At 34.6% G+C, this 115,343-nt stretch carries 104 protein-coding genes, 1 tRNA gene and 1 pseudogene; 41 read left to right on the forward strand and 65 right to left on the reverse strand.

What is annotated here, in order from left to right; translation table 11 throughout:
• On the forward strand, window positions 1-870 hold an 870-nt coding region (locus IPK14_21485; GenBank protein MBK7995848.1), incomplete at its 5' end, for a tetratricopeptide repeat protein.
• Window positions 846-1,238, forward strand: a pseudogene (locus IPK14_21490) (tetratricopeptide repeat protein). The gene IPK14_21485 and the pseudogene IPK14_21490, both read left to right, overlap by 25 nt.
• Before the next feature lie 17 nt (window positions 1,239-1,255).
• On the opposite strand, the gene msrA reads toward IPK14_21490, so the two are convergent.
• A complete protein-coding gene (msrA, locus tag IPK14_21495; GenBank protein ID MBK7995849.1) occupies window positions 1,256-1,804 on the reverse strand; it encodes a peptide-methionine (S)-S-oxide reductase MsrA in 549 nt (182 codons plus the stop codon).
• Window positions 1,805-2,126: 322 nt separating this feature from the next.
• Here msrA and IPK14_21500 point away from each other — a divergent pair, with 322 nt between their 5' ends.
• Window positions 2,127-2,321: a hypothetical protein gene (locus IPK14_21500; GenBank protein ID MBK7995850.1), complete on the forward strand. Its 195-nt coding sequence runs from the start codon at window positions 2,127-2,129 to the stop codon at window positions 2,319-2,321.
• Here IPK14_21500 and IPK14_21505 read toward each other — a convergent pair.
• Window positions 2,299-2,625, reverse strand: coding sequence for a hypothetical protein (locus tag IPK14_21505; protein MBK7995851.1), 327 nt, complete (start codon window positions 2,623-2,625; stop codon window positions 2,299-2,301). The two genes, IPK14_21500 and IPK14_21505, sit on opposite strands and share 23 nt — an antisense overlap.
• Between IPK14_21505 and IPK14_21510 the strand changes: the two genes are divergently transcribed.
• From IPK14_21510 to IPK14_21540, 7 genes are all read left to right on the forward strand, one after another.
• Window positions 2,603-2,839, forward strand: a complete 237-nt coding sequence (locus IPK14_21510) for a helix-turn-helix domain-containing protein (protein ID MBK7995852.1) — start codon at window positions 2,603-2,605, stop codon at window positions 2,837-2,839. The genes IPK14_21505 and IPK14_21510 overlap by 23 nt on opposite strands.
• Window positions 2,840-2,981: 142 nt before the next feature.
• Window positions 2,982-3,626 carry a redox-sensing transcriptional repressor Rex gene (locus IPK14_21515; GenBank protein MBK7995853.1) on the forward strand — a complete coding sequence of 215 codons (645 nt, stop codon included), beginning with the start codon at window positions 2,982-2,984 and terminating at the stop codon, window positions 3,624-3,626.
• A 108-nt stretch (window positions 3,627-3,734) separates the two neighbouring features.
• Window positions 3,735-3,887: a hypothetical protein gene (locus IPK14_21520; protein MBK7995854.1), complete on the forward strand. Its 153-nt coding sequence runs from the start codon at window positions 3,735-3,737 to the stop codon at window positions 3,885-3,887.
• Window positions 3,888-3,895: 8 nt separating this feature from the next.
• Entirely contained in the window at window positions 3,896-4,531 is a 636-nt protein-coding gene (locus IPK14_21525) for a class II aldolase/adducin family protein (GenBank protein ID MBK7995855.1), read from the forward strand.
• Window positions 4,532-4,563: 32 nt separating this feature from the next.
• Window positions 4,564-4,857 carry an ethanolamine utilization microcompartment protein EutM gene (gene eutM / locus IPK14_21530; GenBank protein ID MBK7995856.1) on the forward strand — a complete coding sequence of 98 codons (294 nt, stop codon included), beginning with the start codon at window positions 4,564-4,566 and terminating at the stop codon, window positions 4,855-4,857.
• Between the two features lie 5 nt (window positions 4,858-4,862).
• The gene (locus tag IPK14_21535; protein MBK7995857.1) at window positions 4,863-5,129 is read left to right on the forward strand and encodes a EutN/CcmL family microcompartment protein; all 267 of its coding nucleotides are present in this window, start codon (window positions 4,863-4,865) and stop codon (window positions 5,127-5,129) included.
• Between the two features lie 61 nt (window positions 5,130-5,190).
• Window positions 5,191-5,574, forward strand: a complete 384-nt coding sequence (locus IPK14_21540) for a hypothetical protein (GenBank protein MBK7995858.1) — start codon at window positions 5,191-5,193, stop codon at window positions 5,572-5,574.
• Window positions 5,575-5,626: 52 nt separating this feature from the next.
• Here IPK14_21540 and IPK14_21545 read toward each other — a convergent pair whose 3' ends face one another.
• From IPK14_21545 to IPK14_21575, 7 genes are all read right to left on the reverse strand, one after another.
• Entirely contained in the window at window positions 5,627-6,742 is a 1,116-nt protein-coding gene (locus IPK14_21545) for a hypothetical protein (protein ID MBK7995859.1), read from the reverse strand.
• A 65-nt stretch (window positions 6,743-6,807) separates the two neighbouring features.
• Window positions 6,808-7,212: a VWA domain-containing protein gene (locus IPK14_21550; protein MBK7995860.1), complete on the reverse strand. Its 405-nt coding sequence runs from the start codon at window positions 7,210-7,212 to the stop codon at window positions 6,808-6,810.
• 23 nt (window positions 7,213-7,235) lie between these two features.
• Window positions 7,236-7,832, reverse strand: a complete 597-nt coding sequence (locus IPK14_21555) for a VWA domain-containing protein (GenBank protein ID MBK7995861.1) — start codon at window positions 7,830-7,832, stop codon at window positions 7,236-7,238.
• Between the two features lie 8 nt (window positions 7,833-7,840).
• A complete protein-coding gene (locus IPK14_21560) occupies window positions 7,841-8,857 on the reverse strand; it encodes a VWA domain-containing protein (protein ID MBK7995862.1) in 1,017 nt (338 codons plus the stop codon).
• A 171-nt stretch (window positions 8,858-9,028) separates the two neighbouring features.
• The gene (locus IPK14_21565) at window positions 9,029-11,929 is read right to left on the reverse strand and encodes an insulinase family protein (GenBank protein ID MBK7995863.1); all 2,901 of its coding nucleotides are present in this window, start codon (window positions 11,927-11,929) and stop codon (window positions 9,029-9,031) included.
• Between the two features lie 50 nt (window positions 11,930-11,979).
• Complete coding sequence (locus IPK14_21570; protein MBK7995864.1) at window positions 11,980-13,128, reverse strand: energy transducer TonB; 1,149 nt, start codon at window positions 13,126-13,128, stop codon at window positions 11,980-11,982.
• 191 nt (window positions 13,129-13,319) lie between these two features.
• Entirely contained in the window at window positions 13,320-13,463 is a 144-nt protein-coding gene (locus IPK14_21575) for a hypothetical protein (GenBank protein ID MBK7995865.1), read from the reverse strand.
• Window positions 13,464-13,975: 512 nt separating this feature from the next.
• On the opposite strand from IPK14_21575, the gene IPK14_21580 reads away from it, so the two are divergent.
• The 5 genes from IPK14_21580 to IPK14_21600 all read left to right on the forward strand — a co-directional run bounded on the left by IPK14_21580 (window position 13,976) and on the right by IPK14_21600 (window position 18,571).
• On the forward strand, window positions 13,976-15,490 hold the full coding sequence (locus IPK14_21580) for an FAD-binding oxidoreductase (protein ID MBK7995866.1): 1,515 nt from the start codon (window positions 13,976-13,978) through the stop codon (window positions 15,488-15,490).
• A gap of 60 nt (window positions 15,491-15,550) precedes the next feature.
• Window positions 15,551-16,384 carry an RNA methyltransferase gene (locus tag IPK14_21585; GenBank protein MBK7995867.1) on the forward strand — a complete coding sequence of 278 codons (834 nt, stop codon included), beginning with the start codon at window positions 15,551-15,553 and terminating at the stop codon, window positions 16,382-16,384.
• A gap of 147 nt (window positions 16,385-16,531) precedes the next feature.
• Window positions 16,532-17,659: a M20 family metallopeptidase gene (locus IPK14_21590; GenBank protein MBK7995868.1), complete on the forward strand. Its 1,128-nt coding sequence runs from the start codon at window positions 16,532-16,534 to the stop codon at window positions 17,657-17,659.
• Window positions 17,656-18,087, forward strand: a complete 432-nt coding sequence (locus tag IPK14_21595) for a hypothetical protein (protein MBK7995869.1) — start codon at window positions 17,656-17,658, stop codon at window positions 18,085-18,087. Before IPK14_21590 ends, IPK14_21595 begins: the two co-directional genes overlap by 4 nt.
• Window positions 18,029-18,571 carry a lysophospholipid acyltransferase family protein gene (locus IPK14_21600; GenBank protein ID MBK7995870.1) on the forward strand — a complete coding sequence of 181 codons (543 nt, stop codon included), beginning with the start codon at window positions 18,029-18,031 and terminating at the stop codon, window positions 18,569-18,571. Before IPK14_21595 ends, IPK14_21600 begins: the two co-directional genes overlap by 59 nt.
• Before the next feature lie 31 nt (window positions 18,572-18,602).
• Here the strand turns inward: IPK14_21600 and IPK14_21605 are convergent, their stop codons facing one another.
• Window positions 18,603-19,034 carry a phosphomannose isomerase type II C-terminal cupin domain gene (locus IPK14_21605; protein MBK7995871.1) on the reverse strand — a complete coding sequence of 144 codons (432 nt, stop codon included), beginning with the start codon at window positions 19,032-19,034 and terminating at the stop codon, window positions 18,603-18,605.
• 194 nt (window positions 19,035-19,228) lie between these two features.
• Between IPK14_21605 and IPK14_21610 the strand changes: the two genes are divergently transcribed.
• Window positions 19,229-19,495, forward strand: a complete 267-nt coding sequence (locus IPK14_21610; protein MBK7995872.1) for a hypothetical protein — start codon at window positions 19,229-19,231, stop codon at window positions 19,493-19,495.
• A complete protein-coding gene (locus IPK14_21615; protein MBK7995873.1) occupies window positions 19,482-20,192 on the forward strand; it encodes a c-type cytochrome in 711 nt (236 codons plus the stop codon). The genes IPK14_21610 and IPK14_21615 overlap by 14 nt, the downstream gene beginning before the upstream one ends.
• Before the next feature lie 64 nt (window positions 20,193-20,256).
• On the opposite strand, the gene IPK14_21620 is transcribed toward IPK14_21615, so the two are convergent.
• Together IPK14_21620 and IPK14_21625 are read right to left on the reverse strand one after the other, a co-directional pair.
• A complete protein-coding gene (locus tag IPK14_21620; GenBank protein ID MBK7995874.1) occupies window positions 20,257-21,540 on the reverse strand; it encodes an ArsA family ATPase in 1,284 nt (427 codons plus the stop codon).
• 87 nt (window positions 21,541-21,627) lie between these two features.
• Window positions 21,628-22,047: an OsmC family protein gene (locus IPK14_21625; protein ID MBK7995875.1), complete on the reverse strand. Its 420-nt coding sequence runs from the start codon at window positions 22,045-22,047 to the stop codon at window positions 21,628-21,630.
• Window positions 22,048-22,335: 288 nt separating this feature from the next.
• On the opposite strand from IPK14_21625, the gene IPK14_21630 reads away from it, so the two are divergent.
• Window positions 22,336-25,509 carry a VCBS repeat-containing protein gene (locus IPK14_21630; protein ID MBK7995876.1) on the forward strand — a complete coding sequence of 1,058 codons (3,174 nt, stop codon included), beginning with the start codon at window positions 22,336-22,338 and terminating at the stop codon, window positions 25,507-25,509.
• A gap of 79 nt (window positions 25,510-25,588) precedes the next feature.
• Here IPK14_21630 and IPK14_21635 read toward each other — a convergent pair whose 3' ends face one another.
• The 4 genes from IPK14_21635 to IPK14_21650 form a co-directional block, all read right to left on the reverse strand.
• Window positions 25,589-26,014, reverse strand: coding sequence for an integration host factor subunit beta (locus IPK14_21635; protein MBK7995877.1), 426 nt, complete (start codon window positions 26,012-26,014; stop codon window positions 25,589-25,591).
• Window positions 26,015-26,179: 165 nt separating this feature from the next.
• Window positions 26,180-27,739: a D-alanyl-D-alanine carboxypeptidase/D-alanyl-D-alanine-endopeptidase gene (gene dacB, locus IPK14_21640; protein MBK7995878.1), complete on the reverse strand. Its 1,560-nt coding sequence runs from the start codon at window positions 27,737-27,739 to the stop codon at window positions 26,180-26,182.
• A 19-nt stretch (window positions 27,740-27,758) separates the two neighbouring features.
• Window positions 27,759-28,439 carry an HAD family phosphatase gene (locus IPK14_21645; protein MBK7995879.1) on the reverse strand — a complete coding sequence of 227 codons (681 nt, stop codon included), beginning with the start codon at window positions 28,437-28,439 and terminating at the stop codon, window positions 27,759-27,761.
• 25 nt (window positions 28,440-28,464) lie between these two features.
• Window positions 28,465-29,478 (reverse strand): 2-dehydropantoate 2-reductase, encoded by a 1,014-nt coding sequence (locus tag IPK14_21650; GenBank protein ID MBK7995880.1) that lies wholly within the window; start codon window positions 29,476-29,478, stop codon window positions 28,465-28,467.
• A gap of 203 nt (window positions 29,479-29,681) precedes the next feature.
• Here IPK14_21650 and IPK14_21655 point away from each other — a divergent pair, with 203 nt between their 5' ends.
• Together IPK14_21655 and IPK14_21660 are read left to right on the forward strand one after the other, a co-directional pair.
• Window positions 29,682-30,170 (forward strand): VOC family protein, encoded by a 489-nt coding sequence (locus tag IPK14_21655; GenBank protein ID MBK7995881.1) that lies wholly within the window; start codon window positions 29,682-29,684, stop codon window positions 30,168-30,170.
• 98 nt (window positions 30,171-30,268) lie between these two features.
• Complete coding sequence (locus tag IPK14_21660; protein ID MBK7995882.1) at window positions 30,269-30,643, forward strand: VOC family protein; 375 nt, start codon at window positions 30,269-30,271, stop codon at window positions 30,641-30,643.
• A 204-nt stretch (window positions 30,644-30,847) separates the two neighbouring features.
• On the opposite strand, the gene IPK14_21665 is transcribed toward IPK14_21660, so the two are convergent.
• Entirely contained in the window at window positions 30,848-31,933 is a 1,086-nt protein-coding gene (locus IPK14_21665; GenBank protein ID MBK7995883.1) for an SUMF1/EgtB/PvdO family nonheme iron enzyme, read from the reverse strand.
• A 703-nt stretch (window positions 31,934-32,636) separates the two neighbouring features.
• Window positions 32,637-33,527, reverse strand: coding sequence for an amidinotransferase (locus tag IPK14_21670; GenBank protein ID MBK7995884.1), 891 nt, complete (start codon window positions 33,525-33,527; stop codon window positions 32,637-32,639).
• 306 nt (window positions 33,528-33,833) lie between these two features.
• On the opposite strand from IPK14_21670, the gene uvrB reads away from it, so the two are divergent.
• Together uvrB and IPK14_21680 are read left to right on the forward strand one after the other, a co-directional pair.
• Window positions 33,834-35,822 (forward strand): excinuclease ABC subunit UvrB, encoded by a 1,989-nt coding sequence (uvrB, locus tag IPK14_21675; GenBank protein ID MBK7995885.1) that lies wholly within the window; start codon window positions 33,834-33,836, stop codon window positions 35,820-35,822.
• A 121-nt stretch (window positions 35,823-35,943) separates the two neighbouring features.
• Entirely contained in the window at window positions 35,944-36,414 is a 471-nt protein-coding gene (locus tag IPK14_21680; GenBank protein MBK7995886.1) for a carbohydrate-binding protein, read from the forward strand.
• Between the two features lie 67 nt (window positions 36,415-36,481).
• Here the strand turns inward: IPK14_21680 and IPK14_21685 are convergent, their stop codons facing one another.
• The 4 genes from IPK14_21685 to IPK14_21700 all read right to left on the reverse strand — a co-directional run bounded on the left by IPK14_21685 (window position 36,482) and on the right by IPK14_21700 (window position 42,809).
• Window positions 36,482-37,825: an exo-alpha-sialidase gene (locus IPK14_21685; protein MBK7995887.1), complete on the reverse strand. Its 1,344-nt coding sequence runs from the start codon at window positions 37,823-37,825 to the stop codon at window positions 36,482-36,484.
• A gap of 68 nt (window positions 37,826-37,893) precedes the next feature.
• Window positions 37,894-40,818, reverse strand: coding sequence for a TonB-dependent receptor (locus tag IPK14_21690; GenBank protein MBK7995888.1), 2,925 nt, complete (start codon window positions 40,816-40,818; stop codon window positions 37,894-37,896).
• A gap of 182 nt (window positions 40,819-41,000) precedes the next feature.
• Window positions 41,001-41,612 (reverse strand): hypothetical protein, encoded by a 612-nt coding sequence (locus IPK14_21695; protein MBK7995889.1) that lies wholly within the window; start codon window positions 41,610-41,612, stop codon window positions 41,001-41,003.
• 171 nt (window positions 41,613-41,783) lie between these two features.
• Window positions 41,784-42,809 carry a hypothetical protein gene (locus IPK14_21700; protein MBK7995890.1) on the reverse strand — a complete coding sequence of 342 codons (1,026 nt, stop codon included), beginning with the start codon at window positions 42,807-42,809 and terminating at the stop codon, window positions 41,784-41,786.
• 180 nt (window positions 42,810-42,989) lie between these two features.
• Between IPK14_21700 and IPK14_21705 the strand changes: the two genes are divergently transcribed.
• On the forward strand, window positions 42,990-43,781 hold the full coding sequence (locus IPK14_21705; protein MBK7995891.1) for an SDR family oxidoreductase: 792 nt from the start codon (window positions 42,990-42,992) through the stop codon (window positions 43,779-43,781).
• A 32-nt stretch (window positions 43,782-43,813) separates the two neighbouring features.
• On the opposite strand, the gene IPK14_21710 is transcribed toward IPK14_21705, so the two are convergent.
• A tRNA-Gly gene (locus tag IPK14_21710) sits at window positions 43,814-43,885 on the reverse strand.
• 61 nt (window positions 43,886-43,946) lie between these two features.
• On the opposite strand from IPK14_21710, the gene IPK14_21715 reads away from it, so the two are divergent.
• Window positions 43,947-44,708 (forward strand): metallophosphoesterase, encoded by a 762-nt coding sequence (locus IPK14_21715; GenBank protein ID MBK7995892.1) that lies wholly within the window; start codon window positions 43,947-43,949, stop codon window positions 44,706-44,708.
• Between the two features lie 242 nt (window positions 44,709-44,950).
• Here the strand turns inward: IPK14_21715 and IPK14_21720 are convergent, their stop codons facing one another.
• A complete protein-coding gene (locus IPK14_21720; protein ID MBK7995893.1) occupies window positions 44,951-47,368 on the reverse strand; it encodes a PIG-L family deacetylase in 2,418 nt (805 codons plus the stop codon).
• Window positions 47,369-47,555: 187 nt separating this feature from the next.
• Between IPK14_21720 and IPK14_21725 the strand changes: the two genes are divergently transcribed.
• Window positions 47,556-48,290: a DUF2071 domain-containing protein gene (locus IPK14_21725; GenBank protein ID MBK7995894.1), complete on the forward strand. Its 735-nt coding sequence runs from the start codon at window positions 47,556-47,558 to the stop codon at window positions 48,288-48,290.
• A 91-nt stretch (window positions 48,291-48,381) separates the two neighbouring features.
• Here IPK14_21725 and IPK14_21730 read toward each other — a convergent pair whose 3' ends face one another.
• On the reverse strand, window positions 48,382-48,765 hold the full coding sequence (locus IPK14_21730) for a DUF2934 domain-containing protein (protein ID MBK7995895.1): 384 nt from the start codon (window positions 48,763-48,765) through the stop codon (window positions 48,382-48,384).
• Window positions 48,766-49,207: 442 nt separating this feature from the next.
• Here IPK14_21730 and IPK14_21735 point away from each other — a divergent pair, with 442 nt between their 5' ends.
• Together IPK14_21735 and IPK14_21740 are read left to right on the forward strand one after the other, a co-directional pair.
• Window positions 49,208-50,002, forward strand: a complete 795-nt coding sequence (locus tag IPK14_21735) for a sigma-70 family RNA polymerase sigma factor (GenBank protein MBK7995896.1) — start codon at window positions 49,208-49,210, stop codon at window positions 50,000-50,002.
• A gap of 107 nt (window positions 50,003-50,109) precedes the next feature.
• Entirely contained in the window at window positions 50,110-52,344 is a 2,235-nt protein-coding gene (locus IPK14_21740) for a HAMP domain-containing protein (GenBank protein ID MBK7995897.1), read from the forward strand.
• Window positions 52,345-52,374: 30 nt separating this feature from the next.
• On the opposite strand, the gene IPK14_21745 is transcribed toward IPK14_21740, so the two are convergent.
• From IPK14_21745 to IPK14_21765, 5 genes are read right to left on the reverse strand one after another with little or no spacing between them, the layout of a single operon-like run.
• Window positions 52,375-52,704, reverse strand: coding sequence for a hypothetical protein (locus tag IPK14_21745; protein MBK7995898.1), 330 nt, complete (start codon window positions 52,702-52,704; stop codon window positions 52,375-52,377).
• A gap of 58 nt (window positions 52,705-52,762) precedes the next feature.
• Complete coding sequence (locus IPK14_21750) at window positions 52,763-53,761, reverse strand: DNA cytosine methyltransferase (GenBank protein ID MBK7995899.1); 999 nt, start codon at window positions 53,759-53,761, stop codon at window positions 52,763-52,765.
• 26 nt (window positions 53,762-53,787) lie between these two features.
• Entirely contained in the window at window positions 53,788-55,068 is a 1,281-nt protein-coding gene (locus IPK14_21755; protein ID MBK7995900.1) for an aspartate aminotransferase family protein, read from the reverse strand.
• A gap of 33 nt (window positions 55,069-55,101) precedes the next feature.
• Entirely contained in the window at window positions 55,102-55,599 is a 498-nt protein-coding gene (locus IPK14_21760; GenBank protein MBK7995901.1) for a GNAT family N-acetyltransferase, read from the reverse strand.
• Window positions 55,596-55,883, reverse strand: coding sequence for a DUF1778 domain-containing protein (locus tag IPK14_21765; protein MBK7995902.1), 288 nt, complete (start codon window positions 55,881-55,883; stop codon window positions 55,596-55,598). Before IPK14_21765 ends, IPK14_21760 begins: the two co-directional genes overlap by 4 nt.
• 158 nt (window positions 55,884-56,041) lie before the next feature.
• On the opposite strand from IPK14_21765, the gene IPK14_21770 reads away from it, so the two are divergent.
• Entirely contained in the window at window positions 56,042-57,064 is a 1,023-nt protein-coding gene (locus IPK14_21770) for an alpha/beta fold hydrolase (protein ID MBK7995903.1), read from the forward strand.
• 79 nt (window positions 57,065-57,143) lie between these two features.
• Here IPK14_21770 and glnA read toward each other — a convergent pair whose 3' ends face one another.
• The 9 genes from glnA to IPK14_21815 form a co-directional block, all read right to left on the reverse strand.
• Window positions 57,144-58,544, reverse strand: a complete 1,401-nt coding sequence (glnA, locus tag IPK14_21775) for a type I glutamate--ammonia ligase (GenBank protein MBK7995904.1) — start codon at window positions 58,542-58,544, stop codon at window positions 57,144-57,146.
• Between the two features lie 242 nt (window positions 58,545-58,786).
• A complete protein-coding gene (gene nifA, locus IPK14_21780) occupies window positions 58,787-60,325 on the reverse strand; it encodes a nif-specific transcriptional activator NifA (GenBank protein ID MBK7995905.1) in 1,539 nt (512 codons plus the stop codon).
• A gap of 354 nt (window positions 60,326-60,679) precedes the next feature.
• Entirely contained in the window at window positions 60,680-61,882 is a 1,203-nt protein-coding gene (gene crtI, locus IPK14_21785) for a phytoene desaturase (protein ID MBK7995906.1), read from the reverse strand.
• Between the two features lie 137 nt (window positions 61,883-62,019).
• The gene (locus tag IPK14_21790; GenBank protein ID MBK7995907.1) at window positions 62,020-62,316 is read right to left on the reverse strand and encodes a hypothetical protein; all 297 of its coding nucleotides are present in this window, start codon (window positions 62,314-62,316) and stop codon (window positions 62,020-62,022) included.
• Between the two features lie 32 nt (window positions 62,317-62,348).
• Window positions 62,349-62,540, reverse strand: a complete 192-nt coding sequence (locus IPK14_21795; protein ID MBK7995908.1) for a hypothetical protein — start codon at window positions 62,538-62,540, stop codon at window positions 62,349-62,351.
• Between the two features lie 394 nt (window positions 62,541-62,934).
• Window positions 62,935-63,978, reverse strand: coding sequence for a serine/threonine protein kinase (locus tag IPK14_21800; GenBank protein MBK7995909.1), 1,044 nt, complete (start codon window positions 63,976-63,978; stop codon window positions 62,935-62,937).
• Window positions 63,979-64,141: 163 nt separating this feature from the next.
• A complete protein-coding gene (locus IPK14_21805; GenBank protein MBK7995910.1) occupies window positions 64,142-64,735 on the reverse strand; it encodes a ferritin-like domain-containing protein in 594 nt (197 codons plus the stop codon).
• 281 nt (window positions 64,736-65,016) lie between these two features.
• A complete protein-coding gene (locus IPK14_21810) occupies window positions 65,017-65,610 on the reverse strand; it encodes a ferritin-like domain-containing protein (GenBank protein ID MBK7995911.1) in 594 nt (197 codons plus the stop codon).
• Window positions 65,611-65,959: 349 nt separating this feature from the next.
• Complete coding sequence (locus IPK14_21815) at window positions 65,960-67,849, reverse strand: long-chain fatty acid--CoA ligase (protein MBK7995912.1); 1,890 nt, start codon at window positions 67,847-67,849, stop codon at window positions 65,960-65,962.
• A gap of 168 nt (window positions 67,850-68,017) precedes the next feature.
• Here IPK14_21815 and IPK14_21820 point away from each other — a divergent pair, with 168 nt between their 5' ends.
• The 6 genes from IPK14_21820 to IPK14_21845 all read left to right on the forward strand — a co-directional run bounded on the left by IPK14_21820 (window position 68,018) and on the right by IPK14_21845 (window position 75,248).
• The gene (locus IPK14_21820; GenBank protein ID MBK7995913.1) at window positions 68,018-69,082 is read left to right on the forward strand and encodes a DUF4388 domain-containing protein; all 1,065 of its coding nucleotides are present in this window, start codon (window positions 68,018-68,020) and stop codon (window positions 69,080-69,082) included.
• Between the two features lie 167 nt (window positions 69,083-69,249).
• On the forward strand, window positions 69,250-71,580 hold the full coding sequence (locus IPK14_21825) for a LysM peptidoglycan-binding domain-containing protein (GenBank protein MBK7995914.1): 2,331 nt from the start codon (window positions 69,250-69,252) through the stop codon (window positions 71,578-71,580).
• Between the two features lie 8 nt (window positions 71,581-71,588).
• Complete coding sequence (locus IPK14_21830; GenBank protein MBK7995915.1) at window positions 71,589-72,704, forward strand: oxidoreductase; 1,116 nt, start codon at window positions 71,589-71,591, stop codon at window positions 72,702-72,704.
• Window positions 72,705-72,991: 287 nt separating this feature from the next.
• Entirely contained in the window at window positions 72,992-73,357 is a 366-nt protein-coding gene (locus tag IPK14_21835; GenBank protein MBK7995916.1) for a hypothetical protein, read from the forward strand.
• Window positions 73,358-73,422: 65 nt separating this feature from the next.
• Window positions 73,423-73,701, forward strand: a complete 279-nt coding sequence (locus IPK14_21840) for a hypothetical protein (GenBank protein MBK7995917.1) — start codon at window positions 73,423-73,425, stop codon at window positions 73,699-73,701.
• A 104-nt stretch (window positions 73,702-73,805) separates the two neighbouring features.
• The gene (locus IPK14_21845) at window positions 73,806-75,248 is read left to right on the forward strand and encodes an NADP-dependent isocitrate dehydrogenase (GenBank protein ID MBK7995918.1); all 1,443 of its coding nucleotides are present in this window, start codon (window positions 73,806-73,808) and stop codon (window positions 75,246-75,248) included.
• A gap of 121 nt (window positions 75,249-75,369) precedes the next feature.
• Here the strand turns inward: IPK14_21845 and IPK14_21850 are convergent, their stop codons facing one another.
• The 5 genes from IPK14_21850 to IPK14_21870 form a co-directional block, all read right to left on the reverse strand.
• Entirely contained in the window at window positions 75,370-77,772 is a 2,403-nt protein-coding gene (locus IPK14_21850) for a VWA domain-containing protein (GenBank protein ID MBK7995919.1), read from the reverse strand.
• A 74-nt stretch (window positions 77,773-77,846) separates the two neighbouring features.
• The gene (locus tag IPK14_21855; protein ID MBK7995920.1) at window positions 77,847-78,506 is read right to left on the reverse strand and encodes a hypothetical protein; all 660 of its coding nucleotides are present in this window, start codon (window positions 78,504-78,506) and stop codon (window positions 77,847-77,849) included.
• Window positions 78,507-78,663: 157 nt separating this feature from the next.
• The gene (locus IPK14_21860) at window positions 78,664-80,220 is read right to left on the reverse strand and encodes a tetratricopeptide repeat protein (protein MBK7995921.1); all 1,557 of its coding nucleotides are present in this window, start codon (window positions 80,218-80,220) and stop codon (window positions 78,664-78,666) included.
• A gap of 47 nt (window positions 80,221-80,267) precedes the next feature.
• Window positions 80,268-82,262, reverse strand: a complete 1,995-nt coding sequence (locus IPK14_21865) for a hypothetical protein (protein MBK7995922.1) — start codon at window positions 82,260-82,262, stop codon at window positions 80,268-80,270.
• An 8-nt stretch (window positions 82,263-82,270) separates the two neighbouring features.
• Entirely contained in the window at window positions 82,271-83,716 is a 1,446-nt protein-coding gene (locus IPK14_21870; GenBank protein ID MBK7995923.1) for a hypothetical protein, read from the reverse strand.
• A gap of 292 nt (window positions 83,717-84,008) precedes the next feature.
• Here IPK14_21870 and IPK14_21875 point away from each other — a divergent pair, with 292 nt between their 5' ends.
• On the forward strand, window positions 84,009-84,386 hold the full coding sequence (locus IPK14_21875) for a hypothetical protein (protein ID MBK7995924.1): 378 nt from the start codon (window positions 84,009-84,011) through the stop codon (window positions 84,384-84,386).
• A 74-nt stretch (window positions 84,387-84,460) separates the two neighbouring features.
• Here the strand turns inward: IPK14_21875 and IPK14_21880 are convergent, their stop codons facing one another.
• The 13 genes from IPK14_21880 to IPK14_21940 all read right to left on the reverse strand — a co-directional run bounded on the left by IPK14_21880 (window position 84,461) and on the right by IPK14_21940 (window position 95,745).
• Window positions 84,461-85,648: a FecR domain-containing protein gene (locus IPK14_21880; GenBank protein MBK7995925.1), complete on the reverse strand. Its 1,188-nt coding sequence runs from the start codon at window positions 85,646-85,648 to the stop codon at window positions 84,461-84,463.
• Between the two features lie 307 nt (window positions 85,649-85,955).
• Window positions 85,956-86,258 (reverse strand): hypothetical protein, encoded by a 303-nt coding sequence (locus IPK14_21885; GenBank protein ID MBK7995926.1) that lies wholly within the window; start codon window positions 86,256-86,258, stop codon window positions 85,956-85,958.
• Window positions 86,233-86,454, reverse strand: a complete 222-nt coding sequence (locus IPK14_21890; protein MBK7995927.1) for a hypothetical protein — start codon at window positions 86,452-86,454, stop codon at window positions 86,233-86,235. The genes IPK14_21885 and IPK14_21890 overlap by 26 nt, the downstream gene beginning before the upstream one ends.
• A gap of 179 nt (window positions 86,455-86,633) precedes the next feature.
• Window positions 86,634-86,783, reverse strand: coding sequence for a hypothetical protein (locus tag IPK14_21895; protein ID MBK7995928.1), 150 nt, complete (start codon window positions 86,781-86,783; stop codon window positions 86,634-86,636).
• A complete protein-coding gene (locus IPK14_21900; protein MBK7995929.1) occupies window positions 86,758-87,141 on the reverse strand; it encodes a hypothetical protein in 384 nt (127 codons plus the stop codon). The genes IPK14_21895 and IPK14_21900 overlap by 26 nt, the downstream gene beginning before the upstream one ends.
• A 418-nt stretch (window positions 87,142-87,559) precedes the next feature.
• Window positions 87,560-88,459: an Hsp33 family molecular chaperone HslO gene (gene hslO, locus IPK14_21905; GenBank protein ID MBK7995930.1), complete on the reverse strand. Its 900-nt coding sequence runs from the start codon at window positions 88,457-88,459 to the stop codon at window positions 87,560-87,562.
• Window positions 88,460-88,588: 129 nt separating this feature from the next.
• On the reverse strand, window positions 88,589-89,722 hold the full coding sequence (dnaJ, locus tag IPK14_21910) for a molecular chaperone DnaJ (GenBank protein MBK7995931.1): 1,134 nt from the start codon (window positions 89,720-89,722) through the stop codon (window positions 88,589-88,591).
• A 64-nt stretch (window positions 89,723-89,786) separates the two neighbouring features.
• Window positions 89,787-91,607 carry a molecular chaperone DnaK gene (gene dnaK, locus IPK14_21915; GenBank protein MBK7995932.1) on the reverse strand — a complete coding sequence of 607 codons (1,821 nt, stop codon included), beginning with the start codon at window positions 91,605-91,607 and terminating at the stop codon, window positions 89,787-89,789.
• 76 nt (window positions 91,608-91,683) lie between these two features.
• Window positions 91,684-92,364: a nucleotide exchange factor GrpE gene (grpE, locus tag IPK14_21920; protein MBK7995933.1), complete on the reverse strand. Its 681-nt coding sequence runs from the start codon at window positions 92,362-92,364 to the stop codon at window positions 91,684-91,686.
• Window positions 92,365-92,489: 125 nt separating this feature from the next.
• Complete coding sequence (gene hrcA, locus IPK14_21925) at window positions 92,490-93,578, reverse strand: heat-inducible transcription repressor HrcA (protein ID MBK7995934.1); 1,089 nt, start codon at window positions 93,576-93,578, stop codon at window positions 92,490-92,492.
• Window positions 93,579-94,118: 540 nt separating this feature from the next.
• On the reverse strand, window positions 94,119-94,655 hold the full coding sequence (locus IPK14_21930; GenBank protein ID MBK7995935.1) for a hypothetical protein: 537 nt from the start codon (window positions 94,653-94,655) through the stop codon (window positions 94,119-94,121).
• 36 nt (window positions 94,656-94,691) lie between these two features.
• On the reverse strand, window positions 94,692-95,315 hold the full coding sequence (locus IPK14_21935) for an ImmA/IrrE family metallo-endopeptidase (GenBank protein MBK7995936.1): 624 nt from the start codon (window positions 95,313-95,315) through the stop codon (window positions 94,692-94,694).
• Window positions 95,293-95,745, reverse strand: coding sequence for a helix-turn-helix transcriptional regulator (locus IPK14_21940; GenBank protein MBK7995937.1), 453 nt, complete (start codon window positions 95,743-95,745; stop codon window positions 95,293-95,295). Before IPK14_21940 ends, IPK14_21935 begins: the two co-directional genes overlap by 23 nt.
• A 218-nt stretch (window positions 95,746-95,963) precedes the next feature.
• Between IPK14_21940 and IPK14_21945 the strand changes: the two genes are divergently transcribed.
• Window positions 95,964-97,190 carry an SWIM zinc finger family protein gene (locus IPK14_21945; GenBank protein MBK7995938.1) on the forward strand — a complete coding sequence of 409 codons (1,227 nt, stop codon included), beginning with the start codon at window positions 95,964-95,966 and terminating at the stop codon, window positions 97,188-97,190.
• A gap of 140 nt (window positions 97,191-97,330) precedes the next feature.
• Window positions 97,331-97,753: a hypothetical protein gene (locus IPK14_21950; protein MBK7995939.1), complete on the forward strand. Its 423-nt coding sequence runs from the start codon at window positions 97,331-97,333 to the stop codon at window positions 97,751-97,753.
• A 46-nt stretch (window positions 97,754-97,799) separates the two neighbouring features.
• Here the strand turns inward: IPK14_21950 and rlmN are convergent, their stop codons facing one another.
• The gene (rlmN, locus tag IPK14_21955) at window positions 97,800-98,930 is read right to left on the reverse strand and encodes a 23S rRNA (adenine(2503)-C(2))-methyltransferase RlmN (GenBank protein MBK7995940.1); all 1,131 of its coding nucleotides are present in this window, start codon (window positions 98,928-98,930) and stop codon (window positions 97,800-97,802) included.
• Window positions 98,931-98,955: 25 nt separating this feature from the next.
• Window positions 98,956-99,555 (reverse strand): hypothetical protein, encoded by a 600-nt coding sequence (locus IPK14_21960; GenBank protein MBK7995941.1) that lies wholly within the window; start codon window positions 99,553-99,555, stop codon window positions 98,956-98,958.
• A gap of 187 nt (window positions 99,556-99,742) precedes the next feature.
• Between IPK14_21960 and IPK14_21965 the strand changes: the two genes are divergently transcribed.
• The 3 genes from IPK14_21965 (at window position 99,743) to IPK14_21975 (ending at window position 103,845) form a co-directional block, all read left to right on the forward strand.
• Window positions 99,743-100,528 (forward strand): rhomboid family intramembrane serine protease, encoded by a 786-nt coding sequence (locus IPK14_21965; protein ID MBK7995942.1) that lies wholly within the window; start codon window positions 99,743-99,745, stop codon window positions 100,526-100,528.
• 25 nt (window positions 100,529-100,553) lie between these two features.
• A complete protein-coding gene (locus tag IPK14_21970) occupies window positions 100,554-100,757 on the forward strand; it encodes a heavy-metal-associated domain-containing protein (protein MBK7995943.1) in 204 nt (67 codons plus the stop codon).
• Between the two features lie 109 nt (window positions 100,758-100,866).
• Window positions 100,867-103,845, forward strand: coding sequence for a protein kinase (locus IPK14_21975; protein ID MBK7995944.1), 2,979 nt, complete (start codon window positions 100,867-100,869; stop codon window positions 103,843-103,845).
• Here IPK14_21975 and IPK14_21980 read toward each other — a convergent pair.
• The 4 genes from IPK14_21980 to IPK14_21995 all read right to left on the reverse strand — a co-directional run bounded on the left by IPK14_21980 (window position 103,842) and on the right by IPK14_21995 (window position 110,884).
• Window positions 103,842-104,744: a diacylglycerol kinase family lipid kinase gene (locus tag IPK14_21980; GenBank protein MBK7995945.1), complete on the reverse strand. Its 903-nt coding sequence runs from the start codon at window positions 104,742-104,744 to the stop codon at window positions 103,842-103,844. The genes IPK14_21975 and IPK14_21980 overlap by 4 nt on opposite strands.
• Window positions 104,745-104,767: 23 nt before the next feature.
• On the reverse strand, window positions 104,768-108,400 hold the full coding sequence (locus IPK14_21985; GenBank protein ID MBK7995946.1) for a tetratricopeptide repeat protein: 3,633 nt from the start codon (window positions 108,398-108,400) through the stop codon (window positions 104,768-104,770).
• Between the two features lie 123 nt (window positions 108,401-108,523).
• Complete coding sequence (locus tag IPK14_21990) at window positions 108,524-109,237, reverse strand: CPBP family intramembrane metalloprotease (GenBank protein ID MBK7995947.1); 714 nt, start codon at window positions 109,235-109,237, stop codon at window positions 108,524-108,526.
• Window positions 109,238-109,270: 33 nt separating this feature from the next.
• Window positions 109,271-110,884 (reverse strand): M28 family peptidase, encoded by a 1,614-nt coding sequence (locus tag IPK14_21995; GenBank protein ID MBK7995948.1) that lies wholly within the window; start codon window positions 110,882-110,884, stop codon window positions 109,271-109,273.
• Between the two features lie 278 nt (window positions 110,885-111,162).
• Here IPK14_21995 and IPK14_22000 point away from each other — a divergent pair, with 278 nt between their 5' ends.
• The gene (locus tag IPK14_22000) at window positions 111,163-113,316 is read left to right on the forward strand and encodes a DnaJ domain-containing protein (protein ID MBK7995949.1); all 2,154 of its coding nucleotides are present in this window, start codon (window positions 111,163-111,165) and stop codon (window positions 113,314-113,316) included.
• A gap of 82 nt (window positions 113,317-113,398) precedes the next feature.
• Here IPK14_22000 and IPK14_22005 read toward each other — a convergent pair whose 3' ends face one another.
• Both IPK14_22005 and IPK14_22010 read right to left on the reverse strand, forming a co-directional pair.
• A complete protein-coding gene (locus tag IPK14_22005; protein MBK7995950.1) occupies window positions 113,399-114,538 on the reverse strand; it encodes an acyl-CoA dehydrogenase family protein in 1,140 nt (379 codons plus the stop codon).
• A 5-nt stretch (window positions 114,539-114,543) separates the two neighbouring features.
• On the reverse strand, window positions 114,544-115,338 hold the full coding sequence (locus tag IPK14_22010; GenBank protein ID MBK7995951.1) for an enoyl-CoA hydratase family protein: 795 nt from the start codon (window positions 115,336-115,338) through the stop codon (window positions 114,544-114,546).
• Window positions 115,339-115,343: the final 5 nt, after the last annotated feature.

Below are 115,343 nucleotides of genomic sequence, written 5' to 3' on the forward strand. Positions count from 1 at the left end.
GTAGTATTTCTTTATAAAGAGCGTCAAAGCAATTTACAGATAATAGGGCAAGAGCTAGATGTTTCAGTTCTTATAACAGGTCGTGTAATGATGCATGGGGAAGTATTAAATGTCAGAATAGAAATGGTTAATGTTGCTGATAATTCACAAATATACGGAGAACAGTACCGGCGTAAGCTTACAGATATTTTTTTAATACAAGAGGAAATTGCTACAGAAATTGCTGAAAAGTTAAAAGTTAAGTTAAGTGGTTCAGAAAAGAAAAAGCTAGCAAAACGCCAAACTAAAAATAGTGAAGCCTATCAACTTTATCTTAAGGGTCGATTTTACTGGAATAAGCGTAGTCAAGAAGCTATAAAAAAAGCAATTAGTTTTAATCAAGCATTAGATGAGGATCCGCTTTGTGCTAATGCTTATGCAGGGTTAGCTGACTGTTATGCTTTGTTAGGCAATTATGGTGCTGTTCCAGCAGACCAATATTTCCCTAAAGCAAAACAAGCTGCTCTAAAAGCATTAGAAATAGATGAACAATCAGCAGAAGCATATACTTCATTAGGAATGATCAAATATCGTTATGATTGGGATTGGGAAGGAGCAGAAAAAGACTTTCTTAGAGCAATAGAGCTTAATCCTTCATATGCTACGGCTCATCAATGGTATGGTTGGTATTTGACTATGTTAGGGCATTTTGATCAAGCAATGGATGAAATGAAAATAGCTCTTAAGCTGGATAGTTTTTCTATACCAATTAATCAAGGTATAGGAATGGTGCTTTTATGTTCTGGTAAAGGAGATGAAGCACTTAAACAATTTCAAGAAACATTAGCAATGGATGAAAATTTCCACCGCTTTATTTTAGTTTTGGGCTAGTTTATCAACATCAAAGGAGGTTTGATAAGGCAATAGAATCATTTCAGACAGCAATTAAAAAAGCTGGTAATAATCCTGGGTTTATTGCAGCACTTGGAAATGTTTTAGCTATGTCTGGCGATAGAGTTGGAGCAGAACGCATAATTGACGAGCTAAAAGAAATGTCAAAAACTACTTATGTCTCGGCTGCTGCTATGGGTCTTGTTTATATTGGGCTTGAAGAGCCTGAACAAGCTTTAGATTGGTTAGAAAAAGCCTATCCTGAGCGATCAGACTGGTTACTTTGGGTAAAGTCTGATCGACGTTATGAAGCATTAGAAGGACACCCTCGTTTTACTGAGTTACAAAAAAAAACTAGGCTTAATTAGCTAAAAACCCATAAAAACTATTTCTTTAATTTATCCTTAAATTGTTTGCGAAACTTCATAACTTTTGGTGCAACTACGCCTAAACAATAGGGTTGATAGGTGTTGTACTTAAAATATTCCTGGTGATAATCCTCAGCCGGATAAAAGCTTGTACTAGGTGATACTTCTGTAACAATTGGATCGTCCCAAATTTTTTCTTCTGTTAGTTCTTTAATTACTTGTTGAGCAATTTGTTTTTGTGTTTCATTGTGATAGAAAATTACTGAACGATATTGAGTGCCTGCGTCCATTCCCTGGCGATTTAACGTAGTTGGGTCATGAACAGTAAAGAAAATCTGAAGAACTTCCTTAAATGAAACTACCTTTGGATCAAAAGTTACCTGGACAACTTCGGCATGTCCAGTTGTTCCGCTACAAACTTGCTTATAAGTAGGGTTAAGTGTTGCACCACCTTCATAGCCTGAAATAGCACTTTTTACCCCCATTAATTCTTGAAAAACAGCTTCAACACACCAAAAACAACCGCCGCCCAATGTTGCTACTTCCATTTCGTTTTGTTGACTCATAGATTTATGACCTTGTTGATTAAGTATTAATTAAATTTTGTTTGATTTATTTAACACTAGCATTTTTCTTAACTCATATGGGAGTCTTTTAACCTGATTGTTCGCTGTGATTAAGAGCAAATAATCTTGAATTGATCGCTTTTTGTTATTTGGTTAGACCTCAAAACAAATTTTTTCAAACGCAGAAAAGCTTTTTTTACTTCTAGTTATAAAACAAAATTTTTTAAGTTTTGCTAGCAATTTTATAATTAAAATCCACGCTTGGACAAATACTTGGACAAAAGCTATCATAAAGTTTAATAAAGATTGGGAGTAGAAAAAAATGGAAGAAAATAAATTTGACACAGATTTAGAAGATAGCGATTTAACAGGGCTAGTTTCTAAAAAAGAAGCTGCCAAAATTCTAGACGTTTCAGAAAAACCGCTCCAACGACTCTCTAGCAAAGACAAAATCATTACAGTTTATAAGAAAAATATCATGGTGGTTATACAGCCTACTTTCCACTTACTGAGTTAGAAAGAATTAAGGCCGCAAGGGAAAATAATGAAGAACTTCCTGTAGTAAAATCATCTGCTTTTCCACCATTAGAAGAACCTCCCCCACAACCACCAACTATAATTTTAGAACAACCTATAGTTGCAGCATCAGCAATAGAGTTAGTAGAAGAGCCTTTTCGCCCTTTACCTATTACATTGGAAGCTAAGGAAATTCTTAAAGAAGAAGCTAAAAGTAGTACAAACACCAAAGAAAGCATTAAAACATCAATATCTGCTGTAGAAGCTGCCGCAAAATTAATTTTGACGGTAGAAGAAGTTTCCATCTTAACTCATATACCTGAAAAAGAACTACGTGAGGACTTAAAAAAAGGTAAACTGCGAGGTCTATTTAAAGGACATGGCTGGAAAGTTAAACGCACTGATTTAGAAGAGTATGTACGCTCTATTTATGTTCCTAGACGAACCGATACTATAGAAGAGAGTGGAACAAATGAAATTGACTTGGGTGATATTGGAGAAATCGAATGGGAAGGATAATTAGTTGATAAATAACTATTTATCTAACTTTCAACAGCAAATAGTTTTCCTTGGCTATTTATTTCAACCAACAATGTATTAAAATCTTGCTTTCTTAAATAATAAGTTCTGTAAATGCTATTAAATCACTAAAATTGTTTTTATGAAAACAGAAAAAATTTCTGAACTAACAATAGATCGTTTGTCGGTTTATCTTAGGTGTTTAGACCTCCTTGCTAGTAATGGTATTAAGCAAATTTCCTCGCAAGAACTTGCTAATCAATTTAATCTTAATTCAGCACAAATCCGTAAAGATTTAGCACAATTTGGTGAGTTTGGCGTTCGTGGTGTAGGTTATGACATAGAAAATTTACGCAAATATTTAAGGTCTATTTTGGGACTAGATCATCCACATCAAATAGGAATTATCGGTGCGGGTAATTTAGGAATGGCACTAGCTGAATATGAAGGGTTTATTGGAACTAATTATAGTGTAGTTGCACTTTTTGATAATGATCCACAAAAAATTAATAGCACAACCAAACGTGGAATTAAGATTTTAGATATAGAAACCCTAGAATTAGTAATAAAAGAGTCTGGTATTGACATCATCGTTTTAGCAGTCCCAGCATCAGTAGCTCAAAAAGTCTTAGATCAAGTAGTTACACTAGGGATAAAAGCAGTATTAAATTTTGCTCCAATGCAATTTTCGGTTCCTGAAGATGTTAAGCTTAAAACTTTAGATTTAACAGTTTCTTTTGATAGCCTATCTCATTCTTTAGTAGCCTCGGCTGTAGTAGAAAAATAATACAGAAGTAAGAAAATAAATATTTGTAAATAAATCTATTATCTACCGTATAGATGGCTTTGTGATAAGGCTAGGCCCAGGCTATAATAACGCTTCTTAAAAACATTTATGAAATCCGAACAAGAGCATAAAGAACATATAGTAGAAATAGGCCGCCGTCTTTATGAACGTGGGTTGATTGTTGCCGGAGATGGCAATGTTAGTGTCCGTGTGCCTGATGGTATACTTACTACCCTCGTTCGGTTTGCAAAGGCTTTTTAACTCCAGATATGATTGTTAAAATGTCGCCTGATGGACAAACAAAAATAGCTGGAACTCATAATGCTTCAACAGAACTTTCTATGCACTTGCTGATTTACCAAATCCGCCCAGATGTTAATGCTGTTGTACATGCCCATCCGCCTTGTGGTACAGGTTATGCTGCTGCTGGTTATGCTTTGGATAAGGCTTTGATTTCAGAAGTAATACTTACTTTAGGTTGTATTCCTTTAGCAGGTTATGGTACTCCATCAACTGATGAATTAACCGATGCAATGCGTCCATTTGTAAAAAACCACGATGCTTTGCTTATGGCTAATCATGGCGCGGTAGCTTATGGAAGTACGCTAGAATCTGCTTTTGGTCGAATGGAAACTTTAGAACATTTTGCTAAAATTAGCTTGGTTGCTAAAATTTTAGGCCGAGAAAATGAAATAGGCAAAGAAGAAGTTAATAAATTAATTGAACTACGTGAGCAAGCCGGTTATATGTCTAAGGATATGCGTTGTCAAGCTTGTGGTTTTTTGTCAGACAACAATAAGCACGATGAAAAATCATCTTGTGATGAGACAATTACCTTAACACGTAGCGAATTAGTAGAACTAATTAAACGTGCTACAGAGTCAGCTTTAGAGAGATTAAGTTAAGAAAAATTATTAATAAATAAGGAGTAATACCAATATTTATGGAAGCACTAGGAATGATTGAAACAAAAGGATTAGTAGCAATGGTTGAAGCGGCTGATGCTATGGTAAAAGCTGCTAATGTCACCTTAGTTGGTTATGAAAAAATCGGTGCAGGACTCGTTACCGCCATTGTACGCGGTGATGTTGCGGCAGTAAAAGCTGCTACTGATTCAGGTGCTGCTGCTGCCCGTCGTGTAGGTGAATTAATTAGCGTGCATGTAATTCCACGTCCACACCAAAGCGTTAATGAAGCTTTACCTGTAAGTCATGAATCCCGACGTAAATAAAGATTATGATATTAGCTAGAATTTGGGGAACGGTGGTTGCTACTAAAAAGGATCCTCGTTTAGAAGGTAAAAAACTGTTGATTGTCCGTCCTATTGATGTACAGGGACGAGATGAGTCGGGCTTTTTGGTAGCAATTGACACGGTAGGGGCTGGATTTCGTGAGCATGTTTTAATAGTCCAAGGAAGCTCTGCCCGTCTAGCTCATGGCTTAAAAGATTGTCCTGTTGATGCGGCAATCGTTGGTATTATTGATACTGTAAAAGTAGATTAAGTAAGTTAACTGAATTTGTTATTTTATTAACAAGTTCGGTTTATGTGTTTTTATTAATAGCATGAAAGTTTTTTTGTTAGAAGATAGTTTTCAAAGAGTCGAAAAATTTCGCCTTTTATTTCAAAACCACTCTCTCACCCACTCGGCTGACTCTCAAGAAGCCAACCAAATACTTGCACAAGAAAAGTTTGATTTAATTTGCTTAGATCATGACCTAACCGAGCATGACAATGATTGGATTGCTTCAGGGACAGGTTTTGAGGTGGCCCATTTTTTAGGTACTAATAAAACGCCTAATGATGAAGCCTTAATAATTATTCATACAATGAACCCTGCTGGTGGGCAACAAATGGTAAAAGCCTTAAGCCAACGTCGTATTGTTCGTACTTCCATTATTGAAATTTTTAACTTAGATTTTATTCGTTCATTAGGGCTAGAGCTTTAATACAGCGTAAATATTAGGTTATTTACGCTGTATTTAGTTTCAAAAAACCTAATTATTGCTCAAGCTTAGGTGTAGAGCTTTTTGAAGGTTTAGAATTTAGGGTTTTAATTAATTCGTTTAGCAAAGGTTCTGGTATATCAATATTTAGGCGAACATCTTTTAATCCACCAGTTATTATAACTTTGTCTAACACTTTAGCAAAACTTGCTTGTTTAGGATCTTGTTGTAACGCACTACGACCTAAGAATAATAAACCATTTAAGGCATCAGAAATTTGTTTAGCTTCTGTTTCAGTGCGAATTAATAAAGTAGTATCCATTTGCACACCAGAAACAAAATCTAAAGATCCATACCCACCACGAATAGCTTGAACTAGTTTGTCTACATTACCAAATGGGCTTGAATCCTCTGCTTTTGAACTGCTAGATAAATCATCATTGGTTAATGGTTGTGACTTTTTATTTGGGGTTGATGGATTAGTAACTTTTTCTGATATAGCACCTGCAAAACGAAGTATAGCAGAAGTATTAGTGCTATTAATATGATTACTTAATTCTTGGTTAGCAGAAACGCTTTTACCTTTGCCATTTTGTAAATCAACAGCATCTTTGATTTTTTCTATAGTACCAATTGCTACTGACTGAGGGCTAAGAAAAGCAGCAGCTACTCTATCACTTGGTTTTGCATTCTTCTTAGTTTTATCTGTAACTAAATAAATAGTTTTACCTTGATATTGTTCAGCATCTACTCCAACTTTATCTAAATTGGCAGCTATACTAGATAAAATTTTCTCTCGATCTATTCCACCAGTCATTACAAGACAAAACTTAGGGTCTTTGCCTGATGGTTCCATATCAAAACCAACAGCAATTTGCTGTATTTGGCGAAGGTTTAGACCATAATTAACAGCTTCTCTTTCAAATTTTTCAAACTCTGCCCTAGAATTTTGGTCACTTAAAATAGAATCCATTAACTTTGTACTAAGAAATCTATTTAAGTCAAAAAGTACAACAAAATCTGAATTTGGCACTTGTGCTAAAACTTCTGGGGCAGTAAGTGTAGCATTAGCACTAGTTGCAACATTTAACCCGCCGGTGAAGTTTAGTCCACTATAAGCGGTGGTAATAGTCAAAGCTATTATTAGAGCAGATAAAAAAAACTTTCTCATAAATTATCCCTTCAGAAAAATTTTTGGCGGGTTAACCCGTCAAGGTTAAACAAAATCAATTCCAACTAACTAGTCTTTTTAGCATAATAACCACGACGACAAAGAACTTTTAATTCTTTACTATCTTTTCGAGTAACTTTTACAGCAATATTACGAAAGCTTCCATCTTGGGCTTCATTCGTTGGAGAATAAGAAAGAATATATTGTTGTCTTAAATCATCTTCAATTTGGCGGAACGCTTGATCATACTCATTTTCATTTCTAGGAAGAAAAAAGCGGCCTCCTGTTTCTTCACACATTTTTTGGAGTGTGCCTTTGTCTACATCTTCATTAAAAACGCTGCCTCCATATTGTCCACGTCCTGCAATACCAATAGCATAAATTAAAACTTCTGATCGCCAAGAGCGTTCAATAGCCTTTTTCATTGAATATGTTGAAGTTGTGTCACGGCCATCTGTTAATAAAATAATTACTCGTCTACCAGCTTCTTTACCTAAAGCTCATCTGCTGTAACAAATACAGCATCATAAAGTGAAGTTCCTACAAAATCAGACCCACCTATTGGAGGTGTACCATAACCAGAAGTGCTAGCATTAAACCTAACATTATTTAATGCACGGCGAATTTGATTTACATTAGAAGTAAGGCTTTGCAACATTTCTACATCTTTACGAAAAGTGACTACAGAAGCTAAATCCCGTTCCACACGAATAACTTTTTCTAAAAACTTTAGTGCTGCGTCTTTTTGCGCTCCAATGGTAAATTCTTGGCTTCCGCTAATATCTAAAAGTAAAGCAAAAGTAAGTGGTAGATCTGTTTCTTTTGTAAAAGAAAATACTTCTTGGGCCTTGCCATCCTCCATAATTACTAAGTCTTCTGCTTTTAGATCCGTAATATATCGATTCTTTTTATCTGTAACACTAAAAGGGACGGTGACTAGATCTGTAGTAACTTTTAAGACTCCATCCTCGTCTTCTGATTGGCTCGCAGGGGGCTTATTTTTATCTTGAGGTGTTTGAGCCGTTAATTGTAGTGGAATAAAAACCAACAAAGTTAAAATTATTGTCCACCATACACAAAGCTTTTTCATAAATACCCCTATTTGCCGGCTGGAATTTGACCAGCAGCCGTATTAGTTCCGCGTTTAATCACATTGTAACCTTTACGAGTACGTAATTTTAAGTCTTTACGCCCAACTAACTTTACTTCTATTTTTCTGTAACCTGGGCGATCTGGTTCATCTGGTTCATAAGCAACTAAGTAATAGCGTCTTGCTTTGGTGTTAACATTAGAAAATGCTCTTTCTAAATCTAAATAATTACCAGGAAAAGCAATTTCTCCTCCTGTTTCTTCACATAAGCGACGTAGTTCTTTGTCGTCCTCACCTTCAACATTGCCGCCTTCAATACCAAAAAAGCCTGCGCCCTTGGTACTGATGCCAAATACTACTACTTCGTTGCGTTGTGCAATTTGAATGGCTTCGTCTAAGGTGCGTTCACTAGCTGTATCTGAACCGTCAGAAATCACAATAAGAACTTTACGAGGTGTAGGGACATTAAACATTTTTTGTTCACAAACTTGATAAACTGCGTCAAAAAGTGCTGTATTACCGCTAGCTTTTACTGGCCCCATTGCTTTAGTAAGTAAACTTAAGTCATCAGTAAAGTCCTGACGCATTGCAATTGTAGAGTCAAAAGTTACTAACAGTGCTTTATCCTTACGGCGTTTCAATACTGTTTGCAAAAAGCTTAGAGTAGCTTCTTTCTCAAATTTAATTTTTCCTTTTACGCTTCCGCTAGTATCCATCAAAATACCAATATAAAGCGGCAGTTCCGTTGCAGCTTGGAAGTCAATGATTTTTTGGGATTTTTTATCTTCATAAACTTCAAAGTTTTCTTTTGTTAAATTAGAAATAAACCGACCATCTTTATCAGTAACAATAATTGGCAAAGTGATGTTAGTAATCTTACCGGCATCAAGAGTTCCACTTTGTTCTTGAACTTCTTCTGGCTTTTGATTTTTATCCTGAGCAAAACTTGTACTAGCTAAAATACTTAATAGTATTGGTATAAGTAAAATCGCGGTTAATAAAGAAAAAACTTTTTTGGTTTTCATAAATTCTAAACCTTTTGTTTTAAGTAATTTTGATATTTTGAAATTATAGCCAAGCCCTAAAGGACTTGTCTATTATCAAATGCCGCTATGCAACCATTGTAGGTTTATTTTCACTTCTTTTAAGCCCCATTGGGGCTTTTGATATTAGCCTTGCCCTTTAGGGCAAGGCTTTTAAGGTTGGGCTTTGGTACGAATCACACCCAAGGCGCGTTTTTCCACTAAAAAGTAATTTTGTACAACCTTTTTAACATCATCTTTGGTTATAGCTAAAATTTTTTCTGTCACATTATCAACATCTGCAAAAGGCATTCCATAAAAAGCATATCGAGCATAAGTAATTGCTCTTTGGCTATGATCTCTAAGTCTTTGAGCTAGCACTGCAGCAGCAGAATTACGCGCAGCCATTACTTCTTGATCTGTGACTGGGTTGGAAACTAGTTTCTTAAACTCAGTCTCTATTAATGTTCGTGCCTTTTGTTCTTGGTCAGCAGGTGAGTTAAGCGTAACCAAAAAGCCACTACGTTGCTGACGCATTTTAGTTTCAGTGTTGATTTCAAAACTAAGTTGTTGTTGTTGAAGTGCTGTTAAAATTCGTCCAGCTGGGCCGTCTATTATTTGGCGAAGCACTTCTAAAACATAATTATCATTGCTTTTCCCTTCTGGCCCGCTAAATTGAAGCACTTGTGTAGTTTGTCGTCTATCTTTAATTTCTGCCTTTTCTCCTGGTGCATTTTGTACCGCTACAACAGGCACAGCTAAAGCCTTATCTAAACTTTCATCTGAACGAGAAAAACCATCTGCAACCAAACGACCAACTAAAGAAGAGCCTTCTGTATCTCCAACAATTACAACTAAGGGCAATTGTCGTTTTACCGTTTTTTTATACCATTCAATTACATCATCTTCCTTTAATCTTGAGACAGATGTTTCTAGCCCTATTTGAGAAAAAGCGTAAGGATGTCCACTATAAAGCAAACTATTAGTTAAATTTGCTGCTAGTTGTAGACTATCATCTTTACTTGCTTGAATTGCTGCTAAAAGACTAGCTTTTTCACGTGCAAAATCCTCTTTGTCAAATAAAGCATTTTCAATTGTATTAATTAAAAGCCTCATAGCAGGTTCAGCATTACGTGAAATTACTTCGACGTTATAGCCAAAAAAGTCTGGTTCATTGATGATTGTTACTTCTGCCCCTAATTGCTCTAAGATTAATGCTAGCTCGCCTCCAGTTTGGCGTTGTGTACCTCGTAAAATAGTACGCAACATTAGTTCGGTAATCCCAACATCATCTTTTTCAATTAGTCGCCCACCTTGAAAGTAAAAACCTATAGCAATTAGCGGTCTTGCTGGATCTTCTCGGACAATCGAACGAGGCCCTCGCAATGTGGTAAAATCTCGTGCTGGTTGCGGCTGTAACTCTAGAATAAATCCACCCTCTGTTGTTTGCTCAAACCTATCTTTTCCCTGTTTAGCTAAAGGTTTTTCCGTTGCATAGCTAATTTCATCTTTTGAAATAGATTCTTTATGGGTATTTGGTACTAATACTTTAATATAGGAATCAAACCGATCTGGGGTATAAAAAGGATCTGCTCCAACAATACGTGATGGAGCATTATTTGGCTCATACTCATGTACTACAGAAGTGCTAAAGTTAAAATACTGTGCAGCTAACTCTTGAACTTGTTCGCCAGTAACAGCCCTAATTCTTTTTACATAGCTATCAAAATCCTTATAGTTTCCTCGCAATTCTCCAAGGGCAATTTGTGTAGAAAGCCGAGTTAAATCTAAAGTGCTATCATAGTAATCTTTCTCTAGTAAAGCTTTAGCTCGTTGTAATTCAGCAGCGGATAAAATTATCCGACGCAAGTTTTCGATTTGTTCAAAAAGAGCATTTTCTGCTTTTACAAGTTTGCTAGGAACAACTTGCATTTGGAAAGTAAAGAGTGCGCCTTTGTTAGTTGTAAGATACTCAGCCGCAACTTTAGAAGCAAAAGAAGCATCAAGCAAAGATTGTGGAAGTAAAGCACCTCGGCCTTTTGTTAAAATGGCTTGTAGAACTTCAAAAACGGCTGTTTCTTTTACACCAGACACCCTATAGCCAACAGATACAACGGTTTGGTTAATATCAGCCCGTTCAGCAATGTAGCGAACTGGCGCACCTTCAGCCGATTTTGTCGTAGTCTTACTAATATTTGTTCCGCTCTTTACAGCACCTAAAAATTGTTGTGCCGCTAGACGAGCATTATCTGCTGTAATATCTCCTGTAATAACTACAATTAAGTTATTTCCCGTATAGTAGTTATTATAAAAGTTTTGAGCTTGTTCTTTAGTAATTAATTTAGTTTCGTCTAGTAGTCCAGTGCTAGCATTATTGTCAAAAGCAGCCTTTGCAATACGTTGTTGGCTATAGTTAAAAGGGTCATCTAATTTATAGCTATTAGTTTGTAAAACAAATTTTGCTGCACGGCTAAAATCTTCATCTGTAAAGTTTTGTTTTTGCAGGTTACGAAATAGCATTTCAAGTAGCTTAGTAAAATTAGCTGATTGTCCAAGTAAAGAATAATTAGTTGCTTGAAAGTTAGTATTACTGCTTAATACTCCTCCTAAATTGCGAAGCTGTTTTAATGGGTCGTCTTCATTAGGAGCAGAATCAGTTAAAAGCCTTTCTACTACACGAGTTACACCTGCTTGATCTTCAGTTTCTACACTTGTGCCACCTTTTACTAAAACAGTTGCAGCCGCTAAAGGTACAGAATGATCTTCACGTACAATAACAGTTACACCATTCTTAAAAACATAGCGAGAAGTTACACCAATATGTTCTTGAGCAACAATTGCTGCTCCTGCTGGAACTAGAACTCTTCCTGGGACAGTTGGTTTGTTTGTTGCTGGTGGTGGATTTTTGCTATTAGTTGGATTTGTTGTTTTTGGTTCGGTGGTTTTAGTGGGGTTAGGTTGACTTGGTTGATTAGGCTGATTTGGACGTTTTCGCCCACTTTGAGCATAAAAATTTGGTACTAGAAAAACCATTATAAATAGCAATGAGATTATTACTTTTTTGTTAGTTATCATTTTCCCCCCTCTTACAAAACACAAAACAGTAAGAATTAAACAACAAAATTCTATTCAAGTTTAGTTGTTTGGCCGCCATCACCCTTTTCTTCTTTAGACTCAACTTTGTCATCATTAGTTGGATTTGGTGGATTTGGTGTTTGATCAGAATTTTCTACAGGATTATTTTTCTGGAAATTTCGGTGCATCATTTCATCGGCTTCTTGTCTAGCCATAGTCATATCAGCAATTAGCTCATTACCTTGGTTAGATATTTTTAGATGTGAAAACAAAATTGCTGCTTCTGGATTCTTAAAACTAAGCAGCAAGCGTAGCCCTGCAACTTGTTGGCTAAAAAGATTTGCTAAATCTGAAGCAATACTTGTGTTAGCAGCTTGTCCACGAATAATAAAAGATGCTTTTTCATCTCCTAGCTCTAAAGTAGCTGTGTTAGCTGTAAGTGCTGTTAATGGTAGCAATGCATGAGACTCGCTAATTGCATTAGCAATATTAATTGCAGCCGTATCAAGTTGCTCTGAACCAGAAGATTTTATAATTCTAACCTCATAAAGTGAGCCATCTTTTCCCACTTCATAACCAATTGTGACAGAGAAAAAAGCTTTTTGGATGTCTAAATTGCCACTTTTATAAATATTATAAACCTTGCCCATAATTTCACGAATAGGACGAGCATTTATCTGTCCAAATTTAGGCGGGCCGGTTGGGGTAGGCGTACTTTCTTCAACAACTTCCACTTCATTTTTTGCTAAGTCAGTGTTTTGTGTTTCCTCCTCAGCATTATCTTTTGCAGTTTCTTCTAATTCTTGCTCTTTAGCTTCTTTCTTTTTCTTACGCTCTTCTGCTTTTCGTTTAGCTTCTTCCTTCTTTTTTTCTTCTTCTTTAGCTAATTCTTCAGCAATTTTATCTAATGGAACAGCTTTTTTGGGAACCACTAGCATATTTGGCGGATATTTTAAGGGTTTAGCCAATTTTGTTAATTCAATCCATTTAATCTCATTGTAAGCATCATCAATCATGGAAATATTAGTAAATGGAGAAAAAACAGCTTGATAAAATGTCCAGCCAAAATAAGATAAATGGAAGAAGACAGACAGGAAAATCCCTAGCTTTACTTTATGGCGATGAAAAAAACCAGATCGATCTTCTTTGTTGATCATCGCTCCAGGAGTAGAATAAATAAAACCATGTAGTACACTCACTAAAGTATCTCCTGAAAAATGCGTTAAACTAAAACCTAAGCAGCTATTTTGGATGTTCTATTATGGTAATTAGTTTGTGTTGTATGGTGCAAGCATATCCGACTTTTTTAATCTATTAATTATAAATACTTAACAACAAAAAATAGTACCAAAATTAAAATTCTGATTAGCCTTAGTAGTCACTTTCAACGTTATTTTTTTGTTGTTGTTCTGACTCTATCATTACTAAAACCAATTATTGCCACACCAAAATCTGCTCTCAAAGCCATTTTATGAGCTATATAGCATTCTACCATCACGCTAATATTAAATAAAAATTTAGTAATAATACTCATAAAATTTCTTTAACCTTAGTAAAGTTTGTTTTTCATTATTTAACCGCTGTTTCATATTTTGGTTCTTTAGATTTAGTATAAGTAGTACTGCTAAATACAGCAATTAACAAAACTGTAAATATAAATAAAACTGGGGACATAAATATTACTAAATTGCTATTAATTTTATTTTTGTTTTTAAGAATGAATTAATCAAAAAAGCTTGCAAGAATCCCAGGAATTCTAAGATGCGAAAGAAAAATTCCTACTTACAACAAATTTTTTCTTGACAATAAAAATTTGGAAGCCTAAAGTCTTAAGTCAAATTATTTAATTTAGTGTTTTTGGAAATCAGCTACCCAAAAAATCTGCACTATAATTTAGCTGACCCACATGATTTTATGTAAAACTGCTTTATTTGCTGCAAATAGCTTATTAGCTAAATTCTTATTGCTTAAATATCTACAACAAAAACTACATTTTTATTACTTAACTAACTATCTTATTTCTAAATAAAAATAACTAATCAAACTATGAAAAATAAAAAAAAGCCTACTAGTAGACGTAAATTTATAAAACTGCTTGCTTTAGGAAGTACAAGCTTAGGTTTAACAAGTTGTTCTGAAATACCAGAAAAAAAGGAAGTAGTAACAAACTCTTTAGCTACACCAATTGCTAAAACTCCTCTACCAGAAAAGAAACCGACTGTTGACTCAACTAGCCCAGTTAATTTTGTTAATAGTGAAAATGTCACTTTTTATCAAAAAGGTCAGGCAGAATATGAAAGACTTCGTCAAGGTCATAATAAACGCATAAATAAATTCCCTAGAGTAATTGCACTTTGTCAAAATGAAAAGGGTGTGCAAGAGGCGTTAACTTTTGCAGCAGCAGCAAATTTAGCAGTTGCAATAAAAAGCAGCGGCCATAGTTTAGAAGGGCTGTCTTGTAATGATGATGGAATGGTAATTAACCTTTCAAAACTTAACTCTATTGAATGGCTAGAAAACAGCGAAGTAAAACTTGGGCCAGCTTGTAACCTATCACAGCTTTATGCTGAACTTTTGCCTAAAGGACGACTTTTACCAGGTGGTTCTTGTGGTGGGGTGGCTGTTGGCGGCCTGACTTTAGGCGGTGGTTATGGAATGTTTTCAAGAAAATATGGCCTAACCTGCGATAGTTTAACTGAAGTAACAATGGTTGATGGGACAGGAAAAATAATAAATTCTAAAGATGACCCAGAGCTACTTTGGGCTTGCAAAGGCGGTGGAGCAGGAAATTTTGGCGTAATAACTCAAATGAAATTTAAGACTCATCTGTCACCAGCAATGCTAACTAGCCATCGATTTAGAAAATTTAATACTGATGCTCAAACGGCTGCCGACATACTGGAAAAGTGGTTTTTACTAACAACAAATTTACCAGAATCTTGTTTTTCTGTTTTTATCCTAAATAGAAAAACTGTTTTTATTTTGCTAACTAATTTTGCTCAAGAAACTGAACAGGTAAAAAGCTTAATTAATGAACTTTCAGCACTTACAGAAAAAACTTCTTTAGGAAAACCTCAAAAGCTTGATAGTGCAGTAAAAACTTTTTATGGGATACAAGAGCCTATTTTTTCAAAAAATTCTTCTGTAGGGCTTTATAAAAGTTTTGCTGATATTAAAAGTTTTATTGTCCCTACATTAGAGAAAATTTCTGCTACACCTGGAATGCTAATATCCATAGGCACTTTAGGAGGACAGATTGATAATGCTGAGTTTGCTAAAAATTCTGCTTTTGCTCATCGCTCACTCTATTATTTATCAGAACTACAAACTTATTACTCAGACCTTAAACAACAAGAAAAATTGCTTAAATCTTATAATGAGATACGCGATATTTTTCAAAATAATGGGATAAATACCCAATATATTAATTATCCTGACCTAGGATTTAAGGATTGGGAAAAAGCCTATTATGGCGATAACTATAAACGTCTTCAAGAAGTTAAAAGAAGATACGACCCAACAAATTTAATCCGACATGAGCAAAGTGTTCGGATAAGCTAATTAAAACTAAAACCTTTAACCCTCTTAATTATTCTAACCATTTGGTTTATGTGAAAGGATATGAAAAATGAAATTATTGAAAGTGATTTTGATTTCCGTCCGCTAGAAACTGCACCTGTCTTAGCAAAAGCTAAAAAACTTCAAAATAACCGTATTTATCGAGATAAAAAAGCTTTATTTTTTGCCGAAGGTGTTCGTAACTTTGTCCAAGCTGTCGATCAGGGTTTTTCTATAGACACTTTAATCTACAGCGAAAAACTTTTAATCTCTCCAATGGCAAGAAAACTTGTGCGACACTTAAAACGTGCTGGTGTTTCCTTTACTCGCCTTTCCCCAGAACAATTTAGAAGCATCTCACAAACTGAACGTGCATCAGGTGTAGCAGCGATTTTTCGCCAACATACACAAAAACTTAGTGAAATAAAGCCTGGCGGACATACTTGTTGGATTGTGTTAAGTGAAATTCGCTCACCAGGCAATTTAGGAACGCTTATTAGAACTTCTGCGGCTATTGGGGCTTCAGGCTTTATTTTGCTTGGTAACTCTATAGATCCATTTGATCCAAATGTTGTTAGAGCGTCAATGGGAGCTATATTTAAGCAAAATATCGCTAGAGCTTCACCTGATGAACTACGCACTTGGATAGATTTACATAAATTACAAGCCATAGGTGCTGCTCCAACTGGGTCATTGAACTACAACCAAGTTGCCTACATCCATCCTACAATCTTAATGTTAGGAAATGAGCGTTCAGGTTTAACCAAAGATCAAGAATCAATGTGTCAAAAAATTGTTCGCATCCCAATGGCAACCGGTATGGATTCGTTAAACGTTGCCATAGCTGGTAGTCTACTACTTTATGAAGTGTTTAGATCCCTTGAGCTACCTTGTTAAAATTAGAAAAGAAAAACTAAGGGTATTGTCTATATCCAAAACCCTAAGTATTATCACACTTAAGCGAGCTAGCCGCTAAGAATATCTTCTCTGATTCCAATAGTTGAGTTATTCTAAACGGCTTATCAATTTTATGAGGAAAACTTTGTGAAAGAATTATTAGCCGAGGCAGAAAGAAAATTGCCTCAAATGATTGAAGACCTAAAAACTTTAGTAGAAATTGAGTCCCCTTCTGATGCTCCTGAGGCAGTTAATAATCTAGCTAAATACTTAAGCCAAAGACTTGAAAAACTAGGAGCAAAACCTCAGCAAATAGCTGTTGAAAACGGTGGAAATGTTGTAAATGCTCGTTATGGTGGCGAAGGTCAGGCCGTAATGGTGCTAGGTCATATGGATACGGTTTGGCCGCTTGGTACATTGGCTCAACGTCCAGTAAGAATTGAAGGTGACAAGCTTTTTGGCCCTGGCAGTTTTGATATGAAAGCTGGTTTAGTTGTTGCATTACATACACTTGAACTACTACAAAGCTTAGATAAAAAGCCTAAACACCCAATCTTATTTTTCTTTAGCTCACTAGAAGAAACAGACTGCGAGCCTTATCAACCATTTTTAGAAAAACAAGCTCTTACTTGTGATTATGTTTTAGATTTAGAACCTGCCTGGCCCGGTGGATCAGTAAAAACTGAGCGTAAAGGTTGTGCTAATTATCTCTTAAATATTCGTGGTCGTGCGGCTCATGCTGGAGCAGACCCTAGAAAAGGAATCAGCGCGATTACAGAACTAGCTCATCAAATTCAAGTCTTAAACAGCTTAACTAATTATGACCAAGGAACTACAGTTAATGTAGGTGTTGTTCGTGGCGGAATCCGCCCTAATGTAGTTGCTGATCAAGCTATAGCAGAAATAGATGTCCGTTTTTGTCGTTTAACCGATGGTCAAGCCATAGATGCAGCTATTAAATCCCTCAAACCACATCTTGCAGGAGCAGAACTAGAAATCACTGGTAAAATCGGTATGCCTCCGCTTGAGCGCACAGAAAAAGTAATTTCTCTTTACCAAAAAGCTCAAAATATCGCTTTACAGCTAGGTTTTGAATTAGGGGAAGTTTCTACAGGTGGAGTAAGTGAAGCTTGCATCACATCAGCTTTAGGTGTGCCAACGCTAGATGGCTTAGGTGCTGATGGCGATGGAGCGCATGCTGAATATGAACACGTCTTGCTGCCTTCAATGGCAACCCGCACAGCTTTACTAGCAGGATTATTATTAGAACTGTGAAAACTGGTAAAGCTCGTAGCTATTTAGAATATTTATTTGTGCGTAGTGTCTTGGTCGGACTAGCTGCTTTGCCGCGTCCCATACGCTTAAAAGTGGCTTACTTTTTTGGTTACTTAGGCTATTTATTAGCTAAAAGACTTCGTAAAACAGCCCGTCGTAACTTAGAAATGGCTTTACCTGAGTTATCAGCAACTGAACATGAAAAAATTATTAAAGGGATATTTAGAAATTTTGGTCGTCTGCTAGCTGAATTTAGTTACTTTCCTAAATTTAACCGTGCAAAGATTGAAAAATTAGTTGTTTATGAAGGTTTAGAGCATTTTCAAAAAGGAGTGGAAAAAGGACGCGGTGTATTATTTCTTACAGGACATGTTTGGAGCATGGGAGCTTTCAGCCTTTGCTCATGCGGTATATGGACATCCTCATAATATTTTAGTTAGACAAATTGATAACCCTTACATTGACAAACTGGTAGATTATTACCGGGGCTGTAGTGGAAATAAAGCTATTGATAAAAATAATTCTGTTCGAGCAATTCTTTCTGCCTTAAAACGAGGTGAAGCTGTAGGAATTTTGATTGACCTAAACACGGTGCGAAATCAAGGTGTTTTTTGTGATTTTTTTGGTATTCCTGCTTGTTCTACTACAGGACTTGCTACCCTAGCACTACGAACTAAAGCGGCTGTAGTGCCAGGATTTCTACTTTGGGATGAAAAATTAGGTAAACATAAACTTCACTTTGAACCAGAAGTAGAGTTAATTGTTACTGGAGATCAAAAAGAAGATATTTATCAAAACACTGCTCAATTTAATAAAGTAGTGGAAAAGATTGTCCGGCTTTATCCTGATCAATGGATGTGGGTACATCGTCGCTGGAAAACCCGCCCAGAAGGTGAACCAAGCCTTTATTAATAATTTTTAGTGTAGCTAATATTACTAAATTTTATTTCGTAGTCCGGTCGTAATCATCAGCTAAACGCACAATATCATCTTCACCTACATAAGAACCACATTGCACTTCAATAACAATAACAGGTTCTACACCAATATTTTTTATTCTATGGACTGCCTTTATAGGAATAAAAACTGTTTCTCCTGCATTCAAAACAAGCTCTTGTTCATCACAAGTAACTAAAGCTTTGCCAGCAACAATTGTCCAATGTTCTGAGCGAAAATGATGATATTGCAAACTAAGACGGCGGTTAGGTAAAACTATAAACCGTTTAACTTTATAGTTTTCGCCTTCTTCTAATACAGTAAAACTGCCCCATGGTCTTTCTTCTGTAATAGAAGCTAAAGAATTATAACTAATAGTAGCTGCTGTCAATTTATTCCTCTTGCTCACCGAAATTATTTTAGAATTAAGTTTTACCATGATAATCAAATCTCCTTTATTGCTTCAAGCTATTATTTACAACTTCTTTTTGCTCAAAGAACGAAAGCCATTTGAAAAACTTGCAAAAATTCTCTATATAATACTAAACAAGGAAAAATTTCTATACTAAGTAGTTTTTTGAGGTCTAGTGCTGTGCTAAAATTGAGCAATCTGTTTTGATTGGAGAAACCTTCATGAGTGATGGCGCAAAAGTTTTAGTCAAAAAGCTCTCTTTTTGGGGCTTTTTAATGGTATTTTTAACTTGGTTAGCAAGACAAATCCTAGCTTATTTATTTGTAATTATTACTCCTTGGATAAATTGGCTACTTGGTTGGGCAGTGTTGATTGGAGCAGTTGTATTGGGTGTGGGACTCTTAGCAGGTGGCATTGCTGTTTATTTTGCTATTAGAGCTTGGAGAGGTAAACGAGAGGAAAAAAAGAAGGCTAATGAAAACAATTAAGCTTTACTTTTTAGCTGGTTTTGTTTGTGTAAGCCTACTTTTACAAAGTTGGCCTACACAAGCAAGTGATTTCCAAAGTAAAACTCGTCGACAAACACCTATAAAATCTAAAAAAAAGGCTGCTAATCCAACTGTTAATGCTGATACAAGTACAGATGAACTTAATGAAGAAAAAACTAAAAAAGCTGTAAAAAATTGGGTCTATCTTTGCGCCCCTTGTCATACTGTCCAAGCAACTGGTACAGAAAACGGCCCACCACTACTTGGAGTAAAAGCAAAAAGAAAATTTACATTAGTGCAATTAAAAAGGATCTTTGCTAAACCAGAAGACCATGGACTCTCAGAAGCAATCCCAGCTTTTCGCAAATTAAATCAAGCAGAAAGAGAAGAATTAGCAATTTGGTTTTCTAAACTTACTAAACCAGAAGATATTGTAGTAACAACTGACTTACCTAACCCACCACCATTTATTTTTGTTCAAAATTGTGCTGGCTGTCACGCTCCAGACGCTACAGGTAATATTGGGCCAAATTTACATAATGTTATTAATCGACGAAATCGAGAAACTATCTTAAAACTAATAAATGACCCTGCTAGCGTAGGAATTACTTCTAATATTATGCCAACCTTTTCTGAACTTTCTGAAGAAGAACAAAAGGAAATTGTAGATTGGCTATGCAGTTTAGCTACTAAGTAAAACCTATATAGAAAAATTAATTTTATTTATTGCATAACAAAAATATATAGAAACCAATAAACCTTTAAGAAACTAACTTACTACTCTGTAACTTAGTAGCCAATTCATAAACTGATTCTAAATCTTCTTGTTCTTTTATTTCTTCTAATTTTGATGAATCTGGTGTGTCAGCCTTTTTATCAGGTTTAGAAAATTGTATGAGTAAATAATCCTTTTCATAATTTGCTTTTACTGGTCGATATCCAATCATTGCAGCAGGTAAACTAATAATTCTACGCTGGTTTTCTAGCTGTAAAACTAACTCGCTCCCTGTGTTACGGATTCGCATTTTTGACCTATCTAGCATTGGCAGTCGTACCCGCATTTGGTAAATTTGTTGATCTTTGGTAATTTCAAAAACACAACCTTCAAACATTATTTTGGTTGGGTCAGAATCACTATAAAGATCTGTTGCAAGTTTGTTTAATCCTTCATACCCAATAACTTCTGTTGAATATTGTGCTGCTTGTTGTATTGGAAGAGGAGCAAAATCTATTTGAATTTCATCTAAGTAACGTTTCTGAACTGCTCGCCAGCCTTCTAAATAACCGCTATCAGGAGCAAGCACACGGTTAACAACAACTGAATCCACTAGCAAGCCATACATATTTAAGTAAGTAAGAGCGCGTTTTGACTCTTTGATTACCATTTTTTCTGGATTCATCACTAATCTAACCGTAGTCTTACTAGTATCTGACAAAAGTTTTTTCATAGCTTGCAGCTTTTTTAACATATTTTCCAGGGCGGTTATTACTTCTTCTGGAGTAAGCATTTCCTCAATACCTGGCGAAAGTTTTGCTAGTGGCCTAACAATTGGCTTAATAATATAATGATCTGCACGTCTAAGTAGTTTTACACTCCAAGATAAGGTTTGTGGCAATGCAAGTAAACGTAAGGTTTCTCCAGTAGGTGCAGCATCAACAATAATACAGTCATAGCAATTTGTTTCACTAAGTTCTTTGATACGTGCCAAACTAAATAGCTCATCCATTCCAGGCAAGATTGCAGCCTCATCTGCAAGCACTTGATCCATACCTTGAAGTGCTACTAGCCTAGCAATATGGGCGCGTACCGTCCCCCAGTTATCTTCTAAATCACTATAAACATTAGCCTCCATTGCCCACAGATTAGGCATAATTTCCTTTGCTTCATGACTTAGCTCTTGGTCAAAAACATCCCCTAAACTATGAGCAGCATCTGTGCTTAAAATTAAAGTTCGATGCCCTAAACTAGCAGCACGCAAAGCAGCAGCAGCAGCAACAGAAGTTTTACCTACTCCACCTTTGCCAGTATAAATAATTATTCTCATTAAAATATTTTTCCTTTGTCTCTATAGCTAACTTATTGCAATTATTATAATTTATAGATTTATAAACTTATTTATTTTATTACGTTATCAGACTAAGGTATCTCGAATTTTTATTTCTCCTGTTAAAGTACGATGTATAGGGCATTTGCTAGCAATTTCTAGTAATTTATTTTGTTGTTCCTCGGTCAAATTGCCTTTTAAGTAAATACGTCGGCGGATTTCATCCACTTTTCCTATTTTAGTTTCGCAGTCCTGACAATCTGACACATATTGTTTACTATGTACTAATACTATTTCTATCTCTTCTAACGGCCAACCTTTTCGTTGTGCATAAAGCTGTAGTGTCATTGAAGTACAAGCACCTAGAGCAGAAAGTAACAGACTATATGGATCTGGCCCTTCATCCTCACCACCTGCATTTACTGGCTCATCAGCAATTATAGTGTGTCCTCCTGCTTGAATTTGATTTTTCAATCCACTTAAGGATTTTACTGTTACTGTAACCATTAAGTTAAGCTCCAAAGATTGATAAATTGATGTTTTAATAGAGTTTATTCTATATGTTCTAAGTTTAGTCTCTATAAGAAACACTTTATAATAAAAGAAAACCCAACAAACTGCTTAAAAATTTGCTCTCTTAAAATATATAGCCTATCAGTTAATGTAAGCTACTAATCATAATTAATAATACCTTAAAGTATTAAAGACTTGCGGCTAATATTTTGCTAAGTTACACTAGCTTTTCCACTTATTCCTTAAAATCAATCATTAAAAGCCCTACAGAGGTAAATAAGTATGTCCAAGCCCCTAAAAGCCAAATTAACCTGGCTTTGTGTTTTAGTCCTCTTTATATTATTTCACTTAATTAACAACCCTTTAGCTAATAGTAAATCAAACAACACTAGAAATCTTACCGATATCTCTCCTTTAGCAATAACAGGTTGTCAGATAGCTAATTTTAGTGCTGCTACTAATTTTGCAGTTAACGGTTCTGGTTCACAAGCTATTGCAGCGGCAGATTTTAACCGAGATGGAATAATTGATCTGGTGACAGCAAATTTTCTTAGTAGTAATATTTCTTTGCTCTTAGGCAATAGAAATGGTCAATTTACCAATGCAGGAACTTTTAGCACAGAAACAGGCTTAGGCCCACGTTCTATAGTTGCTCAAGATTTTAACCTAGATGGTAATATGGATATTGCTACAGCTAATTTTAACAGTAATAATGTGGCTGTTTTTCTTGGTACTGGACAAGGTAGTTTTACTATGGCAACTAATTTTGCAATTGGTGATGAGGCTGTTGGGCCTATATTTATTGCTAAAGTAGACTTTAATCGAGATGGAAAAATGGATTTAGCTACTACTAATTTTAGTAGTGAAAATATTTCTATATTATTTAATGATGGATTAGGTAATTTTAATAGTGTAAATAAAATAGATCTAGCTGATGCTGTTGGCCCAAGGGGTCTGGCAATAGGCGACTTTAACCAAGATGGTAATCCTGATCTTGCTACAGCAAACTTTAATACAAATAATATTTCTATTCTTTTAGGTGATGGTAGCTTTGGAATTATTAACACAGTAAATTTTGATTTAGGGGCTACTTTGCCTTTTGCAATTGTTAGTGGAGATTTTAATCAAGATAACTTTTTAGATTTAGCTACTGCTAATGGTGATAATTCTGTCTCTATTCTTTTAGGTGATGGTTTAAGCAATTTTACTATAATTAATAAATTTGATCTTTTAGAAGGTATTACACCTCAATCTTTACAAACAGCCGATATTAATCAGGATGGTTTACTAGATCTAATTGCTGCTAACTCTAGCAGTAACAACTTATCGGCTTTGTTATGTGATGGAACAGGTAATTTTATTAACCTTACAACTCTACCTTTACCATTAGCAAAAGGCGTACAAAATTTAATTACAGCAGATTTTAATTTAGACAATAAATTAGATTTAGCTACTGCTAATCAAACTTCTGGAGATATTTCCGTTTTACTAAATAATTGTACTGTTACTTGTAGTGGTACATTTGCTAATGCTAATAATATTACTATTAGTGATATAGCTGGGCCCCAATCATCAACCATAGCTGATTTTAATCGGGATGGACTCCTAGATTTAGCTACTGCTAATCCTGGCAATGGCAATATATCTTTATTATTAGCAACAGGAAACAATAGTTTTTCTGGTACTAATAATTTTGCTACTGGAGGTATTCAACCTTTTTCTTTAACAAATGGAGATTTTAACCGTGATGGTAATTTTGATATTGCTACTGTTGATGTTGCAACTAATAACGTTTATGTCTTACTAGGGGATGGTACAGGTAATCTTGGAGTATCAAATACTACCCAGCTAACTAGTAGCCAGCCTGTAGCAATTCTTACAGCGGATTTTAACCGAGATGGCCTTTTAGATCTAGCTACTGCTAATGCTGGCAGCAACACCATATCACTTTTATTTGGATTAGGTGATGGAACATTTAACATACCTATAGATTTTAATCTAAATGGTGGAATAGGGCCATTTTCCTTAATAGCAGAAGACTTTAACCGAGATGGCTCTTTAGATTTAGCTACTGCTAATTTAGGCAGTAATACCATTAGCATTTTACTTGGTAGCCCATTTGGATTTTCTCTTGTAAATAATTTTGGTGTTGGTAGCAGTTCACCAAGAGCCATTGCAACGGGTGATTTTAATCGAGATGGTAGCCCAGATATTGTAGTTGTTAATAGTGGTAGTAATAACCTATCTATTTTACGAAATGATGGAAATGCAAATTTTACCACCTTAAATAATATTCAACTATCTGGAGCAATAAAACCTGTTGCGGTCTCAGTAGCAGACTTAGATTTAGATGGAAATCTGGATATAGCTCTAGCAAATGCAACTACCAATAATATTTCCCTCTTTTTTGGTAATGGTAATAATAGCTTTGTTTTTGACAGCAACTTACCTTTAGGAATAGGAAGAGAACCTAGTTCAATTACTATTAAAGATATCAATAAAGATACTACTCCAGATTTAATTGTGACTAATAGCTCTAGTCTAAGTGTTTCATTACTATTAAATTTATGTAAGTGTGATGTCTTAGTCAGTCCAAGTAGTCTACCTATTGGACAACGTTTAACTAATTATAATCAAAGCTTTGCAGCTAGTGGTGGAGTGGATCCTTACAATTTTTCAGTAACTTTTGGTAGTTTACCTTCAGGGCTTACACTTTCAGCAAATGGAGAACTTAGCGGAATACCTACACAAACAGGTATTTTTAACTTTGCAGTTACAGTTACTGATGCTAGTGGTTGTAGTGTTAATCAAAGTTATAGCTTATTAATTAATTCTGATCCTGCTGTTAGATTAGAAGTAATAGCACCTACAGAAGTATTAAGCGGACAAATATTTGATATAAAAGTAACAGCTATTGACTCGTCAGGTAATACAGCTAGTAGTTATACTGGTGCAATAACATTTTCCAGTTCCGACTCACTAGCCTTGCTACCTACTAATTTTTCTTTTAATTTTTCTGATTTAGGAACTCATACTTTTGCTAAAGCAATAACTCTAAAAAATATTGGAATAAATACAATTACAGTCCAAGATCTAAATAATCCAAGTATTAGTGGAACAACACAAGTTATAGTTAATAAGTTAGAAACCAAAATTGCAGTTAATTCCCTTACAAATCCTAGTAAACTCAATAGTCCTGCAACTTTTATAGCTGTAGTAACAACAGACACAGCAACTAATAGTAATCCTACAGGAACAATAACCTTTATTATTGATGGAGTAGAACAAACACCTATAAATATTATTCGTGCAGAAGCAACATTTATCACAAGCCAGCTAAGACTTGGAGATCATCAAATAAGTGCAAAATACAGTGGAGATGCACTATTCAATGCTAGTTTAGCCCCTGTAATAATTCAGACTATAAAAATTTCTAGGTTAAATGAAGAGGATTAAAAATTAGAATTAGAAGTAAAAATAAATAAATAAGCCACTTAATAAAAAATAACTAATAATTAAGTGGCTTATTTAATACTTAAGAATTTTGAGTTAAGAATAACTTTAAATCTTTTCCCATCTTAAAATAAACTACTCTTTTAGCTGGTACATCTACAGATTCACCAGTTTTGGGATTACGGCCACGTCTAGCACGGCGGCTACGTAGGCGAAATGACCCAAAACCACGTATTTCTATTTCGTTACCTTCTTTTAATGTATCAATCATTGATTGAATTATTTCTGCTACAATAGCTTCAGCATCTCTATTAGTAATCTCCATCATACTTCCTACAGCTTTAGCCACTTCTTGAGCTAGTTCTAACCTAGTAATAGTATTAGGTTTAGTAACTGGAACTGGTGCTGGTTTAGCTTTTGTTTTAGCTGCGGTTGTTGATGTAGCTTCACCTTTATATTTAGTAGTTTTTGTGGCTTCTTTAGTAGTTTTAGTAGTAGATCGTGCCATTAATAATGCGCTCCCTATTCTAATCTAACTTATTCTGTTGGTATAGTTTATACACTTATTTGCTATATTTCCAGTGTTTATCACCATTTAAAGTAAAATTTCTCGCTTAAAACAAAAAACTTACCAAGCTAGACTACCATAACTCTAATAAACACTGCAAATATATTAGTTTATCGCTTCAATTTTACCAGTAAAATCTGCTAAGTATTGGCAAATCTTATCTTGTAAAGCTAAAGCCTGACGAAAATCAGCGGTAAAATTATCAACTAAGATACTAAAAATAAAGGTTTCTCCGCCAGCACTTTTAACGTAGCCAGATAGACTACTAGTGTTACTAAGCGTTCCCGTTTTTGCTTGAACATTTTGAGCAGCCTTGCTATCAGCCATCCGCCGTCTTAATGTCCCATCAACACTAGCTAAAGGCAAAGAATCTTGAAAAACTGCAAAATTAGCAGATCGACTTATATGTTTTAGTAGTTCTGTAGTAACAAATGCGTTAATTAAATTGCGACGTGACAACCCACTACCATCAGAAAGTAAAAGTTTTGTTGGATCAACTTTTATTTGACTTAAAAAATCCTTAATTACCTCTAATCCTGCTTCATCACTATCTTTTTCTACTTTTCCTTTTACCTTTCCTATTGTGCGCAGTAACAGTTCTGCATAAAGATTTTGGCTAAATTTATTTACTATCCTAATAATTTCACTTAATGGAGGTGAATCAATTGCTGCTAGTTCAACTAATTTTTCTGTGTTGCTAGGTGTTAAAGGTGAACGTAAAGAACTATCTATAATAATAATTTTTCCATTAAATTTAATATTAGAACGACTTAAAGCAGCCTTAAAAAGACTAGCAAACATCCCGGCAGGTCGATAAACTGCTAGCCTAGCCGAAAACCCTGTGTCATCTAGTGGCATTTTTCCCCAAGCTAACAGTGAATTATCTGCTAGTCCACGATTTAAGCCTATTTCCCTTTGTCCTTTAGCTGCAATTGTGTCCATTTTATTAATAATTGACACATAACCCACATCAGGAGTAACTGTTATTTGGCAAGGATCTCCTATTTTTGCACCTGGCTTTATTTGCACTTCTACTTTGTTATCATAAGCAGTTAAAGCACTTATCTCTGCTCCAAAATGCCATTGCAAATCTAACCATTCCCAGCCTTGACCTAAAGAACTACCCTTTAAATAACTTTCATCAGCAATTAAATCTCCATTTATTTGCTTAACTCCTGCTCCACTTAATTGTTTAACAAGCAAATCAAAAGGCTGGTAATCATCCATATAACTACTAGCAAAAGTTGGATCCCCACGTCCATAAAGTATTAAATTCCCTTTAATTACCCCATCATTATCAGGCTTACTTTCTGAATAAACAGATGTCCTAATCCGATAATTAGGTGAAAGTGTTTCTAATGCTACTGCTGTAGTATAAATTTTCATATTAGAAGCTGGTTTAAGTAGCTTTTCAGCTTCCTTTTCAAAAACCACTTTACCTGTAGCTTGAGTAATAATTCTTACTGATACTCCAGCATCCGTATATTCTGGTTTGTTTAGAAGACTTGTTATTTCTTGTTTAAGCTTTGGTAGAGTCTGTTTTGAAGCAACTTTTTGCTGCTTAGTAGGTTTTTGCTTGTCCTTAATTGAAGCAGAAAAAACATCTGTATTGACAATACAAATAATAACTAAAAACACTAGAAAAATTTTCTTTAGTGAAATCATAGATAAGCTTTCTTTTGTTTTAAGCAAATAATTTTACTAATTCTTGGTCGGTTAAATCCGTTAGCTTTTCAACAACTTTATTTGCTGCACTAAGCGAAGTAGCTGGATAAGTATTAGTAACAGCAATACATTTCATCCCTGCCGCCAAAGCAGATTTAAGCCCTCCAATTGAATCTTCTATTGCTAAACATTCTGATGCTTTGGCATTAAGTTCTGGGTGTAAATTATTTAATCCATCTAAAGCTTTTAAGTAACCTTCTGGATCTGGCTTACATCTTTTAATATTATCAGCACTAATAATTAGTGAAAACACTGTCCGTAAATTTATTCTTGCTAAAACAGCTTCTATTTCTGCTCCTAAAGCTCCAGAGTTTATAGCTAAAGGAAACCGCTTTTGAACACTTTTAATAAATTCTAATGTATCAGGATAAATATCCATTTCTTTTTCTAAATAATGCTCAAAATAAGAGGATTTTCTAAAAATTAGTTCTGAAACATAAACTGGGTCGCTAAGTCGTCCAAAATCTGTTAAAGCTGTAGTAAATGCTCCTCTATCATCCATTGCTAAATACTTTTGGTAATAATCAGCTTGAGAAATTTTTATCCCTTCTTCTGCTAAAACACGCTGAAAAGTAACAAAATGGGCTGGTTCGCTGTTGGCTATTACACCATCAAAATCAAAAATTATTGCTTTTAACATAATTTCCTATCTTTAATTTAAAGTTTTATATAGCAAGACGTTTTGTTAGCTCTGTAGCCGATAGCTTTGGTAACTGCTTAGTCTGTTCTACTTCTTTAATTAAACTAATAATTGCCCTATTAATTGGAGCAGATAAATTATTTTTTTGAGCTAAATTAACAATTTCCCCATTAATATAATCTATTTCTGTCTTGCGTCCTTGTTCTAAATCCTGTGACATAGAAGAACGGGCTTTAGGATCAACCTTTATCATCTTAGCAGCAATCCTAAAAAACAAAAAATCTGGAAGTGATAATACAAAAGGTGCTAGCGATGGAATTAACCCACCACTACTTTGAGGCTTGATTCCACTTTTTTTCATTATAAAAAGAGCTTCTCGCATTGCTGCTGCAATAATTTTGCGGTAGCCAACTTGGGAAAGTTCTTCTTTCAAAGAGATACCTGACAAAGCATTGATAGCATTATTTAGATTAAAGATTAGCTTTCCCCAAAGTATTGCCTCTAAATTTTGACTAGATTTAGCCTCTAACCCTACATTATTCAAAATAGAAACCACTTTTTGAGAATTATTTTTTTCTTCAACCACAAGTGCGCCACTTGTGCCACAATGAAAGTGAGCATTTTCATTCCAAACAACATTAAAAGGAACCATTCCCGCCAATACTTCTGTTTTTGTTAAAACTTGACGTAGCAAACTTGCATTTTGTACACCATTTTGAAAACTTACTACAATTGTCTTATCCCTTAAAAATTCTTTAAGCTGTAAAGCTGTTTCTCTAGTAGCAGCACTTTTTAAGGTGACAATTATTAAATCCCTGTCAGCAAGAGCCTTTATTTCTGTTACACATTTAACTTGTGATGGTAAAAGATAAATCTCTTTTCCAGTAAAATCTGTAATTCTTAACCCATTATTTCTTGTTTGCTCAACAATTTTTTCACGTCCAACAAGAATTGTATCTATTGATTTAGAAATAAAGTGCGCCCCCAAATAACACCCTATGCTGCCAGCCCCCAAAATACCAATTTTACTAAGTGTCATTATTGTTTCCTACAATTTATTTATTTTTGATCATTGAAAGCTCTTTTTATTTTCAATAACTTATATACAATGGTTTTTAAGTTAATCTATTTCGCAACATTTTCGCTTAATTTTATTGACAACACCGTTGATCTTTGATTATATTTCGTCACCCTAGTCATTAAACCATTAAATAACTAACTAATAACTCTTAAGGAGAAACTATGTCTGTCAAACCCATCCCCGAAGGATTTCATACTTTAACACCACATATCATATTAAAAAATGCTTCTGAAGCAATTGAATTTTATAAAAAAGCTTTTGGTGCAGAAGAAATTTTTCGTATGCCAACACCCGACGGAAAAATAGGACATGCAGAATTAAAAATTGGCAATTCTATGTTAATGCTTTGTGATGAATACCCTGAAATGGGTTGTTTATCACCTCAAACCATCGGTAATACTCCTGTAACTTTATCTTTATATGTTGAAAATGCTGATGATGTCTTTAACACTGCTATTGCCGCTGGAGCAACTGTAAAAATGCCTTTAGCTGATCAATTTTGGGGTGATCGTTATGGTCAAGTTGCTGATCCTTATGGTCATTGCTGGTCAATTTGTACACATATTAAAGATATGACCCCTGAAGAAATTGCTAAAGCTTCTGCTGAAGCCTTTTCTAAAGGTGATTGTGGACAAGCTGCACAAGCTTAAATAATCTACTCCCATCACTCATTAAACATTTACCTAGAGAAAATAACTTTATTTTCTCTAGGTTCTATTACCTTATTTTTAATTCACTAAGGATACTTATGCAATTAAGTCATATCACTCCTATGCTAGAAGCAAAAAACCTAGCTGAAACAATAGAATTTTATACAAAAACACTAGGGTTTACTTGTGCATCTGTTTGGCCCGAAGCAGGAGAACCTTGCTGGACTTGTCTAAAAAAAGATTCTATTGAAATTATGTTCACTAGCAAAAATGCCCATTCAAAATTAGAAGACACTCTAATGACAGGCTCTTTATATCTCTATGCAGAAGCTGTAGACAAATTTTGGGAAGAACTAAAAGATAAAGTAACTGTTGAATACCCAATAGAAAATTTTGATTATGGAATGAGAGAATTTGCTATTAGGGATTGCAATGGCTATCTACTCCAATTTGGGCAAGAACTTCCACACTAACAAAATTTAACTCTTAAAGGTGGGTGACTAAATATGATTGTTATTTTGCTTATTTTTACTATTTTGCTTAAAGGTTTTTTGATCTAATTTCTCTTAAATATTATGCTTATTTTGTAATATTAGATATAGTTTTAAGAAAAGGTCAGCTAAATACTTGATTTAGCTAACCTTTTTATTTTTTAATTTTGAAAAATAAATTCTTCTTTAAGAAACCGCCACCCGAAAACCTGTTGAATGAGATTTAATATCAGGTATTAGCTTAAAACGTGCCGCAGAACGACAGGCATTACTACCTACATTCCAAGCACCTCCGCGTAAAACCCGCCATTCTGTTGCAGGGCTATTATCATCTTTTTGCCAAGCAACCCCATCATTGGGAGCATTTATATAATTACTATGATATGTATCTTGACACCATTCCCAAACATTGCCATGAATATCAAATAATCCTAAAGGATTAGCTATCACCATATGGGCAACTGGTGTTGTAGCGCGACGGTAAACGCCTTTTGGCCCGGCTGAATAAGAATTATTTCCATTGTAATTAACTAAATCTGTAGTGATAGTATCACCTAAAGAAAAAGGTGTAGTCGTTCCAGCCCTTGCAGCATACTCCCATTCTGCTTCTGAAGGTAGACGATAATTTTTATTAGTTTTTGCTGAAAGCCTAGCACAAAATTCTTGTGCTTCTTCCCAAGAAACACTCTCTACAGGTAAGTTATCCCCTTTGAAATGTGAAGGATCTGGATTAAGACGACGTGTTATTTTCGGCCAATTAGCAACTTCTCTCCATTGTGCTTGCGTAACCAATGTTTTGCTTAGATAAAATGCTGTAATATTTACTTCATGCAAAGGCCCTTCATCATTAGCACGACCTATTTCATGCTCTGGTGAACCCATTAAAAATATACCTTTAGGTATAAAAACCATATCTAAGTAATTATTTTCTGCTAATTCTTCAATAAAGTAGCGATTTTGCCGAACATAGCGTTTTCTAATAGCTGCATCATGTTCTAATAACAACCCATCAAATTCAAAAAATAGTTTTGGTTTACCAGAAGAAGCATCATTTAACTCATCAACTTGTGTCATTGTGTTAACAGTCAAATCTTCTATTAAATAAGAACTTAACACAGGTAAATCATCCTGTGTATCTATTAAATTTTGTTTTAGAGTTTCTTGAGTGCCATAAAGCAAAAAGGTTTGTAATTGCTCTTTCATATCTTTAGCACTAGCATATCTACGAAGGGGATCTTTTTGTAAAGCTTTACTAACAACTTCCCTTAGCATCAGAGGAATCGTTTCTGGTAAAGGTTTTGGCTCATTATTAATAATTGCTTTCATTAAAGACGGCCAATCTGATTGACTAAAGGGCAATGAGCCAGATAAGAGTTGGTAAAGAATTACTCCAACAGCCCAAATATCAGTTTGTACAGACCTTTGCCCGTCAAAAGCTTCTGGAGACATATAGTTAGGTGTTCCTGCAATACCGCTATTTTTAGCACTAGCTCTTAGGACTCTAGCTAGTCCAAAGTCAGCTAACCTTGGAGTATCACCTTGTAGCAAAACATTGGCAGGTTTTATATCTCTATGAATAATTCGGCGACAGTGAAGATGTTCTAGTCCTGATAAAATTCCTAAAGTTATTTGGAGTGCAGATTCTAAATTAGGTGCATTTCCTCCATGACTTTTTAACCAAGCTTCTAGTGAGCCGTCAGGGGCATACTCACTAACAACTACAACATATTCATCATAAACATCTGCTTCAATAATAGGCAAAATATTTGGATGTTTGCCAATTTCAACCCAAAGACGAGATTCTTTTTCAATCTCTTTTAAGTCTGGTTCTTCATCTAATGAAAATTTAACAGCTACTTGAGTAGTAGCAATTTTACCTCGACGTTCTGCTAGCCAAACTACACCAAAAGCACCTCGCCCTAATTGACGAATTAAAGTATAAGGGCCTATTTCATCATTAGCTCGTAACATAAATTTAATAGACCATCATTTTTAAGCAAAAAACGCTTCCCCCAGATTTAATAAACTCACTAGTGTCTACTTCTATAACTTCAAAACCTGCATGATAAAGCTTTTCATTTGTTGCTTCTGCTCCCTGTTGAATTACTACATACTTATAATCTAAGGATAAAGCATTACAAGCAAAAGTTTTGTAAGCGTCTTCTGCTGGAACTTCCATTACTCTAGGGAAAAAATGATGTATAAGTTTTAATCCTTCCTTAGTAAAAGCCTCACTATAGATCAAAACTGTGTTTGGATCTAGCACACAAAAACAGGTATCCAAATGATAAAAATCACTAGTATGTAATTCTAAAGCAATTACAGGAACAGACAATTTTGCTGCTATTTCCTGGTAGGCGGCTAAACTTGTTCGATGCCCATAACCTCCCCAAAGCATTTGTTTAGCTGGATGCCAAATTGCGTCCCCTTGTCCTTCAGAAAGTAAATCTTGGCTACTATCTAGCTCTAAAATTTCATAGCCTCGTTTCTTAAACCAGTCTTGATAATATGGAACTTCTTTTTTACGCGATGCGTGACGCATATGAGAAAGTAAAACATAAGGTGTTTTACTAAAGTATGGTAAAACTTGATTGGCAGCAAATACCATATCTTCTAATTCTGGTACAGCATCAATTATAAAAACTTGTTTACCTAATTTTATAAATGTATCTCGTAAATCTTCCCATTGTCGGCGAGCCAAGTCTATATTAACTTTTCCCAAATTATCTTGCATAAAAGAGTTTTTTATATCTTTTACCTCAAAATAAGTAGGTGGACACATTAATATTGATTGTGGTTCTAGTCGGTCAGGAATTTTTCTTAAATCTATTGTTTTGGCTGCTTCAAAATTAGTAATTACTGTCATTAAAATACTTAAGCTCCAAATTAAAAAGAAAATTAAAAAGAAAGTCTAAAACCAAATTGTATTTGATTGAAAGAAAAAGCTTTTTTAAAACGATCTTTAGGCACAACAAATCGTCTGCTATCTTGTTGAGGTAATTATAGGAAAAATCTTTTAACTAGCAATGTAAATATAAATAAACTCTATCCTCTTTTTCCTGAGCTTAACGTCCAAAAAATCTGCATTTAGATTTGCTCATCTAAAGAATGAAATCTATAATTTCTCTTTTAATTCACTTTAGTTATTTACTTATTTTGATAGGAAAATATTATGCGTTTTGAGCTTGTATCAGACTATAAACCTCGTGGCGACCAACCCGCAGCCATTAAACAATTAGTTGAAGGTCTAACATCAGGAGAAAAATATCAAGTCCTACTTGGTATAACTGGTTCTGGAAAAACTTATACTGTAGCTTCAGTAATCGAACATCTTCAACGCCCTGTTTTAGTGATGGCTCATAATAAAACCCTAGCAGCACAGCTTTTTCAAGAATTTAAGAACTTTTTTCCTAAAAATGCAGTGGAATATTTTGTTAGCTATTATGATTACTACCAACCAGAAGCTTACGTACCTTCAACAGATACTTATATAGAAAAAGAAGCAACTATAAATGATGAAATTGATAGGTTGCGACTTTCCGCTACACGTTCATTATTTGAAAGACGTGATTGTATTATTGTAGCATCTGTTTCCTGTATTTATGGTATTGGCGACCCTCAATCTTATTTTGATATGTTGATATTAATCGAAGCAGGCCAACAAATTACCAGAACAGAATTGCTTAAACGATTAGTAGAACTTCAATATGAACGTAATGATGTTGCTTTTGAAAGAGGTAAATTTAGAGTTCGAGGTGATATTGTAGAGGTTTATCCAAGCTATCAAGATCAGGCTATCAGGATTGAATTTTGGGGAGATGAAATAGATGCTATCTCTATTATTGACCCATTGTTAGGCGAAGTATTAAATAGACATAACGGACGAATGCCAATTTATCCCCGCTCACATTTTGTAATGCCTAAACATATTATTAAAAGAGCCGTCACCACAATTAAAACAGAGCTAGAGGAATGGGAACCACAGCTTATTGAGCAAAATAAACTTTTAGAAGCTCATCGCCTGCATGAACGCACCATTTATGATTTAGAAATGATTAAAGAGCTAGGCTTTTGCCGAGGAATTGAAAATTATTCGCGTCATTTAACAGGCCGTAAACCTGGCGATCATCCACCAACACTTTTTGATTATCTACCTTCTGATGCACTAATTATAGTTGATGAAAGCCATCAAACTGTCCCTCAAGTTCGTGGTATGTATAATGGGGATCGATCCCGCAAACAAACACTTGTTGACTATGGGTTTCGCTTGCCTTCAGCCCTTGATAACCGCCCATTAAAATTTGCTGAATGGGAAGAAATTGTTCCTCAATGTATCTTTGTTTCTGCTACCCCTGGTAATTATGAATTAACTAAAACCGAAGGTGAAATTGTTGAACAACTTATTCGCCCTACTGGACTACTTGACCCTGAAGTTTTTATTCGTCCCGTAAAAGGTCAAATTGACGATTTACTAGAAGAAATCCGCATTTGTACTGCTAGAAATGAACGGGTCTTAGTAACAACTTTAACTAAAAAAATGTCAGAAAATCTTTGCGAATATTATGCAGATATAGGTATTCGTGTCCGCTATCTACACTCAGAAATTGACACATTAGAACGTATCAAAATCTTGCGCGACCTTCGCCGAGCAGACTTTGATGTTCTAATTGGTATAAATCTACTTCGTGAAGGATTAGACTTGCCAGAAGTTTCTCTTGTAGCTATTTTAGATGCTGATAAAGAAGGATTTTTGCGTAGTCAGTCTTCATTAATCCAAACCATAGGGCGAGCAGCTAGAAATGTTAATGGAAAAGCTATACTTTATGCTGATAAAATTACGGATTCAATGCGTTATGCAATAGAAGAAACTGCCCGCCGTCGCTCAATCCAAGAAAAATTTAATCAAGAAAATGGTATTACTCCACAAACAATTGTTAAACCTATTGAAGCTACATTAGTTACAGCCTATGAAGCAGATTACTTTAAGGTGCCTTTGGATTTAGGCCAATTTGAAGAATATACAAAAGAAAACCTAGCTGAAACCATTAAAAAAATAGAATTTGAAATGCGTGAAGCTGCTAAAAAATTAGAATTTGAACGTGCAGCAGAACTTAGAGATCGGCTTAAGTATTTGCGTGAGCGTGCTTTACAATATCAGTAAAATAAGGGTGTACAAACAAAAACTTTTCAGAAAATATTATTGGTATAGAAATATTACAGGTAGTGCTATAGTAATAACATACTTAATATATTAAACCAATAATACTAATAAGGAGCAAATTATGCGTAAAAGTACTATCAAGGCTACTCATCCCGCTACTATCTTAATAGATGAACAATGGTTAGATTTAGAACAAATAGCCCAAGTTGAAATCACTTCTGAAGCGGCTGAACACCCAATAGAACAAGCATTATTACCAAATAACCAATTAGGTTGGTATGCAGCACAAGCCGGTGAACAAGTTATTCGGTTGATATTTGACCAACCACAACATATTAACCGTATTGCTTTGCATTTTATCGAAATAGAAGTAGAACGCACACAAGAGTTTGTTTTACGCTACTCTGATGATAAAGGAAAAACTTTTCATGAAATAGTTCGACAACAATGGAATTTTAATCGCGCTTCTACACAAGAGATTGAAGACTATCAAGTCAAGTTAAGCAATATAACAATATTAGAATTACTAATATGCCCAAATATAAAGGGTGGAGAGGCGCGTGCGTCCTTACAAAAATTGCGATTAGCATAAACTAAACGACATTGAAAAATTGAAAATTAAAAAAGATAAGGCCTAAGAAAAAACTTAAGCAAAACCTTTAATCTTTACCTCTAGCCCTAAGAAACATTATGCTAGTGCCTTGCTCGGTTGGCTCTGTCCAAGCCATAAAAACACGTCCTAATGAGCCTACAGCCATTGCAGGATAAAAGACAGACTTTTTGCTACCTGGTACTGCCATAGGTTTAGAAACTTTGTTGTCTGTTACTTCAACTAGATAAGGCTGTAATGCACCCCAACGATCTTTTTGTTGTGGGTTACGGCCTTGGAAAATTAGCATTAGTTTTCCTTCCTCTGAGCTAGCAAAAGCAGGATGATTAGCGTCTAGTACATTAGCCGATGCAATGGTTGGGTCTGCAAATGTCTTGCCACCATCATTTGACCAGGAAATGCGAATCCCTGCACGTGGGCTGCCTTCAGAATACCAAGCAATATAAAGACGATCTCCTTTGCTTGTCATAGTTGCGCCTGAATGCGGACAACCTTCTATTTTCCAATTATCTTCAGCTACTCTAACAGGCTCGGAAAAAGTCGCGCCTTGGTCAGTTGAAGTAGCTACAACTATATCCCGGATATTATCTTTAGTAGCTGTACGCCAGGAAACAAAAACCTCCCCTTTGCTACCAAAACCAATGCTAGGACGACAACATGGACAAACATTTTTAGCAACTTCTAAATTTTTGCTAAAAGTTGCTCCTCGGTCGCTAGATTTAGTTAAAAATACTGAAGATGTGCCAGGAAACTCTGGATTAGGGTTTCGTCCATCTAACCAAACAGCATAAATATGATTATTAGGTGCTGTTGCCATAAATGAAAATGCGTTAGTAGATGGCTTAGATTTATCAGTTACTTTGATTGGTTTATCAAAGCTACGTCCAAAGTTTGTTGAACGGGAAAACATTAAATCTGTGCCTCGTTCGGCTTGTTGTTCCCAAAGGGCATACATTTCCGTAGCACCAAAAGCAAGCGAGGGACTATTTTCCCCATGTGAAGAGACTTTAGCTGTTTTTTCGCTAATTGGTACAGGTGCAGAAAATGTGTCTCCTCCGTCATGAGAAACCGATAAACCAAGCTGTGCAAAGCCGCTTCCGCCGTGATGCTCAGCATCAGCACTTGTTGTTGTTTCGGCTTTAGCCTCAGCTTTTGTTATAGGCCAAGTATAAACAGATAAAAGATAAATTCCACCTGATGCACGAAGTGCTAGTTTAGGATCGCGTGAAATAGCCATTCCAAGGTCATTTAAGGCTAAGGCTTTGGTTTCAAATTGATAGGGTTCGGCTTTAGTTTTAGCAACTTTTTTATCTGCTACAACAGATATTGAGCTAATTAGTAAAGTTATTAAGACAAGTAAAATTATGTTTCGAGACAATTTAAATGACTTCATAAAAAACAAACCTCCAAAAGTGGTTAGCAGCACAAAACATAACTTGTGCTGCTAAAACTAGAGAAATTTTAGAAAGTAACTCTAACTGCTATTTGTGTTCTTCTTGCATCAAAAGCCGATGTCACACGGCCAAAATTAGGAGAAGTAAAAAGCGTTTCTACAGTGCCAAAATTACTGTTATTAAAGAGGTTAAAGACCTCAGCACGAACTTGTAATTTTAAGTTTTCTTTTAGAGCAAAATCTTTAGAAACAGATAAATTAGTCTCTAAAAAGCTGTCCCCTACTTCAGTATTACGCCCTAATGTACCAACTTTTCCAGTAGCAGGTGTTAGCAAACTACGGTTTGCACCAGTAAGTATTTTTATTAGAGTAATAGAAGATGGATCACGAACTAAAAGCCCTGCTACATCATTAAGTCTATTATTATTACTGCCTAGTGGGTTATTTGTACCGCTAAATAGCGTAAATGGTCTGCCAGATTGTAGCGTAGTTATACCAGAAATTGTCCAACCACCTGCAAAACGATTGCTAGCAAAAAATGGTAGTTGATAGATATAACTAACAGTAAAAATATGTGGAATATGAAAATCTGAAACAGCACGTTCTAGCCGTAAATTATTCTCATCAACTGGGATAACACCACGATCAAGATTTTGGTTGGTGTCAGTTATTTCTGAAACATCATCAATAAATTTTGAATAAGTGTAAGCGGCTCTAATTAGCAAGTTTTGGTTAATTCGTTGTGACATGCTAAATTGCAACGCGTGGTAATCAGAATTAGCAGAGGTTTCTAACCTATTAAGAACGCCTATTTTAGGATCTGGACGCATAGCTTGTGCTAGGTTTTCTCCACCATTTGGGCGACGTGTTCGGGAAAGTTTTCTTCCTTGTGTGCCTACGTAAGAAAGCGTAAAGGTTGAATTAGGATTAAATAATTCTCGCTCTACAGAAAAGCTAATATGTTGTGCATAAGGTGTTCTAGCATTTAGGTCAGGAATAACTAACCCTGTAGGAAGTACAGCATTAGCTTGAGATGCTAAATTAGGCAGTTGAGGACGAAAAGCAGAAATATTTCCTACTATTGGAGGGTTAAATCTGGTTAACCCAATAAAAGAAAGCTCAATAGCATTATAGAAAATTCCATAGCCACCACGAATAACGGTTTTAGGTAGCACTGACCAAGCAAAACCGACACGAGGAGCAAAATTATTTTTATCACCACGAAAACGATATTCTTCTAAAATTCTATCAGCGGCCTCTGTTGGTGCGGTGTTTAGCTCATAACGCAAGCCAAAATTAAGCGTAAGTTTTGTGTTTACTTTCCAGTCATCTTGAATATAGGTATGAAATTCTGTCCGACGCAAACCTATAAGTGGGTTTCCAACATTGCGATTATAAGAAAGTGCTTGACCAGCAAGAAAAGCATCAATGCTTGGAAAGAAAATTTGTCCACGAAAACCGCTATTAATTGCACCACCATTAACTTGAAGCCGACGAAACGAGCCACCAAATTTAATAGCGTGGTTGCCTTTTTGGAAAGAAACATCATCGCTAATTTGATAATTATTTTGGAAATTTTGTCGGCCTAAAAAGCTAAGTGGCCCGCCTAAACTAAGACCAGAAACAATTAAAAAGCCGATTTCACCATTTATTTTTGGATCACCTAAAAAGCTAGGATCTAGAAAAGTATCGTCCTCAGTTTGTCTTGTATAACCAACTCGTAATTCATTAAAAAGCCTAGGGCTAATTGCATAATTATAATGAATTGTTCCGCCTAAAGTCTGATTATGAATATTAACGCGGCTAGAGACTGTGTTTCCAATGCCTTGGCTATCGGTGTTAGCGTCGGTGTAATTATGCCTAAAAGCTAAGGTTTGCTGATTATTTAAGATAATATCGGTGCGGATTAAGTAAGTATTTTGATTAACAACTCGTGGAGTCCCTACAGTAAAAATTCTTGAACCGTTTGGAGATTGTGGATAAAGATCAACAAGGGGACGAACACTAGCAACGGCTCTAACTCGTTCTTTATCGGTTAAGGTTTGAAAAGTTCGTAGTTCGCTACCACGAGGGCGGAAAAATTCATAATTACCAAAAAAATGAACTTTATTTTTCTTTACTGGCCCACCAAAAGTAAAGCCTGCTAAATTGCCTCGTTGGGAAATTTGGTCTTGTAACAATGGATTTCTAGCAGAAATAGCAGAATTATTATGATATTCATAAACGCTTCCATGAAAATCATTTGTCCCTGATTTGGTTACAAGGCTAACAATAGAGCCTGAATTACGGCCATATTCAGCCTTAAAATTATGAGTAATGATTTCAAAACTTTGTACAGCTTCCTGACTAACAAGCTGTTCGGTTACGCCTCGACCAGCGATAAAGCCAGAATTAGGATCATTATTTTCTACTGAATCAATTAAATAATTATTATTTCTTGGACGTTGACCACTAACGGCAAAAGGTCGATGTGCTGAAGTTGATGTAGCAACTCCGGGCGCGGTGCGAGCTTGGGCATAAAAATTTCTTCCCGTCCCGCTAGACTGTACGGGTAAATCATTCATTTCCTTTTGGTTAAAGCTACGAGAAAGTTTGACTTCATTAAGTTGAAGTTCTGTAGATGAGCTAGCAAAAACTTGGACATCTGCTTCTATTTGAGCAACTTGTAATTGAATTTCCAAACTTGTAGCATCACCAACTTTTAATTCAAATTCTTGGCTTTCATAAACAGCAAAGCCTGATTTATTGGCTTTTATACGGTAGCGGCCCGCATCTAAGCCTGCTTGATAAAAATAACCTTGTGAATTACTAGTTATTTGACGTTCTAAACCTCTATTTAGATCTACTATAGTAAGTTCTACCTCCGTTAAAGCCGTTTGTTGACTATCTAAAACACGTCCTGAAACAGTAGCTTTAATGTTTTGCGCTATTACAACTTCTGCACTAGCGAGCAGCATAAGTCCAACAAGGATTTTTGAAAAATTGTTAAACATCTCTTAATCTCTCCATAATCAATTACTTAAAAAAGTAAGATTAATCCTGACTAAAAATTTTGTGCAGCCAGGTTTAAGTTATTTTTTGTAGGTAAATAAAAGAGTTAAACAAATAGCTAGAATTTAGCTAAAGCTTTTGTTTAGAATTATTAACCTTAGTTTTTAGCAATTAATTAAAAAATTTAAGAAATGCTAGGAGGTGCGCGACTAGGATCAGTTTTATAGCTATAGGATTTGTCTTTTGAAGGATAGAAAAGATCAAATTTACTTTTAATTGTAGGCGGGCGAGGTTGCAGATTGCCTATTACAATTATTAAAGCAAGGTTAAAGCGAAACTGTGTAGCAATATTTTGTGAGTCACAAGGACAAGGTTTACTAAAAGCAGCAGAAAGTTTTGGTTTAGCTTGGCTTTTAAGATATTCCTTAGTTAAAGTGTCTTTTTCTTTTGCAAGATAATAATCTGCAAAAAAAGAAACATTGATCTGTAAAAATACTGCCTCGTCTGTTTCTTCGCTATCAGACTCAGAATGACAACTAGATGACTCTAAGCTATTTATTTGGCTAGATTTAGGCTTACAACAAGAACCCGATTCAGACTTGCCAGCACAACAAGCCATTCCACAACTTGAGGACATTTCACTACCACAGCTTTGAGAAGAAAAAATTTTACTAGGTAGTAAATTAAACAGATGTGTATTACTTATAACAATAGCAAAAAGCAGGTTTACTACTACAAACTTTAATATAGAAAGTTTTAGCTCACTTTTAGAGAGTTTTGATAAGTAGTAATTCATGCTATTAATTACAAGAATAGATAAACAAGAAACTAATGGGATTTTAACAACCTAAAAACTTTATTGCAATAATCCTATGCCACATAATACAAAAAGCAAGATAAGAAAAACTTCTTACCTTGCTTTTTATAGTTAAAGAAATAAAGTTAAAGAGATAAGGAAATAGATTAGTTATTTTTCATCTAAGTTATTTTGATTGACGGTTTTAGCAACTAGCTCGCCACTAGCAGTAATCATAAAGCTAACAAATAATGGTTGTGCAGGATTTAGCGATTTTAGGTCTTTATTATCGCCATCAAAATTTGTTTCACTAGTTACACGAATCTCACGATTAAACATAGTAATAGTATTTTTACTTAAATCAACTTTATCTGCTTTTCCAGCTAAATAAGGTTCACGAAAGTTTTTAGATAAAGCTACTGCAAAAATTTTGTTTAATGGTGGAGTTGTTGCGTCTGCATTAGGTATAAAGCCAAAATACATTAAATCATCTTTTTCAATATTGGCATTAAACATAAAATTAGAAAGTTGTACTTCAACACCACCTACTAAATTTACGGATGGAAGATTGACATTTTCAACATTGCCGATAACAAAAAAGCCATTTCCATAAACTGGGGTTTCTACCTTTATGATTTTTCTAGCAGTAAGTTGACCGTTGACAAATAAAGCATCCACTAAAACGGTATCGCCTAAATTAATTGTTGCAAAAGTAGAAAGTTTAGCTTTTTTCTTTTTTCTACGTAAAACTAGAGTTTCATCTTCAATACTGATATCTTTAGAAAAAACTGTGATTGTTTTACCGTCTATTTTTTGAATTGGTGCAATAAAAACTACTTCGTTAGGTAAAAGCCCTACACTAACATGGTCTGCTTTTAGTACTACACGATCTGGTGTTGAGCGTGAATCAAGCTCAATGCGGGCCGTAGCAGGTGTATTTGTTAGCACTTCTATTAGTGATAAATTAAAGGCACCTGCTTGACTAGCAATATCTGCTCCAGCAGTATCAACAGCAAAACCACCTTCAAATTCTAGCATTGAGCCATTTTTTGACTTAATAACGCCTGAAAAATCTCCTTTGTTAGATTCTTGTGCATAACTTGATGTTACATTAGCAAGGCAAAGACATAGCGTTACAGCCATTAAAGCTAAATATTTGATAAAAGAAAAGCGTGAAATTTTCTCTATTGTTTTCATTGTAAACTCCAAAAATTAAATTTTTATTTTTATTAAAGTTGCTTTCACTAAGAAGACGCGCAAACAAATCTAAAAAAATATCAAGTTTTTAGATAATTTTTAGGGAAATTAAAAATAGTTTGGTTTTGTTAAAAGGTTCTTTCAAGTTACAATCTTACGTAAAACTTTTAGGGAGCCGTTATGGATTTAGGATTAAAAGACCGTGTAGCCATAGTAACAGGAGCTAGTCAAGGCATTGGTAAGGCTATTGCTGAAGGATTAGCTGCTGAAGGAACATCTTTAGTAATTTGCGCTCGTAATATAGAAACACTAGAGAAAACTACTAAATATTTAAGAGAAACTTATAAAACTCAGGTCATAGGTTTAACAGCAGATGTCACAAAAGCAGAGGACATTGACCGTTTAGTTAAACAAGCTATAGGTAGTTTTGGGCATATTGATATTTTGGTTAATAATTCAGGTGGCCCGCATGCAACTAAATTCCAATCTACTTCTATAGAAGCTTGGCAACATGGAATAGATTTAATTTTAATGAGTGTAGTTAATGCTTGTCGTGCGGTTATTCCTCATATGCAAACTAGACAATGGGGACGAATTATAAATATTACTTCTATTTCTGTAAAACAGCCTATTAATGATTTAATTCTTTCTAATTCCTTACGTGCTGGAGTAGTAGGACTTGCTAAAAGTTTAGCTAATGAGCTAGGTAAAGATAATATTTTGGTAAATAATGTTTGTCCTGGCTATACTTTAACCGAACGTTTGCAAGAGCTTGTAAATATTCGAGCAAAAAATAATAACATTGCTCAAGAACAAGTAGTTAAACAATGGGAAACAGATGTCCCCATAGGCCGGCTTGCTCAACCATCAGAGATTGCTGATTATGTAGTATTTCTAGCATCAGAACGTGCAAGTTATATTAATGGAACAACTGTAGCGGTAGATGGTGGGTTGGTAAAATCAATAATGTAGTTGTTAAATAATAGATTTTTGCAGTAAATTTAAGCGGGTGATGGGGATCGAACCCACAACTTTCAGCTTGGGAAGCTGACACTCTACCATTGAGTTACACCCGCTTTCAAAGTGGGCATTAATCTAACAAAATCAGCTTATTAATGTCAAGGTTATCAACCAATTATGCGCATTTTTGCTACCTCAGATTTACATACAGATTTTAAGGAAAACTGGACGCTTCTTGAACAACTTTCCCAAACAGCTTATCAAAAAGACTTGCTGATTGTTGCAGGTGATATTGCTCATAAATTATCCATTATTAAAGATACATTGGAATTATTAAAAACCAAATTTCAACAGGTTTGTTATGTACCAGGTAATCATGAGCTTTGGGTAAAGGGAGAAAACAACCATTCACTAGATAAATTTGCTAGTATATTAGAATTATGTAAACACATTGATGTAAACACACAAGCAATTGAATTAGCAAATATAGCTATTGTTCCACTATTTTCTTGGTATGAAAGCTCTTTTGACAGTGAATCAAAAGATAATCAGCCGCCTGAATGGTCAGATTTTTATTTTTGTCGCTGGCCCGAGGATATTAACTCTATTGCTGGACATTTTCTTAAACTAAACCAAGATAGAATCAATAATTACACTAAAAAAGTAATTTCATTTTCTCATTTTCTTCCAAGACAAGAATTATTACCTTCTAGGGAATGGTTAAAATTTAAGGCACTGCCAAAAGTATCTGGCTGCATAGGCTTAGATCGTCAAATCCGAGCAATAAAATCAACAACTCATATTTTTGGTCATAGCCATATTAATTGGGATGTAAACATTGATGGGGTTCGATATGTACAAAATGCCCTTTCTTATCCAAGAGAGCGAGTTTATAGAGAAAAACCAACAATAAAATTAATTTGGTCTGATGAAAATTAATACAGTGTAAACTAAATTTACTGATATTTTAATCTTAAGCCCCAGCGGGGCAATAGATATGTAGCGCAGGGTTTATACCTACGTATTATAGCAAAAATTTCCTAGGGTTGAAATCCTAGAATATTATAATACTTAACATTCAAATCTTATGTATTATAATATAGAATAAATAGATTTATCTAAAGATAATAAAGAAGTTAGATAAACTGTCAAGAAAATCCTTAGACAAATTTCAGGCAAATTTATTTTGTTTTAGGTAGACTTATCATATTAGCAAATAAATGAAAGGCACCAGGATTAAAAGCTCTTAACTGACGACTTAAGGCATAGCTAACATAAATATATTGACCTCGACCATGACCTGCTACAAGTAGCCCGCTTTTTAATTCTTCTTCATCAGGATCAGAACAGGAAAGCAAAGTAAAATAACGTTCATCCCATTCACTAGGAAAATTTAATCCTCGCTCTTGTATCCAGCCTTGAAAATCTGCTACTGTAATTTTATTTGGGGAAGTTATCAATGGGTGATCTTTTACTAAAATATCTACTGGTGCATTTTCATTAGTTATTCTTTCATCACCTATTTTAATTGGATATGGACTTAACTGCTTGTCATTCCAATCGCTTGCACGTTGATAGAAAACTATTAATGTGCCTCCATTACGTACAAAATTGAGTAGTTTTTGATTAGCTTTTTCTAGTTCAGGATAAGCTAAATAGGCACGATTATCTAAAACTATTGTATTAAAACTACTATTTAAGTTTCCTTCTGTTATTTCCTTTACGGTTATTTCTCTATTTGATACACCATAAAAATCTAGTGTTTGTGGCAAAGTAAAATCAAAAGTACGTAAATATCCTATATCAACATTAGCTGATAAAACTCGGATTAAATTCATTCTTAGCTCTTTGCTAACGACTTCTCGGCCATAATCATCTACAAAAATAATTGGTAGTCTAGCTAGTCCTTCTGGTACTGGACGACCTATAGCAACAAAAAAAGTAACAATACTAGTTGATTGTCCTTCAACTTTTAGCTGTTGTTCTTGAGGTGTAATTTGTATTGGGGGTACAGTTGATGGACGTAACCGACCTAAAATAGTAGTACGAGAGCGATTAGTAATCTTTATTTGTACTGGATAAGAATTTGTTTCGCCTGAGTCAGTAATATTAACTAGCTTATTATTAGGGCTTATTTCCATCTCTATCAATGGATTAACTTCAACTCTAGTTGTGGCAGTTAATAAAATTGGTTCCAAAAGTTCAGGTAAAGAAACTTTAGCAGCAATGTTTATTTGTGGCTCTAAAAAATCTAAATCATAAATATGATCTACTAAAGGTAAAGTTGTTCGAGCAAATTCATTAAGTTTAAGTGTTAACTCCTGGCTACTATTTGCTCCTGCTTCTAAATTGGTGTTTAATTTTGTTTTTTCTTCAAACTCCCAATTCTCTGGTAAAGAAATGCTTATGGGTTTAGCCTCTACAGCTAAAGCACTGTTATTACTTAATGTTACTGTTGCGCTTAGTTCTTCAGTTGGTGAAACTGTCTCTTTATTAGCAATAACTTTTAATGAAATTTTAGTTAGTAAGAGTAGAGATTTTTCTAGTTTTCCCGCTAAAACTTTAGCCTTAAAATCATTTTTACCTTCTTCCTTTAAGTATTCTCTCACTATATTAAGAGCTTTAATCAATCGACTAATTAACTCTGGAGTAGGCAATTTTGCTGTTTTTTCTGGACTATCTATTTGTTCACCAAAAATAATAGGTTGAATTTTTTTATAAATATCTACTTCTGTTAACCTTTGCCAAAGTAAATACCAGCGGTTGAAATCCTCATCTACACTTTTAACCAAGTTATGACGGATCATTCTTTCGCCTTTTAGCTCAATTGCCGGCCAAGGGCCTTGTGTTCGATGTTCTAAACGAGATTGATAACCTATTTGTGAGTAAGGCTGGTTATAAACTTTAGCAATTTGATTAGAATCAAATTCTGTATCAAAATTTGTCTTGCTTAAAGTACGAGCAAATAGACGCTTGACTTTCCAAGGTTCTAGTCTATTTAATCCGCTAAGTTGTTCAGTAAAAGCATTACGATCAGCAGCTAAATCATAAGCTTCTTCTGCTAAAAGCCTTGCTGCTTGATGATGTCCATGTCCAGTTTTGCGGTCATGAACTGTAATAATAATGTCTGGTTGGTAAGCACGAATAGCTAAAACAAGTCGTCGCAAAGCTTCACGACGATTCCAAATAGTAAAAGTCTCTTGAGCAGACTTAGAAAATCCAAAATCTGGCATAGCCAAATTAAAGGTTATTGTATCCAAGCGTTTTGCCATTGCTTGAGTTTCTTTTGCTCTAATCACCGCTAAATCTTGATAAAGTTCTGCTCCCTGGGAATTTTGCCCACCCTCACCCCTTGTAGCAGTAACTAAAACTGTACGCGCACCATATTTCATGCGGTAATAGGCTAAAGCGTCGCTGTCTTCATCGTCTGGATGTGCTGCAATACACATAATAGTAAAAGGAAAGGTTAAATCTAATAATGACTGATAAATAGCTAATTCATTATTATTACTTTGTGCTAAGGTAGAGTTGATAGGGAATTTTAATAGAAGTAAATTTAAGGTTAACATTATTATTAAAAGATAGATAAATATTCTCATTTTTTGTAAACCAGAAAAGTAATTAGTTTTTTTGAAGTTTTGCTTTGACAAAAACTACATTTTGCTAATATTTTTCTAAACAGCAAGTATTGAAACAAAAATTTTGCTTTATAAATAAACTAAACTTAATATAATAAGTTGAATTTTTAATTTTCAAATAATATTTAACCAATAGAATCAATAATTTATGGAAAATAATCAAACTGCTTTTCTAACAGCTTATTGGAAATATTTAGCAATGCTAAATTATGAAGTAGACCCTAAAATATTGCTTTCACGTCTTCCCGCAGGAACAGAATTAGACACATTTGAGGGAAAAACTTTTGTTAGTATGGTTGGATTTCTTTTTCATGACACTAAAGTTTTACGTATACCTATACCTTTTCATCAAGATTTTGAGGAAATCAACTTAAGGTTTTATGTAAGACATAAAGCTAAAGATGGGGAATGGCGACGCGGAGTAGTTTTTGTTAAGGAAATTGTCCCAAAATTTGCTATTGCTTTTGTTGCTCGTGCAATTTATGAAGAACATTATATTTCCATTCCAACTAGACACGCTTTAGAGTTTGACGAAAGTCAAAACCCTAAATTTGTAGCTTATGAATGGGAATATGAAGACAAGTGGCATTCACTTAGTGTTAAACCTACAGGTCAATCCTACTCATTAAAACCTGGCTCAGAAGAAGAGTTTATTGCTGAACATTATTGGGGCTATACTCGCCATAGTGATGGCAGCACAACAGAATATAAAGTTGAACATCCTACATGGAAAGTTTGGTCAGTAAAAGAATCTACATTTGATTGTGATATAGCTGGGCTTTATGGAGCAGAATTTAGCGAATTTCTTAAAGTTAAACCTAGTTCTGCATTTCTAGCAGAAGGATCTAATGTTACTGTTTATATGGGAAATAAATTAGATTAATTACCAAAGTAATTTTTATTGGTTATTTAAGATAAGCAATAGCAATTAAGTTTATTGCTTATCTTAGTTTAGTAAAATTGGAAGGGATTAACTAAGCAAGATCTGTTGCAACAGTAGTTTTGCTTCTACCTCTTTTAGCAGCAGGTTTAGCCGCTTCTTTAGCTACAACTTCAGGCTTTACTTCTACTTGTTCAGCTACAATTTCAGCATCCTTTTTCTTTCTTGTATAAGTTCTTTTCTTTGGGGCAACTGTGGTTACTTCTATGGAAGCTACTTCCTGGGAAACTTCTGATTTAGTTGCTTCTTCTTTATGCTGTGCAGTTTCTTGCATAAGTTCAGCTAATATTTCTGCTTCTGCTTTGAACCAATCTTCGGCTTCTCGTCCAATTTGTCTACCACGTAGTATAAAAAGTTCATAAGCTCGTCTAGCCACACGATTTCTTACACTAGGATTTTGTTGTAGCTGTTCACGCATTTTGTTTACATCCATAAAAAACTAACAGTAATAATCTGTTAAAGACTAAAACTGCATTTACTCCTAAAATAATAGATTTAACACTACTAAGTTTTACTAGCTTTTTAGTAATGCTTAAGATCATATAACATAATTTGGTGATGTACTGAAAGTAAAATTCCCAGAAGCTATATTTGCTAACTTATTGCCAAAACTGGCAGATCTGCCACAACTGACAAGTTTTTATTCTGTCAAAACTGACAAGTTGCAGCCTTAAAATCTAAGAGTTAATTGACTTAAAACTTAAATTTCTTATTACTGCATTTCTAATTACTACTTCTTTTGCAGCTATTTACAACTATTCTTAGTTAATCTATATTTTGCCGTTAAATTTTTGGTACGCATTTTGAAAAACTGTGGGACGAAATACAAATTAATCCTCATAAAGAATAAGGAAAGTTTTATGTTGCCCACAAATAATACTAATATTAAGTACCGTATAAAAACTAGCAGAAAATCTCTTTTTCGAGCAAATAATATAACCTCAATAAATTCAACTGATTATCAAAATATCTCTAGTTTAGAATTAATAAAACTATGTAGCCAACCTAAAAACGAAGCCGCATGGCAAGAGTTTTATCAAAGATTTAATCCTTATATTGAAGTTTATATTAAAAAAGCATGGAAAATCCGTACTTCTTCTAGCAATTTAATGAACCCAATAATAAAAGAAACCATTGCTGATTTAATTCAAGAAGTTTATGTCAAACTACTTGAATCTAACCGTCAAGCGTTACAACAATTTCAAGGAGAAACAGAAGGCTCTTTTCTAGCTTATTTATCAAAAATAGCCTCCAACATAGTTTCAGAACATTTTCGCAAGCAACTAGCTGATAAACGGCGTGGTGCAGAAATGTCTATAGAAATGCTTTTAGACAAAGCAGAATGTGAAAAGTCAGGTAGCCAAGAAATTACTCATTTATTTTTATCAACTGATGGAGAAAAGGAATTTTTAAGAGATTTACGTAACTATCAAATTTCTCAATTAGTTGAAAAATTTTTAGCTGGTACTAACAGACAACGAGACATATTAATTTTTAGATCCTGTTTATTAGCTGGTATGTCTGCCAAACAAGTAATTGAAGCGGAAAATTTAGACTTAAAAACTAGTAGTGTAGAATCCATTTTGCGGCGTATCAAAGACAAATTACGCCAAACCCTAAAAACTAAAACCAATATGTCTCAATTAGCTGCATAAAAAATAATTAAAACCTCTTAACTAACCAAGGGTGCATAGCTTGCACCCTTTTTCTTTTGTTAGAATCCTATTATCCAAATCATTAACTTTAATCTAAAGGGGTAGTTATGAACAATGAGACAGCACCAAACCCTGATGGGCGAGGTCGTCGCTACCAAGTAATTTTTCTAACTATAACCACTTTTGTAGTAATTGCTCTATTAGTTGCTTTAGGTACAGTTAAACCATTAATTCCTATTCCAGAGCGTTCTAGCGACACATTAATACTTTACGCGCTTTCTTCTATTAACTTTATTGCATCATTAGTTTTACTAGCAATTTTAACCCGTAATTTGCTTAAACTCCGACGTGCGCGGGCCGAACAACGTCTTGGGTCAAAGTTTAAGACTAAAATGGTAATATTTTCTATTGGAATTTCTTTACTACCAGCAATTTTACAGTTTTTCTTTGCCTATGGACTTCTTAATACAAGTTTAGATATATGGTTTAGTTCACCTGCAAATAAATTTTATGCGAGTGCCACTAATATGCAGCAAGTCTTTTTACAACGTCAGTTAGAAGACCTTTCACAAATTAGCCGTACTCTACTTCGTGTTACTGGACTGCGTGGCCGACAACAAGATTTAATTTTAGATGATATAGAAAAACGTCTTTTACAAAGAGAATATAGTAATCAACAACTGCGCCTACTTGAAGTTAACTTGTTAGATAAAACCGTTTTTCTTCAAAACACTGAACCCATAATAAATCCTAAAGAATTAGCTGAGGCCCGTAGCGCAGTTAGTTTAGGTAATGCTTATGCTCGCTGGACGACTGGCGACGATTCCCGCACTTTTTATTTAATAATTGGTCAACCAATCAACCAAACTAGTAAATCCATTGGAGGAATTTTTTTAGTTAAACAGCTTCCTCAAAATTTAGCAGATATGTTTGTTGAAGTAGCTAAACAAGGTGAAGACCGAGATCGTCTTTCCCGTAATGCTAAACAGCTTAAAATCACTAATTTATATCTGTTAGGTGCAATGACATTACTGCTTATTTTTGCTGCTACATGGATTGCTCTTTATGTTGCTAATGGCATTACCGTCCCAATTCAAGCCCTAGCCGAGGCTACACAAGCTTTAACTCGTGGTAATTTTGATATTAGGGTTCTTTGTCCAGCAGAAGATGAGCTAGCAAGTCTTGTACAGTCCTTTAATCAAATGGCTGCACAATTAAGCGAAAATCGACATAACTTAGACCTTGCAGCTAAAGAACAACGTGAAACCAATCGAGCATTAGAAGAACGCCGCCGCTATATTGAAACTATTTTGCAAAGCTTATCAACTGGCATTATTTCTTTAGATAATGAACATAAGATGATTACTATTAATCAAGCAGCCCTTAATATTTTATGTTTAGATTCTGCTCCACCAACCAAAACACCTATAACTGACTTATTTGCAATAGATAACCAAAAAGAAATTAATTATTTAGTTAGAAAAGCTCGCCGTGTTGGACAAATTAACCAAGAATTAGAAATTCACAATCAAAACTCCATACTTCATACTTCCTTAACCATCACTGCCTTACGAGATAAAAATGGTGTTTTCCAAGGCTCTGTATTAATGATTGAAGATATTTCAGATTTGATTGCTGCCCAACGTAGCGCAGTTTGGAGCGAAGTAGCCCGACGCATGGCACATGAAATAAAAAATCCTCTTACTCCAATACAACTTTGTGCTGAACGAATAGCAAAAAATTCCCAAAAAGTTGCTAATTCCTTAGAATCTAAGTATTTACATGTCGTTGAAGAATGCACCACTACCATTAAACAAGAAGTTGGAACACTACAAAGAATGGTAGATGAGTTTTCCCGTTTTGCCCGCTTACCTCAAGTTCAATTACAACCAGGCTCACTAAACCAAGTTATTGTAGAAACTTTAAAACTATATGAAGAACGTCTTGATGAAGTAAAAATTACCACTAACCTTTCTGAGAAATTACCCTTAATTAACTTAGATAAAGAACAAATTAAGCGTGTGATGGTTAATTTAATCGACAATGCAGCAGAATCTATGCAAGATACAAAAGAAAAACTACTGTCTATTACTACAGAATTTTTTTCAGACAAAGAATTAATTCGCCTAACTGTTAGCGATACAGGTCATGGAATCAATGTAGAAGATAGAGAAAAGCTTTTTCAGCCCTATTTTTCTACTCGTAAACGTGGCACAGGTCTTGGTTTAGCAATTGTTAGTCATATTGTTAATGACCATATGGGAAAAATTAGAGTAGAAGATAACTTGCCTGTTGGAACTAAATTTATTGTTGAGTTACCAATTACTAATAAAATAGAGTAGTGGTTAATTCTATACACTATTTACTTAATGTTATTTTCCCTTTTCATTAGCATCTTTAATTCGTAGGCTAATTAAATCTGGTTTTGTGCTAATCCATTCAGTAAACTTTTTAATTTCAGGATGTTCCAGCAATTTCTCTACCGTGTTGTAATCATATTCAAGCTGTTTTTCTGTTAAATGGGCGTGAATATTGCGATGGCAAGGCCGACAAAGCAAAACTAATCGTTCACGGACTTCTTTGCGATCAAAAATTTTCTTATTCTTTTTATTTTTATGCCTTGTACGAGGAATCAAATGATGTCTAGTTAAATTAGGCACATCTCTTTTACATAAATCACAAATTTTTGCTTCTTCACTCATAAAATTTATAACCACAAGATATCATTTAATTTATTGTAGTCTCTTTTACTAAAAAATTTTAAAAACCCATTTCTAAAGCCATTTGAACCATTTCTTGTACAACTTCTTTATTTTCTTTCATAGCTTTTATCATTTGATTTGCAATAGCTTTTATAACAGGAACTGTTACAGAATTTCCAGCAACTTTGCGACATTGTGAGTAGGGAATATTAATTACAAAGTCATCAGGAAAGCCTTGTAATCTTAGCATTTCCCTATCCGTCAACCGCCTAACCCCATTTACTACCAAATAGTTATAACTTCCTTCAGCACGTAAAGCACAAGAATAAGGTAAAGGTGAAATGTTCCCTCCAATATTTTCATGCCAAATAGATGGATTTGGTGGAATAATTTTTAGTGCGTTAAACCTTTTTTGTTTAAGCTCTTCAGAAAGAAAATAGTTTTTTGGTATTTCCTCATCTTTTTGCAAGATTGCGGACAAAGGTTTGTAATAACCTAACGGTTTAGGAAACTTAAAATCAATCGGCGATAAAAAACCAACAATATAAATTCGTTCTCTTTTTTGTGGAATACCAAAATCAAGTGAATTCAACACTTTATGATAAATTTTATAGCCTAATTGGTTTAGTTTTTCAGTAATTACTGCAAAAGTTCTACCTTCATTATGTGATGTAAGCCTTTTGACATTTTCAAGCAAAAAAGCTTGTGGTCTTTTTGTAGCTAAAATGGACTCAATATTAAAAAATAATGTTCCTCTAGTATCTGTAAAACCTTGTTGTTTGCCTGCAATGCTAAAGGGCTGACATGGGAAACCTGCTAACAAAATGTCATGATCTGGAATATCTTTGGCATCAATTAAATTGATATCTCCAAAAGGAATTTCTCCAAAATTAGCTTTATACATTTTTTGTGCATATTTATCCCATTCAGAAGAAAAAACTGTTTTACAACCAAAGGATTCAAAAGCTAATCGCATTCCTCCTATACCAGCAAAAAGATCGATTATTTTATATGGTTTCTTTATTGCTAAATTACTAAATTCTGTAAAATCTATCATTTTTACTCTTCTTAAACTGTTTTCCATTATGGAATATATGGAGCGTCCATGCCGCTTGCAAGCATTTGACCTAGCAAACTTAGTGCTTGGTCAAAACCTGCTAAAACTTCATCAACTTGTTCAGCAGTAATAATTAATGGAGGCAAGACTTGAATAGCACGTTGTCGAAAGTCTGAAAAAATCCCCAAAATTCCTGATTTTCCTAATGCTAAAGTCATCATCCCACCTAACCGATCATCAGTTAATTCCAGTGCCATCATTAAACCTAGTTGGCGATAACCTGCTACTAATTGAGGATATTTAGCTTTTAATTTTTCAAAACCTGCGGCAAATTTGCTTCCCATCTCATTAACATGAGCTAAGAAACCTTCTTCAGTAATTTGATCCAGCATTGTAAGTGAAGTAATACAAGCTAAGTCTGAACCGCCAAAAGAACATAAATGCACAAAAGGATTTTCTTGGAAAAACTTGTCTAAATGAGGACGAAAACAACAAACGGCTAGCGGATAAACGGCTGAACTCATTCCTTTTCCAGAAACTAAAATATCTGGAACTACTTGCCAATGTTCACAGCCCCAAATCTTGCCGGTGCGCCCCAAGCCCGCTTGCACTTCATCAAGTATTAAAACTACACCTTTACGGTCACAGATTTCTCTAACGGCTGGCAAATAATTATCAGACGGAATAATCATTCCAGCAGTAGCTTGAATAGTTTCTAAAATTACTGCTGCTGTTTCATCTGTAACAGCCCTGTCCATTGCCTCTATATCGCCAAAAGGAACTTGATAAAAACCAGGCATCAATGGGCCAAAGTGCTTGCTAAAGCTAGGATCGCCTGCTGCTAGTGCAAAACCTGTATGACCATGATAGCCATATTGAGCAGAAATAATGTTAGGGCGTTTAGTAAAACCTCTAGCTAGCTTTATAGCAACGTCAACTGCTTCACCTCCACCAGGAGCAAAAAAAGTATAGCGAATATCTCCTGGAGTTATTTCTGCTAGCCGTTTAGCTAGTCGCGCCCTGTGTTCACTCATTAAAATATGGTCGCCAATGTCAAGCTCTGCTAAAGCTTCTTGAAGTGCATTAATTATTCTTGGTGGGCGATGGCCTAAGTTAAAAACTCCCCCACTAGAACGACAATTTATATAGCGTTTTCCGTCCAAGTCCCAAAGATAAATACCTTCTCTTTTTCCTGGCACGCTACCAAAACCAAGCTGTTTATAAATAGCTACTTTACCTGGAGAAACATAATCAGCAAAATCTTGAACAACTTCATTATTAGGCTTTTGATTAATATATTTAGTCATTAAATTCTTATCTCTTTCTAAAATTAAGAATAATTACTTATCTACAAGCTTTGTAAGGGAAAGCATAAGTTGTTTAGGTAAACTACCAAAATTAATAAATCCATGATAGCGATAAAAAGCTTCTGCTTGTTCATCTTTAGCATCAACAACTAAAGCAAATACAGCTATTTCTGAATGTAAAGTTCTAGAAATAGCATCCCATAGCAAGACTGAGCCTAGTTTTTGACCTCGATAATTTTGATCAACCGCAAGACGACCTAAACGAGCTACTGGAACTGATGGATAACGAGGTAGTCTTTTAACTAATTCCTTGGGAATATCTGTAAGCAAAACTCTACTAGCAGCTAATGTGTAGTACCCTGCTATTTTGTTTGTTGTTGTTTCTAGGGCTACATAACAAACTGTTACACGCCTACGAATATCTTGCGTCACCTGCTCTACAAAATATTTATCTAAAGCTTCTACTCTACAACAAAACTCTTTTCTATTATGTGTTTGATTAAGTGTTTCTATTAGAAATTTGGCTGTCACTTAGATTCTACCACCATTTTAGAATGATATTGTTTAGCCTTTTCTAAAACAGGAGACAAATTTGGTGGATTGAGCAACAAATCAACAAATTTTTCTTGATCCTCAATTGACAGGCGAATTATGTTTGTTTCTTCTATGGTTTTTTGAGCAGCTTCTTGGGCGGCTGTCACCACAAAATCACTTACACTACGCCCTTGAATTTCTGCTGCCCGTTTTACAAGTGCTAATACTTCTGGTGATATTCTTGCTTCTATTCGGCTACTTCGGCTATTTTGTGTTGACATGTCTTTACCCTCAACGCAAATCAATTTGTATTAATGTACGTGGTTACGCCGTACATTGTCAATAAATTTATAGGTGTTTATGATTAAATATTTGCTTGTTTGTTGTTATCTTATATTATCTAAATTTATCCAAATTTTTCTTTCTAATAAAAATACTTATGCTAAATAAATTAACTTCTACAGCACAGCAAGCTTTATCTACAATGCTTACACGTAAGTTTATTCCTCGCAGCAGCTTACGTAATCGGCATATAATGACAATGGCTGGTCATTTTATTTCACGTCAATTTCCTGGAGTAGAAAAAATTAGCGAACAGCGTTTATTTCAAGTTACTGACGAAGCGCAAATGCTTACTCATTGCGGTTGGCAAGCCAATAGAGAAACAAAGCCTACTGTTATTGTTGTACATGGTTTAGAAGGTTCTAGTGAATCTAAATACACAGTTGGAACAGCACTAAAAGCTTATAATGCTGGATTTAATGTAATTAGAATTAATCAACGTGGTTGTGGAGAAACTTTTCATCTTTCGCCTACACCTTATCATGCTGGCTTGACAAATGACTTACGAGTTATTATTGATGAAATAGCTACTAAAGATAATATTAAAACTGTTTATGTAGTCGGCTTTTCTTTGGGTGGTAATCAATCCTTAAAACTTGCTGGTGAGTATGGCGACAACCCACCTCAAGCATTAAAAGGAGTTTGCGCTATTTCTGTGCCTATAGATTTAGCTGATTGTTCGGACTCGTTACATTGGGCCGAAAATTGGGTTTATGAATGGAATTTTTTACTTTCTCTATATAAAAGTTATAAACGCCGGCAAAAACTACATCCTACACGCTATAAACTGCCTTCTCCTTGGCAAGTAATGACACTAAGACGTTTTGATGAGTTAATTGCTGGCCCTTGTAATGGATTTAAGGATGCTAATGACTATTATTCTAAATGTAGCTCTGATCAATACTTAAAACATATTTCTGTACCAACATTAATTATTCAAGCTAAAGATGACCCATTTATACCTTTTACACCTTTTGAAAAAACCTCTCGTAGTGAGGCAGTAGCCTTGTTAGCAACTGAAACAGGCGGACATGTTGGCTATGTAGGAGAAAAGCAACCTAGTGAAGATCCCTTTTGGGTAGAAAACCGAGCAGTAGAATTTTTTCAATTGCTTTCATAAAGTTAGATTTTCTTAAACAAAAAAGGGTGTGAAACGACTTCCACACCCTAAAATTATTTAGTGTATTTCTACTTTAAGATTAAACATCATAGTAAAGAGAAAATTCTAACGGATGTGGACGCATATTTACTGGGTTGATCTCTTTTTCATATTTGTACTTAATCCATCGATTAACAAAGCTTTCATTAAACACATCACCCTTAAATAAAAATTCACAATCTTTTTCTAAAGCTGAAAGTGAAGCAGATAGCGAGCCTGGCAAGCTTGGAACGTGTTTTAGTTCTTCAACAGGCAAATCATAAATATCTTTATCAAGTGGTGGGCCTGGGTCAATTTTGTTTTGAATGCCATCTATACCAGCCATTAACATTGCAGCAAAAGCAATATAAGGGTTACAACTTGGATCAGGTGGACGAAATTCTAAACGTTTTGCTTTAGGATTTTGTGAAAACATAGGGATTCTTACGGCAGCAGATCGATTACGTGCTGAATAAGCTAAATTTACTGGTGCTTCAAAGCCTGGGACTAGTCGCTTATAGCTATTGGTTGTAGGTGCAGCAAAAGCAGCCAAAGCAGGAGCATGTTTTAAGAGTCCACCAATATAGTAAAGTGCTGTTTTTGAAAGCCCTGCATACTCATCCCCAGCAAAAAGCGGCTTTTCACCTTTCCACAAGCTTTGATGGCAGTGCATTCCATTTCCATTATCTCCATAAAGCGGCTTAGGCATAAAGGTAGCTGTTTTGCCATTTTGACGAGCTACATTTTTTACTGTGTGTTTGAAAATCATTAAATTATCTGCTGTACGAGTTAATGTAGAGTAACGAAAGTCTATTTCAGCTTGTCCTGCTGTAGCAACTTCGTGATGGTGACGTTCAACAGGAATACCACATTGTTCTAAAATGGCGCAAATATCTGCTCTAATGTCTATTTGCGTGTCTTGTGGTGAAAGTGGAACATAGCCTTCTTTATGGCGGATTTGGTAGCCATTTCCATTTTCTGAATTCCAAGGGCCTTCTTCACTATCAACGGTGTAGCCAGCAGAATTAGCACTAGCATGAAAGCTAGCACTATCAAAAATGAAAAACTCTGCTTCTGGGCCAAAATTAATTATGTCTGCAATGCCTGTAGAGCGTAGATAACTTTCTGCACGTTGGGCAATGGCTCTTGGGTCAAGCCAGTAGCCTTCTTTAGTAATTGGGTCTGTTACATCACAAATTAAACATAAGGTTTTGCGAGTATTAAAAGGGTCTAGCCAATGACGAGAAATATCTGGATTTAACAACATATCAGACTCATTAATTGCGGCCCAACCCCGTAAACTAGAAGCATCAAATCCAAAGCCTTCTGCTAGGCTATCTTCGCTGATTTCTCCAATAGGTACGGCGACATGATGCCATGCCCCAAAAAGATCTGTAAATCTAAGGTCAAAAAATTCAACTTCTTCTGCTTTAGCATATTCGATTAGCGATCTGCTATCCATTAAAAAATCTCCTTGATTATTTGTAAAATTCTATAAATTAATGCTGTTTTGATTATTTGCTTTCACTTTAGGCAATCAGAGTGCCATAGAGAAATTTTTAATCTAAGCTTTTTAGCTATTTACTAGCATTTAGAATGGTTATAGATTTCCTGGGTTTTTAAGGAGAATAATAAAAATAGCGTTAAGCTGAAAATTTCACTACAAATCTGTGGCTAGTTTTTTGTCAAACTACAAAATTGTAGCTAGCTACGAAACCAGCGGTAATCAATTTTATATTTTTTTACTTTGTAATTAATTATTCTTTCCGTTGTATCCAGCAGCAAAGCGGCTTTAGCTTGATTACCTCGGCAAGATTTTAAGGCATCTAAGATAAGGTCTTTTTCATAAGCTTCAACAGAAGAAATTAAATTTAATCTAGGTTCAGTGTTGGAAGCTTCCGCCGTTTGCAGTGTAGGCGGCAAATGATGTGCGTGAATTACTCCTGAATCACAAATTAAAACAGCACGTTCCAAGCAATTTTCAAGTTCTCTAACATTTCCTGGCCAGTGATAGCACATTAACATATCAATAGCAGGTGTAGAAATTCGTTTAACAGCCTTGTTATGTTCACGAGCATATTTTTCTAAAAAATGGTCTGCCAGTAACAAAATATCTGTCCGACGCTCTCTTAAAGGTGGCAAATAAAGAGAAAAAACATTTAGCCGATAATAAAGATCTTCTCGAAAAGTACCTTTTTCTATAGCTTTTTCTAAGTCTTTATTTGTTGCAGCAATGATTCTTACATTTACTTTAATTGTTTCTACACCTCCAACTCGCTCAAATTCTTTTTCTTGTAAAACCCTAAGCAACTTTACTTGTATGGCTGGGGACAATTCGCCAATTTCATCTAAAAATAATGTGCCTCCTTCAGCTAGTTCAAAACGTCCTTTTTTACGCGCACTAGCACCAGTAAAAGCACCTTTTTCATAACCAAATAGCTCAGATTCAATTAAACTTTCTGGTAAAGCCGCACTATTTACTTTAACAAAAGGCTTACTAGAGCGTTCAGATGAATAATGCACAGCCTGTGCAATTAATTCTTTTCCTGTGCCAGATTCACCACGTATTAAGACTGTTGTACTAGTAGTTGCTACTTGAGTAATAAGCTGATAAACTGCCCTCATACTAGAGCTAGAACCAATAATATTTGTAAAGTTATAGCGTTCTTGAAGTTTTTGTTTTAAGTTAGTATTTTCATCTAAAAGCCGTCGCTTTTCCATTTCCAGCATTTGATTTAGCTGTAAATTTCTAGCAATCATTGATGCAACAATAGTAAGAAATTCTAGTTTTTGATTAAAATCTGTATCTTTATGAAAGCGTAGATCTACGCTTAAAGCTCCAAGTGTTTGCCCATTAACTATAATTGGAACACAAATAAAAGAAAGCTCCCGCTTATGTAGATTACGTCTAGCTCCTGTACGGTTAAGAAACATCGGCTCTCGGCTTAGCTTAGGTATAATAACTGGTCGCCCACTAGCAACAACAGTGCCTGTAATTCCTTCGCCTAGTTTATAACGCCCTTTTTCTATTTGGCTTGAGGTTAAGTTATGGGCTACTTCAATAAGAATTTCCTTACGATTGCTATCTAGTAGTGCAATTGTCCCATGTTCCATTTGTTGGCGACGTTCAAGAATTTCTAATAAACGGCTTAAACTTTCTTTTAACTCTAAAGTGAGGCTTAAAACTTGGCTAATTTCTAGTAATGTAGAGAGTTTACTAATTTCTGAGGCTTTATTTTTCATATTTTGATGATAAATTACAATTTTGTAGGATTAAAATAAATTAGCAACAATTTGGTTGTTTTTAATATTAATTTTGCTCTTTAGCAATTAAGTCAGCAACAATTTTTCCACTTTGTACAACCATAGGCATCCCTGCGCCGGGCTGTACTCCACCACCAACAAAGTAAAGCCCTTTAATTTCTTGGCTTTGATTAAGAGGACGAAAAGCACCATAAAGAATGTTATGTTCCGGGCCTAGACCATAAATTGAGCCACGAAAAGCAGAAAATCGCTCTTCAAAAGTAAGTGGTGTTGTAAGGCGTTGAAAAAGTAGCGAGCTTTTTATTTCAGAAAGTCCAAAGTTTTGAATTTTATTTAATATATGTTCTCTATATTCCGGTAAATGTCTGGATTAGGATCTTTTCTTGGAGGAACAGAAATTACTACAAATAAATTATCTTTTCCTGCTGGTGCAAGTGTTGGATCATTACGAACAGGAGCATTAATATAAATAGGAGTTTTAGAGGGAAGCACACCAAGATCAAAAATATCATGATAGGAAGGAGTCGGATCCCCATCAAGCAGTAAATTATGGTGTTTTAACTTAGGCAGAGTATTAGATAAAGCTAATTCCAGTGTTAAAAAAGAGGCACTAGCTTGAGCTTGGCCTTGACGAAGCTTTTCAATACCTTGGGGCCAAATGTCTACACCAGATAATAAACTATGTGTAAAAACATAATCAGAATTAGAAACTACAGTGTGATAGTTTTCCTTTAAGCCATTAACTTTTATTCCTGTAACTTTTAAGGTTTTATCTATTTCTATCATAGTTACATCACTATTTAAGTGAATCTTAACGCCTAATTTTTCAGCTAATTTAGCAATAGCTTCAGGAATTTTATGTATACCGCCTTTTGGATACCAAACCCCTTCCCGAATAATTGTCCAAGGGATTAATAGCAGCGAAGCAGGAGCATTGCGAGGGTCTAAGCCTGCATAAATTGGAAAGCCTATTAATAAAGATTGTACAAGTTCGTGTTGAAAACGTCGTTTTACTTCTTTTAAGTAATTGCGCATTGGTGGCAAAATTATTGATGAGGGCATTAGGCGGGAAAAAAATATATCTTTTAAGCCTGCAAACATTTTTTCATAAAAATCTCTTGCAAAAATACGCGCAAATAAATCACACTGTGATAGTAACTGCTTAAAAGCTTTTGCATCTTTTTTTGAAAGAGTTTCTATCACGTTCAGCAATTCTTTTTCTTGAGCAGGAACATCTAAAATTTGTCCTTGAGGTGTAAAAATCCGAAAAGCTGGATCTAATCTTTCAAATTGTAAATAATCTGTTAAATTTTGTCCTAATTTTTGAAACAGATCTTCATAAACCCAGGTCATAACGACAATTGAAGGGCCTTCATCAAAAGTAAAACCATCTTTAAAGTAACTAGAAGCTTTTCCACCTACCTGGTTATGTCGCTCAAAAACATCTACCTTAAAACCTTTTGCTGCTAGACAAGCCGCTACTGCTAGTCCACCTAAACCAGCCCCAATAACCGCTACACGTTTATTTTCTGTCATTTTTCCCTTAAATCTAAGTTTTTAATTTTGCCTAGTGTAAAATTTCCCATATAAAAAAGCAAAAGCGCGAAGTTTTTATCTTCGCGCTTAAATATATAGCCTAAATTATAAGCTAACAAATGAAAGAGATAAATAAGTTAACAGGCATTGCTTGTACTACGTTTAAGATGTTTGAGACTGCGCCAAAGTGCTACTGCAATTAGCATTGGTACACTTCCGGGAACAACAAATAACAAAGCTACAGTGATTTTCTTACCCAAAGGAGATGACATAGCTGATTTAATATTATTTAGAGTTATAGACAGTTGTTGTTTCCAACTTTCTACCTGAAAGCTTTCTAGCAACATACTAAATCCACGGTAAAGTAAAGCTACTCCGATTGTGCATTGAACTATAACCAAGAAACAGATAAAAATTAATTGGAAACTTGACATTTTCTTAACCCTCTTTTCCTAAGCTTTAATAACTAAGCTGCACGTGGTGTTTTTTTCTCAGGTGCGTTTGGCATTGCTGTTACTACTCGTTTTTCTGGCTCATCATCAATATTTATTTTTAATCTACGACGTTTGCCACATTCATAACAAGTCATATAATAAGCTCCATCTTCACATCTTCGTGGTGGGCCCCAATAATGTTTATGCAAGATATCAAAAAACATAGTGCTTCCCCCTTTGACTTTTAGCTCAATTACGTTTGCCTCTTTAAGAACGTAGTTGAGGAAATTTATTGCATAAAATTTTTTGGTTTTTGCTATTTTCTAAGAACTTTTTTACAGCTTGGAAACTTAGCAACTTTCGCGCCATAAATCTATTTTATAAGGAAAAATAGATTATTTCCTTATAACTTGTTTATAAATAATAGAGATAAAATCTAGTAGGCTTAGTTTTAATTATTTTAAGTTGTTAAAATTTTAGCAAATAATAAACAATATTGATGTAAATTTAGTTATCACCACAGAGTAGATGACTACTATATTTACATCATAGTTAGTTATAGTCATAGTAGTATGACATTAATCAGTAAAATAAATAGTTTTTATTAGAAATTTACTTTTATTGAGTAAGATTTTTTTCTAGCAGGATTTTATTTAATTCAGCAGCTAGGTCTAAAGTAGAAGGGAAGCGTCGGTTAGGCTCTTTAGCTAAACTACGTAAAATTAATTCTTCTATTTTAGGATCAATATCAGGGCAAATAGCTTTTGGTGACGGAGGAGTTTCCCGAATATGTCTAAACATTATGCTAGTAGGGCTACCACTATGAAATGGCAATTTCCCTGTTAACATTTCAAATAATAAAACACCTAAACTATAAACATCTGACCTACCATCAATAACTTTTTCACCTAAGCAATGTTCTGGAGACATATAAGAAGGTGTCCCAAAAACTATACCCGGGCCAGTATTAATACGATTACCATTAAGTAAACTTTTGGCAATACCAAAATCTATAACTTTGACTACTTCGCTACCATCATCCATTTTATGTAAAACAATATTGCCAGGCTTTAAGTCACGATGAACTATACCACGACTATGAGCAACATTAAGGGCTGCACAAATTGGAGTTATGATTGCAACACATTCTGATAGATTTAATTGTTTTTTCTGTTTTATTCTTGTTAATAAAGTCTGTCCTTGCAATAGTTCCATTACAATAAAAGGAATATTTTGTTCTGTATAATCAAAATCGTAGATTGCAATTACATTTGGATGTTTAATTGAAGCTGTAGTAACAGCTTCTAAGTGAAAGCGTTTAACTTTTATTGGATCATTAGCAAGTTCTGAAAATAATATTTTTAATGCTGTTTTGTCTTGTATTAGCAAACGTTCAGTAAGATATACTTTTGAACCCCCTCCTTCCCCCAATAAATCTAAGATTTTATATTTTCCTTTTATAATTTTATTAGAAAGTTCACTAGATGTCTTTTTTTCACTATAACCAAAAGTGCGCTCAATTTGTTGTTGTGAATTGCTTAAAATACCTTCATCTAGTTCCAAAGCTCCCAAAGATAAAGTTTTATCTAATTCTTTATTTTCTTCTTTATTTTCTTCTTTAACTAAATCTTCAACCAAAGTTCTTTGCTTATTTTTGGGCATAATTAAAAAAATACTTTTTCTGACTTTTTATTAAAGAATTATATACCAACTTAAAAAATATAAATTATTATTTTAATAATTATTAGGTAAGATAATAAAGCAAAACAGCATTGATCTTTTCTCAAAGACCAATGCTGTTTTAAGCAAAAATTTTGCTTTTTAATTAACCAAGATAGGATTTGCTGTTAGCAAATTCGCCTAAAGCATTGGTTAAAATAGCAGTGTGAGCAGCTTCATCAGCAGCAATAGCAGAAGCAGCTTTAATAACATCTTTGCTTTCAAAGTTAGCAACATTAGCTAAGTAAGCTTTGGTTGCTTGTTCTTCTAATCTAGCGGCTAATTTAATAATATCGCCTTCAGAAGCAAGAGCAGTTACGCCAACGCCTTTAGCAATAGCAGCAACATCATAATTAGCTAAAGCATCAACTGGTTTGCCACCAAATTTCTTAATTGTTGCAGCTAAAGCATCTCTGTGTTGTTCGTGTTGTTTCAAGAACTTAACAGCTAATTTTAAGACTGGGTCAGATAGTAATTTTGTACCAGCACCAGCATTGTAAGCAGCAATAGCTTGGTGTTCAAGACCTAAAGCAACGTTCATGATTTTGACATCGCCATCTTTGCCTAAAGCTAAAGAACTAACTGGATTAGAAAAAATTACGGAACTAGAAACACCAGCCATAGCAGCTAGTTTTAAAAAGTTACGACGGGTTTGAACATCTAATGATTCAAAGAATTTAATTTTTCTGTCAGCGGACATTATTATTTCTCCTTAAACTTCTACCCTGGCTCATTGACCATCGGGCAAGTACTAAAAATTTATTTGGATTTGATTAGCAAGATTTGATTTTCTATCTATAGTTACGTTTCACATTTGAAATTGGATTTTATTTCAAATGATTTTGTGCAAGATTTCACCTAATTTTAACAATCTTTAAGCTAAACTAATTTAGAAAATTAGCTGCACATTGTCTAAAGTAAAACAGCACTGATCTTTTCTTAAAGATCAATGCTGTTTTAAGCAAAAATTTTGCTTTTTAATTAACCAAGATAGGATTTGCTGTTAGCAAATTCGCCTAAAGCATTGGTTAAAATAGCAGTGTGAGCAGCTTCATCAGCAGCAATAGCAGAAGCAGCTTTAATAACATCTTTGCTTTCAAAGTTAGCAACATTAGCTAAGTAAGCTTTGGTTGCTTGTTCTTCTAATCTAGCGGCTAATTTAATAATATCGCCTTCAGAAGCAAGAGCAGTTACGCCAACGCCTTTAGCAATAGCAGCAACATCATAATTAGCTAAAGCATCAACTGGTTTGCCACCAAATTTCTTAATTGTTGCAGCTAAAGCATCTCTGTGTTGTTCGTGTTGTTTCAAGAACTTAACAGCTAATTTTAAGACTGGGTCAGATAGTAATTTTGTACCAGCACCAGCATTGTAAGCAGCAATAGCTTGGTGTTCAAGACCTAAAGCAACGTTCATGATTTTGACATCGCCATCTTTGCCTAAAGCTAAAGAACTAACTGGATTAGAAAAAATTACGGAACTAGAAACACCAGCCATAGCAGCTAGTTTTAAAAAGTTACGACGGGTTTGAACATCTAATGATTCAAAGAATTTAATTTTTCTGTCAGCGGACATTATTATTCCTCCTTAACTTCTACCCTGGCTCATTGACCATCGGGCAAGTGCTAAAAATTTGTTTGGATTTGATTAGCAAGATTTGATTTTCTATCTATTACTACGTTTCACATTTGAAATTGGATTTTATTTCAAAAAATTTTTTCATAAAAATTTCTCCGGTTTTTAATGTTAAAACTAGATTAGTTTAGGTAAATCAGTTTAGCTAGAAGAATGGATTTCTAACCATTGCTAAACTGCCACGGGAAATTTTTAGTAGTGTAAAGATAGAATTTACAGTTCGTTAGTCTATGCAACTGTCTTAATTGAGTCAATCTGTAATTCCGCAAATACCCTAATTACTTATTTTCTAGGTTGTGGAAGCAAATTCCTTTTCATACATACTATCTAGCAATTCTTGATATTTTTGTGTTACTTCTCGGCGTTTTACCTTTAATGTAGGAGTGAGTTCGCCATTTTCAATAGAAAAATCTCTAGGCAAAATACTAAATTTCTTAATTCTTTCATAAGAAGCTAATTCCCGGTTTTTTTTAGCAATTTCTTCCTCAATTAGCATACGTATTTGGTGTTTTTTTGCTAGTGCGGCTAGATCGCTAGTCTTTATTTTTTCTTTAGCAGCGTAGTTTGTAATTGTTTCTGGATTAAGTGTTATTAAAGCTGTTAAATAATTACGTCTATCTCCATAAACCATTGCATTATTAATAAATGGTGAACTTTTTAAAACATTTTCAATATTCTGTGGTGCAATATTTTTTCCTCCAGAAGTAATAATTATATCTTTTTTGCGATCAGTGATTATTAAGTTACCTTCATCATCAAAATGCCCAATATCGCCTGAATAATACCAACCATCAACAAATGCCTGTTTGGTAGCTTCTGGATCTTTATAATAGCCCTGACAAACTCCACCACCACGAATCAAAATCTCTCCATCTTCAGCAATCTTTACTTCTACATCAGGAATTGGTGTTCCAACCGTACCTACTCGTAAAGCCTCTGGACGAGTTATAGTAGCTGGTGCAGAGGTTTCTGTAGCTCCATAAGCTTCCATTACTGGCATTCCTACATTAGCAAAGAACTCAGAAATATTTACTCCAAGCGGTGCGCCACCAGAAATAATAGATTTAACTCTTCCACCTAAACGAGCGCGAATTTTTTCAAAAACTAATTTTTCTGCCAACCAGTATTTTAACTCTAAGACTATTCCTATTTTACGATGTTTTTGTTTTCGTTTTGCTACCTGACGACCAACATTAACAGCCCAAAGGAAAATATTGCGTTTAATCCAACTTCCATCCATTACAGCAGTCATTACACCATTATAAATTTTTTCAAAAAACCTTGGCACCCCGTAAAGAATAGTTGGACGAATATCTAAAATATCTGCTGCTACGGTTTCTAGTTTTTCTACAAATCCAACTGTCCCTCCATTATGTATAGAAAAATACAAACAACCCAATCTTTCTAAAACATGTGCAAGTGGTAAGAAAGAAATAAATGTTTCATGTTCTTGAACACCTGTAGCAACTGATGCCATAGTTGCACAAATAAAACTAATATTCTTGTGTGCTAGCATTGCTCCTTTTGGCTGTCCTGTAGTTCCAGATGTATAAATAATTATTGCTGTATCTTCTAAATTAAGTTTATTAATTGATTGTGTTAGCAATTCCTCATCTGTGTCCAAGTGTTCTTGTCCAAGTGCTAAAATATCTTCAAAAAATTGTAGTTTGGTCTTTTTAGGTAATTTTATTTTTTCTCCAACATCTACTAAAATTATTTTTTCTAAATATTTTAGTTCTTCTATAACTTCAAGTATCTTTTCTATTTTTTCTTGATTATCTACAATTAAAAATCTAGCTTCACAATGATTAAGAATATAAGCAATACTTTTAGCTGTACTGCTAGGATAAATAGCTACTGTTATTGCGCCTGCAATCATTACACCTAGATCAGAATAGGCAAATTCTGGGCGGTTAGCTGAAATTATTGCAACTTTTTCACCTCTTTCTAAACCTAGTGCTAGAAGTCCTGCTGCCATTTGTGAAACTTTTCTACCATATTCTGCCCAGGTTATATCTTGGAACTGACCATTGTTTTTGACTTTTAATGCAATTCTTTCTGGGTGCTTTTTAGCCCGTTGCAATAGTATTAAAGGTATTGCTTCTAAGGTTAAAGGATTGATTTGCTTTGTTTTAGTTTGTTCTTTCTTATTAGTAGTTTTGGATACACTTTTAGCCATAATTATTTATTTGTAGTTCTGATTGTAAGATAAATATTGCTTATAAAAATACTTGCTAAGGTTAATGCAGAATTAAGCGAGTTGACAACAAATTTGTTAAATGGCACATTGAAAAACCACAATAATTAAAAATTTATTTTATAGTTATCTATTTAGGTAATATACACTATGACATTATCTACTTTGCCCCCAGAAGAACTTGAATTTATAAGAGAATGTGATGTTTTTCTTAATTTAGATTTTGATTTAATTCAACAAATCGTTAGTCGTGGAGAAATTGTTACATTAGCCCCAGGAGCAACGCTTTTTGAGATAGGCCAAGTTGTTAGCAATTTTTATGTGGTAAAACGTGGGCTAGTTGAAATTTGCCGGCCTTCAGCAGAAAACCCTAGTGAAATACGCCCCGTTGCCTATTTAGGAACTTCTGATTCTTTAGGAGAAATGACTTTACTAATTGGTAGTACACATGGATCAATTGCCCGTATGCCTGAAGGAGGCTCAGTTTTTGTAATTTCTCGACCTACATTTTTACAACTATTAGATGATTTTCCAGCATTTACCAAATCTTTACTTATGGTTTTTGCTTATAGATTACAATCTAGCGTAAAAAACCAACGCATTGCTAAACGTCATTTACAAGGTAATTTAAGGTTTTTTGATTTACCTACAGTAATTCAAACTATTATTGCTTCTAAACTAACAGGAACATTAGTAATTACTAGCGAACAACAAGAACCTGTTGCAGAAGTTAATTTCTCTGATGGACAAGTTAAAAGCGCGTTTTTAGCAGATCTTTTTGGAGTAGAAGCATTTTTACAACTTTTTCAACCACCCCCTCAAGATGGATTATTTAATTTTAAGTCTGGCCCCATCCAACAATCAGATAGCCCCGCTTTAGAAATTAACTTCCCAACTATGAATTTATTGATGGAAGCCGTCCGACTGCAAGATGAATTAGCAGAAATGAAAAGCCGATTAAGTGATACAGATACCTTTATTCCTTTAGCAAGTGAATTAGATTGGGATAGTAAAGATTCTAATTATAAGGTTGCTAAAACCATTTGGGAACTTATTAATAGACAACAATATATTGTTACAGAACTTTGTGCAGCCATTGAACGATCTCATTATTATTGCTACCAAGTATTGCTACAACTAATTGATACTAATCAAATTAAGCGTATCCCACTTGATGATATAGAGCTAACTCCTATAACCCAAAATCTTACTTAGTAAGAGTAAGTAAAAATAAATAATCCTGCTTAAAGGTAACTTTTTATATTTTATGCCGATAATTACGGGCAAAATGCTAGGTTTTTTAGTTAGAAGTTATTCTTTACTATAAATATTTATTATCTTTATTAATTCTTAATAATTAAAAGTCTTATAGGTCAATTAACATGGAAATAAGCGGGCCAAAAATAAACAATTTCGTTAATTTAGATAGCGAGTTACTAGAAACTGGTACATCTACCAAAGCAAATCAAACAGAAAATGTTTTACCTATTGGTGTAGAAGTTAAAAAATTTTCTCCTAATGGTGAAGGAAAAAATAAGTTTGATTCTTCATTATCAGACAGTGATAGTCCTACTAATATTGGAGCATCTGCTAGTAGTTTAGCAAAAGTATCTGAAGAATTACTTGTTAGTGGAAACTTTAAGTTGTCTTTAGATAAGAAAAAATCAGGTGAGTTTCCTAAGTTTAACAATGGTAATGATTCCCAATTTCCACCAGGACAGCTAAAATCTCATGGTAATAAACATAAACCTGATTTTCCTTCTAATCCTTTAGAAGTAAAAGACAAAGTACCAAATAATACCCCAAATAATTCCAATAATAGTCCTTTGCCTAATCCCTCTTTACCGCCACCTATTGTTAGACCAAAGGCTAACGAATTGCCTCAAATTAATCAAAATAATTCTGCTAAAAATAATTCCAGTAACTCATTAGAAACTAATTTTAATCAATCAAATTTACAACAAACTCTTAATCAACAAACCGTAGAAAAACAAATACTTAAAACAGAAAATAAACTAGATAAAGTATTTAATAAAGATTTAGATAATGATCTAACTAGAAATCCTCGTGCAGACAAAGCACCTCCATCTAAATCAAATAAACATGCAGAAAACTCATCTGCAAATTCTCCAACTTCTATTGACGAATCAGAAAATACTTTAGAAATAGAAATTACCCAATCACTAGAAGTAGAACAAGATGTAGAAAATAGCTTAGGTAAAACAGATGAATTTCCAATTGATAATGAGCCTGTAGATGTAGACCCAAATCAATCTGCTCGCATAGGTAAAGGTAGAGGTAAAGATAACTCTGCTGATGTAGTCTTTAATAATATAGATGTTTTAGGAGATTCTGATAGCTTAGATAACCCTATCAATAACAATGACTTACTAGATAATGCTTTAAATGCAGCAGTAGGAAAATTTGCTGGTAAAAATAGCTCTATCCTTACAAATACAATACCTAATCCTGAAATTTTGGACACAGAAAATCTTGACCTAAATAATCCTGAAGTTATAAATAATCCAAACAAATTTGTAGGTTCAAAACAAATTCTTACTAACCTTCCCTCTAGTCCTGCTTTATCTAATCCAACAATTCCAACAGATAAAGCAGATGTAAATATCACTAATCAAACTTCCCATGCTTCACTCTTAAGTAAGTCTTCCTTTTTAGCACAACAATCAAAAACAACTGACCCAAATAGCATTGCTAATTTAATTGCTACCAGCAATACTAAAGTCCTTATGATTCCTGTTGGTCAAAGCCTTGAGCAAGTAGCTTCAGAACTAGGAATGAATGTATTTGATTTACTAAAAGCTAATCCTCAACTGCTAAAAGATCCTCTGCTCTTTGCTGGTCAAAAACTTAAAGTACCTAATCCACAAGACGGCGTTAACTTAACTAATAATTTAACTAATTTAGCTAATTCAAATAATAGTTTAACTAACGGCCAACAATCTTTAACTAATCAAGTAAACTCACTTGCTAACCAATTATCAGCAAGTCCACTGAAGCAAAAACAATTACAACTTGACCCAACAAAAGCTAATTTAGGCTCAATTGCTAATGCACAAGTAGAAATAGCTAAAGCTAATAGCAATCTTCCTCATCAAGGACATTTACGAGTAGCAGAAACTGAACGCGGCATTAGTGGTATTGATCGAGCAAGTGAAAAAACTACTCCAACGGTTAAACAAAATGAAAATTTTGCTCCTACATTTGGTGTTTTTGCTAACCGGGACATAGAAGAAGAATATGTAGAAAATCGGCCTCAATCTAAAAGAAAACTTAATCTACCTGAGCCTTTTGATGAATGGGCAGATCATATTTATTCAGCAGCCGACAAATATGATTTAGAACCATCTTTAATTGCTGCAATAATTTGGTGTGAAAGTGCGGGTAGAAACATTATAAGTGGTCATAGTCATGGCTTAATGCAAATAGATGCACGTCGTTACGATACTTGGTTAAAACTTAATGAAGATGGCTTAAATCCTGCTACCAATATTGATTTTGGAGTCTCCATTTTACGTAAAAATATAGATTATTTCGGTAAAACTGCTAGTGGCATTGCTGCTTATAATTGTGGAATAGATCTAGTAGAAGAAGCCATTATTTTAGGTAAAGGTGTAGATTATTTTACTAGCGATAAAAATTATTCCTTTAGAGTATTAACACAACAAGATTATTTCCGTCGTTTTTTTGATTAATTTGATTAATGAGAAACTCTTATTTATCTGTTTTAGTAAAAATTCTCTTTGTTTTAATAGCATTGTTTACTCTTGCTTTTGCTAAACCTTTAGATTCTTTAGATTTTTGGCAATTACAGCAAAGTAATTCTAAAGCAAATTTACGTGGCTTAAGTATTGTTAGCAGTAAAGTAGTATGGGCAAGCGGTAGCCAAGGAGACTGCCTAAAAACCATTGATGCTGGCAAAACTTGGACAAGCATTTCCATTCCCGAAACACAAGACCTAGATTTTAGAGATTTACAAGCCTTCGATGAAAACACAGTTTGCTTGCTAAGTATTGGTGAAGGCGAAAAGTCAAGAATTTATAAAACCTCTGATAGCGGAAAAACTTGGAAATTAGTCTATAAGAACACAAATCCAAAGGCTTTTTTTGATGCTCTAGCCTTTTGGGATGAAAAACACGGGATTGCTTTTAGTGACCCTGTTGACGGGCATTTTCTAATCATTACAACTAGTGATGGTGGAGAAACTTGGCAAGAAATCCCTCAAAAAAACATTCCTCCTGCCCTAGATGGAGAGTCTGCTTTTGCTGCAAGTGGTAGTTGTATTACCGTTTTTGGAAAAACTAACGCTTGGATTGGCACAGGTGGCACTCAAGCACGTGTTTTTCGCTCAACAAATCGTGGAAAAACTTGGGAAGTCTCTAACACCCCTATAATTAGCGGTAGCAGTTCTACAGGAATTTTTTCTCTTGCTTTCAAAGACGCTAAAATGGGTGTCGCGGTTGGAGGAGACTTTCAAAACCCAGCAGAAACTAAAAAAACGGCTGCTTATACGACTGATGGCGGCAAGACATGGCAGTTAGTTAAACAAACTTCAAAAAGTAATATTTCTCCTCTTCCAAATGGCTATCGCTCAAGTGTTGCTTATTTACCTACTAATAAAAATCTTCTTTTAACAGTTGGACTAAATGGAACAGATTATTCTTTAGATGGTGGACGAAGTTGGAAAATGGCTAACTCAGAGGGTTTTAATACATTTGCTTGTCAAGCTTTAGAATGCTGGGCAATTGGAGCAAATGGAAAAATAGCAAAACTTGAAGCTAAAAAACTTCTGCAACAAGTTTCTACAACGAGTAAATAAAGTCTATAGAAAAATTCAAGTCCCAAAAATTTAACATTTTTTAATAAATGTTAAACAATCTGTCTTTTTTTGAATAAACTGCTTGGTAAAACTTACCTATACTATTAAACAAATTCCCACAACACGTTATTTTACTATTAAATAGCCCAGAATAATTTAAGCTAAAGTTTTTGGCACGTAGGTTGCTATCACAAAATGCGTAAAAATAAACAACATATAGCTTAACTAATGTTACGTAGCTATATAAACCTACATTGAACTAAATAGAAAATAACTGGAGGTAAAATATGAAAAACCCTTTTAATTATTGTTTTTTAGTTATCGCCCTAGTGTTTGCGTTTAGTGTTCCTTCTTTTGCACTTGAAAAAGCCAGAACTATTAATATTTCAAAGGATTTAATAGTAAATGGCACTTTAGTAAAAAAAGGTGAATATAAAGTTAAATTTGACAGTCAAACAAATGAAGTTTGGATTTTAGATGGTAAGAAAATGGTGGCTAAATCTCCTGCTAAAATAGTAGAAAGAGATTTTAAGGCTAGAACATCTGAATTAAGAATCTCAGAGGAAACAGGAAGTAGTATTCTTAAAGGTATTACTTTTCCTGGAGAAACTAGAACTATAGTCTTAGAAAATGATGCACCTGCTAACCCTTAATCTTCAAGCTATTTACTTTGAGTAAATAGCTTGAAATAACTAAACAAATATAGCTAGAGGTAAATATGAAAACAACTTTAGATTTAATGGTAAATGGCACTTTAGTAAAAAAAGGTGAGTACAAAGTTAAATTTGACAGTCAAACAAATGAACTTTGGATTTTAGATGGTAAGAAAATGGTGGCTAAATCTCCTGCTAAAATAGTAGAAAGAAATTTTAAGGCTAGAACATCTGAAATAAGAATTTCAAAAGAAACAGGAAGTTGGATTCTTAAAGATATTACTCTTCCTGGAGAAACTAGAACTATAGTTTTAGAAAATAACATACCTGCTAACCCACAATAACAATTTGTAAGTGTTTTGATAGTTCAATACATATATTGAACTATCAAAACACAACGTCTAAAACCTCTTTATAAATAAATTTACTACTTTTGAGGAGAAAACAAATGTCTTATAGACCAAGAATCACTGTTGCTAAAGGCGATGGTATTGGCCCAGAAATCACTGATGCAACATTGCGAATTATACGAGCAGCAAAAACACCTTTAGATTATGATTTTATTGATATAGGCGAAAAACTTTACTCAAGAGGAGTGTTATCTGGTATATCACCTAATGATTGGCAAATAATTAGAGAAAATAAAGTTTTGTTAAAAGGGCCTATAACAACTCCTCAAGGTGGTGGATACAAAAGCTTAAATGTCACTATTCGTAAAGCTATTGGGTTATTTGCTAATGTAAGACAGTGTAAATCTTATACTCCTTTTGTTCCTTCAGCTTATCCTGGGTTAAATATGATAATAATCCGAGAAAATGAAGAAGATCTTTATGCTGGTATAGAACATCAACAAACACAAGAAGTTACACAAGTCTTAAAATTAATTACACGCCCTGGGTCAGAAAGTATTATTCGCTATGCCTTTGAATATGCTAAAGCATATGGTCGCAAAAAAGTAACTTGTATGACTAAAGATAATATTATGAAAGTTACTGATGGACTATTTCATAAAATTTTTAATCAAGTTGCTAGTGAATACCCTGAAATAGAAAGTAACCACCAAATTATTGATATAGGTGCAGCTAGAGTTGCCGCACAACCTGAGAGTTTAGATGTTATAGTTACACTCAATCTTTACGGAGATATCCTTTCTGACATTGCAGCCCAAGTTGCTGGATCAGTTGGTTTAGCTGGTTCAGCTAATATAGGTCGTGATGGAGCAATGTTTGAAGCAATACATGGTTCGGCACCTGATATAGCAGGCAAAGGTATTGCTAACCCATCAGGATTAATTGTTGCTGCAACACAAATGTTAGTTCATATTGGACTAGGCGAATATGCAGAAAAAATAAAAAATGCTTGGTTATGCACTTTGGAAGATGGCATACATCCAGCAGATATCTACAAATTAGGATTAAGTAAAAGATTAGTTGGAACAGAAGAATTTTCTGATGCTGTAATCGAAAGGTTAGATAAGAAACCTCGTTACTTAGAGCCTGTTAGCTATAAAGCTACAAAAATAAACTTTACTCTTAAACCTATTACAAAACAAAAGAAAGAACTTGTAGGAGTAGATGTATTTTTAGATTGGGATAAAGAAAACCGTGATCCAAATTTTTTAGGTAAACATTTGGAACAAACATCAGAACTAGGATTTAAGTTAAAAATTATTACTAATCGTGGGGTAAAAGTTTATCCAGATGGATTTCCAGAAACTTTTTGCACCGATCATTGGCGTTGTCGCTTTGTTTCACAAAAACCAACCACTTCTTTTGAAGAAATATTGTTGCTACTAAAATCAATTAACCAAATGGGATTTGAAGTAATTAAAACTGAACATTTGTATAACTATGATGGGGAAAGAGGCTATTCACTAGGTCAGGGCGAATAATTAATTTAAAGAATGAAAATTTATCTTTGTGCAAATATTTGTTTGGGTTAGGTTTAGAGTTATAGCAATGACTATAACTCTAAACTTATTTTGGTAGAAAAACTATCGTATCTTTAGAAGATTAAGGTCTGACCCGAATAATTTCATAATCTACTTTTCGTTGTTCAACATTAAAACGTCCATCACGTCTATTTATTCTTACTTTAATAGTGTGTAGTCCGTCTGATGCTGGGTCTGGGTAGTAGTAAAGAATATATTGGCTACGTAGTTCTTTGGTGATTTCATCAAATGGCACATCAATATCAGGACGATTTTCTCTTAAGTCAGTTAAGAAATAACGTCCGCCTGTGCTTTCACAAAGTTGGCGCATTTCTCTTTCTTTAACATCTGTAAAACCATCTCTGCCTTGACCTTTGATACCAATGACATAGACATTTACTTGAGCAAGTCTAGCAGCAGCAATAGCTTGTTTAAGGCTTGCACGGCTAGTTGTGTCTTCGCCATCGGTTAGTAAAATAATTACTCGGCGTTTATTTTCGCTAGAATTTAGTCTTGCAGCCAAATCTCTTACTGTATCATAAAGACTTGTTCCGCTATCGGTTGCTTCAACTTCTACAGCAGCATTAACCGCGATTGGTGTTTGATAGCGAATTTGGTCAATTGCTTGAGCAATTAGGTTTTGATCGCCTGTAAAGTTTTGTAGCACACTCTTACGGTGACTAAACGAAACTACCGCAGTTCTATCACCATTTCGCATAAACTGATTGATAAAATCCCGGGCGGCTTGACGTTGGCTTTCTAAGCTATATTGTTGGCTACCACTTACATCAGCAACTAAAGCAATACTTATTGCTGTATTTGGATTAACTGATTGTGTTGTAGTAGTTTGATCAAAGACATCTTTATCAAAATATTCTATTGCCTGTACTCGTCCATTATCTTCTACTACTACATCTTCTTTTCTAAGATCTGTTACATAAGAATTATTATCAGACCTAGTAACAATGATTGGAACGCTAACAAGTTCTGTATCAGTAATATCACGAACAACTTCTGGATCTACTGGAGAAAGTGAAGGTTTAGCAGGTGGTGTAGGAATTGGTTTAGGTTGATTATTACAGAAAGGTAGCGAACTATTAGCAGAAGTACGGATTTTTACATCTACACGTCGATTTTGTGCTTCTGCTGTATTATCAGGAGTATTTACAGGTAGAAAATTAGGATCTTCACCTCGACCAACAACTATATCTGAAAGTTGGTCTAAGAGTTGCTGACGTTGTGCTTTTGTATCTGGTTCTTCTTGTAAATCTCTGATTTTGCTTTTCTTAGGTGCTTTTTGATTAGCTACTCGTTGAGTTTCTGATAAATAATTAGGAAACTCCCCATTTAGTAGACGATTAGCTAACTGTAAGATTTGCAAATAGTTATTATAAACTGGATCGTTTGGCTCCATCGTTTGAAGGCGATAAGCAAAAAATAGACGCATTATTTCTAAAGCTCTTTGCTCAGATAGCCATTTATTATACTCATCACCATCAACCGTATCTGTATAGCCAATAAATTGAAACTGAGCGTCTTTGTAAAGCACTTGCAGAAGCATTGCTAATTGTGCCATGACTGGACGAGGATCTTTTTGTCTTTGAATTAACAAAATATCTGCATCAATTTGAGCTAATCTGTTAGGGTCGCTAGTAGTTCTTCGCTCTTGTCTAAGGGCGGCTTCCCTAGCAATTAATTCAAAGGATGTTGCTTCATTGAGGGCTTGACCTCTTTCTAAAGAATATTCGCCGGTTGGGAATAAAATATCAGATTTAAGCCTAATAATTTGGTCTTGGCCTTGGGTTGTGATGTCGCCAACTTGTTGAATTACTCTAGTTAGCTCGTCACAAATTTGTTGAAGGTCACGAGTTAGACGGCGGTTCTCAACCTCTAATTTACGTGCATATTCTTCATATTGAGTAATATAGGCTTCTTGCTCTTTGATATGTTTATTTAGTCGCTCAATTTCTTTAATTAAAGTTTCCTTATCGCTACCAAGTCTTAGTAAATCACCTCGACGACCGCGAATTTCCGCGCCTAAATCGTCAATCAAGTTAGTTAGGATATCTTTTTCTGTTTCAATTCGAGTTAGAGCAATACGACTAGCAGCAACATTAGCATAAGCTTGAGCAGCAGCAGCAAATTGAGCAGCAATCCTAGCTTTTTCAATTACAGGCAAAATTCTTTCTTCACGCTCTTCTTTTTCAATAATATTTCTTGCTTGTTGTTGTGCAAAACGGTAAGCGTCTTCTGCTTCTTGCAAAGATTGTTTAGCACGTACTTCTTCAAAAAGAGGTAGTCTTAAACGTTCTTTTAACTCTATCTCCATTTGTTGTCTAATTAAAGTTGCCGCTTGTGGATTAAGTAGTTCTGCGGCTTCACTAATCACTGGGTCTGAATATAAAAGTCGGCTTTCTTCAGCCGTGTTAAGCTCAACACGTGCTATAGCTAGTGCCATCAAAGCTTGCCGTAAATTGTTACGCATTTGACGAACACGTTTAGTTGCTTGTCCGTCGGTTTCTGTTAGTAAAGGAGAAAAATCACCTATTTGATACTGGTTTAGTGTTTTTCAATTCCATCAGGAATTAAAGAAGCATTATAAGAAATAGCATCACCAACAGCTAAACCCTTGTTGGAAGTGTCGGCTGGTTGTGAACGGCTTACATAAAGCACTTGTTTACTAGGTTTAAGCACGCTGAAATGTGGTTCAGCAGTGATCATCATACCAAAAACTGCTTCTGTAGTAGTACCATCTACATAACCAAAATCTTCTCCAAAGCCGTCTTCATAAAGTATTTCTCCAATTTTTCTAGTTACTCCATGTGGTGTTACTACCCAAAGTACATAGGTATGAAAATATGGGCCATAAAGTTTAGAAGCTCTATTAGGTAGCTCAATTTTAGTGCATAGATTACAAACATCTACTTCAGTAAATCCACCTTTTACTTCTACTTTTACACTACCACGATTATCTTTAGTTACAGTACCATCTTTAATTTTTCCTTGTTCTGGGTCACTAAGGCTACGAAATTCTATTTTTGTTGCACCTTTACGGGAACGATATTCTACTTGTATGCCTGGCGATTCCACCCTGACAACGTTGGTTTCGCTGTTGCTAGGATTTTGCTGGACTGCTCGGCGGTTTCTACTTTGAGCTAGTACATTGGTGAATAAACACACCACTATAAAAGCACTTAGCCACAACCTGCTTTTTGGCATATCCCCTCCTTTTACATTTTTAACTTCCAATAGTGTAGTGTTGCAGAAGCCACTAAAAAGGTTGCATCCCGGACTAAATATTAATTGTTATATTTTGCAGTTATTTGGAAAGGTGGTTTGTAGCCTGATTTGCTTCTAAAATCAGGCTACAAGCAAACTATTTTTGGTATTCAGCTTTTAATATCTTAAAATCTGGCATTTTTGCTAAAGGCTTTAAGTCTACATCGTCCATATCTATTTCAAGTTCTGTATCTAATTCAACAGCCTTTTTTAAGCTTTCTATTGCTTGCTGTTTATTTCCTAATTGAGCTAGAGCGCAAGCTTTTTCAAAATGTGCTTCACTATAATCAGCTTCTAATTTAATTGCTTGTTCAGAAGCTTCAAGTGCAGACTTAAAATTACGAAGTTTGCGGTTAAGATAGGCTATAAAAATATAATCGTAGATTTCTTCCTTAAGTGCTAATGCTTTTTGTCGTGTTTTTAGTGCTGCTTCGTATTTTTCTTGTTCATTTTGTATAGAAGAAAGCAGACTTAAAGCCAATTTACTAGTATTAAGCTGTTCTGGAAAGTTACTTACTATAGTTTCCAGTTTTTCTAAATCTTCTTTTGAAGAATCATAGAAAAAATCCACTATAAAGCTAAAAGCTTCATCTAAACTTGGAGCAAGCTTTAACACATTTGCAAAACTTTCTTTAGCTTTTTCTACGTTAGATTGCTTAATGTAAAGTTTGGTAAGTGCTATATGGTAATCAAAGTTTTTATCATATCGTGCAATTGCTTGATAATAAGCGTTTTCTGCCTCATCAAAACGTTTGAGATTTGTCAAAGTGTCCCCAAGTCTTTCCCAAGGTCTAGGATCTACTGGTGTTAACTCTGCATAGCGTTCTAGCAATGGAATAGCTCTTTCAAGATTCTTATCTTCATTAAAAATTCGCCTAGTTGATAAAAAATAAGTTGCAGCAAATTGCGGCCATTGTGTCATAAGTTCTTGGAAAAGTTTTTGGGGGACTTCAAAATTAGGCTCTTCTTTAGGTCTTTCATTACCAGCAAGTTGATTTACGTATATTTTATTAATTTCTTTTTCTTGTAAAATACTTGCTTTTGCTAACAATAAATGTGGTTGATTGTTCTTAGCTATTAATTTATCAAGTTCATTGATTACAAAATCAGTATTAGAGCTTTCTACTAGTTTTATAATTGGCAACCTTTCTTCAATTACACTTTTTACAGTGTCGGCAAAAATTGGTAATCCATAGTCATTATTTTTAATTTCGACAATGTACCAAGCTTCACCGCGTTTTACTAAATGAAAATCTAAAAATCTATTCTCATTATCTAGTGCAAAAATATTAGCTTCCTGACTTTTAACTTCACTTTTTAAGATTTTAATTTCTCCTTTTAATTTTTTTAGCTCTTTTGCAAGAACACGTTCAAAACCACTTACAACTGAAGCACGTTGTTTTTCAGTTAATTTAATAAGGCTATTTGCACCTAATACATTTTCAGCTATTAAGCTTAAGTCAAAAGCCATTTCTTCAGGAATTTGTGAATCTTTATTAGTAATTGTTGTTATTAGTTTTATTGGATCGCGTTGGAAATCAGCAACAAAAGGACGTGCTTCTAAGATTTCCATTTCAATTTGATTTAGCATAGCGTAACTAATAAAAGTGTCTGTATCATCAAAGCGCAAATGTGTTGCGTCAACATAGTCCATTAGTCCCCAGGTTGGGTCAACTTCTACCCATTTGCCTAAGTAAACTTCTACCGAGCATGAGAGCCAAAAGACCCTCCGCTAAGTGCTGCACCTGTTACAACTCTTGCTGGCAAGCCACAAGCGCGAGCAAGAGCAACATAAAGTTCTGAATGCTCAAAACAATCTGCCTCACGTGATGTTAAAGTCTCAACTGTATCACTTTGAACTTTCTTCCATTTTAAGTTGCTGTATGTCCATTCTCCAAGTTTTCGCGCTACGCTACGGCTATCTTTATCATCTCCAACAATTTGTTTTGCTAGCTCAATAATTTGTGGATCATTTGAATTAATGCGACTTGTTGCACGTAGATAAGGAACAAATTCATCTGCTGTAATTGGCAACACAACACTTTGATTATCAGGAATTTGACGCGCACTAGATTGTAGAATTAAATTATTTTCATTAGCAGTTTCTACTTGTTGCCAAGGAAACTTCTTAATCTCATTTTGAAGACCAGAAATAACTTCTGGCTTTGTTTTAATACGTAATTTTAAGGACTCTATACGGCTTGATTCTATAGGATTAATACCTTTTGCAGATACAATAGCATTAGCAACATCAAAATCATTTACTTGTTTTGTTAGTTCACTTACAGAATAGCGTCCTTCTCGGTCAAAAGACACAGCTAAACGACCCTCTAAGTTATTGTCTTTTATAGATATTGAAGCACGTTGACTATGAAAAGCCCTAAGCATTGCGCCCATCGCATTTAGTATGTCTTTAGCCATTGCATTATTACTACTAAGACTTGCTGCTTCATTAAAAGCACTATCAAGATTATAGGTAGCAAACAAGGCTAGATTATCTGAAATAGCATCTGTTGAACGAATATAATCGCGGGTGCTAGCAAATTTTTCTGGCTTTTCTAATAGTTTAAGTGTTTCTATGCTATCTACAAAAATCATATAGTTATCAGTTACACTAAAAACAAATTCATAGCCATCTGCTTTAACTAATGCAACCGGCCAACCTGAGAACGTTACAAAAGGTAATTTTGTTAAATTCTTAAAAATTTTATTGTTGCGAAACTGATTAGCAAGCGTGTTGTCTTTTAGCTTTAAGGCACAAGCTATTGCTGGTAATTTAGAATTATTGTCCTTGCTATCCTTATTATCTTTTTCATCTTTTTTGTTTCTAGTAATTAAATCAGCTATAACAGGTTTAATACTAATAAGAGCAAAAGCAACTTCCCCTTCTAGTTGAGAAAGTATTGTTTTTTCAATTTCTATGTCTAAAGGATCTTGGGCTTTTTTATTTACCTGTCCACTAGATAATTTAAGCAAATTCCAAAATTTTAGTGCATCGATCTTTGTTCCAGCATAAAAAATTGTATTGTTTGGAAACAATTCCCTAGCCGCGCTAAGTTCCCAAGGCTTAAAGCTTGTAATTGTGTTAGCAAAAGTTTGTGAAGAAAGGTTAAAACTAAATAAAGTTTCACAAGAATTTTTATTAATTTGTAAAGCCCCTATTTCATTACCAATAAGAGTTACTAGATTTTCCATAAGTGGAAGTTGTTTATCTTTAGCATCTGTAGTTTTAATTAATTTTCCTAGTTGGCTAAAAAAAACTATTTCTCCTGTTTGTGCTTTTACCTGTACAAAATCTTTATTTGTTCCAATAGTGTTTCCTTGACTTGCAGATAAAATTAAATCTGCAATAGCTTCTTGAGAAGAAGTAACTATTGCTGTATCACCAAGATAGAGAACAAAAATACTACTATATTCTGTTGGTTTTCCTTCAAAAACACTTAATTTCTTAATTATTGTCAATGGTAAGCTATTGATTAGGTGATGCTCAAAATATAGTTCTTTATGAAGTGGTTTTATTTCTCTTTCCTTACCTTCAAGATCGGAAAAAGCTACTGCCATTCCAACAGGAAGCATTGCTGGAAGAATTGTGGCTATACGTGCTGCCACTGCACTAAAGGTAGAAAATGACTCAAAATCGTCAAATTGATTTTGGTATAAAGCTAGCAATCGCTCAAAACGATTCTTATCGGACACAGAAGCTATTACTGCACTATGAGCAGAAATATTTTCTGTCTTTTCATCCTGGGCCAGGCTGCTAAAGCTATAGGAGATTTAAGGTTAATACCTATTGTTGAACTTATATCACTTGTAGCATTAATTTTAAGTTCTTCAGCAAGACGGGTCTTTAGCGTTTTAATAATTAAAGCTAATGTCATTTGATCACGAACTGTATTTAATTGAATCCCTGAAAGAGCAGTGTCAAACTTTTCTAAAGCCTGCTGAAAATTTGGTGTCATTAAATAATGCGTTGAGTCTTTTGGAAAAAGTGTTTCTCCTGTAGTTGGAGCATTTACCAATTTAGAAACTAACTCAGAATTTAAGCTATCCTTATTAATTAAATTATCTAATTTAGTCAATTCGCTTAATGGTTCTTTAGCCCAATCAGCTAATTTTCCTGTTTTAATGGCTTCATCATAGATAACTTGCCGGACGTTTTGCTCATTAAATGCAGCACTTACATGTAAAATTACACCTGGTTTATCTATTAAATCAGGTAATTTCTTTTTAAGGAGATTGAGCGCGTCTAAACCTCTTGTTGCAAAAGCTTGTGCTGCAATTGTGCTGCAATAACTATCTTTGTCAGTTAATGCCCAAAGTAGTATTTCATCAAATTTTGGGTCTTTTATTTTGCTTATTTGTAGAATGGCTTCTGCCCGCACCTGAGGATCGCTATTTGTAAGAAGATCTATTGCTATGGCAGGAGATTTAACAATTAATTCTGTAAGTTCTTTTGTCCATTCTGACTTGGGAATATTAAAATCTCGAATTTTTTTAGCAACATTAATAGCAGCTAATTCACTACCTGCAACGGTTTGATCAGCAAACTTAGTGCGTAAAGTTTCAAATTCCCTATCCCAATGACCCCTAGCACCAATATTAATTGTTTCTACTATACGTTTAATATAAGGCTCAAATTTTTCTTTGTCAGCAGGGTCAAATGCAAAAATAAAGTTATAAGCTTTTGGCCCAACAACCGTGACCCAAACCGTTTCATTGGCAACACGATCATTAATTTCAATCTCAAAATGAGCTTCACGCGCTTCAATCCCACCTATTGAAACGGTTCTAAGTGAAAAAGTTTCTTGGTTGATTGAATACTTGCGAAATCCTTGAAGTAATGAAGATGTGTAATTAGCTATTCCATAACCATCAGCAATATTATCTATAGCAATAACAAAATTAGGCCCTTCTGGAACTATGCTAAAAGCTGTATCTCCATTAGCATTCTTTTTTTGCTGCCACTCAGCCGGATACCAAAAACTGTAACCTTCTTCTAGATTCACAAATCGAACAAAGTTTCCTGTTGGTAGACTATAGCTATTCCATTCTATTTCTCGCTCTTTACTTTGTGCAAAAACATCAACTGCTAGACTAAACGAGCTAAGCACTAGGAAAACAAGTGTAGCAATATAGCGACTATTAAACATTTAGACAAATCTCCCACATCATTTGTTTTAATCTTAATACCTTAGTTAATAATGGCTAATGATACGATTATTTACTTTTAGTGGCTAGTTTTTTTGCAAAATCTATTAAATTTAATATAACTACCTTCAATTACAATGGTTTAGAAATTTGCTTAAAAATCCTGGAAATAATTGCAAACTTTTATCAACTTCTGCGAACTAATATTTTAAAGTCACGTTAACAGTGTTAACTAACTTGCAGGCGTTAAGTGGCCTACAAAATATCAAAAAATTAATCAAATAAGGGGTCAATATGAAAAAAGCATTTAATTTAGTAATGGTATTAGTAGCAAGCGTAGTATTTTTTAATGGATTAGCATATGCTGAAGGAAAAGGTAAAAAAGTAGATATTAGTAAAGATGTAGTAGTCAATGGAACAGAAGTAAAAAAAGGTAAATATGAAGTAACATTTGATGAAGAAAAGCAAGAAATTAGCATTTGGAAAGGTAATAAATTAGTAGCTAGATCTAATGCTCGTAAAGGTTTACTTAAAAATAAGGCTGTTGTTAATCAATTAATGACAAGTAAACAAAATCAAAATGATATGCTTAAAGGTATTATTTTAGCTGGTGAACAAGAAACTATTTTAATTAATACCAACAATACTGTTAATGCTGCTCCTCAACAATAATTATGATTAAAGAAATTTTAAGTAAATAGGGTTTGCCGTTAACTTGCAAATTCTATTTACTTACAAAACAACTCTTAAAGTTTTTCTATTAATTTGCCTGTATTGCCGCTAGGATCACGTGCTTCAAAAACAATTTGACGTTCAGCATTAGGTGATAAAGTAACATCTTTCTTAAAATGTCCTTTAGCGTCCACTTCTGTAGGAATATTATTAATTCTTAATACAACACCTGGAGTAGTATTTCCTTCTATTTCCCAAAGTAGCTGAGTAATCATATTTTTCTTAGTAAGTTGGATCTGGATTTTTTCCTCGCCTTTACGTTGAACTTTAATTCCAAAAGGTTCACTCCACTTACCTTGAAGACCATCTGTAGTCACAGCTTGAACTCTCCAAAAAATAGGCCCATTTAATGGTTTTATCCATTTATATTTAGTTTCTTTGATATCTAAAGCTTGAAGCTTGATAGATTGTTCAGAAAAAGAAATATTAGAAGCAAGTGTTAAGTTATATTTTTCAGCATTTGGTATTGGATCCCAGATAAATTCTATTGGTTCACCTGGATTAACTAGCATTTCTTTTGCATTAATTGGGCTACCTAATTTGGGTGGAGGAGGTAAATTGTTAATATTAACTCCTGTTTTATCAATTTTAGCTACTTGATCTGCTGAGATTGTTTGCTCTGTATTGCCTAATAAATTAGCTAAACCGCTAGTTACTTGAACTGTAGTTTGTCCATCTTTATTATCTAAATCTACATCAGAATTTTTTTCTACTCTAACTTTAGTTCCTTCAGAATCAATAATATGCTTATTGCTATCTTCTGAAGTATTAACTTTTACCCCTCCTCCTTGTAGCTTATTAGTTATTCGTTTATCCTTGCGGGAATCTTCTGTAATAATCAATGTTGAGCCAGCTTTAATAGTATATTTAGTTCCATCTAAATACTCTACTAAGGCAGAAGATCCTGAGCTTGTTTGGATAGTATCGCCTTCTTTTAATGCCATATCCTTTGTTGCTGGCAATGCTTCGTTTGTGCCTCGTTTAATAACAGTTACATTTCCATCAAAACGGATAAATTTTGCTACTCTATATGCGTCTGGTTTACTTTCTTCAATAATTTGTGTAACCCAAACCTTTACTCCATAACCAACAACAGCTAAAACTAAAATGGCAATCACTGTAAAAATAACTTTTTTGATGGTTTTTTTTTGAATAACAAACCATTCTTCAGTAAAACCTCTTCTATTTTTTTGGGTTGACATACCTGTAAACCTGTATAAGTTTTTTACTTTTCACCTAGCAAACTAAGTTTGCATTATTTTTATAAATTAATTAGCAAAATTCCAAGTATCTTAGCATTTTTTTATAAAAAATACTTTTTAAAGTTAAAAATATTAAGCATTTTTATAGTATTGATGGAGCTTAAAATTAACTTGATATTTGTTTAAGTTTAATTGTATTACACAAGAAAATCATCAAGTATTTTTGCTAGTTCTCTTATAACAGTGAAAACAAAAAATAGGAAGCTTTAATGGCTTCCTATTTTTGAAATCCAAATTTCTCTAACACTCAAAGTTTTTCTATTAATTTACCCGTATTGCCACTAGGGTCACGAGCATCAAAAGTAATTTGACGCTGGGCATTAGGCGATAAAGTAACATCTTTCTTAAAATGTCCCTTAGTATCTACTTCTGTAATTTGATCATTAATTCTTAGTACAACACCTGGTCTAGTATTTCCTTCTATTTCCCAAAGTAAATCTGTAATTTTATTTTTCTTAGTTAATTGAATATCAATATTTCTCTCACCTTTTTTCTGTACTTTAATTTCAAAAGGTTCACTCCATTTACCTTGAAGACCATCTGTAGTCACAGCTTGAACTCTCCAAAAAAATAGGCCCATTTAATGGTTTTATCCATTTATATTTAGTTTCTTTGATATTCAAAGCTTGAAGCTTGATAGATTGTTCAGAAAAAGAAATATTAGAAGCAAGTGTTAAGTTATATTTTTGAGCATTTGGTATTGCATTCCATCTAAATTCAATAGTTTCACCTGGATTAACTAACATTTCTTTTGCATTGGTTGGGCTACCTAATTTGGGCGGAGGAGGTAGATTTTTAATATTAACTCCTGTTTTATCAATTTTAGCTATTTGATCTGCCGAAATTGGTTGTTCTGTTTCTCCTAATAAATTAGCTAAACCGCTAGTTACTTGAACTGTAGTTTGTCCATCTTTATTATCTAAATCTACATCAGAATTTTTTCTACTCTAACTTTAGTTCCTTCAGAATCAATAATATGTTTATCACTTTCTTCTGAGGTATTAACTTTTACTCCTCCTCCTTGTAATTTGCTGGTTATTCGTTTTTCATTACGAGAATTTTCTTTGATAATCAAAGTCGAACCAGCTTTTATAATATATTTGGGTTCCATCTAAATACTCGACTGAAGCAGAAGATCCTGAATTTGTTTGAATGGTATCGCCTTCTTTTAATGCCATGTCTTTTGTTGCTGGCAATGCTTCATTTGAACCTTTTTTAATAACTGTTACATTCCCATCAAAACGAATAAATTTTGCTACTCTATTTGGATCTGGCTTTGATGGATCATAGGCTTCAAACCAAAGCTTTACTCCATAACTAGCAACGGCTAAGACCAGAACAGCTATTACAGTAAGAATAGCTTTATTGATAGTCTTCTTTTGAATAACAAACCAATCTTCAGTAAAACTTCGTCGATTTTTTGGAGTTGGCATACTTCTAAACCTATTTAAGTTATCTTACTTTTACCTAGCAGATTTTCTTTGCTGCACCTGCTCTTAATAATAATTAATTACACTGTAAACAAAATTTTCTGATGTTTTATCTCTTAAAACCCCAACGGGGCAACATATTGTAGTGTAAGGTTGAAACCCTACGTATTGTGATGTAATATTTACAAAGTCACGTAGTGACGACATAATTAATTTGTTGAATTTGTTATATTTATTATGCCGTCGCTACGCGACTTTAATTATGTATAATCACTAAACTTAGGTCTTACGACTTAGGCTACAATTATTTCGTCACGCGCGTGACTTAAGAAATTGAAAAAATATTAACTTACTTAGTTTACACTGTATTAATACAACTAAGTTAAATAATCTAAGCTTTTACAGTACAACAAAAACGCTGCTAATTCAAACTATTAAGTATCATTTCTAAATCTTCTATTGTAATAGAGTAAGTTTCACTGCAAAAGTGACAAGTTAATTTTGCACCTTTATCTTTTTCCAACATATCACTCACTTCTTCTTTACCTAATGCAGAAATTAAGCTAATCGCTCTCTCATAAGAACATTGACACGTAAAATTAATTGTATTTGTAGATAAAATTTCAAAGTCTACCTTACCTAAAGCTTGACGTAACATATCTACAGCACTATAACCAGATCGAATCATAGTTGTACTAGGAGGTGTTTGAGCTACAGAATTAGCAATTTCTGAGACTAGTTTTTCATCTGCACCAGGCATAACTTGAATAATAAAACCCCCAGCAGCAGTTACTATTCCATCCTTTTCAACAAAAACACCTAAGCTAACATCTGAAGGGATTTGTTCAGATTTAGTAAAATAATAAGCTAAATCCATTGCAATTTCGCCTGAAACAATTGGCACAGAACCGCAATAAGGATCTCGCCCTAGCCCAATATCAAAACCAGCATCTCGAATTACATAAAGCATACCTTCGCCAACAGCTTTTCCAACATCTAATTTTCCTTTTTCATTTACTGGTAGATCAACACTGGGATTTCTAACATATCCTCTAACATTACCATAAGCATCTGCTTCAGCAGTAATGTTGCCAATAGGCCCTTGGCAATGAAATTGTACTGTAATTTTTTCAAGATCTTTTAACAAACTACCCATCATTAAAGTACCTGTTAAAACTCTACCTAAAGCAGCCGAGGCGGTTGGTAAAGTAGAGTGTCGTTGACAAGCTTGATTAACTAAATTAGTAGTTATAGTAGCCATACAACGAATAGTTGCATTTGCAGCCATTGCTCGCACTAAAACATTATCGGGAGTAGACAATTTTTAATCCTTTCAAAATAGCTAAAACAATTAATTTATTTAAGGTACTTTAACGATAAATATAAATAATGCCAAGCAAATCAACAAGTTTGCTTGGCATTATTTATATCAAAATTATTTTTTAAGTTTTTAACTAAAAATATCTTTTACCTTATCAAACAAACCTTTTTCATGAACTGGAGCTTTATCATCAAATTTAGCTAATTCTTCAAATAATTTTCGTTGCTCACGAGTCAAGTTAGTTGGAGTTATAACATTTACAGCAGCAAATAAATCTCCCCGACCTCGTCCACCTAAAGCAGGCATACCCTTGCCTTTTAAGCGAAAGATTTTACCTGTTTGTGTCCCTTCTCCTACTTTGATAGTTTCTTCACCTTCTAAAGTAGGGACTGTAATTTCTGCTCCTAATGCAGCTTGAGCAAAAGTTATTGGTACTGTGCAATGTAGATCATTTTCTTGACGCTCAAAAACAGCATGTTCTTTTAAGATAATCACTACGTAAAGATCCCCTGGTGGCCCACCTCCAAAACCAGCTTCTCCTTCTCCTTGAACACGTAGTCTTGCGCCAGTATCAACACCAGGTGGAATTTTAATTTCTAAAACTTTCTCTTTTGAGATACGGCCCTCACCACGACATTCTTGGCAAGGGTCTTTAATGGTTTTCCCAGTACCACGACAATAAGAACAGGTACGACTAACGCTAAAAAATCCCTGTTGATAGCGTACTTGTCCAACACCATTACAAGTTGGACAGTTAATTGGAGAAGTACCTGGTGCTGCCCCGCTACCTTGACAAGAATTACAATTTTCTAATCGTGGTACATTAATTTTTGTTTTAATTCCCTGAGCAGCATCCTCTAGTGTTATTTCCAGGTCGTAACGAATATCTGCACCACGTTGGACTTGGCGAGAACGTCCGCTTCTACCGAAAATATCATTAAATCCAAACAAATCTCCCAAAATATCTTCAAAACCTGGGAAACCTGCTCCTCCAAAACCTGCACCACCTGCACTAGAAGCGGCTGAAGTACCTACGCCAGAATGTCCAAAACGGTCATAGCGGGCGCGCTGGTTTTTATCACTTAGCACACTATAAGCTTCCGCGGCTTCCTTAAATTTCTCTTCTGCTTCTGTATCACCAGGGTTTTTATCTGGATGATATTTTATTGCTAACTTTCGATAAGCACTTTTAATTTCGCTTTCTCCAGCATCCTTAGCAACACCTAATACTTCATAATAGTCTCTTTTATTATTACTACTCATATATAAAATCTTAATTACAACTAATTAGGATAGATAGAGGTATTTTCCACTTGTTCTAATAGATCTAAACTCCTTCAGTAGTACCCCCAGAAAACATTGCTTCTGTAATTAGCCTTCCCGTTCTTTCTAATTCTTCTAAATTTTGTTTTATTATCCCTAAATCCTCACTAGCGAGTGAATCTTTAGCTACTAGCAAAGAATTACGTACAGATTCTTGATCTTTTTCAGACAACATCCAACCAAATTCACTAAAGGAACGTTGGGTATTTTGCAGTAATCCTTCTAAGCGATTTTTCAGCAATAACACTTCTTTTTGTTGACGATCAGCATCAGCATTTGCTTTTGCTTCTTCAATAAGGTTAAAAATTTCATCTGGCGAAAGTCCTGATGAAGGTGAAATTTTCATTGCTTGTTCTAAGCCTGTCATTTTGTCACGAGCAGAAACTTCTACAATACCATCTGCATTTAACTCAAAAGACACTTCTATTTGTGGAACACCACGAGGAGCAGGAGGAATGCCAACTAATTCAAACTTTGCTAAAGAACGATTATGCGCAGCTATTTCACGCTCACCTTGTAGAACGTGAACCTCTACAGTTGATTGATTATCAGCTACAGTAGTAAATATTAAGCTTTTCTTTAATGGTATAGTTGCATTACGATCTACAATTTTGGTAAACACCCCACCTCTAGTTTCAATACCTAAAGATAAAGGGATAACATCTAAAAGTACTAGATCTTTAACTTCTCCAAGCAATACACCACCTTGAATTGATGCACCCATTGCAACAACTTCATCTGGGTTAATTTCAGCCGAAGCAGGTTTAGCAAAAATTTCTTGTACTCTTCTTTGAACAATAGGAGAACGAGTTTGTCCACCAACAAGTAAAACTTTATCAATGTTGCCTGGTTTGAGTTGTGCATCCCAAAGAGCTTTTTGACAAGGTTCTACAGTTCTTTCTACTAAATCTGATACTAATTCTTCAAATTTATCTTTTGTTAAAACTCTATTTAAGTGTTTTGGGCCAGAAGCATCAGCAGAAATAAAAGGTAAGTTAACATTTGATTCTGATGTATTAGAAAGCTCACATTTAGCACGTTCAGCGGCTTCTTTTAATCGTTGTAGTGCCAGCCTATCCATTCTTAGATCAATATTTGTTTCGCTTCTAAATTCATCAATTAGCCAATCAATGATACGTTGGTCAAAATCTTCACCACCTAAAAATGAATCTCCACAAGTGGATAAAACCTCAAATACTCCATCATTCATTTCTAGGATAGAAATATCAAACGTTCCCCCGCCTAGATCGTAAACAGCAACTTTTTCGGCTGATCTTTTTCCTAGACCATAAGCCAGAGCAGCGGCTGTAGGCTCATTAATAATACGCTGTACATTAAGACCAGCAATTTTACCAGCATCTTTTGTTGCTTGGCGTTGAAAATCATCAAAATATGCTGGTACTGTGATAATTGCTTCATCTACTTCGTCGCCAAGAAAATCTTCTGCGGCAGATTTTAAGCGTTGTAAAATAATGGCTGATATTTCTGGAGGTGAATAATCTCGGTTTTGTACTCTTACGCGAGCGTCCCCATTGTTAGATTCTGTTATTTCATAAGGAGAAGACTCTTTTGCTCTTAAAACTTCTGGAGAGTTATATTTACGACCAATTAAGCGTTTTACAGCAAAAACCGTATTAGCAGCATTAGTAATAGCTTGACGTTTAGCTATTTGCCCTACTAAACGTTCTCCTTTATCTGTAAACCCTACTACAGATGGTGTTGTACGACCACCTTCTTTGTTAGGAATAATTTGAGTTACGCCGCCTTCCATTACTGCTACACAACAATTTGTTGTACCTAAGTCTATACCAATAACTCTACCCATAAAATCATCTCTCTAATAAATATTTGTAGGATTTAACAACTTAAATAATGTCTCGTAATTTTGCTAGGAATTTATATTATCCACGAACTGCAACCTTTACCATTGCTGGCCTAAGCAGCTTTTCACCAAGTTTATAGCCTTTTTGTAGTTCAGCAACAATAGTATTTTCTGGTAAATCGTTATTAGTTTCTGTCGTGACAGCTTCATGCATATGAGGGTCAAAAAGTTCTCCTAAAGCCTTGACAGGTGAAAGCCCTAAACCAATCAATACATCCAGGAATTGACGATGTATAAGTTTTACCCCAGTTAAAATATTTTCACATACTGCTTCACCTGCTTCACCTTTTGGGGTAAATTCCAAAGCTCTTTCTAAATTGTCTAAAACAGGTAGCATTTCCACTACAACATTAGAACGAGCTTGCAGATGTACATCGCTTCGCTCACGATCTACTCGTTTACGAAAATTCTCAAACTCTGCTTGTCGTCTCATTAATTGTTCATAAATAAGCTTCTTTTCCTCAGAAAGCTTTACTGATCGCTCTTGTGCATCAGAAAGATCTATTAGAAGTTGGGCGATTTCCTCTTCGCTAATAGATGGTGTCGCACCTTTAGAATCATCCTTTTTTTGTTCTGTTACAACTTCTTTTGTTGTCTCCTCTTTTGCTTCACTTCTAGCTTCAGCAGTTTCATCATTAGTAGTTGTATCTAGTTCGGGGTTTGTAATATTTGATGATTGTTCTTTATTTTCTATTGTCATTTTGCGTTAAAGTCCTATAACTTTACGAATATATTTATAGGCATTCCCTATAAAGTCTAACTACTTACTACTTTTATGTAGTAAAAGAGAATTGTTTAAAAATTTTTACCTTAGCTTTCTAAAAACTAACGATTAATTTGTTTATCTTCGCTAAAAACCTGTTCAAATAGACGTGCAATGTAATTAACTACTGTAATCATTCGAGCATACTCCATACGAGTAGGCCCAACAACTGCAACTCCTCCAACTACATTACTAATATTACTTCCGTAAGTATAAGGTGAAGTAATAATTGTACAGTTACGTAAGCTAGGAATATTATTTTCTGCACCTATACGAATCCCTATTCCTGTAGAAGTAGATTCAGCTAAACATTCATTAAGAATTTTTAGCAATTTACCTTTTTCTTCATACATGCGAAATAGTCCGCGTAGTCGTTCTGTATCGGTAAAATCAGGTTTAGTTAAAATTGTAGAAGTACCATCTACATAAACTTTACCTTGTTCTTCGTCCTCTAATCCCTGATTACAGAGTAAAATAGCGTTTTGTAGCAATCTATCATAGAGGACTTTTTCCTCTGACATACATCTTAATATTTCAGCACGAATAGCGGATAAACTTAAGCCCTTAAAGTTATCTGTAACATAACGAGCAGTCTTATCTAGTTCTGTTTGTGAAAAATCACCTTCAACTCGGATCACTCTATCACGAACTAACCCGCTACGAGAAACCATAATTACAAGTATTCGGCCATCAGCTAATTTAAGAAATTCTATATGTTGTAAAATATCTTGGGCAATTGCAGGAGAAACAACAATACCAACATTATTAGACATCTGCGACAACAAATGTGAAGTACGTTCCATAAATTGGGTCGCACTACTAACTTCTGACTCTAAAAGAGAGTGCCTTATAGCTGATTCATCAGACTTAGATATTTTTACTTGTCGTAAAATGCTGTCAACATAGAATCTATAGGCTTTATCCGTAGGGATACGACCAGCCGAAGTATGAGGATGAGTTAAATAACCTGCCTCCTCTAGATCTGCCATAATATTGCGAATTGTTGCTGCACTAAGCTTTTCTTTTGAATATTTGGAAAGAGTTCTTGATCCAACAGGTTCACCAGTATCAACATACATCTTAATAATTGAGAGTAAGATCTCCCGATTACGTTGATCAAAAACAAATTCTTGAGTTTTCTTACTTGGCATAACTCAATAAGTTAAAAGAAAGATAGTTTAGATTTTACAGCCTGTTAAAAGCGTTTAACAGTAACACTCCTAATTAATTTCTGTCAAGCAACTAATTCTAATAACTCGTCTGAATGCCTAATGTTAGCCTTAGTATTATTATATGTTACTGTAAATATAATAATACTAAGTTGTTGTTATTTACTACTTGGATTTTTAGAAAATTTTTAGCTTAAATTTTTATTTTTTAAGCATTATAACTAGTGATTTATAAAATCTTAATAAAGTAGAGCTTAGGAAAATCATTGCAAAGAAAATTTTAGGAAAAATTTTAGGAAAAATTTTAGGAAAACAGGAACTTTCACTTTCTTAGTGCGTTAAAACCAGCAAGAAGAAAATTTTAACAAACTCTAAAAATTAAATATATCAATTTATTGCACTTTTGGGATTTATTAAAAGTTTCTTCGGTAATTTTCCTCCTCTTCGGTTTTGGCTTCCCGCGTAACAAATCGGTAGTGTTACGCGGGTTATTATTTTTGGGGAGAAAAGTTTTTATTAGTTTTAACATACCCAGGAAAGAAAATATTCTTGGTAAAGATCTTCTCGGTAAAGCTCATAAACTAGTTTCTCCTTAACAAACCCCAAATACTCATCTGTATTACTATAAGCTTTACCATTTTCATCAATTACAACAATATCCCCAAAAAATTCAAAGGCTTTAAGAGGTATAAGAAATTGCAAAGCTAAGTTTATATCCGGTTTTGATAAAATTGTTTCAACATCAATATATACACTGTAATTTTCATTATCTGCAAAATCTACTTCTATAGGTCTTTCTTTATACATACTAAACCAAACACTAATTAATTCTCCATTCCAAGCTATATCATTTTCATATCCATATAAATACATTTTATGAGCATTACGGCAATCATCCTTGTACAAACCATAGCAACACTTACAACTTTTTGCATCAAAACTATGTTCTTCTATTAATGACCATTTTCCTTCCACTTTTCTACATTCTTGTAAAAACTTAAGGTATTTTTCTCTTGAATAAACACTTTCATTTATCCAAAACACTACATTAAGACTCATTTTTGTTCCTCTTAAGCATTTTTAACTATCTAAAATCTAGCAATTACACTGTTTATAACTATCCCACAACCTACAAACTTTAATCCTAAAAAGCACTAGATCTTCACTAACACCAAATTTTTGAGCAATTCTATCAATAGAAATACCTCTTGTTATAGATAAACGCAAAATATAATAAGGAATTAATGCAGCAGAACCAACACCATAAGCAGCTTCTTCTTGAGATTTATTAAAATCCCGGAACTGTGTCTGATCAGTTTGCTCATCAGGAGTTTTTATAAGACTAGGCGAATGTCTTAAAACAACATGAGATACTTCTTCCATTAGAGTAGCAACTTGGCGTTCTCGGCTATGTCCTGGATTTATAAAAACCAGTCGCCATCCATTAGGCAACGGCATAGTTGTCGCGCCAGACCAATCCTTAGAATTTTTCTTTAATAATATTTTTCGCGTTTCTTCTGAAAGTTTAGATAACTGATTAATGTCTACTACTTTTAATTTTACTTTTGGAGCCAGTTGCCAAGGATCTAAAGCACGATCTAGCGGAGTAGCAGCTAAGTCACGTATTTTTAATGCGATACGCTCAAATATTTTCCGCTTAATTGTTGGTGGAAGTAATTCACTTTCTGGAAGCTTATTATTTTCTAGGCCCTTTAGCATAACGTGTTTTTTTAGACTCCACTTTTTTAGGCGATGATTTAATTTCTTCTAAATCATCGCTAGTAAATTGGGTGTAAGCAACTCGAAATAGTTCTGCTAATGCTTTTGCGGCATCTGGTTTTAATTTTGGATCTGCTCTTAAATGAGCTTCAATTACATTTGGAGTAGATTCTTTTACAATCTCTAAAAAGCCTTCTCCACTCTCTGGTATTAATGAGCCTTTCATTAAACTATCTAGTGGTATTGCTAGCCAACTACTTAAGCGTGCTAATGTTGGGCTATCTGGATTACAAACCCCGTTTTCTATTCGTGACAAAGTAGGAGGGCTAATTTGTGTAATTGTAGCTAGTTGGCGAATACTTAGCCCTTCTTCTTCCCGCTTCTTTTTTACATATTCACCTAGCTCTACCACATCAAGTAGTGGTTCCATAGCTGTTAATCCCCTATTTATAAAACTTATCCACCATAAAATTAGCACATTTACCATATTTTTGACAAATAAAATGTTTCATTTATGAAACAATAAAATTTTTGCAAAAATGTTTCACCTATGAAACGTTTCATACTTGAAACAAAATTTTTCTTGTGCTATTATGTTTCACAGATGAAACAAAGTGATTAATTACCAATTTTTAAGGAGTAACAAAAATGAATACAGCCATCAAAAACTTAAATGTCCGTACCAAACGAGCTAAATTAATCGCTGAAATGGGTTTAGTTAATAGAGATGAACAAGGTTTTATAGTAAAATCTCCTACTCAAAATAATGAAAACTTCCGCGTTTGGAGAGATGAAACAGGTCGCATCCGTTGTGCTTGCCCAGATTTTGAAAAACAATCACAAATTGATCCCCGCTTTCGCTGTGAACATATTTTAGCAGTAAAATATCATTTAGAACCATTACCAGAAGTTCAACAAATAGAGCTTGTTACAGAATATATTATAGAAAATATTTCTACTGAACCAGCAGTATTACTTATTAATAATGTAGAAAATGAAGTTCTAGTAGAAAATTTGTCTGTTTCACCTATGAAACAAGAAACAGAAAAAATAAATGTTTCATCTATGAAACAAATTGAAAATTTAGACGTTGTTTCATCTGTGAAACAAGAAACAAAATCAAAGTCTGTTTCACCTATGAAACAAGAAAAACCAATTGAGGATAAAATAATGAAACAAAACCTTAATAAAGCTGAAAATAGTACTCCTGTTTTAACACCTGATTTAGTAGCAAGCGAAAGTAAACAGATTGAAATAAGCACTGAAAAAGATGCCTTTGTAGAAATCTTAAAACAGCTTTCTGCACCAATTTCAAAAGATCTTATTCGTCAAAGATTTGGTTGGACAGATAAAACTGGAGTAGACCATGAAATTGATTATGTTGAATGGCATACAGTAGCCGATATGTTAGACCGTATTTGTCCCCGTTGGTCACACTCAGTTAAAGATGTACGTCAAGTAGGCGAATTAGTAGCAATAACCGCATCCATAAGCATTATGGGTGTTACTCGTGAAGGCGTAGGAACAGGGTCAGCTTATGATGAAATAGGTATTAAAAAGGCTGAACATGACGCGCTAAAACGTGCAGCAGTAAAATTTGGTGTTGCCCGTGAACTTTACAAACGAGATGATGAAGATGTGGTATCAACTAGTCAACCTCTAAATTTTCCTAGAAATCCAGTAGCACAAAATATTGCTGAAATGGCAACAACCAAACAACATGCAGCAATTCGAGCTATTGCTAATGCTAATGGAGTTGATGCAGAAGCTCTTTGCCAAGAATTATTTAACTGTAAGGTAGCAGAATTAAGCAGAAGAGCAGCTTCTACTTTTATTGATCACTTAAAAACAACTAAACGATCTATTTCTGCTTAGGTAATAAACTTGTAACTAACTAAGACTAATATTTACTTTTAGTTATTCTAAAGATAGGAGTAGTTTGTATGCAAACACGTCAATCTACTGTAAGTAAAAAAGATGTAGCTCCTTCGCTTTTTGATGAACTGCCAGAAGAAATTAGTGAAGAGCAACATAAAAAACAAGAAACCAAAAAAGATTATATTGTTAACCTTTATAAACAAGGTACTACAGATATGTTAGTAATTGCTCAAATGGCAAAAACTAAGACAAGTTATGTAGCGAGTGTATTGCAAGCAGTTGGATTAATTAGTGGTTATTCAGATCTTTATACTACTCCTGTTAATGAGCAAAATATCTATAGTCGGTTTTTTCGTAATGTACTGAGTTTTAAGGATGTTGTGTCAGCGCGTGAATCTGTAGAGCGAATAGATAATTTATATCGTTATTTTGGCCGCTTAGGAGATCGTGCTGGTCAACATCATGCGCAAGTTTTGGCCTTAACAGGCCGTAATCGTGCTCGTTGGTGTGGTAAATATGAGGAAGCCCGCATATTTACTGAATGGCTGATGAAAAATTAGTTCATCAACCCGGTGATTTTTTAAGTCACCGGGTCTTTTTTAACTCTTATAATCCTGTTGACATTCTCGCTACTTCAGACTCATTTTTAGCTGCTAGCTGCCCACAAGCTGCAAAAATATCTTGTCCACGCGGACGACGAATAAAAGCCGACAATCCATGATCAATTAGAATCTGTTGAAAATGTAGGACTTTTTCCATTGGTGAGCTTTCAAAAGGTAATTCTTCAGCCGGGTTATGAGGAATTAAATTTACTTTTGCTCGAAGTCCTGAAAGTAGTTTTACTAGTCGTTTTGCATCAATGTCGCTATCAGTTACACCAGCTAACATCACATATTCAAAAGTAATTCGTTCACGCACTTTTAAGGGAAAATCTTGACAAGCTTTAAGTAATTCTTTAAGCGGATAACGTCGGTTAATCGGCATTAAACGGTTTCTGAGTTCGTCGGTTGCACCGGTTAAAGAAATTGCTAATTTAGGACGAACGGTTTCTTTTCCTAAATCATAGATTTTTGGCACAATCCCAGCAGTTGATAAAGTTATATGTCGGGTGCTAATTGCCATTCCTTCTGCGTCATTCATCAACCTAATAGCAGCTAAAACATTGTCATAATTAAGCAGCGGCTCACCCATTCCCATTAAAACAATATTGATTTGTCGATCTGGCGGTTGTTTTACACCATAAACATCTGTAAGAACTGTAAGAATTTGGCCGACTATTTCCCCTACCGTCAAATTACGTTTTAATTTTAGTTGTGCTGTTAGGCAAAATTCGCAAGCAAGCGGACAACCAACTTGGGAAGATATACAGATTGTTGCGCGTTCTGCTTCTGGAATCCAAACGCTTTCAATTTCCCGATCATCTGCAAGCTTAAATAAAAATCGCCTAGTGCCATCTTGAGAATAAAATTTTTTGTCAATGCTTTGTGTTGTTACAACGGTTTGGCTGGCTAGCTTTGTTCTAAGAGGTTTGGAAAATTCTGTTATAGCTTCAAAATCAGTAAGACGATGTTTATAAATCGCTCGATAAAGTTGACTTGCTCTAAAGGGCTGCTCACCAATTTCACGGAAAAATTGTTGCATCTCAAACAGATTTAATCCTGTTAAAATTTTTTTATCTGATTTTTCTGTTGTTTCTGATACTTTTAGTTGAACTAAACCTTTTACTACTTCACTCATAAATTTTCCAAACCTAAAAATAATTTTATTGTGGATAAGTTTTTCCGCCAACATTTGCTTTAACTAGCTCGCTAACAAGTAGCCCACCTATTGTTGACTCAGTTTGTTTTACTAGTCCAACATTTGGAGCAAACCATTGTTCAGCAATTCCAGCATCTTCGCAATTTGTAGTAAATGCAAGCTTTAAGCAATTTTGAAAAGTACCTGCTGGTACTTGTACGGTCTCAGTACGACTTGTAACTTTAATTTTTGCACCTTCTAAACAAGGCAACCCTTCTTGGCTTAATTTTATAGTCCATTCTGAGGTATCAGCAAATTTATACCAAACAAATTTATTATCTTTTGCTTTTTCTACTACATTAAACTTCTTATTTAACTTTAAGTTACGGCTAATTCCATCACCCCAAAAATTTGAATGTGTAAAATTTTTTCCCTTTTTGTCTGTAATTTTATCTGTCCAACCATCATTACTTTTAGCAAGCTTTCCACTTTTACGGTAAACATGTTCATCTCCAACATTTTGAGGGAAATATACACTAGCATCTGTGCTTTGTGCTTTTATTGGGAGGATAATAAAGGAAAGAATAGAAAAACAAATTAAAAATAAACAAAATTTTTGAGTCATTTCACTCTCCTAAAATTAACTTGAGCATCTAAACAATCATCTGATGTAGTGTAATGACTTTGTGTTGACCTTGCATTGCAAAAGCGCGGACGCTGTACCATAATTGCTAAAGAGCTAAAAGAGTTTTTGCTAGTAACCATACGTAATCAACCTATATAAAACTAGGTATTTTTTTGAGGAATAGTTTATGAGTTATCGATATGACTATAAATTTCAAAACCCAATGGATGGTTTTTCTCGGACTACCGCGGTAAAATCTCTTGTAATTGCAAATACTATAGTTTTTGTTATACAAGTAATTCTAACGCTAGTAGAGCAAAACCGTTGGTTTATTATTCATTTTGGTTTAACTCCAGAATTAATTACCTCTAATTTTTTCTTATGGCAATTTTTTACCTCTATGTTTTTACATGGAGATTTCTTTCACCTGCTCTTTAATATGTTAGCTTTGTTCTTTTTTGGCCCAGAACTAGAATGGCTTTGGGGTAAAAAACGGTTCCTAATATTTTACTTAGCAATTGGACTTTTATCAGATTTATTTAACTATGCAATTAATATTCATTCGCCAATCCCAACAATTGGCGCATCTGGCGCGGTTTATGGTGTAGTTGGAGCATTTGCAGCACTTTATCCAGATCGTCAGATCATACTTATGATCTTTCCTATAAAGATTAAATACTTTGTTTTGTTTATTTTAATTATTCCTGCTTTCCTTGGAACAATTGGAGCAGAAGGAAATCCCGGAATTGCTCATGCTGTGCATATTGCTGGTGTATTGTTAGGTATAGCCTACGTCAAGGCTCGTTGGGATTTGGTTAAAAAAGCTGATCTTTGGCTCAAAGAACAAATTAGACTTTTTAAGATCCGTAGAAAATACAAAAACTTTAAGGTAGTTGATAAAGACGTTAAAAAAATGTGGGACGATTTAGAAGAACGCATTAATAAAGATAATAAAAAAGATTTTATAAATTAAATTTTTAGAGAACTTTGGAGAATTTATGCTAACAATCTTAACTGTCAAAGGGATGCACTGTAATGCTTGTAAAAAATTAATTGAAAGTGAACTTATTGATTTAGAAGGAGTTAAATCTATTACTGTAGATTTGGCTGGCGAAAATGCGAAAATTGAACATGAACAAATTAACCAACAAATCTTGATTGATAAAATAGTTGAACTTGGTTATCAAGCAAGCCTTCAATAAAACTTTGGCCGCTTTTTTATTTTCCGCGTTAAATATTAAAACATATCCTTTTGCAAAAGTTATCAAAAGGAAAAAAATTTTTTCCTCAACTCACTAAAAATAATTAAATATGCAATTAAACCTGCAATTATTTTATAACAGGCATCATTTTTTCTGGGTAACTATATTTCTCTCCGTAGCTTTACTAATAGCTTATATAATTTTTGGACTTACGTTTTATTCCCAGGGCCTAAATGAAAAAGATTTTGGTTGGCAATATGTACGAGATGGAAATTCTTATGTAATTAGCCAAGTCTCCCCTGAGTTTAGAGATAAATTGCAAGTAGGGGACAAAATTCTAGCCATTAATGGCGACACATCTTTAGCTAAAACTTTTGATATTATCGATAGTATTTCTACTATAAAACGTAAACTTATACCTAATAGTAATTACACCATTGAAATCTCTCGAAACTCAGAAATCCATAATTTTTCCTTAAAATCTAGCTTACACCGAAACTATGAAAAAATCGGTGTATTTTTTACTTTTTTACTTTCTAGCTGGGTATTTTATGCTTGTGCAATACTTGTTGGTCTTGCAAAACCAAAAGAAAGATTAACTCAAAAAGTTACAATTGCTCTTTTTAGTCTTGCTGCATTTTCTTTGTTAATAGCTATTAAAACCTTAAATCCTACTCTAACTGGACTTAGTGCTATTTGTTATTGTTTGCTTTGGCTTTCATATCCAACAATTTTTCCTCTAGGATTTGATGTTTATTCTCAATTTCCGCCAGGAATTAAAACAAATAAATTTTGGACTACTATTAAATACTTTCTTTATATTTATAGCACTATTATTTTAATAGGTTTACAAATTGCTTGTTTAGCAGGTATTTATAATATTAAAGATCAATTTTATACAATTAGTTTTTTACTAAATAATGATACATTTCTGTACATTTTTGATAATTTATGGGATTTATTAATTTATATTACTTTTCTTTTACTAATTGCTATTATTATTTATAATTATTCCATTATCAAGAGTTTAGATCAAAAGCGTCGGATCAAATGGGTTGCTTATGGCTCACTTATTGGAATCACTACTTCTTTAACTAAAAAATTTATTTCTTTTATACTTATTGCTATAGATAAAGAATATATTCTTACAGGTAATTATTTTTTCTTATTTGCTCGTTTTGCAGAACTTACTATTACTTTAGTTCCAATTTCTTTTGCCTATGTAATTATTAAACATCAAGTATTTGATATAACTGTAGTAATTCGTCAAGGTCTACAATATTTACTAGCAAAAAATGTTTTAAGACTCTTATTAGCAGTTGAAACTATTGGCGTAGCCCTCATAATAGGATGGAATCCAAATTTAACTATAAGAGAGATTATTTCACCATCATCAGGCTATTTTTATCTTATTGGGATAACTACTATTAGTTTATTTTATAGTAACCAAATAATGGCTTGGCTAGATAAAATTTTTTTCCGTTCTGCTTATGATCGTGAGAAAATTATTTTAGCTTTGATTAATGAGATTAAAAAATTAGATTCCATCACCACAATTTCTAAACTTGTTAGTAGTCAGTTAGAAGAAGCTCTGCACCCAAAAAGCACCCTATTTTTTTATAAAGAAGAAAATAAAAATTGTCTTACCTTAAGTCATTCATCTGTAGACATACAGCCTAATTCAATTTTGACTAATTCACAACTTATTGAAATATTGGAAGATAACTCAACAAGTAGAAAACTTGATTTTATAGATTCTCTACCTCCATTAGAAAAAGAGTGGTTAACAAGCCTAAATTTGCAATTAGTTGTTCCGATAATGGGAAGAAATAAGAACTTAACAGGGTTACTTTTACTAGGAGAAAAACTTTCTGAAGAACCTTATTCACAAAACGACTATAAATTACTTGAAGCAATTACTAGTCAGTTAGCAATTGTTTATGAAAATAGTCTATTGCTAGACAAAGTAGACAAAGAAGAAAAAATTAAAAAAGAAGTGCTAGACAAATTATCAGAGCAAAATATTAATTTAGTAAAAGAATGCCCATTTTGTCATCTTTGCTTTGATAGCAATGAAACTTTTTGCCCAAATGATAAAACTAAATTAACCCTTTCTTTACCTGTTGAAAGAGTTATTGATAATAAATACAAACTAGAAAAATTAATCGGTAAAGGTGGAATGGGTGCAGTTTACCAAGCCGAAGATTTACGTTTGTCTCGTAAAGTTGCAATTAAGGTTTTACAAGCAAATATGTTTGGAAATAAAGATTCAATTAGACGTTTTGAAAAAGAAGCCAAAATCATAGCTAAGTTAAATCACCCTAATATTATTGCTATTTATGACTATGGAAAATTAGCAACTGATGGGGCTTATTTGGTTATGGAATTAATTAAAGGTATTTCACTAAAGCATAAATTACAACAAGAAAAATGCCTTGCGCCTAAATTAGTAGCTCAAATATTTAGCCAGATTTTTGAGGCTATTAAAGTAGCACACAATAAAGGCATTATTCACCGTGACTTAAAACCAGACAATATTTTAATAGCTGACCATAACAACCAAATAATTATTAAAATCTTAGATTTTGGTATTGCTAAGTTAAATTCAATAGATCCAACAGAAGCTAATAGTTTGACTGCACCAGGAACTATAATTGGCACTTTTGGCTATATGTCTCCAGAACAATTTTCTGCTGAGCCTGTAGATGAGCGTAGCGATATTTTTTCATTAGGAGTAATAATTGTTGAGTGTTTGATAGGTTCCAAGCCTTTTATAGGAAAAACAGTTTATGAATTAATCGGAAATATGCTTAAGCAAACTTTTCATTTACCTGTTATTTCACCAGAAACTAAACTTTTAGATTCTTTAATTCAAAAATGCTTAGCCAGAGAGCCAAAAAACCGTTTTAGTTCTATATTAGAACTTCAACAAGAATTAATCCCTATTTTAACAAACTTACCAAACAATACTTTTGCTCAAAAAGTTGCGGTTGATTTTACTGATGATCTTACGGATGAAAATAATGCTGTTAAAACAACTCCCATAACTTCACTTTCGCAAAAAACCCAAATTAAACCCCAAGGTTAAGGCACAATTACAGGTAAACATTTAGGTATAAGCTTAATTTTTAGAGGAGTATTTTCTAAATATTCTCCATCTCCATAAAACTGCATTTCTTCTTTGCTTTCTACAACAACTTGGCTGGAACGAAAATATTTAACATAAGGGTGGTTAAGGTGTGAGCCACTTAAAACTTGATAAAAACTTAATAAAAGCTGAAGTTTAGAAACTTCCTTTACAATGCAAATATCTAAAAGCCCATCATCAAGCTCTGCAATAGGAGTAATAAACATTCCTCCACCATAGGCTTGACCATTGCTAATAGCTGCCATCATTATTTTTCCTTCAAAAATACCTTCGTCATAATTAATTTTTATTTCTTTAGCCTTATATCTAATTAAAGCTTGTAAAACTGAATATCCATAAACAAACACTGCTGGCAACCAATTACTTTTCATTTTATTTTCATTAGCAAGCCGCGTAGCTTCAGCATCTACACCTAAGCCAGCAACGCCAATATAGACATGTTGACCTGTACTAGCGATATCTACTAACTTTTGTTTACCAGAAACTAGAATTTGACAAGCTGTTTTTACATCTGTGGGGATTTTTAATGTCCGAGCAATATCATTACCTCGGCCTAAAGGTAATATTCCTAGAGCAGTTTTTGATTGAGTTTGTTTTTTTTCTAGTAAAGTATTGATAATACCTGTTAATACATAATGGATTGTCCCATCACCACCTACAGCCGTTACCACATCATAGCCATCATTAGTAGCTTTAGCAGCGATTGCTACCAAATCATCTTGCGATCGGCTTTCAACAAATTCAACTGGATGTGCAGCTAAAGCCTCTTTTAGTTCAGGTAACAATTTTTTTGTCTGTCCACGACCAGAACTAGGATTTACAATTAGCAAAATCCGCATAGATCAGCACCATAATAAAAATTTTACTCCTGCTCTTCTACATTTGGTGTTTGATTTTCTTCTTCCTCTTCTGTGTATTCTTTAGCTCTATTTGGAGCATCATAAAGTTGTGGTGCTGCCTGTCTTAGACCTGCTTCTAATTCTACATCTAGGTCTTCTGCATCTGTTTCTATTGGCATTACTTCTATACTGTCATTTGTTTGAGATTGAGCCGAACGCTGACGCAGGGCTACTGAATAAGCATCATTTGCCCCTGCTAAATCACCTTTACGGTAAAGAGCGCGTCCTAAATCTTGATAAGCCTCATGATAAATTCCATGTCTTTGTTCAATTGCATGACGATAAGCATTAATAGCAGAATTAACATCACCTGTTCGAGAATAAGCTAATCCTAAATGATAGTAAGCTTCTGGAAAAGTCCCTTGGCGTTGCTCTATAGCTGTATAAAAACAACTAATGGCTTCATCTAAAGAAATCTCTCTAGCCAAAAGTCTCCCTAACTGAAAATAAGCATCAGGGAAAATATTGTTTTGTTGCTCTATAGCTGTGCGGAAAGTTTGTATTGATTCAGTATATTTTCCAGTAGCATTAAAAGCTAACCCTAAATTATAGTGTGCTTTAGGGAAATGTCCTTTTCTTTGTTCAATAGCTGATTGATATTCGGAGATAGCTTGATCAGCTTGTCCTCTATCAAAAAGCACTCGCCCTAAATCATGATGAGCTTGTGCAAAATCTCCTTTTCGTTGCTCTATTGCCAGGCGAAATGCTGCCATTGCTCCATCTGTATCACCTGATTCATAAAGAGCTAAACCTAAATTACGATGTGTTCCTGGATCGTTTTTATTTACTTTTAATGCTTGACGAAATGACTCTATAGCTTCATCTAACTGACCTTTACCGTAATAAACTAGCCCTAAATCATGGTAGGCATCTGGATTTGTATCACCTTGTTTAATTGCAACTTGGTAATAGCTTTTTGCTGCTTCTAAAGCACCTTTACGAGCTAAGGCATTACCTAAATTGCGGTGTGCATCAGGAAAATAAGGCTGTTGTTCAATGGCAACTCGATATTGTGCTAAGGCTTCATCAATATGACCTTCAGCATAAAGAGCGTTGCCTAGATTAAAATGAGTCATTGGACATTGACCTTGAAATTGTTCTATTGCTGTGCGAAACGCCTTTACAGCTTCTTTTACTCTTCCTAGTTCAAATAAAATTGTTCCTAAATTATGGTAAGCGGTTGAAAAATTACCGGGTTGTTGTTTTACTGCTGTCTCAAGATGTACTACAGCTTCTTCCGTGCGCCCAATTTCTGCTAATGCTACTCCTAAATTGCGATGTGCTAATGGGAAGTTATCAGACTGTTGTAAAGCTTGTTGATAACAATCAATTGCTCCTGCTAAATCCCCAATATCATATAAAGTACGACCAAGATCATTATAAGCTTCTGGAAAGTCCGCTTTTACGCTAATGGCTTGGCGATAGAAGGAAATAGCTTGTTTAATATCGCCAGAGTCAGCTAAAGCACGTCCAAGGCCATGCAAGGCTTCTGGTAAATTGCCAAGTTGTTGAAGTGCTGTTCGATAAGTAGCAATTGCAGAATTAAGATCACCTTTATCATAAAAAGCGCGTCCTAAATCACAATGTGCGGCTGGGAAATTTTGCTGTAATTTAACAGCTTGTTGAAGTTCATTAATAGAAGTGTCTAGCTCATCTAATTCATATAAAACACGACTTAGCCGGTAATGTGTCCAAGGTAAATTGGGGTTTTGCTTAATAGAAGTACGAAATTCTGTTACAGATGTCTGCAAATTTCCTGCTCGATGTAAGGTTAAGCCTAAACTGTAGTAAGCAGAAGGAAACATTGGTTGTTGCTCAATAGCTCTACGGAAAGTTTGCTCGGCTTCCTTAAAGTTTTCTTGCTGCATTAATACTAAACCTAAACTGTAATGAGCTTCGGGATAAACTCCATTTTGCTGGCTAATTGCTGTTCGATAAGCTTCAATTGAATTTGGAAGGTTTCCTTGAGCATTAAAAGCTGTTCCTAAACTATAGTAAGATTCTGGATAGCGTTTATCTGGTCTTTGCTCAATAGCCTTTTTATATGACTCAACCGCTTCTGCTAGATTACCTTGTGAAAAATAAGCTAATCCTAAGTCATGATGAGCTTCAGCATAATCACCTTTTCTTTGTTCAATTGCAGTAGTAAAAGCTTTAACAGCATCGTCTAATTGTCCGCTAGCATAAAGAGCGCGTCCTAAATTACGATAAGCCTTTGGATAAATAGCCTGACAAGCGATTGCAGCACGAAAGGATTCTAAAGATTCTTTTAGTTGCCCTGCATCAAAAAGAGCTAAACCAAGGTTATTATGAGCCTTAGCAAAATTTCCACCTCTTAATTGTATGGCAGTGCGAAATGAACCAACCGCTTCTGAAAGTCTTTCTTGTCTATATAACACCATTCCTAACTCATTATGTGCATCAGGAAAATTATGTTGTTGTTTAACAGCAGATTGAAAGGCTTTTACAGCTTCTTCTAGTTCATCACCTATAAAATAAACTCGTCCAAGTTCATAGAAAGCTTCTGGAAAATTACCGCCTCTTTGCTCAATAGCTGTATGAAAAGAATCGCTAGCTTCTGTTAAATCTCCTCGACTATAAAGAGCGCGTCCAAGCTCTAGATAAGCACGTGGATAGCGTTCACTTTGATTAATTGCAACTCTATAACACTCAATCGCTAAATCTAGCTCACCTTTAGCAAAATAAGCATCGCCTAAATTATGGTAGGCCCACGGGAATTTTTCTTCACTTTGCTCAATTGCTGTTCTTAATGTGGCAACAGCCTCATCTAGTAAGCCTTTACGTAGCAATGCACGTCCTAAAGTATGGTGTCCTTTGGGGTTTTCAGGCTGAAGCTGTAAACTAACCCCTAATTCCTCAATAGCTTCATCAATATAACCAGCAGAAAATAGCGCGTTACCTAATTCTGAATGTGCTAAAGCAAATGGACTAGTACGTTGCTCAATTGCTGTTTTTAGAGCCTTTATTGCTTCTTCAGTATTACCTAATTGAAATAATGCTTTTCCAAGTTCATAGTAGCTTTCTGGACTAGCACCTCGTCGTTGTCCTATTGCTTTATGAAAAGCTTCTATTGCTGCTGTTAAATCACCTTTACGTGCTAGGGTTAATCCTAAATTGTGGTAGGCATTTGGAAAGTCACCTTGTCTTTGCTCAATTGCTTTATTATGCGCTGCTATAGCTGCATCTAGTTCACCTGTTCGCATTAAAGCCATTCCTAAATTATGGTAGGCCCACGGGTTTATCCCTTCTCTTTGTTCAATAGCAGTGCGATAAGCAGTAATAGCTTCATTAAGTACCCCTTTACGTGCTAAAGCTAAACCTAAATGATAGTAGCTATCTGGATTATTAGCTTGTTGCTCAACTGATGTTTTATAAGAGCCAATAGCCCCTTCTAAATCACCCATATCAGACAATACCCGTCCCAGGTTAAAATAAGCCTTGGAAAATTGCCCGCTACGTAGCTCTATTGCTTTACGATAGGCTTCTACCGCTTCCATAAATTCGCCTCGGTTATAATGACCCAAGCCTTTTTCTAGATATCTTTGTGCAGTGTTAGCAGTAACTTCGTTTTTCACGCTATTAACCTCACTGATTTAATGTCTTGCTATTAACTTGCTATTTAATAAAGATAAGAAATTTTATTTAGGAAATTTTTTGCTTTCCTTACATTATCTGCTAAAACTACCAAAAATAACAACTTAATAATTTGTTGTCACCCAGCCAATTTTTACTAAATAGTTATAGCCAACTACCATATTAGGCAATAACCATTTAGGCGTAAAATTTGCAAATAATGTACTTAACAACCCATGAGATAAAGCTATTGGATAAAGATTAGGGGCTTTTTGAAAGCTATATGCCCAAACTAGCCCAGCAACTAAAGTGGCAATGGTAAGCGTTGGGTTTGGCAAATGTACCAAAGCAAAAACTAAGGCCGTTAAAGTAATACTTAGCCAACCTTTCCCAACAGCTATTTGCAAGCGTCTATTAACAAAACTTTGGATTAAATATTGTTGCAGAAGTCCCCAAAAAGGTATCCCTAAAAATTGCCAAATCATCTTACTTTTTAGGTGTATCCCCCCTAAATTAGAACCAATAATGATAATTATTAAAGCTAGTAAAAATACTGGTAATGCCAAAACTTCTACTGCTTGCCAAAAATTTTGTTTACTTAACCCTAAACTAACTAAATTTTCTTGATAATTTAAGTGAGAAACAAAAGTTAAACTAAAAAGGGCTGTTAACACAGCTAAACTAACATAAAGTCTTAGTTCTGGGGAAATACCATCTCTTGACGGAAGCACCCAAGCCATTAGAAAAAAACAAAATATCAAAAGTAACACTTCCATTGCCGCAACAAGTTTGGCAATTTTATTGCTTTCTCTAATAATTTGACCGCCTAAACAACTCATTTTAATTATTAATCCCTGAGCTATTTAATTTAGTTATTTTTTCCAGCGATCTACAACTAGGCGATTTTCCAAATTTGCTACTCGCCAAGCTGTAGCATAAATTAAACGTGAAATTCTGGTTAATTTGTCAAAATCTATCTTTTCTATTGTATCTGTAGACTTATGATAATCTGCGTGTAAGCCTGTAAAGTAAAAAATAATTGGTATGCCATGTCTAGCATAATTGTAATGATCACTTCGGTAAAATAGCCGACTAGGATGACTTTCCTGGTTATAAGTGTAGTCAATCTTCATCTTACTAATTTCTGTGTTAGTCTGCTCACTAAGTTTATGTAATTCACTACTATGTTTATCCGACCCAATCAGATAAATACTATCTTTATCCGTTAATTCTCTATCAAGAAAAGAAATCTTTTCGCCTGTCCGACTACGACCAATCATATCTGCATTTAAGTTTACAATAATATTATTTAACGGAATTAAAGGTTCAACATCTACAAAATAACTAGAACCTTGAAGCCCCATTTCTTCACCTGTATGAAACACAACTAAGATAGATCGCTTAGGTAATACACCTTCAGCTAAAACATGTGCAATAGTTAAAATTGCAGAAGTGCCAGAAGCATCATCATCTGCGCCACAATAAATATTTTTGCTATCAGATTTTAAGTGATCATAATGCGCACTAAGTAAAACATATTCATTTTTGAGTTTTGGGTCATTACCTTCATAAACAGCAACAACATTTTGAGTTTGTTTATAAAGTGTTTCTACAGATAAATTTAAGCTTAAAGAAACTGCTAAGTCTTTTGTGGAGTGTTTTTTACTAACTTGATCTGCCTCAAAGTAATCTGTCAAAGACAAATTTATTGAATTTAATAAAATTTTTGCTAAATTAACACTAATATTTATTTCTGGTAATTTTTTAATAATAGGTAATTTGCTTTCATTTGCTTTTACCATTTGAAATAAATCTTCATCTTCAACACGGTATTTAGACCAATTTGGAGTTGTTTCTTCTTCTGGTAATACTAAAACAACTTTAGCTCCACGTTCATAAGCGGCTCTAGCTCCATATTGGCTATAACTAGCTTGTCTAGATAGTGATTTGGGTAAATTAGCACTTAAGAGAACAATTTTGTCTTTAACATCAATATTTTGATAATCATCCTGAACCCCTGGTAAAGAAACCCCATAGCCAACAAACACCACAGGTGCTTCAACTGAAAGATTGGTCACTGTTGTAGTAAAAAAGTCCTTTCCAAAAGCAAAGTTTTCATTATTTGAGTTTGGCAAGCTACTGCTAACTTTTATATATGAATTTTTTGCATCAATTAATTCACCAGCAAACTTGATATTTTGAAAAAAGCTTCCATCTTGTGCCGCACCTCGGTAGCCAAAAGACTCTAGCTGACTAGCTAAATATCTAGCCGCAATACGATTACCATCGCTAAAAGTATATCGTCCACCTAGTTCAGCCGAAGCCAAAAAGGATAAGTGCCGTTTTAGTTCCTTTTGTGTAATAGCAGATAAAGCATTTGCTGGTATACTAGGCAAAGTTCTACTACTAGCACTAACTCCAGCTATTAATAATTGAAAAACTATGAGAAAGACAAAAATTTTTCTGTTAAGTAATAATCTTTTCATAAAGTTGCAAGATCTCTGCTGTTAAGAAAATTATATAAAATTTTCTTAGATCATAGACGATAGTTTAGTTAATTGGCAATTATATAGTGGTTAGAACTTATCTATCTTTTTGTCTTAATAAAATATGGTGCGAAACTGCATACGGAAAATCGGCACCAACATTATATAATTAGCAAGATTTTTTATCTATTATCCGCTACTATACGAATGTTAAAAATTTATTAAATATCCATCCTGGTTATTGATTCTAAGGAGGTTGCGCTCTTAAGTTAATTAAGTTGCGCCAAATAAGCTTGATGAAAGGCCAACTCTCACAATGCTCTTTTAGTGAAGTTTTACACGAACTTTATAACAGCCGTGCCAATGGTATATTGACAGTTACTTATAATAAACAAACTAAAGCAATATTTATTGAAGATGGTAGCCCTGTATTTGCATTAAGTAATTCATCAGAAGATCAATTAAATAATTATTTAGTTTCTACTGGCAGAATTAATGCAGAAAAAATGGCTAGTTTTGGGGCTAACACTAATGTACAACAACTAGCACAAAAATTAGCTGAGAGTGGTTTAATTGCTGTCAATGAGTTAGATACAGCCTTACAAGAACTTAATACTAATGCTATATTATCTGTTTTTAGCTGGGAAGATGGAACATTTTCTTTTGAGAAAAAAGAACGCGCACGAATAGCAATGAGCGGGAAAATAGCTAAACCTGCTCCACATTTGATTTTAGCTGGCGCACGAACTATTAAAGATCTTAAACTCTTAAAAGTCCCTTTTCCAGATACAAATGTAGTAGTAAAACTAGCTACTAACACTCAAGAAGTACTAGCAGGTGCAGAATTATCTGCTGAAGAAACACAAATATTATTCTCCTTAAATGAACCTACTGCCGTACAACAAATTATTAATATCTGTGGTTTGCCAGAACTAGAAGCATTTCAAGCTATGCATGGTCTTTATACTGTTGGGTTGTTACAACCTGCTGGGGAAGTGCCTAAAAAAACTCTTGCTCCACCTCCTCCAGTAAATGACTTTACACCAGCAGCTAGAGAGAAACGCCCATCAAATCAAGAAGATACCCCTCGTGCATATGATATTGTTCCTAAAGCTGTAAAACCTGCTACTAGTACAACTACTAGTTCCCCTGATGAAGAAGAAGCCAAATTTCAAAAAGAAGTCACCAGAATGCTAGCTTTTTTTGCTTCCGCTGATCTTTATGAAGTTTTAGGAGTTACTCGAAAAGCAACAGAAAGTGAAATTAAAAAAGCTTACTACCAGTTAGCTAAAAAATATCATCCTGACCGAGTACATAAAACTAGCTCTACAGATCTTAAAAATACTGTAGAAAAAGTGTTTGCTAAAATTACGGAAGCTTATGACAAATTAAAGGATGAAAATACTCGTAAGCGTTATGATGAACAGATAAGAGGAAAGGCATCTAGCGGGGGCAATCCGCCATTAAATAAAGTACCTACTCAAACACCTCCTAAACCTCCTGTAACCAGTCAGCCAACACCAAGCCCTAGCCGTGTTAACACACCACCTAACCCAATGCCACAAGTTAGCCAAACACCTCCACAACCTCCAAGAACGAGTCAGCCTAGTCCAACACCTTCTAACACTGCTCCAAGTGGCCCGGCAACACGTCCTAATCCAGTTCCACCAAGTCCAACTCCACCTGTTGCCCAAAGCCCTATTTCTAGACCAACTGCACCAAGACCAGCACCCGCAGTAGCACCAGCTAGACCAATGGCAGCTAGTCCATCTCCTGTTGTAGCTAGTGCGCAACCTGCTATGGCAGCAGCCACAGCAGCAGCTAAACCACCAGAAGGGGTTGCACCTGTTACACCTAACAAAGATGTTAAATCTCCTGGTATGGCAGAACAAGCATTTAACCAAGGCTGTCGTGCTTTTAATAACCAAGATCTAGCCCGCGCAGCTTATCTATTTCGTGAAGCTGTTAATCTTAGTCCAGATAATAAAGATTATCGTGTACAGCTAGTAGAAGTGCTAATGAAAAACCCTAAGTGGTTTAAAGATGCAGAAGAACACTTAGCAGTATTGATACAAAAAGAAAAAAATAATGCCAATTATCATACATTGTTGGGGATAATTTACAAAGCTTCTGAAAAGTACCCACAAGCTAAAGCTAAGTTTGAAGAAGCCTTAACTTATGACCCTAGCTATAAACCTGCCCGCAAAGAAATGGCAGAATTAAAAGCTCAAGGATTAGATACACCAAAAGTTGAGCCTCCTAGCGGTTTAGCAGGACAATGGGCAGCTTTACCAAGAAATACTCAACTAGGCATAATGGGCGGAGCTATTTTACTATTAGTAGTTTTTGTCTATTACTTTTTCCTTGCTAGTCCAGCACCAACACCTAAGCCAAGTCCAACACCTAGCGCAAGTGCTAGCCCAGCACCATAAATTTTCAACTTTTATAAAAAATAAAAGGCAGATCTAAAAAATCTGCCTTTTATTTTTGTTTCAATAATTTAGAAACAATATTTTATTTTAAGATTTGGCTAGCTATAACTATTTTTTGTATTTCCGAAGTGCCTTCATAAATACGAGTTGAACGAATATCCCTATAAAGACGCTCTGTAATCACTCCATGCACTAATCCGCTACCGCCATGAATTTGAACTGCTTGATCTACAGCACGTTGAGCCGATTCTGTAGCAAAAAGCTTTGCCATTGCTGCTTCACGTGTAATTTTTCCCCCTTGATCTTTTAACCAAGCAGCACGATAAACCAGCAATCTAGCTGCGTCTAGCTCTGTAGCAATTTCAGCTAACTTAAATTGTGTTGCTTGAAGTTCACTTAATGGACGGTTAAATTGTATTCGATTTTTTGCATAACTAATTGCTTCATCTAAAGCACGTGTCCCCATACCTAATGCCATTGCTCCAACACTAGCGCGAAATGTATCTAAAACACGCATTGCTAGCTTAAAACCTTGCCCAGGCTCGCCTAAGAGTTGACTGCTAGAAATTCTACAATCATTAAATGTTAATTCCCCAATTGGATGAGGAGATATTAACTTAAGTTTTTTTATGGTTATTCCTGGCGTGTCAGCATTTACTACAAAAGCCGAAACTCCCTTGTTTCCAAGCGTTGGGTCAGTTTTAGCAAATAATGTATAAAAACTTGCTATTCCAGCATTAGAAATAAAGCGTTTAGTCCCATTAAGAATATAATCGTCCCCATCTTTGATTGCAGTCGTCTGCATTGAACCCGTGTCAGAGCCTGCATTAGGCTCGGTGATGGCAAATGCTGCAATATATTCACCGCTAGCTACTTTAGGTAAGTATTCTTGTTTTTGCTGCTCACTACCAGCTAAAGTAATAGCATAACTACCTAAGCCTTGCATAGCAAACATTAAATCTGCTAGCCCTGATATATAGCAAAGCCTCTCACGTGCTAAACAAATTGAACGAACATCAGGCGGCTCAAACTCGCCTCCAAAGCTAGCTGGAACAACTAGCTTAAGTAATCCTGCGTCAGCTAGCTGGCAGATTATTTCTTTAGCGTGTTGGTCTTCGTCCTCACGTTCAAGGTCTAAGCTTGCACGATGTTGATTAATAAAATTAGTAAGTCTTTCTTGAAGTTTTTCGTGGTGTTCAGCAAAAAAAAATTGATTATCCATAATTTTTATTTTTGAAAATTAGCTTTTCGTTTTTCTACAAAAGCTTGATAAGCTTCGTTGTAATCAGGGTGCTGCATACAAATAGCCTGTGCTTGGGCTTCGGCTTCTAATGCTGCGGTAAAGCTCATATTAAATTCTTGATTAAGCATTTCTTTGGTAATAGCCAACCCAAATCCAGGGCCTTCAGCTAATTTTTTAGCCCATTGCCAGGCTTCATTCATCAACTCTTCGCTAGAAACTAATTTATTATAAAGCCCTATTTTTTCAGCATCTTCAGCAGAAACAAAATCACCTGTAAAAAGCATTTCTGTTGCTTTACTAAGTCCTACAACTCTAGGAAGTAAAAAAGCTGCTCCCATGTCGGCTCCAGACAACCCGACTTTAACAAACAAAAAAGCGATCCGAGCCGCTGGGCAAGCAATGCGTATATCAGAAGCAAGAGCAATCATAGCACCTGCACCCGCTACAACCCCATTAAGTGCAGTAATTACAGGTTTACGCAGTGCGCGAATATTTCCAACTAGTTCACAAGTCATTCTGGTAAATTCCAGCAGCCCTGCCATGTCTCGCCCCATCAATTGACCAATAATATCTTTAACATCTCCACCAGAACAAAATCCGCGTCCCTCTCCTGTTACAATCACACTTCCAACTTCCCTGCGGTTTTGTAGAGTGCGGAAAAGGTCTGTTAGTTCCCTGTAAACTTCAAATGTTAAAGCATTAAGTCTATCAGGACGATCTAAGGTAATTGTTGCAACTCGTTCTTTTTCCTCATAACGAAAAGACTTTGTTTCTATCATTTATT

It is taken from the genome of Blastocatellia bacterium (genome assembly GCA_016713405.1).
Classification (GTDB): Bacteria; Acidobacteriota; Blastocatellia; order Chloracidobacteriales; family JADJPF01; genus JADJPF01.

What these genes read in the sequence shown, in the direction of transcription:
- IPK14_21765 (MBK7995902.1), bottom strand. Translation starts at nt 55,883, where the DNA reads ATGTCAACACAAAATAGCCGAAGTAGCCGAATAGAAGCAAGAATATCA.
- IPK14_21560 (MBK7995862.1), bottom strand. Translation starts at nt 8,857, where the DNA reads ATGAAAACCAAAAAAGTTTTTTCTTTATTAACCGCGATTTTACTTATA.
- msrA (MBK7995849.1), bottom strand. Translation starts at nt 1,804, where the DNA reads ATGAGTCAACAAAACGAAATGGAAGTAGCAACATTGGGCGGCGGTTGT.
- IPK14_21870 (MBK7995923.1), bottom strand. Translation starts at nt 83,716, where the DNA reads ATGTTTAATAGTCGCTATATTGCTACACTTGTTTTCCTAGTGCTTAGC.
- IPK14_21995 (MBK7995948.1), bottom strand. Translation starts at nt 110,884, where the DNA reads ATGAAAAGATTATTACTTAACAGAAAAATTTTTGTCTTTCTCATAGTT.
- IPK14_21945 (MBK7995938.1), top strand. Translation starts at nt 95,964, where the DNA reads ATGAATACAGCCATCAAAAACTTAAATGTCCGTACCAAACGAGCTAAA.
- IPK14_21815 (MBK7995912.1), bottom strand. Translation starts at nt 67,849, where the DNA reads ATGGCTAAAAGTGTATCCAAAACTACTAATAAGAAAGAACAAACTAAA.
- crtI (MBK7995906.1), bottom strand. Translation starts at nt 61,882, where the DNA reads ATGACAGAAAATAAACGTGTAGCGGTTATTGGGGCTGGTTTAGGTGGA.
- IPK14_21575 (MBK7995865.1), bottom strand. Translation starts at nt 13,463, where the DNA reads ATGAGTATTATTACTAAATTTTTATTTAATATTAGCGTGATGGTAGAA.
- IPK14_21795 (MBK7995908.1), bottom strand. Translation starts at nt 62,540, where the DNA reads ATGTTTTTTGATATCTTGCATAAACATTATTGGGGCCCACCACGAAGA.
- IPK14_21545 (MBK7995859.1), bottom strand. Translation starts at nt 6,742, where the DNA reads ATGAGAAAGTTTTTTTTATCTGCTCTAATAATAGCTTTGACTATTACC.
- IPK14_21930 (MBK7995935.1), bottom strand. Translation starts at nt 94,655, where the DNA reads ATGAGTCTTAATGTAGTGTTTTGGATAAATGAAAGTGTTTATTCAAGA.
- IPK14_21625 (MBK7995875.1), bottom strand. Translation starts at nt 22,047, where the DNA reads ATGGTTACAGTAACAGTAAAATCCTTAAGTGGATTGAAAAATCAAATT.
- IPK14_21645 (MBK7995879.1), bottom strand. Translation starts at nt 28,439, where the DNA reads ATGTTAAAAGCAATAATTTTTGATTTTGATGGTGTAATAGCCAACAGC.
- IPK14_21680 (MBK7995886.1), top strand. Translation starts at nt 35,944, where the DNA reads ATGCGTAAAAGTACTATCAAGGCTACTCATCCCGCTACTATCTTAATA.
- IPK14_21630 (MBK7995876.1), top strand. Translation starts at nt 22,336, where the DNA reads ATGTCCAAGCCCCTAAAAGCCAAATTAACCTGGCTTTGTGTTTTAGTC.
- IPK14_21670 (MBK7995884.1), bottom strand. Translation starts at nt 33,527, where the DNA reads ATGACAGTAATTACTAATTTTGAAGCAGCCAAAACAATAGATTTAAGA.
- IPK14_21845 (MBK7995918.1), top strand. Translation starts at nt 73,806, where the DNA reads ATGTCTTATAGACCAAGAATCACTGTTGCTAAAGGCGATGGTATTGGC.
- IPK14_21850 (MBK7995919.1), bottom strand. Translation starts at nt 77,772, where the DNA reads ATGCGTAACAATTTACGGCAAGCTTTGATGGCACTAGCTATAGCACGT.
- IPK14_21860 (MBK7995921.1), bottom strand. Translation starts at nt 80,220, where the DNA reads ATGGACTATGTTGACGCAACACATTTGCGCTTTGATGATACAGACACT.
- glnA (MBK7995904.1), bottom strand. Translation starts at nt 58,544, where the DNA reads ATGGATAGCAGATCGCTAATCGAATATGCTAAAGCAGAAGAAGTTGAA.
- IPK14_21840 (MBK7995917.1), top strand. Translation starts at nt 73,423, where the DNA reads ATGAAAACAACTTTAGATTTAATGGTAAATGGCACTTTAGTAAAAAAA.
- IPK14_21790 (MBK7995907.1), bottom strand. Translation starts at nt 62,316, where the DNA reads ATGTCAAGTTTCCAATTAATTTTTATCTGTTTCTTGGTTATAGTTCAA.
- IPK14_21900 (MBK7995929.1), bottom strand. Translation starts at nt 87,141, where the DNA reads ATGCCAACTCCAAAAAATCGACGAAGTTTTACTGAAGATTGGTTTGTT.
- IPK14_21990 (MBK7995947.1), bottom strand. Translation starts at nt 109,237, where the DNA reads ATGAGTTGTTTAGGCGGTCAAATTATTAGAGAAAGCAATAAAATTGCC.
- IPK14_21835 (MBK7995916.1), top strand. Translation starts at nt 72,992, where the DNA reads ATGAAAAACCCTTTTAATTATTGTTTTTTAGTTATCGCCCTAGTGTTT.
- IPK14_21540 (MBK7995858.1), top strand. Translation starts at nt 5,191, where the DNA reads ATGAAAGTTTTTTTGTTAGAAGATAGTTTTCAAAGAGTCGAAAAATTT.
- IPK14_21505 (MBK7995851.1), bottom strand. Translation starts at nt 2,625, where the DNA reads ATGGAAACTTCTTCTACCGTCAAAATTAATTTTGCGGCAGCTTCTACA.
- IPK14_21805 (MBK7995910.1), bottom strand. Translation starts at nt 64,735, where the DNA reads ATGTCCGCTGACAGAAAAATTAAATTCTTTGAATCATTAGATGTTCAA.
- IPK14_21745 (MBK7995898.1), bottom strand. Translation starts at nt 52,704, where the DNA reads ATGAGTGAAGAAGCAAAAATTTGTGATTTATGTAAAAGAGATGTGCCT.
- IPK14_21890 (MBK7995927.1), bottom strand. Translation starts at nt 86,454, where the DNA reads ATGTTAGTTAATCCAGGTGAAACTATTGAATTTAGATGGAATGCAATA.
- IPK14_21535 (MBK7995857.1), top strand. Translation starts at nt 4,863, where the DNA reads ATGATATTAGCTAGAATTTGGGGAACGGTGGTTGCTACTAAAAAGGAT.
- IPK14_21935 (MBK7995936.1), bottom strand. Translation starts at nt 95,315, where the DNA reads ATGCTAAAGGGCCTAGAAAATAATAAGCTTCCAGAAAGTGAATTACTT.
- IPK14_21810 (MBK7995911.1), bottom strand. Translation starts at nt 65,610, where the DNA reads ATGTCCGCTGACAGAAAAATTAAATTCTTTGAATCATTAGATGTTCAA.
- IPK14_21770 (MBK7995903.1), top strand. Translation starts at nt 56,042, where the DNA reads ATGCTAAATAAATTAACTTCTACAGCACAGCAAGCTTTATCTACAATG.
- IPK14_21875 (MBK7995924.1), top strand. Translation starts at nt 84,009, where the DNA reads ATGAAAAAAGCATTTAATTTAGTAATGGTATTAGTAGCAAGCGTAGTA.
- IPK14_21650 (MBK7995880.1), bottom strand. Translation starts at nt 29,478, where the DNA reads ATGACACTTAGTAAAATTGGTATTTTGGGGGCTGGCAGCATAGGGTGT.
- IPK14_21800 (MBK7995909.1), bottom strand. Translation starts at nt 63,978, where the DNA reads ATGCCCAAAAATAAGCAAAGAACTTTGGTTGAAGATTTAGTTAAAGAA.
- IPK14_21525 (MBK7995855.1), top strand. Translation starts at nt 3,896, where the DNA reads ATGATTGTTAAAATGTCGCCTGATGGACAAACAAAAATAGCTGGAACT.
- IPK14_21970 (MBK7995943.1), top strand. Translation starts at nt 100,554, where the DNA reads ATGCTAACAATCTTAACTGTCAAAGGGATGCACTGTAATGCTTGTAAA.
- rlmN (MBK7995940.1), bottom strand. Translation starts at nt 98,930, where the DNA reads ATGAGTGAAGTAGTAAAAGGTTTAGTTCAACTAAAAGTATCAGAAACA.
- IPK14_21725 (MBK7995894.1), top strand. Translation starts at nt 47,556, where the DNA reads ATGGAAAATAATCAAACTGCTTTTCTAACAGCTTATTGGAAATATTTA.
- IPK14_21740 (MBK7995897.1), top strand. Translation starts at nt 50,110, where the DNA reads ATGAACAATGAGACAGCACCAAACCCTGATGGGCGAGGTCGTCGCTAC.
- IPK14_21825 (MBK7995914.1), top strand. Translation starts at nt 69,250, where the DNA reads ATGGAAATAAGCGGGCCAAAAATAAACAATTTCGTTAATTTAGATAGC.
- IPK14_21500 (MBK7995850.1), top strand. Translation starts at nt 2,127, where the DNA reads ATGGAAGAAAATAAATTTGACACAGATTTAGAAGATAGCGATTTAACA.
- IPK14_21600 (MBK7995870.1), top strand. Translation starts at nt 18,029, where the DNA reads ATGTTTGGAGCATGGGAGCTTTCAGCCTTTGCTCATGCGGTATATGGA.
- IPK14_21960 (MBK7995941.1), bottom strand. Translation starts at nt 99,555, where the DNA reads ATGACTCAAAAATTTTGTTTATTTTTAATTTGTTTTTCTATTCTTTCC.
- IPK14_21730 (MBK7995895.1), bottom strand. Translation starts at nt 48,765, where the DNA reads ATGCGTGAACAGCTACAACAAAATCCTAGTGTAAGAAATCGTGTGGCT.
- IPK14_21750 (MBK7995899.1), bottom strand. Translation starts at nt 53,761, where the DNA reads ATGATAGATTTTACAGAATTTAGTAATTTAGCAATAAAGAAACCATAT.
- IPK14_22010 (MBK7995951.1), bottom strand. Translation starts at nt 115,338, where the DNA reads ATGATAGAAACAAAGTCTTTTCGTTATGAGGAAAAAGAACGAGTTGCA.
- IPK14_21980 (MBK7995945.1), bottom strand. Translation starts at nt 104,744, where the DNA reads ATGCGGATTTTGCTAATTGTAAATCCTAGTTCTGGTCGTGGACAGACA.
- IPK14_21635 (MBK7995877.1), bottom strand. Translation starts at nt 26,014, where the DNA reads ATGGCACGATCTACTACTAAAACTACTAAAGAAGCCACAAAAACTACT.
- grpE (MBK7995933.1), bottom strand. Translation starts at nt 92,364, where the DNA reads ATGACAATAGAAAATAAAGAACAATCATCAAATATTACAAACCCCGAA.
- dacB (MBK7995878.1), bottom strand. Translation starts at nt 27,739, where the DNA reads ATGATTTCACTAAAGAAAATTTTTCTAGTGTTTTTAGTTATTATTTGT.
- IPK14_21605 (MBK7995871.1), bottom strand. Translation starts at nt 19,034, where the DNA reads ATGGTAAAACTTAATTCTAAAATAATTTCGGTGAGCAAGAGGAATAAA.
- IPK14_21665 (MBK7995883.1), bottom strand. Translation starts at nt 31,933, where the DNA reads ATGCTAAGGGAAGTTGTTAGTAAAGCTTTACAAAAAGATCCCCTTCGT.
- IPK14_21655 (MBK7995881.1), top strand. Translation starts at nt 29,682, where the DNA reads ATGTCTGTCAAACCCATCCCCGAAGGATTTCATACTTTAACACCACAT.
- IPK14_21755 (MBK7995900.1), bottom strand. Translation starts at nt 55,068, where the DNA reads ATGACTAAATATATTAATCAAAAGCCTAATAATGAAGTTGTTCAAGAT.
- IPK14_21515 (MBK7995853.1), top strand. Translation starts at nt 2,982, where the DNA reads ATGAAAACAGAAAAAATTTCTGAACTAACAATAGATCGTTTGTCGGTT.
- IPK14_21585 (MBK7995867.1), top strand. Translation starts at nt 15,551, where the DNA reads ATGAAAAATGAAATTATTGAAAGTGATTTTGATTTCCGTCCGCTAGAA.
- hrcA (MBK7995934.1), bottom strand. Translation starts at nt 93,578, where the DNA reads ATGCCAAGTAAGAAAACTCAAGAATTTGTTTTTGATCAACGTAATCGG.
- IPK14_21660 (MBK7995882.1), top strand. Translation starts at nt 30,269, where the DNA reads ATGCAATTAAGTCATATCACTCCTATGCTAGAAGCAAAAAACCTAGCT.
- IPK14_21685 (MBK7995887.1), bottom strand. Translation starts at nt 37,825, where the DNA reads ATGAAGTCATTTAAATTGTCTCGAAACATAATTTTACTTGTCTTAATA.
- IPK14_22005 (MBK7995950.1), bottom strand. Translation starts at nt 114,538, where the DNA reads ATGGATAATCAATTTTTTTTTGCTGAACACCACGAAAAACTTCAAGAA.
- uvrB (MBK7995885.1), top strand. Translation starts at nt 33,834, where the DNA reads ATGCGTTTTGAGCTTGTATCAGACTATAAACCTCGTGGCGACCAACCC.
- IPK14_21880 (MBK7995925.1), bottom strand. Translation starts at nt 85,648, where the DNA reads ATGTCAACCCAAAAAAATAGAAGAGGTTTTACTGAAGAATGGTTTGTT.
- IPK14_21555 (MBK7995861.1), bottom strand. Translation starts at nt 7,832, where the DNA reads ATGAAAAAGCTTTGTGTATGGTGGACAATAATTTTAACTTTGTTGGTT.
- IPK14_21610 (MBK7995872.1), top strand. Translation starts at nt 19,229, where the DNA reads ATGAGTGATGGCGCAAAAGTTTTAGTCAAAAAGCTCTCTTTTTGGGGC.
- IPK14_21715 (MBK7995892.1), top strand. Translation starts at nt 43,947, where the DNA reads ATGCGCATTTTTGCTACCTCAGATTTACATACAGATTTTAAGGAAAAC.
- IPK14_21690 (MBK7995888.1), bottom strand. Translation starts at nt 40,818, where the DNA reads ATGTTTAACAATTTTTCAAAAATCCTTGTTGGACTTATGCTGCTCGCT.
- IPK14_21720 (MBK7995893.1), bottom strand. Translation starts at nt 47,368, where the DNA reads ATGAGAATATTTATCTATCTTTTAATAATAATGTTAACCTTAAATTTA.
- dnaJ (MBK7995931.1), bottom strand. Translation starts at nt 89,722, where the DNA reads ATGAGTAGTAATAATAAAAGAGACTATTATGAAGTATTAGGTGTTGCT.
- IPK14_21615 (MBK7995873.1), top strand. Translation starts at nt 19,482, where the DNA reads ATGAAAACAATTAAGCTTTACTTTTTAGCTGGTTTTGTTTGTGTAAGC.
- IPK14_21620 (MBK7995874.1), bottom strand. Translation starts at nt 21,540, where the DNA reads ATGAGAATAATTATTTATACTGGCAAAGGTGGAGTAGGTAAAACTTCT.
- IPK14_21565 (MBK7995863.1), bottom strand. Translation starts at nt 11,929, where the DNA reads ATGATAACTAACAAAAAAGTAATAATCTCATTGCTATTTATAATGGTT.
- nifA (MBK7995905.1), bottom strand. Translation starts at nt 60,325, where the DNA reads ATGAAAAATAAAGCCTCAGAAATTAGTAAACTCTCTACATTACTAGAA.
- IPK14_21735 (MBK7995896.1), top strand. Translation starts at nt 49,208, where the DNA reads ATGTTGCCCACAAATAATACTAATATTAAGTACCGTATAAAAACTAGC.
- IPK14_21830 (MBK7995915.1), top strand. Translation starts at nt 71,589, where the DNA reads ATGAGAAACTCTTATTTATCTGTTTTAGTAAAAATTCTCTTTGTTTTA.
- dnaK (MBK7995932.1), bottom strand. Translation starts at nt 91,607, where the DNA reads ATGGGTAGAGTTATTGGTATAGACTTAGGTACAACAAATTGTTGTGTA.
- IPK14_21855 (MBK7995920.1), bottom strand. Translation starts at nt 78,506, where the DNA reads ATGCCAAAAAGCAGGTTGTGGCTAAGTGCTTTTATAGTGGTGTGTTTA.
- IPK14_21695 (MBK7995889.1), bottom strand. Translation starts at nt 41,612, where the DNA reads ATGAATTACTACTTATCAAAACTCTCTAAAAGTGAGCTAAAACTTTCT.
- IPK14_21975 (MBK7995944.1), top strand. Translation starts at nt 100,867, where the DNA reads ATGCAATTAAACCTGCAATTATTTTATAACAGGCATCATTTTTTCTGG.
- IPK14_21700 (MBK7995890.1), bottom strand. Translation starts at nt 42,809, where the DNA reads ATGAAAACAATAGAGAAAATTTCACGCTTTTCTTTTATCAAATATTTA.
- IPK14_21520 (MBK7995854.1), top strand. Translation starts at nt 3,735, where the DNA reads ATGAAATCCGAACAAGAGCATAAAGAACATATAGTAGAAATAGGCCGC.
- IPK14_21965 (MBK7995942.1), top strand. Translation starts at nt 99,743, where the DNA reads ATGAGTTATCGATATGACTATAAATTTCAAAACCCAATGGATGGTTTT.
- IPK14_21705 (MBK7995891.1), top strand. Translation starts at nt 42,990, where the DNA reads ATGGATTTAGGATTAAAAGACCGTGTAGCCATAGTAACAGGAGCTAGT.
- IPK14_21940 (MBK7995937.1), bottom strand. Translation starts at nt 95,745, where the DNA reads ATGGAACCACTACTTGATGTGGTAGAGCTAGGTGAATATGTAAAAAAG.
- IPK14_21820 (MBK7995913.1), top strand. Translation starts at nt 68,018, where the DNA reads ATGACATTATCTACTTTGCCCCCAGAAGAACTTGAATTTATAAGAGAA.
- IPK14_21580 (MBK7995866.1), top strand. Translation starts at nt 13,976, where the DNA reads ATGAAAAATAAAAAAAAGCCTACTAGTAGACGTAAATTTATAAAACTG.